Raw genomic sequence first — 112,527 nt, 5'->3', positions numbered from 1 at the left:
CCGAGCTTCTCGCCAGTCGCAGTGGCAGCGCCCCAGACCGAGGTCTCTTCGACCCTGCGGTGGTCGTCCATCATTCGTAGTGCCCGCTCCTTGAACTGCGGGCTGTACGTGTTGGCCATATTCCAATCCTCCTAGATCAAGCGGATCGGAACGAAACCCAGGACGGTTCAGGTGACCCTACGACGACCCTCGCCCTTGGACGGGCGGAAGCCCACGAAGGACGATCTGGCGCGCGTCGACACGACCGCTCCGGACGGGGTGGACGACGTGCTGCCGGAGGATCCGGATGAGCGGCTGCGGCTCCTCATCGTGGGCGTGAACCCGGGGCTGTGGACCGCGGCGGTGAACGCACCCTTCGCTCGACCGGGCAACCGCTTCTGGCCCTCGCTGCACCGAGCGGGGCTCACGGCGCATCAGATCGACGCGTCACGGGGGCTGTCCGCCGAGGACGAGCGGCATCTGCTGACGCGTGGCATCGGTATCACGAACCTGACCGGGCGTCCGACCGTCCGTGCCGACCAGCTGAGTCGCGACGAGTTGCGGGTGGCCGGGCAACGGCTAGTGGAGCGGGCTGCGGTGCTGCGGCCCGGTGCGGTCGCGATCGCGGGGATCACTGCTTTCCGCACGGCGTTCCAGCTGCCGAAGGCGGTGCTGGGTGAGCAGGATCCTGCGACTGTGCCGGGGTGGCCCGTCGATGTGCCGCTGTGGGTGGTCCCGCAGCCCAGTGGGCTCAACGCGCACGAGTCGATCGACACACTCGCCGCGAAGTGGCGTGCTGTGTGGGAGGTCAGTGGGGGTTGAGCTGGTGTTCTGTGCTCACCACTCCCTGCACCTTCAGATCGGCGAGCACCTCATGTGACCGTCGCGCGCTGAATCCCGGATGCTCCGAGCCCACTCCTGAATGTCTCCGAGTGGATAGATCTGTGTGGGCGTTCCGTATCGAACTCGAAGACTGGCCTGGTGCAATCGCTCATAGTTCTGGATGTGCGCCGGGTACAAGATCTGCACAAGATCATTGACACCGAATCGTCCTTGGTTTCGGCGTGCTTTGTGGTAAGATACCCGCCGGTCATCCCGCGTGAGATGCGGATTCAGCTTCTTGAGTTCCCCGAGATCATCAAACACCGGGTCTTCCAGAAGAGCCCTCTTCATGGCGTGGTAGGCGCTGTAGAAAAAAGCCACCGAAGCCCAATCCTCGGAGACGCCCGCAACGAGCTGCGCCTGTTCGAAGTGGCGGTCGCAGATAAGCCCGTGGTCCGCTGAGGTGGGCGGCGGCATTACGCTGTTGCGTAGATGGCGTTCGCGGACGAACCCGCCGCCCTCACGTCGTCGCTGTCCGCGATCTGATAATCGATGAACAGATCCCCGAAGTAGAAGCCACGCACCTCGATCATCTTCTCGATGATGCGATCGTACGTTTCTGGCGTGTGGTCCTCAGGGACGATGATGACGCTAGCGTCACGGGTGTCGCGCGAGGCAACGACACTGAGGGAACGGATGTTCTCCTTGCCGATGTAGGCGACAGCCGTCTCCCCGAAGGCCTGCACTGTTGCATCGAACTCATCTACTGGAGACATGCCTGGATCATACGTCATGTGTCTTCACCGTCCGTTCAGGGGGTTGCCACGCGGTCAGCCGCACATGTCGCCTGCCGCCTCGACCGTCGCGCTTCCGGATCCCTGTCCGCGGGTCTCGGTCCGGTCATCCGTGCCCGGTGCGGAGTCATCCTCGCCAGGCTCGCCCTCCCCTGCATCGTCGCCAGCGTCGTCCGCGGCGGCGTCCGCGGCGGTCTCCTCCTCGTCGTCCTCGAGCGGAGCGTCAGTGCGGATCCGCTGGAAGACGTCCGAGGCCTCGGCGGAGGGGACGTGGGTCAGGGGTGGAAACCGGGAGAGCCTATCGGCCTCACCTGCGAGGAAGCTGTGGGGCGGTGAGGGCGGTGCCGACGACGCGGCGAGCAACGAGCGCGGTGCCTCCCGCGCTGCACCGTCCACTACCGGTATCGCCTGCCTCATCTCGGATCGCTTCGCCGATCACACTGAGTCAAGTCGGGCGAGCAGCGTATCGCTCACCAACTCAGCTGCGTCGTTGACGTCGTAGCCGGCTGGCCACTGCACAACCAGCGGGTCGAGATCTCGGCGAAACGTCGCATCGCCGAGTTTCTGCTCCAGGTTCAACTGTGCGCGGGTGGCGGTCATATTCTCGGGCCTGTATGGCTCAAATGCGGCGAGGATTCCATCCGGGTCCAGTTGAAGGTGGTCCAGAGCGAGCCAGAGGTCGAACAAGTCGCGCCCCTTCGAGCGTTGGTACAGTGCTCGAATCTTCGTGGCGACGAGCTCCACCGGCTGAAAGGTGGCGACGAGTGCGGTGCCACTCCACCACGAAGAGTCGACCGTGAGCTCCCGCTTCATGATCGGCAGCGCTGGGGAGCGTTCGTGCGTGTTCACCTCGATCTTGATCCGCAACGGCACTCCACTTTCAGCAGTGGTGCGCCAGAGGATCTTCGGATGCACCCCCAAACGGGTGCGTACCTCGAAGCCCAGATCAGTTCCCAGTCGCGTCAGCGCCTGAGTCAGCGGCGCAATGCCACCGGCAGTTCGGCGGACGAAGTCGAGATCCTCGCTATACCGGAAAGGCTGTTCCAGATGCAGCTTGTGCAAGGCGGTGCCACCGCGGAACACAAGCTCCCCTGCAAGGTACGAGTCGTCAGCAATCGCGCAGAGCGCCCTGGACAGCAACAGATCCTGTTCGACCTGCTCGCGGGTGGGCCATTGGTGGTCCACACCCCAGGAAGTGATCGCGTTCGCGGGAATCAAACGTCCGGCTCCACCTCTCGATTCAGGTACAACATCCACCTGGGGTCAACGGATCCAGACGGGCTTCCCCCCGGATCCAGCCGCGAGGGAGATTCCACCGCATCGTGGACGACGTCATGCAGAGACTCAAGGTCGTCTCGACCCGCGAAGCGCTCCAGCAAGTACCCGACCCGCCGGCCCGCGACCGCAGGGAAAAGAGCAGCCACACGGGCGATCTCGGTCGGATCGAACGCGTCCAAGTCGGCCAGTTCCACCAGCACTGTCGCGACGTTGTCGATGCCGCCTCCTCGAGCCACGTCGACCGCCAGATCCATCGCAGTCGTCGCCACTGACGAGATCCATGCGCTCCCCGACTGAGTCGGAAAGGCAACTGTATCGACGCTCTCGACGTCCCGCTGAGCGAACTCGAATCGAGTACGACCAACCGTCCGGTCGCGAACCTGCCGATCGACGGCGACCTGAAACACTTGCGGCGCCTGATGCGCTGCACCCAACAGGCTTGCGGCCGTCAACCATCCCACATAGTAGCGGGCGTCCAGGTGCTCCATCATCGCGTCGATGATCTCGACTCCCGGCGGCGCCCCCCAGGTGCGGTACTCGGCGCGCACGGGCACCCAGAGTCCGCGCACGGGCATCACCCACTCCGCCCTCTGCGCGTGAACGTGGAGCCGGCGCCGCACCTGGTCCTCAGGCACACCCAGCAGATCCGCCAGCTCCGCGCTCGAGAATGCTGAGATCCCCCGCGCCAGAGCCCAGTCCGCCGCTTCCGGCGCTCTCACCCTCACGCCACTCTCCATATTGACAATCGTCACAGATTTCGTGACGTTTTGCAATCATCAGAGAGACTTCCCTACTCCTCCACCCACCGGCGGAAGGCGGCCTCGGCCTCGTCTCCGAACGGGACGAGGACGACGGTCTCGATCGCCTCCGCGACCTCGGCGGCGGTGGATCGGACCGTCTGGACCGCGATCCGGGTGGCGTCGTCCATCGGCCAGCCGTAGATCCCGGCGGAGATCGCCGGGAACGCGACGGAGCGCGCCCCCAGCCCGGCGGCGACCCGCAGGCTCTCGCGGTAGCAGGAGGCGAGGGTGGCGGACCGGTCCTCCCGGACCGAGTGCACCGGCCCCACCGTGTGGACGACCCACCGGGCGGGCAGGTCGCCCGCGGTCGTCGCGACGGCCTGACCCGCGGGCAGACCGTCCGGCAGGGTCGTCTCCCGCAACCGGCGGCACTCCTCGAGGATGCGGGGGCCACCGGCGCGGTGGATCGCCCCGTCGACTCCCCCGCCGCCCAGCAGCGTCGAGTTCGCGGCGTTCACGATCGCGTCGACCGTCTCCCGGGTGATATCGCCGGGCCGGATCTCGATGTCCATGCGGGTGCTCACCGGCGTCCGAGTCAGGCGACGGCCAGCTCGCCCATGAGGGTGGGCAGCACCGCGGTGATGCGGGCGACGTCCTCCGCAGGCCCCTCGACCAGCGGTCGGCGCACGGCAGGAGTGGGGATGACGCCCATCTGGTGAAGGGCGACCTTCGCCTGGATCGCACCCTGGGAGGTCCGCATGATCGCGTCCATGATGGGGATGAGGCCCGTGTGGATCGCGCGGGCCTCCGCCAGATCACCGGCGGCGACCGCGCGCAGCAGGGCGGCGTTGCGATCTGCGACCGCATTGCCGATGACGCTCACAACACCCGTCGCGCCCAGGGACAGGAAAGCGAGGTTCAGCTCGTCGATCCCGCTGTAGTAGGCCAGGTCCGTGAGCTCCATGACCTTCGTCGCCTCGTAGAGGTCGCCCTTCGCGTCCTTGACCGCGCGGATCCGCGGGTGACGGGCCAGCTCCAGCAGGGTGGGTGTCTGGAACTCGACGCCCGTGCGGCCGGGGATGTCGTAGAGCATGACCGGCAGCATCGTCGCATCCGCCACGTCCGTGCAGTGGGCGATGAGGCCCGGCTGCGTGGGCTTCGAGTAGTAGGGGGCGACCAGCAGCAGCGCATCCGCACCGGCGGCCTCTGCCAGGCGGGCGCGCTCGACGGTCTCCGCAGTGTCGTACGTCCCCACTCCCACGGTGATCTTCGCGCGGCCGTCAGCCGTGTCGCGGACGAGCGCGATGAGGTCCGCCAGCTCGTCCGCCGTGAGCGTGGGCGACTCACCGGTCGTGCCGGCGACGACGATCCCGTCGCAGCCGGTCGCCACCAGGTGCTTCACCAGCGCGACAGTGCCCTCGCGGGACACGGTGCCGTCCGCCTCCATGGGGGTGACCATGGCGACGAGGTTGGTGCCGAAGCACTGGGCGGGAGTGGGCAGGGTCTGTGTCATGTCTCCATCCTGGACTTCCCCTATTGCGCAGTCCAGCGACGCTTTCTGAACCCCATTGCGTAGGATCGCTTCATGATCGATGTGAATGCCCTGCGCGCCCTCCACTCCGTCGCGACCCACGGCACCCTGGCGCTGGCGGCGGCGGAACTGGGGTTCACCTCGTCTGCCGTCTCGCAGCAGATCAAGCGGCTGGAGAAGCAGCTGGGCACCCCGGTCCTGGCGTCCGCCGGCCGCGGCGTCGTCCTCACCCCCGCCGGTCAGGCCGTCGTCGACTTCTCTCCGGACGTCTTCCAGTCGTTGGAGCGCTGCGTCCAGGCCGCCCACTCCGTCGCCGAGGGCTCCCCCCGCGGCACCGTCCGCCTCGCCTCCTTCTCCACCGCGATCCGCGGCCTCGTCGCACCCCGGCTTCCCGCGCTCGCCCAGGCCGCACCGGACCTGCGCATCCGGCTCATCGAGCAGGACCCGGACCAGGCGCTCAAGAGCCTGGACGCGGGCACGGCGGAGCTCGTCCTCGTCCACGACGCGGACGGACTGCCCCTGGACATCCCGGACTCGATGTCCCACCAGCGCATCCACGGCGACGCCGGCGACATCATCATGCCCGCCACCCACCCGCTGGCGCAGCTGGGCCGTCCGCTCACCAACGAGGACTTCGACGGCTGCGCGTGGGTCACCAGTCCGCCCGGCACCGTGTGCCACCAGTGGTTCTGGCGCGTCTTCGCGGACACGACGACGGTGCCGGACGTCCACCACCTGGTCGACGACTTCGCCACCCAGATGTCCCTGGTCGACGGCGGCGGCGTGCTGGCCCTCATGCCGCGCCTCGCCCGTCCGCCGCTGCGCGACGGCCTCGTCTCCGTGCCCCTGCGCCGGGCGCCCAGCCGCGATGTCTTCGCCGTCTGGCGGACCAGTGCGGACGCCAGCCCCGCCCTGCACGCCGTCCTCACCCAGCTGTCCCACGAGCAGGTCACCACCGGGCAGGCCGCTGTTTAGGATGGGCGCATGACGCCAGCCCCACAGACCACCCGGATCGGCGACACGGCACTCATCTTCGAGGGCGGGGGCATGCGCGCCTCGCTCACCAGCGGGATGGTCGTGACCCTGCTGGAGGCGGGCCTGTCCTTCGACTGGGTCGCGGGCATCAGCGCCGGCGCGTCGAACTCCGTCAACTACCTCTCCCGGGACGCCTGGCGCGCCAGGCGGTCCTTCGTCGAGTTCGCCGCGGACGACCAGTTCGGCGGCATGCGGCACTTCCTGCGCGGCGAGGGGCTCTTCAACGCGGAGTACATCTACCAGCGCGCCGGTGCGGACGGCGCGGCACTGCCCTTCGACTGGGCGACCTACCAGGCGTCCGAGGCCCAACTGCGGATCATCGGCTTCGACGCGGAGTCCGGTGACGAGGTCGTCTGGACCCGGGAGGACATGCCCCGGGTCGAGGACCTCATGGTCCGGGTGCGGGCATCGTCGACGATGCCGGGCCTCATGCCGCCGGTCCACCTGGACGGGCACGTGTACGTCGACGGCGCGATGGGAGACGACGGCGGCATTGCGCTGTCGCAGGCGCAGGCGGAGGGCTTCGAGAAGTTCGTCATCGTCCTCACCCAGGAGCGCGGCTACCGGAAGGCGCCGCAGCGATTCCCCGCCGTCTACCGCAGCATCTTCCGCCGCTACCCCGCCCTGGCGGATGCGCTGCTGACCCGGTGGAAGCGCTACAACGAGACCCGCGAGCGCGTCTTCGCCCTCGAGGAGTCAGGCCACGCGCACGTCTTCTCACCGGAAATCATGCCGGTCGCCAACAGCACCCGCGACCTGTCGCGCCTGGCGGCCGCGCACCGGATGGGGCTGTCTCAGTCCCGCCGCGAACTGCCGGCGCTGCGGGAGTTCGTGGGCGCGCACTCCGCCTGAGCCTCCCCCAGCAGCAGGCGGGCCAGACCGATCGCGAAGAGCGTGGTCGCCGGCATCGTGACGGTCAGCCCCACGATCCCCGCCAGCAGCTGCACGATCGTGTGCGCGACGTCCTCCGACTGCAGCAGCGCCCACACGGGCATGCCGTAGGACTTCGCCGCGACGAACGCGGCGAGGCTGGCACCCACGACGGAGAAGCTCACGGTGTAGATCGCACTGGCCGCGTGGTCCTGCCCCACCGTCATCGCCCGCCGCAGCAGGGACCGGTCGCTGGTCGACTTCAGTTTCCCGCGCAGACGCCGCTCCCGTCTGGTCAGGGGCACCTCGTCTGCTGAGGGTCCGGAACCGTGATCGTGCCCGTGGTCGTGGCCATTCCCGTGCCCCAGCAGGGAGAAGACGACGGAGGCCTGCGCGACGGTGATGTCGTTGAGGATGCCGATGAGGGCGATGAGCAGGGCCGCCAGCGACAGCACGCTGATGTCGATATCGCCGGTCACGAAGACGGAGGCGGAGGTCGTCTCCGTGATCCCCGTCAGGCGGGCGGCGGACGTGAAGATCCAGCCGGCCAGCATCGCCGCCCCCACCCCGCAGACCGTGCCGGCCCAGGCGGCCAGCGTCTTCGCACTGAACCCGTGCGTGAAGTGCAGGACGACAGTGAGCACCAGCACCGCCGTCAGCGTCGCGTACAGCAGAGGGTTCCCGCCGGCGTGGATGCCGGTGACCAGGAACGCCCAGATGAAGAGGGCGGACAGAATGAGGGACGCGAACGCCCGCACGCCCCGCCCGCCCACGCTCAGTGCCACGAGTGCGAGGGTGAGGACCGCGAAGAGCAGCAGCGTCGTGCCGCGCGCGGTGGAGTGGAACGCGTGGATGACGTCGCCCTGCGTGGAGGTCGACGTCTGGATCACGACGCGGTCGCCGTCCTCCAGCCCTGCGACCCACCCTTCGCGGGTGATGCCGATCGTCTCCTGGGACCCGTCGTTCAGATGCGCGGTCGCCTCCCCGCAGAACGAGTCCGCGTCGATCCAGTCCTCCGCGCAATCGTCCAGGGAGACGTCGCTCAACTCCGCCCGCGAGTACTCCATCGTCGTCCCGTTGGGCAGGGACGCGGGCGCCTGCGAGGGCCACAGCGCCAGGACGAGCGGCAGGGCGAGGACCAGCACGCACCCGGCGACCAGCAGGGAGACGAACCGGTCGCGGGACAGGCCGGAGAGGCGGGGAGACGGAGAGCGCATGCGTCCCAGTCTTCCCTATCCGCCGGGAGTGCTGGGCTCAGAACTCGAGGATGAGCCTGCCGCGCACGCCGCCGGCCTCCAGGCGGCGGTGCGCCTCCGCGGCCTCCTCCTTGGGCAGGGTGTCGGCCACGCGCAGGGTGACGACCCCGGCCTCGGCCTGCTGCCGCAGGGTGTCGAGCGCCTCCTTGTCGTAGGCGTACTTGCTCACGACGATCGACCAGAAGGTGACACCGCGATCGCGCACGCCCTTGTCCCCGCGGATCGTCACGACCGTCGCACCGTCCTTCGCGGCCGGGACGATCTCGTCCAGCTGGACCGCACCGTCGATGATGCCGTCGACGCCGTCGGGGAAGAGCTCGCGGACCGCGGCCGCGAAGCCCTCGCCGCGGGGCAGCACGTGGTCCGCGCCCAGGGACTCGACGAGCTTCCGGTCGGATTCCTGCGCATCCGCCACGACCGTGAGCCCGTCCGCCTTCGCCAGCTGCACGGAGTAGCCGCCGAACGCTCCGGCGGACCCCGTCACCGCGATCGTCGACCCGGTGGGCAGCCCCAGCTTGTCGAGCGCCAGACGGGCGGTCAGGCCGTTCATGGGCAGGGTGGCGGCCTCCGCCATCGAAGCGCCGGCGGGGATCCGCGTCACCGACTCCGCCGGGACCGCGACCTTCTCCGCGTACGCTCCGTGCGATCCCTGCGGCACGACGATCGCCATGACCTTGTCACCCGGCGACAGGTCCGTGACGACATCGGGGCCCACCGCCTCGACGACACCGGCCACGTCCATGCCCACGACGAAGGGCGGCTCCGCACCCGAGGTGTCCCGGTGCCCCGCCCGGCGCATCGTGTCCGTGGGGCTCACGGCGGCGGCCTTCACGCGGACGAGGACCTCGCCGGATCCCGCCGTGGGGTCGGGGAGGTCGATGACATGGAGGACCTCGGGTCCTCCCGGTTCTGTGTATGCGACTGCCTTCATGTGACGCACAACACCGGCGATCCGCGACTATTCCCGCCGTCCGCGATGTGGACCCACGACTGTGTCGCAGCATCGAGCGCGCAGGTCAGACCCCTCACAGGTGCAGGCGCTTGCCCAGCTCGTGGCGGACCTCGGCGCCGCGGGTGAAGACGAGGAGGGCGAGCGCCAGGAGGCTCAGCACGCCGCACGCCACAGACGGCAGCGGCTCCCGCACCCACCCCAGCCCCAGGAACACCAGCGGCGCCAGACCCAGCAGCACGGCCAGGCCCGTGTGGACGATGTGCTCGCCCACCTCGATCCGCACGATCCGCACGGTCAGCAGCAGCGCCAGGATCGCTCCCCCGCACGTCGCCGGCACCGCATAGGACAGCGCCCACCCGTCCCACCCGGCCAGGTAGTCCCAGTACGCGCACAGCAGCCCCACGAGGATGACCAGGTAGACGACCGTCTTCGCCAGGTTGCGTCGCTTGCGCACCGCTGTGCCCACGACCATCCACATCGCGACGACGGACAGCCACACGGTCCGCCACACCCCGATCCCGTGTTCCCCGGCGCCGAACAGCAGCTGGACTCCCAGCGACCCCAGGATCACGACCGCCGAGGCCGCGAACAGCAGCCGGAACACCACCTTCCGCGAGTACTCGAGTGCGATCGTGGGGTAGGGGTCCGGGGTCGGCTCGCCCTCCATCGTCTCCCCGCAGAGGGGACACGTGCGCCAGTCGCCCTCGACGTCCACCGCGCACGTGGCGCAGCGCCTCATGCGCCCACTCCCGCGGGTGAGTCCTCGATCTCCTGCTCCGTCACGCGGGCGGCGGCGACCGTCACGTCCACGCCCTGCTCCGTGAGCATGCGAGTGAAGGCGCGCACGTGGTCGGCCTCCTGGAACGGCGAGGTGAAGCTGATCGTCATGACCCCGTCGTGCGTCATCGAGCAGAACTGCGGCCTCACCGCGGACACGTGGAAGAGCATCCGCCGCACCCTGGCCTCCGCTGGCTCCGGCAGCACGACCCGCCCCAGGTTCGACACCGCGACGGTGAGGCCGCGGTTGTTCGCCCGGTTGATGAGCCGCAGCAGCAGGTCCTTGAGCGGTCGCGGCACGATCCGCAGCAGCGGGCTGCGCTCGAACCGGAGGAACCGGCGCAGCTTCGCCTCGAGCGCCTCCGGCGTCGTCTCCGGCAGGAACTGCGCGGCCAGATCGCGGCAGATGCCGCCGAGGTCGTCGTCACCCCGCCCGTACGTGTGCGCCACCCGCACGGTCGCGAAGAAGTTGCGCGGCGACAGGGACGGGAAGAACTGGCGCAGATTCACCGGCACGGAGGCCGCGATGGTCTGGGACTTCCCCAGCCCGCCCGAGGACTCGCGCACCGCTTCGAAGAACAGCGCCGTGAGGAAGAGCGTGACGGGCACTCCGTGCGGCTTGGCGAGCGCCAGCACCTGGGGCGCCGGCATCGACAGCTCGATGAGTCGCGGCCGATCGTCCGGCGTGCGCGTTCCGGTCACCCGGTGCACGCGCCGCAGTGCCACGAGGCCGGGGCGACGGGAGACGGGCTCGTCGGCCCCATGCGCGGAGATGTCCCCGACCCGCCGCCCCAGACGCTCCGGCGGGGGCGTCCGGTGGAAGTAGTGAACGAAGCTGTCCGGGGTGAGCCCCAGCGGGTGGGCACCCTCAAGCGGATCGGGGTCCACGGCCGGGTCCGCATCGAGTGCCGGGTCGGGCGCGACTGACGGACCCGGCGAGACCGGCGAACCCGGCGCGCCCGACGAGTCCTGGTCGCCGGCTTGGCCCGGGGGGTCCGCGGGCGAGCGGGTGCCGGCCGGGGCCTCGGCGGCGGTGTCCTCCGTCTGACCCGGCGCTGCGGTGCGGCCCTCCGGGTGGCGCAGGGCCAGGTAAGCGGTCAGCAGGTCCGTGAGGAACCAGAGGGCGCCGGTGCCGTCGGACAGCGCGTGGAACACCTCCAGCGAGATGCGCCGGTGGTGGTGGACGACGCGGAACAGGAGCTCCTTGCGGTCCGGGTGGTGCAGCGGCGCGCACGTGTGGCGCAGGTCCGGTGTGACCGTGGGGCGCAGGTCGCTGTCCTGCAGGTAGTACCAGAAGATGCCGCGGCGCAGGACCGCGTGGTAGAGCGGGTAGCGGTCGAACGTGGCGTCGAGTGCCTGCTGGAGGAGGGCGGGATCGATGTCGTCGTCGACCTCTGCGGTGATGCGGAAGACCTTGGGATCCGCGTCCGTCCAGGCGGCCAGGAAGATGTTCGAGGCGTTGTCCAGCCGCACCCATGCGCGGCGGGTCATGCGGCCCCCTGGGGCTCCGGATCGTCGGTCCGGGGCGTGGGGTCGGCCGTCTCTGCCGGGGTCCCATCCAGGAACTCGTCGATGACCGCGTAGGCGTGGCGGAGGGACTTGGAGAACCGCGGCAGCGTGATGAAGCCGTGGAGTGCGCCGGGGACGCGCTCGATGCGGACGTCGTTGCCGGCCTGGCCCAGGGCGCGACCGTACGCCTCCCCCTCATCGCACAGCAGATCCAGCTCCGCACTGATGACGAGGGTGCGCGGCTGGTCGCTCAGATCATCCGCCAGCAGCGGGGCGACGCGGGGATCGCGGCGGTCGTCCCGGTCCGGGACGTAGAGGCAGAAGTAGTCCTCGACCTCCAGGGTCGTGAGGCGGTAGTCGCGGCCGTGGGTGCGCACGGACTCGAACGGAGAGGTCGCGGGGTCGTGATCCCAGTGAGTGACCGGATAGAGGAGGATCTGGCGGCCGACGGTGGGGTTGGTGCCGTGGGCGCCGCCGGCCTCGTCGCGCAGCTGCTGGGAGACGACGGCGGCCAGGTTGCCACCGGCGGAATCGCCCACGAGGACGATGCGGTCAGCGCTGTCCGCCCTCACACGGTGGGGTTCGGTCAGCAGGAGGCGGGTGATGTGCAGGCAGTCCTCGAGGCCGGCGGGGAACGGGTGCTCCGGCGCCAGCCTGTAGTCGACGGACACGACCGTGCAGCCGGTCAGCTCCGCCATCGTCGCGCACGCCGGGGTGTAGCTGGCGATGTCGCCGGTGACCCAGCCGCCGCCGTGGAAGAAGAGGAGGACGTCGTCGCGGCGACGCTCGAGCGGCTCGAAGACGCGGCAGTGGATCGGGTGTCCAGCGGAGTCCACCGTCACCTCGCGGAACGGAACGCGGGGTCCGGGCAGCGGCAGCTGCGCGACGTGGCGCTGGAGCCGGCGGACGCGCTCGTAGTCCTCGCGCATGTTGATCCGCGGGGCGGCGAAGAGCCGCATGACCGCTCGGGCGAGGCGGTTGATCGGCGGGCGGGCGCGCGGGGACTCGTCCATGGGGTCAGCATAGGCGTGGGCGGCGCTGCGGAGTCACAGACGACTCGAGGACTCACCGCACGAATCGCGGGTCCGCGCACTCCGGTCCGCCATCGGTCTCCGGAACTCACCTCACTCGTCGTGCTCGGAACGCCTATCCTGACTGCTCAGGACCCTAGACTGTCGGCATGATGCGGACTGTCGAGCCGATCGGGCGCATGACCCCCTTCGGCACCGAGCACCTCTCAATGCTGCTCCTCACCGTCCTCGCCTCGATCATCGTCGTCCTCATCGGCCGCCGGATCCGCGGCACCGCACATGAGCCGACCGTGCTGGATGCCACCGGGTGGACCCTGCTGAGCGTGACGGTCCTGTGGACGGCCTGGGGCATGTCGCCGGGACAGTGGAACATCGACCAATCGCTGCCCGTCCAGTTCTCCGACGTGCTGCGCTTCATCACCTCGATCGCACTGCTGACCCGTGCCCGGTGGGCGATCGCGATCAGCTACTACTGGGGGCTCACGCTCAACGTGCAGTCGATCCTCACCCCGGACCTCAACTACTACAGCCTTCCCACCCTGGAGTTCGTCGCCTACTGGTTCCTCCACATCGTCGTCTTCGTCGTGCCGATCGGCCTGGTGTGGGGGCTGGGGCACCGACCCACGTGGCGCGGTTACGGCATTGCGCTGGCGGCCGCCTTCGTCTGGGCGGGCGTCGCGATCGCCGTCAACACGCTCACCGGCGCGAACTACGCCTACCTCAGCCAGGCACCCGCCGGCCCGTCCGCCCTGGACCTCCTGGGCCCGTGGCCGATCTACATCCTGTGGGAGGCGGTCCTGGTCGCCGTGGTCTGGGCCCTCATGACCTGGCCGTGGACACGACGCCGCCGTCACCCGCACCGCGAGCCACGTTCTCTCTCGCCGAGGCGTGGGTGAACGGCTCGACGCACGCATCCGCACAGCCTGGTGCCGAACCGGTCGCCCTCGCGCGGGCGAACGAGGGCGCCAGGACTCTCAGATCCAGCCGTGGGCGCTGCCGGATCGGATCGTGCTGTGGACCACGGCCATCACCCTGGCGGCGACGGGTGTCCTGTCGCTCTTCACCGGCTGAGCAAGCACATCGGCACACTGCCTTCATGCCCGAGGGGACCCCGCACGCGGGGTCCCCTCGGACCGTGAGACAGTGTGTCGGCGAAAAGTGGACTTGCGACAGGTGGATGTGGCGACTGGCGCGCCTCTCCCCCTACGCGCCCGCTCGCAGGCGCGCGGCCTCCTGGCGGCGCTCCGCCTGCGCGACGGGGTCCGGTACCGGCAGCGAGGCGATGAGCCTGCGCGTGTAGTCGTGCTGCGGGCGGGTGAGGACCTGCTCGCCGGTCCCGTTCTCCAGCAGCTCGCCGTGGTATAGCACGCCGTCTCCTGCGGATTGCTCATTCACACATGGCCGGGCCGAGTGCGCCGGACGCCACTGCGTCACCGCGTGCGGCCGGCACTCCCCTTGTCTCGTGTGCTCGTGTGTCGGTCGATGGGCAGCGGCCCAGTCAACCACACTCGCTGGGGGCTGTCACAGCCTCCGCCCGCGTCCCACGGCATTCCGCCGGGCGGGCGCGGCCCCTAGGGTGGGATCGACCGGAACGGACAGGGACCCCGCAGGCCGGGGTCCACGCGGCGACGACGCCGCCCCGAGGGACGGAGAGACCATGAGCGCGCAGCCGACGATCGGCTTCATCGGTGTGGGAGAGATCGCAGAGGCGATCATCGAGGGCCTGGCCGCCGGCGAAGATCCTCCGCGGGTCGTGGCGTCCCCGCGGGGACGCGAACGCAGCGCCTCCCTGGCTGACCGGTTCCCGTCCCTCGTCACCGTCGCCGCCTCGAACCAGGCCGTCGTCGACGCCGCGGACACCGTCGTGCTGGCGGTCCTCCCGGAGCAGCTGGCGGAGGTCGCCGGCCCTCTGGACTTCCGCGATGACCAGGTCGTCGTGAGCGCCCTGGCGGGCGTCACCACCGCCGGGGTCGCGGCCGCCGTGGGTGCCCGTGCCCCGGTGATCCGCGCGATCCCCATGCCGCCGGTGCGCGATCGGGCTGTGCCCACCGTCGTGACACCGGATCACCCGGCCGCCCGCGCGCTCTTCGACCGCACCGGCGGCACGCTGGCCGTCGCGGACGAGGAGGAGCTGGCGGTGTTCTCCGCCGCGACCGGCGCCGTGTCCGGGTTCCTCGAGTACCTGGCGGTCGTGTGCGCGTGGACGGAGGAGCAGGGTGTGCCGCGCGAGTCCGGTCAGCGGTTCCTGCGCGGCCTGTTCGGGGCGCTCGCACCGACGATCCGCGACGAGTCGACCCCGATCGCGGACGTCGTCACCGCGCACGAGACGCCCGGCGGCCTCAACGAGCAGCTGCGCCTCGAGGTCTTCGACGACGCGGGGACGGACGCGCTGTCCGGCGCTCTCGACCGGCTCCACGCGCGGGTCCGCGGCGCCAGCTGAGACGGGAGCTGCGCGGTCTCAGGCGTTGGGCGTCAGCGCTGCAGGTGTGAGGCGGCTGCGTCGTCCACGTAGACGTCGAGGTCCGCGTGCCGCTGGAGGGCGCTGACCGGCACCTTCGGACTGGCAGTTCCCTCGACCAGCGCGCCGATCGCCGGGGCCTTGCCCTCGCCGAAAGCCAGCAGCAGGGCATGCCGGGATTCCAGGATCGTGCCGATCCCTTGCGAGATGGCTCGGGTGGGGACCTCATCGAGGTGCTCGAAGAAGCGCGCGTTCGCCTGCCGGGTGCTGGCGGTCAGCTCGACCGCGCGGGTGCGCGAGTCGAAGGACGAGCCCGGTTCGTTGAAGGCGATGTGCCCGTTGGGTCCCACCCCCAGGATCTGCAGGTCGACGCCGCCCCAGTCCCGGATGCGGCGCTCGAAGTCGCGTGCGGCGGCATCCGGATCCGCAGCATCCCCGGCGGGCAGCACGGCCGTGGCGGAGTCGATCCCCCACGGTTCCAGGACGTGCGTGCGGATGTAGTGCCGGTAACTCTGCGGGTGGTCGGCGGACAGCCCCACGTATTCGTCCAGGCAGGTGATGCGCAGACGGCTGAGGTCCAGACCGCGCTGCACACGGGAGGTCAGCTCCGCGTAGAGCGGCTCCGGAGTCGACCCCGTCGCGATGCCCAGCACGGCATCCGGGGTGGCGCGCACCAGCGCCTCGACCGCGTCTGCGGCCTGATCGATGAGACGGGTGGGGTCGCTGCCGATCGTGATCCTCATGCGTGTCTTCCTGCTCCGGGACCCGTGGGCCCGTGTCTGCTCTGGGCCCCGACGGACCGCTCCTGCTGCGCGGCCCGGCGCCCCGCCATCCGGACGATGCTACCCATGTCGGAAGCCGCCTCCTGCCCCGGGTGGGCGCCTCCGCTGCGGCTGAACCGCAGAAGCGTCGCGGAGTGTGACGCACGTCGCTACAGTGAGGACATGCGCTATCCCTACGCCTCACTCGACGACGTGCCGCAGGACATCCGGGACCAGATCGTCGCGGTGTCGGAGAAGACCGGCTTCATCCCCAACGTGTTCCTGGGCCTGGCCCGCCGCCCCGCGGAGTTCCGCGCGTTCTTCGCCTACTACGACGCGCTCATGGAGAAGGAGACCGGCAGCCTCACGAAGGCGGACCGGGAGATGATCGTGACCGCGACCTCGGCGGCCAACGGCTGCCTGTACTGCGTCGTGGCCCACGGCGCCGTCCTGCGGATCATGGCGAAGGACCCCTATGTGGCGGACCAGGTGGCGGTCGACCACCGGCATGCGGACATCACCCCGCGACAGCGGGCGATGCTCGACTTCGCGATGAAGGTCTGCCGGGAGCCCGCAGCCGTCAGCGATGAGGACCACGAGGAGCTGGCCCGCCACGGCTTCGACGACGAGGACGTGTGGGACATCGCGGCTATCACCGGCTTCTTCGGCCTCTCCAACCGCATCGCACTGGTGAGCGGGATGCAGCCCAACCCGGAGTTCTACCTGATGGGTCGCGTGCCGCGGGAGAAGAAACAGGACTGACACGGGAAGGTTGGCGCCGCCGAAGGGTTCTTCGTCCTCCTGTGGAACATCGTCACCGTCGCGTTCCGGCAGCGGTTCATCCCCGACCGGCGGCTGGGGCCGGTGAACTCCGTCTACCGGCTCTTCGGCTGGGGGGGACGATCGAGGCCGCCGCACGTCGGGCTCACACAGACCGCCAAGGGAATTCACAGTGAACGACGAGGATTGATAGGGTGTGGCCACAGCCACGTCTGCCGCCGCGCCTGATCCGCACGACAGACGGGCTCACGCAACGACGCGCAGACGAAAGGCACACCTCCGATGAGTCCAGTCCTCCTCATGGCGATCGGTCTCGCGATCTTCGCCCTCGGGTACTTCGTGTACTCGCGGTACCTCGCGAAGCGCGTCTACCGGCTGAACGACGATTTCACGACCCCCTCGCACGAACTGCGCGATGGCGTCGACTACGTCCCCACCAACAAGTTCGTCCTCTGGGGACACCACTTCACCTCCGTGGCCGGCGCCGCTCCCATCGTGGGACCAGCGGTCGCACTCATCTGGGGCTGGGTGCCCGCGTTCCTCTGGGTCACGCTGGGCACCGTGTTCTTCGCCGGCATGCACGACTTCGGCGCACTGTGGGCGTCCGTGCGGAACAAGGGGCAGTCCATCGGCGCCCTGTCCGGCCGGTACATCGGCAAGCGCGGCGCAGGGCTCTTCCTCATCGTCATCTTCATCCTGCTGCTCATGGTGATCGCCGCGTTCTCGGTCGTCATCACGAATCTGCTGATCGCCACGCCCACCGCCGTGATCCCCGCGTGGGGCGCGATCGGCGTCGCTCTGCTGGTGGGCGTCGCCGTCTACCGCATGCGCCTGCCACTGCTGCCCGTCACCGTCGTGGGCGTCGCCGCCCTGTACGGTCTGATCCTGCTGGGCGATGCGGTCCCCGTCGTCATCCCGGAGAACTTCCTGGGCATGACCCCCACGGTGTTCTGGATCCTCGCGCTCTTCATCTACGGCGCGTTCGCCTCGCTGCTGCCAGTCTGGGTGCTGCTCCAGCCGCGCGACTACATCAACGGCGTCCAGCTGTTCATCGGTCTCATCCTGCTCTACGGCGCCGTCGTCATCGGGATGTTCGTCTCCGACGGTGCGCACGAGATCGTGGCACCGGCCATCAACACGAACGTGCCGGACGGCACGCCCAGCATCGTCCCGCTGCTGTTCGTCACGATCGCCTGCGGTGCCATCTCCGGTTTCCACGGCATGGTCTCCTCGGGCACCAGCTCGAAGCAGCTCGACAAGGAGACGGACTCGCGGTTCGTCGGATATTTCGGCGCCGTGGGCGAGGGCCTCCTGGCCCTGGGCACCATCATCGCGATCTCCGCCGGTCTGCGCACGGTCGCGGAGTGGGAGGAGCTCTACAGCGCCTTCGGCGAGGCCGGGGTCCAGTCGTTCATCCAGGGCGGCGGCATGCTCATGGAGTCCGGCCTGGGCCTGCCAGCGTCCCTCAGCTCCACCGTGCTGGCCACGATGGCGGTGCTGTTCGCAGCGACCTCGCTGGACACCGGCTTCCGCCTCATGCGCTTCGTCGTCCAGGAGATGGGCGATCGCGTGAACCTCCGGATCGGCAAATACGCCGCGACCGGCGTCGTCCTCGTGCTGGGCATGGGCCTGACCTTCTCCCAGGGGCTGGGCGCGGAGGGCGGCCTGCGCATCTGGCCGCTCTTCGGCACCACCAATCAGCTCATGGCCTCACTCACGCTGCTGATCCTGGCGGTCATGCTCATTCGGAAGCGGCGCAACCCGTGGCCCGCGCTCATCCCGCTGGTGATCGTCTTCTCCATGTCGTTCTGGGCCGCGATCGATCAGCTCTTCAGCTTCACGACACCCGGTTCGCAGGACTGGCTGCTGTTCGTCATCGACTGCATCATCATCGTCAGCAGCGTGCTCGTGGCGGTCGAAGGGATCAGAGCCATCGTCCGCGCCGTCAACGAGCCGGCGGAACCGGAGGATGAGGACGCGAAGCGCACCGCGGTCCGCGAGGAGGTCTGACCGATGACGGACGAGGACGTCACGGGCCCGGACCCATCGTGGACGAGCCAGCTCGCCCACGGGTGGGCCGCGGTCCGTGACGGACTCGAGGAGTTCTACAAGGGGCCCTATCGCCAGATGTTCGCCCGCGAGAAGCGCGATGAGGACGACTTCTTCACCCTCATCGTGCTGGGTGAGGCACTGGGGGTGCCCGACCCGGCGGCCTACTACACCGCAGAATTCCTGCCCGGCCTCTACCAGGACTTCCACGCCTGGCACCGGCGGATGGGCATGCCGGATTCGCCCCTGGACCACATCGCATGCTGCTGAGCACGATCGCGGACCTCGACGTCGTCTTCGTGGGCGGGAAGGGCGGCGTCGGCAAGACGACCGTGGCGTCGACACTCGCCATGGCCCGCGCGCTGTCCGGGGACCGTGTCCTCGTCGTCTCGACGGATCCCGCGCACAACCTGGGCCATCTGTGGGGCACGACCGTGGGCGACGCTCTGGTGCGCCTCACCTCCGCCCCGGCCTCGAGCGGGTACGTCGACGGACTCGAGATCGACCCGAGCGCCACGCTCGACCGTCATCTGGCGGCCGTCGGGCGGACGATGCACCGCATGCTGCCCGAACGCATGCGTCCGCACGCGGAACGACACCTCGCTCTGGCGCGCGAGGCACCCGGCAGCTTCGAAGCGGCGGTCCTCGAACGGGTCGCGGACGCGGCCGCACTGGGGACGGACTCCTATGACCTGGTCCTCTTCGACACCGCCCCGTCGGGCCACACACTCCGCCTGCTCTCCCTGCCAGGGCAGCTGACGACATGGACGGAGTCCCTGCTGAAGAACCGCGACCGTTCGGAGCGCTACTCGGCGGCCATGCGGAGCATCGCCGGCGGGACCGACGATGATCCGACCGCGCAGGCGGATGCAGAGCTCCGTCGCACCCTGCACCGCCGCCGCGAGCGCTTCGATCGGCTGAGGTCGCTTCTGCGCGATCCGCAGCGCACCGGCTTCGTCGTCGTCTTCACCCCCGAGCGGATGCCGGTCGCGGAGACGCTCGAGCTCACGGCCTCGCTGGAGCAGTTGGACGTGCCCGTGTCCGCTCTGGTGGCGAACCGGCGCTCCCCCTCCGATGCAGGCGAACTCCTGCGGGCCCGCCGGGACATCGAGGACACCCAGATCCAGCGGGTGCACGAGGCACTGCCGGCGATCCCGCTCGCCCAGCTGCCGCTGGTCTCCGGCGAGATCGTGGGCGCGGACGCGCTCGAGGACTTCGCGCGTCTCCTGCCCTGAAGGCACTCCGTCCGCCCCGGTTCAGCGCGTATTCAGCGTGGACTCCCACGCCGGTCAGGTCCGATCACTAGCCTGGACGGTCGCACGCACACAGCCGGACAGCCGCACGCGCGGACAGCCGGGCAGAGGCGGGCACCGTTCGCCCGAGCACAGGAGACCACATGGATTTGAAGACGATGGGCATCGCGATCGGGACGGCGGCGGTGCTGACGCTGGGCGCCTGCGGAGGGTCCGGCGGCGGCACGGAACAGGACCCGGCCGCGACGGACTCAGCCGCGCAGGGACAGGACCCGGCAGCATCGGGTGAGGCGGCCTCTGCGGCGGAGCCGGACCTGTCCGACGTCCCCGACGTCGTCGCGGAGGTCAACGGCGAGGAGATCACGAAGGACGATTTCTCCGGCCCCTACGAGTCCCAGTTCCAGGCGCAGGCGATGCAGTCGCAGCAGACCGGGCAGCAGGTCGATCAGGACCAGCTCAAGCAGGATCTCGTCGACAGCCTCGTGAGCGTCGAGCTGCTGGAGCAGGAGGCGGCCGACCGTGGGATCGAGCCGGACGACTCGGACATCGACGACGCACTGGCGGAGGCTGCGGAGCAGAACCAGATGAGCCCCGACGAGTTCCTCGAGGCGATGGGCCAGCAGGGCATGGACGAGGACGCGGTCCGCGAGCAGGTCGCGTCGCAGGAGACCGTGTCTCTGCTGGTCCAGGAGGAGTCCGGCCCGTTCGAGGCCAGCGATGAGGAGATGCAGCAGGCCTACGACCAGGCGGTCTCGCAGCAGGAGCAGATGGCGCAGCAGGGCGGCCAGGCCGCGCAGGAGATGCCGCCGATGGAGGACGTCGAGCCGCAGCTCGAGCAGCAGGTGACCGCGCAGAAGGAGTCGCAGGCGACGGAGGAGCTGGCGACCGCGCTGCGTGAGGACGGCGACGTGACGATCCACCTCTGAGTGATCGACCTCTGCGTCAGGCCCGCCTCCGCGGAGCGACCGCGTCCGGGGAGGCGCCGGCCCGCCGTCGCTGTCCGGGCGGGAGGGCTCGCCGTGGGCCCGGGTGAGGACTCTCACCCGGTCTTCATTGCAGTCACTGCAAATGTGCACGTAGTGTCATGAGTGATGACTGCAGACGCCACACCCTCCCCCACGCCCGACCCGCAGAGCAACGCACCGCAGACCGACACGGGCCTGCGCGCCCGCAAGAAGAACGACACCCGACGCGCGATCCGCACCGCCGCCCTCGACCTGGCGGTGGAGGTGGGGCTCGACGCGCTCACCGTCGACGGGATCGCCGCTCGCGCGCAGATCTCGCCGCGCACTTTCTTCAACTACTTCGCGCACAAGGAGGACGCGCTGGTGATGGACTCCGCCGCCGGCGCGCGCACACTGCAGCCGCTCATCGTCGAGCGCCCCGCGGAGGAATCGCCGCTCCACGCGATCCGCGCGGTCATCACGGAGACGGACCTGTTCTCCGTCATGAACTCGGACCGTGAGCGCACCCTCGCCCGTCAGCGACTGGTGGCGCAGCACCCCGTGCTGCTGGCCCGGCAGCTGAGCCTCAACGCGCGGATGGAGAACCTGCTGGCGGAGTCGGTCGGCACGCGGATGGGCGTCGATCCGGCGAAGGACCCGCGGCCGGCGCTCATCGCGGGGGTCGCCGGTGCCGCGATGCGCGTGGCGATCGACCGCTGGGCAGCCGACGGCACCACGCTGCTGTCCGATCGGATCAGCGCCGCGTTCGACCTGCTGGAGAACGGGCTCCTGACGGACGGGGGCACGTGGGATGGGACGGGCGGCCCGACCGCACCTGCAAGGACGGGCGGCCAGACCTCCGCGACCGGGACGGACGGTGACGCACGTGGCTGACTCGTCGCGGTCTCAGGCCTACGACCACTCCGCGGGCGGGCGGAACATCCTCATGGCGGTCCTGCTGTCAGGGGCCTTCGTCATCATCCTCAACCAGACGCTCCTCAACACCGCGCTGCCGGCGTTCATGCGGGACTTCGGGATCACCGCCGGTGAAGCGCAGTGGGTGACGACGATCTTCATGCTGGTCAACGGCATCATGATCCCGGTCACAGCGTTCCTCATCCAGAAGTTCACGACCCGCACCCTCTTCCTCACCGCGATGGGACTCTTCATCGCGGGGACGATCATCTGCGCGATCGCGCCCGTCTACCCCGTCCTGCTGCTGGGCCGGGTCGTGCAGGCGATGAGCGGCGGACTCATCATCCCGCTCATGCAGACGATCCTGTTCGCGATCTTCCCGGTGGAGAAGCGCGGGTCCGCGATGGGCACCTTCGGCCTCGTCATCTCCTTCGCCCCGGCGATCGGCCCCAGCCTCTCCGGCTGGATCGTCGACCACCTGCCGTGGGAGGTCCTCTTCATCATGATGCTGCCGATCGCGGTGATCGCCGCGATCTTCGCCTACGTCATGCTGCGGAACGTCACGGAGCAGACGAACCCCCGCCTGGACGTCCTCTCGATCATCCTGTCGTCGTTCGGGTTCGGCGGACTCCTGTTCGGCTTCGGCGGGGCCGGCGACTACGGGTGGGCGAGCCCGTCCGTCTACGTGCCGCTGGCGGTGGGCGCCGTGATGCTCACGTGGTTCATCGCCCGCCAGCTGCGCCTGCCGGAACCGCTGCTGCAGCTGCGAGTCCTGAGGAACCGCATGTTCACGCTCAACACGGTGCTGGGCATGCTCGTCTTCATCGCGATGATCGGCGGCATGCTCATCATCCCGATGTACATGCAGAACATGAACGACTTCACCGCGATGGAGTCCGGTCTGGCGCTGCTGCCCGGCGCGGTCGTCATGGGTGCCGCCTCCCCCATCACCGGCCGGATCTTCGATGCGGTGGGCGCGAAGTGGCTGGCGGTCCCCGGGTTCCTGCTGCTGGCGGTGTCGACGCTCGCACTGGCGTTCCTCACCCCGGACACGTCGTTCCTCTACCTCACGATCGTCAACACGGTGAGGATGATGGGCACGGCGATGGTCATCATGCCGGTGACGACCGCCGCGCTGAACCAGCTGCCCATGAGCCTCATCCCGCACGGCACGGCGCTCAACAACACGCTGCGCCAGATCGCCGCCTCCGTGGGCACGGCGGTGCTCGTCACCGTCATGGTCGCAAGCGCCCGGGATCCGGAGGAGTATGGGATCGCCGGGCAGATCCACGGCGCGAACGTGGCGTTCCTGGTCGCCGCGATCGTGGCCTTCCTGGGCTTCGTGGGCGCGTTCTTCATCCGCGACTCCCACGGCCCGGCTGCTCCCGCGAAGGACGCGGAGGCGGAGCCGACACCCTGAGCGCGCGGCCGGCGTGGCCCTGGCTGTGCCCCTCATCTACCTACGCGTTTTCTCGCGTTGTGCATGCGAGCATTCCCGCACAACGCGAGAACTGTTTCCGGGCTCCCACGCACCCTCACTTCTTCACACTTCTCTCGCGTTGTACGTGCGAGCATTCCAGTACTTCGCACGAATCGATCGGCGGGCCGCCCTCTCGTGCCAGACCGCCCCTCACGTGACCGAACCTCGCCCCCTCACAGCTCCGTGACGGTGCCCGCGCTGCCGTCGATGCGCACGCGCTGACCGTTCGTGAACCGGCGGGTCGCCTCGCGGATGCTCATGACGGCGGGGATCCCCAGCTCGCGCGCCGTGACCGCCCCATGGGACAGCGCTCCGCCGCTCTCCGTGATGACCCCGGCCGCCTGGTAGAACAGCGCGGTCCACGCCGGATTCGTCGTCCGAGCCACCAGGATCGCCCCCGCCGGGAAGCGCGGGAAGTCGTCGGGGCTGTGCACCACGTACACCTCCGCCTCGACCTGTCCGGGGCTGCCGGCCGTCCCCGTCAGCCCACCCTCCGTCGGAGCATCAGCCGCCGCCTGTCCGTGCACCCAGTCCGGCTCGGAGTCGACCGCCGCCTCGTAGCCGGCCCGCAGCTCCTGCGCCTCCGCACGCAGACGCCCCAGCGCCTCCGCTGATCCGCCGCGCACCGCCGTCTCGATCGTGTCGACGTGGAGGAAGTACACGTCATCCGCGGCGTCCAGGTGACCGGCCTCGACCAGTCGTGCGCCCAGCTCCGCCAGCGCCCGGCGCATCGGCAGTGTCAGGCGGGTGGTCTGGTAGTGCTCCAAGTCGTCCAGCGCCGTGTACGTGCGGGCCAGGCGGATGACCTCCTGCACGAAGTACCGCAGGTCGTCCGGCACCGCATCCAGCACCTGCCGCTCGACCTCCGCCTGCTGGGCGCGCAGCTGATTCGCCGAGGCCCGCCCCTCCTCCTCCCGATGCGCCAGCACCCGCAGCTGGTTGACGACGATGTGGGGCGCGCCCACCCACGTGGGGTGGTAGGCGTCGAAGTCCAGCTCGCGATGTCCGTGCCGGGAAAGGAACTCGTCCAGCTCGCGGGCGAATGCGGGGAACTGCTCGCGCAGCTCGTCCATGTGCCCCTCAGCACTCGACAGTCCGTCCAGGAACTCCAGCAGATCCGGCGTGGTGCGGATCGTCCGCGACAGCTGCCACAGCTCGTCGTTGACCTGACCGGTCTTCGTGTCCGTCTGCGCCAGCAGCTGGTCGAAGACCGGCTGCGCCTGTCCTTCCGGCAGTCCCAGCGACAGGAGCGTGAGCAGTCCCTTGTACAGGGTCGTCTGCGTCAGTGAGATCGCGATGTTGGGCAGGAAGTACGCGGTGCCCAGGTCGCTGATCGACCGCACCAGGTCCCACAGGCCCGCCAGGTCCTTGTCGCGCAGCGGCTCGTGACTCAGCCGCCCGAGCCCCAGCAGATACGTGTCCAGATCGCGCATCCACTGGACCGGCAGATCCTGCACCCACGCGAACCGGCGGGCGATCTCCGGCAGCGCCGCCCTGATGCTGTCGACGTCCTGGAACAGGGCAGCGGGGAACCGCCCGCTGTAGAGCTCGACGGCCGTCTGGTTGCCGTAGATGTAGAAGTCCTTCATCGCGAACCACTTGTCGCCGAACGGCGGCAGCCCCATGAGGTCGAAGCTGTGGTTGAGCGACCGGTGGAAGCCCTCCTCGACCAGGTCCCACGTGAGCGGGGTGACCGGGGTCGGGTACCGCTCCGCGGACTCGTCCCGCGTCCACCGGGGCGCCACCCGCGTGACCGGCCGCGACTGCAGCAGGAACAGCCGCCCCTCGCTCACCGCCCACTCGATGTCCTGCGGGAACCCGAAGTGCGCCTCCGCCCGCACGGCCAGTGCGGCGACCTGCGCCCGCATGGGGGCCTCGATCGCGGCCGCCTCGACACGCTCCGGCGCGACCTCCACCTCACGCACCCCGCCGTGTCCGTCGCCGCCGCCGAGGCCGTCGTCACCCGCACTGCCGCCCTCACCGTCGCGCGTGCCCGCGTCCACCACGAGCGCGACGGGCTTGCGGGCGATCCGCACCTCGACCTCGTCGCCCCCGTCGCGGTCCAGGCGGTACTCGTCGACCTCCGCCTCGCCGCCCACGACGGTCTCACCCAGGCCGTAGGAGGCGTTCACCAGAACGGTGCCCAGGTCGCCGCGGACCGGGTCGATCGAGAAGGCCACACCCGCCGCCTCGTCCGCGGTCACCTCGACCATCTGCTGGACGACGACCGCCATCGACGCCTGCAGGTGATCGAGTCCCAGCCGATCGCGGTACTTCATCGCGTGCGCGTTCCACAGCGAGGCGTAGCAGCGCCTGACCGCCCGCGCGACCTCCTGCGCACCCCGCACACCCAAGTACGTGTCGTGCTGGCCGGCGAACGCCGCGCCCGGCAGGTCCTCCATCGTGCCCGACGACCGCACTGCGACGGCTCGCTCCGCCAATCCCGCGGATGCCATGGCCGCCTCGATCTCCCCCACCCACCTCTGGTCCACGGGCTGGGAGAGCAGCAGGTCCTGCACCTGTGCGGCCGCGGTCTCGAGCGTCTCGTCCCGCAGGATCCCCCGGATCTGTCCGCGCAGATCCGCGATGAGGTCCGCATACGCCTCCGCCGTCACGATGATGCCGGGCGGCACGGGCAGGTCGCGGGCGGACTTCGCGAGGCTCGCGCCCTTGCCTCCGGACATGTCCAGGCGGACGGCGTCGTCGTGGTGGAAGTCGATGAGACGGGACATGAGAGCTCCTGCGTGTTGGGGATCAGCGGGACGAGCGGGGATCGGAGACGGGGTCGGCAGCGTGTGCTGTCAGCGGGGCGGTGTCCGGCTGCCAGCGCGGGGCGGTCACCAGCAGGCGCCCGGCCACGAGGCTCACGGCGCCCGCCGCAGCGGTCACCCCAGTCGCCTGACCGTGCCCGGTCGCGATCCCCGTGATGCCCGCGCCCAGCAGCACCGCACCCCAGACGACGGTCGCTCCCGCGCCCCCCAGCACCCGGAAGAACGAGACCGTGTTGCGCGCATCGGCCTTCCGCCCCACCACGTGGGAGGCCCCCAGCACCGGCCAGACGGGCCAGTGCAGCAGCAGACCCAGGCGACGCGGCCAGGGCGACGGGACCGCGACCTCGGCGACCGATCTATCGGGGACGGAGGCACCCGACGGGACCGCGACCTCGGCGACGGGGTTCCCTGCCGCAATCGCACCGGCGGCGCACGGCCCGGTTCCGGCAGCATCGCCGGCCCTGCCCCGGGCCGCTTCCTGCTCCTCCAGGAACGCGGCCGCGAACGATTCCCCCGCCCTGGACCTCGCCGCCGCCCGCTGCTGCACACGGTCGAACACGGCCGGCGACGGGCAGTCCACGGACACCGCGTCGAGGGCATCGGTGATGAGCCGGTGCGCCTCCTTCTCCCGCTCGATGCGCGGACCGGCAGTGGAGCGCGGCAGGTCGAGGACGGGCCCCACCCAGGGCTGGACCGTGGAGCCGTAACGCTCGGGGGCGGCGTAGAAGAGGCCCACCGGGATGACGTCGACGTCGATCCCCTCCTCCTGCAGGCGGCACCAGATCTTCGCGGCTCCGCGCTGGTGGGTGCCGGGGGCGTGGCGCCAGTCGCTGGTGCCCTCGGGGAAGATGACGAGGTCGCCGCCGTCGCGCAGGTGCGTCACCCCCGCGGTGACGGGATCCGTGATCTGCGACCGGTCCATCCCGTACCGCTCGACGTCCTTGGCACGGATGACCGGGATGCCGGTGAAGAGGACTCGCAACGGGCCGCGCAGCAGCTGCAGCGACACGAGGTGCTGCGCGTGCGGGAACGCGGCCAGCACGATCGCCCCGTCCAGCGCGCCGTTGCGGTGGCTGGCGACGATGAGACGAGACCGCCGCCGAGGTCCCGGCTGAGTCCCGACCACCCGCACCCGCCCGAAGTAGGCCCGCCGAAGGGCCGACTGGACGCCCCGGTACCAGGGCCCCAGCGAGACCGCGGGATCCGGTCGGGTCGAGGCGGTGCGTGGGCGGTTCATGCGGCTCAGTGTTCCACAGGCCACAGGCGTGTGAGGCGGTTGTGGCAGGACTGGAACGAGGCGCGGTCCGGCTAGGGTGAGAGCATGCTTCGCTCCCTCATCGCACGATCGTTCTGGCTGACCAGCCGGTGGACGCTGCGGACGCAGCCTGCCCCCGCGCAGCCCACGATCCTCATCGGCGCACCCCACACGTCGAACTGGGATTTCGTCTTCATGCTGGGGATCGCGTGGCGGTTGGGCATCGACGTGCGGTGGCTGGGCAAGAAGAGCCTCTTCGCCGCGTGGCGCGGTCCACTCATGCGCGGCCTGGGCGGAGTCCCGGTCGACCGGGAGAACCCCGGCACGGTCGTACGCGACATGGTGCGGCGGGTGCGGGACGGTGAGGTGTTCGGCCTCGTCGTCACCCCGGACGGCACGCGGAAGGGACAGACGCACTGGAAGTCGGGGTTCTACCGGATCGCGCGGGAGACCGGCCTGCCGTTGACCCTGGGTTACGTCGATCGCACGACGATGACGACGGGGCTGGGACCGACGCTCCAGATGACCGGGGACGTTGCCGCAGACATGGACCGGATCCGTGCGTTCTACGCGGACAAGTCCGGGTTCCACCCGCAGCATCGCGTGGAGCCGCGGCTGCGGGATGAGCCGGGACTGTCGAGTGTGGCAGGACAGCCGGACGAGGCGGGGATGCCGAACGCGAGTCAGCCGGAAGGTGCGGAGCTGCCGGACCGGACCGGGACCCCGGACGACGCCGGACTGACCGACGAGCCTCAGACGAGCTGAGCGCCGTGGACGATCTGCAGGTGCCGCCGGGACCGGGCGCGCCCCGGGGCCTCGTGGTGCCGGCGGCGGAGCTGCACGAGCAGTTCTCGCGATCCTCGGGTCCGGGCGGCCAGCACGTGAACACGGCGGATTCGAAGGTGCAGCTGAGTGTGGACCTGGCGACGACCTCGGCGTTGGATGACGCGCAGCGGGCGCGAGCGCTGCGGCAGCTGGCCGCCCGCCTGGCGGGCACCGTCCTGCAGGTGAGCGCGGAGGACCACCGGTCCCAGATGCGCAACCGGACGATCGCCCGCGAGCGGCTGGCCCACCTGCTGCGCGAGGGCGTCGCGCCTCCCGTTCCCCGTCGTCCCACGAAGCCCACCCGCGGGTCGAAGCGGCGCAGGCTGCAGGCGAAGAAGCGGCGGTCGGAGATCAAGCAGACCCGCAGGCGCCCCAGCGGGGAGTGAGACGGCTCGAGTTCACCTGCCGCCGGTGGTTCCTGACGCTCAGTGGTCGCTGAAGACGCCCAACCGGTTGCCGCTGGGATCGGTGAACTCGAAGCGGCGGCCGCCGGGGAACTCGTAGGGGCCTGCGACGATCGTGCCGCCGGCGTCCGTCACCGCGGTCACGGAGGCGTCCAGGTCGTCGGAGACCAGCAGGACCAGCGGGCCAGCGTCAGAGGGCTGCGCCTGCGGATTCAATCCGCCCACCTCGCCGTCGCCGCCGGGCGCGCGGATTCCCGCGTAACCGGGCCCGTACTCATTGAACTCCCACCCGAACGCGGCCTCGTAGAACGCGCGGGTCTGCGCCAGATCCGTCACGCCGAACTCGATGTAGGTGAGGGTGTGATGCGCAGGACTGGTCATGTCGCTCCTCCGGTCGGGGGGGGTCCGGTGATTCGTGGCACCGTGCTCACGGCCTCGCTGCAGGCCGCTCCCCCAGTATGTGCGCGGCAACCACGCGCGCACCAGACATCCGGCCCAGCAGGAGACAGTCCGCCGTGCACTGTCGGACCGGCGGTGGGCCTGCTACCGTATGCGGCGTGAAGAAGTGACCTCGTTCTCCTCCCGCGTCTGCGGCGTTGCCCCGCGGGAGTCCGACCGAACTCGAGGACACCCCTGTGCCTGCCTCTTCTCTTCCCGCCTTCTCTGACCCCGCGCATGCGCCCTCCGTCGCACCCACCTCTGCACCCACCGGGGCACCCTCCGCCGCCCACCTGCGCGCCGACGGGATCTCCCTCTCCTACGGCGCCCGGCGCGTCCTCACCGATGTCTCCCTCACCGTCTACGCCGGCGAGCGCGCGGGCCTCATCGGCGAGAACGGCTCCGGGAAGTCCACCCTCCTGCGCATCCTCGCCGGCCTCCAGGAGCCGGACGTGGGAACCGTGCGCGCGACCGCTCCGGGCGGGCGGATCCCCCGGATCGGACTGCTCCACCAGGAGCCGCCGTTCCCGCCCACGGACACGGTCGCCCAGGCGCTCGAGTCCGCCGTCGCACCGATCCGTCAGGCGGAGCACGACCTCGACCGGGCGGCCTCCGCACTGGCGGGCTCCCCTCAGGACGGCTCCGCCGTCCACGCCTACACACGCGCCCTCGAGACCGCCCAGGACCTGCGCGTCTGGGAGATCGACTCCCGCATCGAATCGCTCCTGGCCGGACTGGGCCTGGCCGACGTGCCCCGCGACCGCCCCACCCGGGAACTCTCCGGCGGGCAGGCCTCGCGCCTGTCGCTGGCGTGGCTGCTGCTGTCCGCCCCGGACGTCCTGCTCCTGGACGAGCCCACCAACCATCTGGACGATTCCGCGACCGCGCACCTGCGCGACGTCCTCGCCTCCTGGCCCGGTCCCGTGCTGCTGACCAGCCACGACCGGGCATTCCTCGACGAGGCGGTCACGGCGCTGCTCGACCTCGATCCGGCACCCATCCCGCACGCGGTCGCGGGCGGCCTCCTCGAGGACGGCACGGGGACGGGGATCGGCCTCACCCGTTTCACCGGTGCCTACACGGACTATCTGCGTGCCCGCCGCGACGAGCGCGCCCGGTGGGAGCGCCAGTACCGGGACGAGCAGCAGGAGCTGACGCGCCTGCGCGCGGCCGTGGGCGAGAATCAGACTGTCGGCCATCACGATTGGAAGCCCCGCACCGAGTCGCGGATGGCCCGGAAGTTCTACGCCGACCGCAACGCGAAGGTCGTCTCCCGCCGCGTCAAGGACTCCCGCAACCGCCTCGCAGACCTGGACGAGCACCAGATCCGCAAGCCCCCGCAGGAGCTGCGGTTCGCGGGCTTCCAGCCCGGCACAGCAGACGCCCCCGCCGAGGCCGCCCGGACCACCGCCGTCGACCCACCTGCCGCTGTGGCCGGGACCGCCGGCAGCGATCGCGCGTCCGCCGGTGTGCCTTCCGGCACGGACGGCCAGGCGACCGGCACCGCGACCGTCCTCTCGGCCTCGGGAGCGGGGGTCGCAGGCAGGCTCGCCCCCACTGATCTGCTGGTGCGGGCGGGCGAGAAGTGGCTCATCACCGGCGCCAACGGGGCCGGGAAGTCGACGCTGCTGCACGTGCTGGCGGACAGGCTCGACCCGACGAGCGGGCGCGTCGAACGCGCCCCGGGACTGCGCATCGGACTGCTCTCGCAGGAGGTCGACCTGCCAGACCCGGGCGAGCGCGGCCCGGAGCGCACGGTCGCCCAGGCGTACGAGGACCTCGTGGGCACCGCACGCGCCCAGCGGACTCCGGTGACGGACTTCGGTCTGCTGGCCGGACGCGATCTGCACCGGCCGGTCGCCAGCCTGAGCGTCGGCCAGCAACGGCGCCTCGAACTGGCGGTCCTGCTGGCGGACACCCCGGACATCCTGTTGCTGGACGAGCCCACGAACCACCTGTCCATCCTCCTCGTCACCCAGTTGGAGGCCGCGATCCACGAACACGCTGGCACCGTCCTCGTCGCCTCGCACGACCGGTGGCTGCGCCGCGGCTGGAGCGGTCAGACCCTCCACGTGTGACGTGTCGACCGCCGGCACCTCGATGGGCCAGACGGCACCTCGACGGACCGCCCGCCGGTTCGAGAGCCCACTGCACGCGGTGGCCCTCGAACCGGCCGACGGTCCCTCGGCGAACGGGGTGCAGGCACAGTACACTCGAGCCTGTGACCGGGCTCGCGAATGCGGCGATGTCCACTGCGGACACGCTTCTGACCTCCGCCCTCGGGCTGGCGCGCAGCCGCCCCGAGGACCTCACCGTGGCCGATCTGGCCGACCACGTGGGGTACAGCCCTTTCCACTTCTCGCGCCTCTTCACGCATCGTCTGGGGATCAGTCCGGGCCGCTACCTCACCGCCCTGCGGATCGACCGGGCGAAGCGACTGCTGCTGGAGGACACCGAATCCGTCATCGACGTGGCCTCCGCGGTGGGCTTCGACTCGCTCTCCAGCTTCAGCAGGCGCTTCAGCGCCACGGTGGGCGTGCCGCCCGGTCGCCTGCGCCGCCTGGCGGAGAGGATCAGCGACCGCCCGCCGCTGCCCTTCAGCCTCCTGCAGCCCGGCTCCGGCTCCGTCCGCGTCGACCTGGACGTGCCCGTGTCCCTGGGCGTCCGCGGCGACCCGCACATCTGGGTGGGCTGGTTCCCGCAGCCGGCGCCCATCGGCCTGCCGCGGTCCGGCACCCTCGTGTCCGGAGTGGCGTCCGTCGATCTGCCCCTGTGCCCCGGTGCCCCACACCTGCTGGGATTCGCGGTTCCAGCACAGGCGGACGCGATGGACCAGCTGGCGCCCACGGATCCCACCGTCGCCGTGGCACCCGGACCGCTGCGCGCCGGTTCCCGCATCACGCTGTCCTTCGCCTCCGCGCAGTCCGCCCAGCGCCCCGTGCCGCTCGTGACCGCACTGCCCAGCCTCTGCACGCGGTGAGCACCCCAGCAAGTTCGGACACACACGGGACCACCGCCCACTCCTACGGTGGAACCACTGAAGCGGAGACTCCGCTTCGGACCTCACACCCCACGGAGGAATCATGACCAGGACCACGGGAACCACCGCATGGATCGATCTGAACTCGACGTCGCTGCCACAGACGCAGGAGTTCTACTCCGCACTCTTCGGGTGGACGTTCGAGTCGCAGGGCGAGGAGTTCGGCGGCTATTGCATCATCCGCAACGGCGACGCCCTGGTGGGCGGCGCGATGGACGTCACCGGGATGACGTGCCCGGAGGGCGACCCGCTGGAGCCCCGCTGGGACGTCTACCTCACCGTCGACGACCTGGACGCCCGGCTTCAGAAGGCGCTGCAGTTGGGCGCGAAGAGCCCCATGGACCCCATGCCGATCGGCGAGGCCGGCCGCATGGGCGTCCTCTGCGACCCCACCGGGGCCGGGATCAACATGTGGCAGGCCGGCGATCTGGACGGCTACGACCACACGGGCCTGCCCGGCTCCCCCGTCTGGTTCGAGCTCATGACCCACCAGTACGACAGTGCCGTGGAGTTCTACACCGCCGTCTTCGACGCACAGCTCGTCCCGATCTCCGAGCAGATGGACGACGACAGCTTCCGCTACTCCACGAACGGGCCGCATGAGACCGCGTCCTGGGGGCTGGGCGACGCGACCGGGGTCATGCCGGAGGAGGCCGCGGGCTGGCGCGTCTATCTGGCCGTCGAATCGTGTGACGCCGCCGCGCAGAAGGTCGTCGACCTGGGCGGGAAGCTGCTGGACGGCCCGGTCGACTCCCCCTTCGGCCGCATCGCCACAGTCGCGGATCCGCACGGGGCGACCTTCCAGATCTCCGCGATGAGCGAGGCCGTGCCGGAGGGCTGAGTCCCACCTTCGTCGCCGACGGGCCCCGGGAGCAGCCGCCTGCGCCCGGGGCCCGTCACCAACAGTTCCGCCGCCGAGGCCGCGGCCGGCCCACCGTGGCCCGGCACCACCCGCTGACACGGCCTCGGCCCCGAGCCGCTCAGCTCAGGTGATGGACCTCCTGCAGTCCGTAGACCGGCGTGTCGATGCCTTCGTAGCGCGCCTTGAGCTGGAGGGCCAGATAGAGCGAGTAGTGCCGTGACTGGTGCAGGTTCCCGCCGTGGAACCACAGGTTCTCCTGCTGGGTGGGCTTCCACATGTTGCGCTGCTCGCCCTCCCACGGTCCGGGGTCCTTCGTCGTGTCGGATCCCAGGCCCCACACCTTCCCCACCCGATCCGCGGTCTCCTGGTCGACGAGGTCCGCGACCCACCCGTTCATCGAGCCGTAGCCCGTCGCGTACACGACGAGGTCCGCGGGCAGCTCCGTGCCGTCCTCCAACACGACGGCATCCTCGGTCAGGTGGTCGACCTGGCCCTTCGCCAGTGCGACGCCGCCATCAGCGATGAGTTCAGCCGCACCCACGTCGATGTAGTAGCCGGATCCGCGCCGCAGGTACTTCAGGAACAGACCGGACCCGTCCTCGCCGAAGTCCAGGTCGAAGCCCGCATCCGCCATCCGCTGGTAGAAGTCGCGGTCCCGCTCCTTGATCTGGTCGTACAGCGGGATCTGGAACTCGTGCATGATCCGGTACGGCAGGGAGGCGAAGATGAGATCGGCCTTCTCCGTCGTGACACCGTTCGCCAGAGCCCGCTCCGAGTAGAGATCGCCCAGGCCGATGTCCATGAGCGAGTCGCTCTTGACGATGTGCGTGCTCGATCTCTGCACCATCGTGACGTCGGCGCCCACCTCGTGCAGCGCCCCGCAGATGTCGAACGCGGAGTTGTTGCTGCCGATGACGACGACCTTCTTCCCCGCATATGCATCCGGTCCCGGGTGCTGGGAGGAGTGCTGCTGCTCGCCCTTGAACACATCCGCACCGGGGAACTCGGGAATGGCGGGCTTGCCGGACATCCCCGTCGCCATGACCAGATGCGTGGGGTGAAGGGTGATCGTCTCGCCCTGGCGCTCGAGCTCGACCGTCCACCGGCCGGCGGCCTCGTCATAGGTCGCCCGCGTCGCAGTCGTCGACGACCAGTACGGCACCTCCATGACCTTCGTGTAGAACTCCAGCCAGTCCGCGATCTTGTCCTTGGGCGCGAAGACCGGCCAGGTGTCCGGGAACTTCAGGTAGGGCAGGTGGTCGTACCAGACCGGGTCGTGCAGGCACAGCGACTTGTACCGCGAGCGCCACTGGTCACCGGGCCGCTCCCACCGGTCGACGACCAGGGCGGGCACACCCAGCTGCCGCAGCCGCGCTCCCAGTGCGATGCCGCCCTGACCACCGCCCACCACCAGGACGTACGGGTGGGCGGTCCTGCCCCAGGCCGCGTCCTCCTCAGCTCGCTTCTCCGACCAGCTCTTCCGCTGGGGGTCGACGCCGTGCTCTGCACCGCTGATACGCCGATCCCCGCGCGGCTCCTCGTGACCCTTCAACTCCTGCAGTGTCGTCAGCATGGTCCATGCCTTCGCCCCGCCCTCGTCGATGAGGCGGACCAGACCGGAGCCGCGGCCCACAGAGGTTGCGAAGGTGAACCAGGCCTCAGTCACGCCGTCGGCCGTCGCGGCCGGCTCGCTCAGCTGGAAGTCGGTGGGTGCAACGCGGTCCAGGGTGTGGGTGAGCATGTCCCGGACTCCGTCGCGGTCCTCGACTGTGCGGAGGTTCCAGGTGAAGGACACGAGGTCCCGCCAGTAGCTGGTGGTTGCGAACAGGTCCACCGCCGCATCGATGTCGCCGGCCTTCAGCGCTGTCTCCAGGTCCCGCAGCCAGCCGGTGGCGATGTCATCCGCAGTCTGCACAGGCTGATCGGTCACTGTCGTCATGTCATTCCTCCTCGTTGAGATGTGTGGCTCCACAGTAGAAGGGCGATGACGACGGAAGAGTTGCATGACCGTTGCACGGACACGCGGACCGTACCTCACCCGATGATGGGAATGCCGGGCCCCACGACGAACGCCGCGACCACCAGCAGGCCGGTCACGGCGACCACCGTGACATCCAGGGGCGTGACGCGCAGGTACGCCAGCCGCAGTGTCCGCCCCGCCTCGTTCTTCGCACCGTAGGTGAACCCGCGGGTCTCCAGCGCTTCGACGGTCGTGCGGACGTTCTTCGCCGTGTTGAGCATGATCGGGTAGAACGCGGTCACCGCCAGGACGCACCACTGCCACACGACCCGCAGACCCAGGAAGCCGGGCTTCTCCACCGGCGCGTGCCGCAGCCGCTGTCCCTCGAAGACGGTCACGTACTCGTCGACCAGGATCGGCAGCATGCGGTACCCGTAGCTCACGCCGAACGCCAGCAGCTCCGGCGCCCGGAACCAGAGGAGCGCATCGGAGAGCTTCTCCGGATCCAGCGACACGAACGCCGCCATCGACGCCATCGACACCGCACCCAGCTTGAGGTTGAGCTCGCCCAGCGCCACGAGCGTGCCCAGGTCGCCGCCGAACAGGAACGACGCGGCGAACAGCCCCACGACGTTGCCCAGCAGCCCGATGAGGAACAGGCCCAGCACCAGCGGTCCCACCCTCGCCAGCACGACGGAGGCCACTCCCAGCACGAACAGCACCAGGAGGACGCCCGTGCTGTGGGTGAACCACGGGGCGATCGCCATGACGAGGTACCAGGCCAGCACCATCCGCGGATCCATGCGGCTGAACAGACCGCCGCGCGTCGAGTACGCGGTCCGCAGCAGTTCCAGCCGGACCCAGTCGACGCTCAGCACATCGTGTGTCTTCCGCGCCATCAGCGCTCCCCCGTCCCGGTCGTGTCGAACCCAGTCGCGCCGAGGCGGTCGGTTCGACTCAGATGATCAGCCCGGGCGGACTCGACGGTCCCGTCGATCGTCCGCAGCCGAGCCCGCAGGTCCTCAGCCGTCAGCGGCAGCGGGTCGAGTCCCAGCTCCAGGCCGATGCGGGCGGCCTGCGGCGGCACCAATCGCGTCTGCGTCGTGAGCTCCGGCCGGGAGAACAGCTCCTGCGGGGTGACGTCCGCCAGCACCCGCCCCCGGTCCAGGACGAGGACGCGGGTCGCCCACGTCGCCACGAGCTCCATGTCGTGCGTCGCGACGACCGCGCACTGCACGGTCCCGGACAGGGACTCGAGCATCGCCGTCACGTCGTCGCGGGACCGGATGTCCAGGCTGGACGTCGGCTCGTCCAGCAGGAGCAGCCGCGGCCGCATCGCCAGTCCGATCCCCAGGGTCGCCCGCCGCTGCTGGCCGCCGGACAGGCTGCGCCCGTCGCGCTCGGCCGGCGCGGACAGTCCCGCCTCCGCGACCACCCGGTCGACGATCGCCTCCGCGTCCTCGACCCTGCGCCCGCGCGGGAAGAGGGCGATGTCCTCGCGCACGGAGTCCTTGAGGAACATCTGCTGCGGATGCTGGTAGATGTACGACACGTGATCCGCCAACCGGGCGGCTGACCGGCTGCGCGTGTCGATCCCGTCGACGGTCACGGTCCCGGCGCGCGGCACGATGAGTCCGGTCAGCAGCTTCATGAGCGTCGTCTTGCCGGCCCCGTTCGTGCCCACGAGCGCGACCTTCTCCCCCGCGCGCAGGTCCAGGTCCAGGCCGTCCAGGACCGTCGAGAGACCGCCGGCGACCGTCCGGTAGCCGTGGTGCACCCCGCGCAGCGACGCGACGACCGCGGGCGGTGCCGTGTCAGCGGCCGTCTCCCCGGCCTCGGGACCGGTGTCGACCGCGCCCGAGGCCGGGGTCGCCAGATCGGGACCAGGCACCTGACCGTCCAGGTCCGTTCCCACAACCGTCGTCACCGAACCGGCGCGCGGCACCTGCCCGTCGTCGCCTGCTCCCGAGGCCGGGGTCGCCGGATCGGGACCGGGCACCTGCTGCTCGCGCAGGGCCGGGCGCAGGATCCGGACCGCGGAGTCCACGTCCAGCGCGACGTGCGGTGCACCCACGGCCGCGGTGAGGGCGACGGCGTCCGGGGCGGGCACGCCGTGGCTGGACAGGTCCGCGTGCCGGTCCATCGCCTCCTGGATGGGCAGGTGCCAGACGGGGGCGCCGTCGGCCATGAGGACGACGGACTTCGCGAACTGGGCGATGAAGTCCGCGTGGTGCTCGATCGTGATGACGGTCAGGCCCTCGCGCTCGTTGAGGTCGCGCAGGCGGCGGTAGATCTCGCCGGCGCGGGCGGGGTCCAGCTCGGCGACGGGCTCGTCGACGACGATGACCTCCGGCCGCAGCGCCAGCACGGCGGCGAGCGCCACCAGGTGCGCCTGCCCGCCGGACAGCTGCCACACGAACTGGTCGCGCAGGTGCTCGATGCCCAGCTGGGCGAGCGCCTCGTCCGTGCGCTCGCGGTAGTCGGCGTGGCCGAAGTTGAGGGGTCCGAAGGCCACCTCGTCGCGCACCGTGGGCCGGACCAACTGGTTCTGGAAGTCCTGGTAGACGTAGCCCACGCGGGCGGACAGCTCTGCGACGGACGACTCCCACGTGTCGATGCCGCCCACATGGACACTGCCGGCGAAGTCACCGCTCCAGTAGTGAGGGACCAGCCCGTTGAAGGTCTTGCACAGCGTCGTCTTGGCCGACCCGTTGCCCCCGACCACCGCCACGAAGTCCCCGCGCTCGATCGTGAGATCGACGTTGCGCAGCGTGTCGCGATCCGTGCCCGGGTAGCGGAAGGACAGGTCCTTCACCCGGATGACGGGCGCGGCGGCCTGCGCGGCGGGGGTGTCCTGCACGGCGGCCTCCTGCGGTGCTGGATCCAGCGGCGCTGAATCCTGCGACGCCGCATGCTCCGGCGCTGAATCCTGCGGCGCTGCCTGCTGCCGCGCTGCCTTCTGCTGCGCGGTGGGGTGGGTGGTCGGGGGCACGGTCGGCACGAGGGGCTCCTTCTCAGACGATCCGGGTCAGGACCGGTCCGTGCTCGCCTGCTTGGTCCGCGACAGGCGGAACAGCAGGATCGCCAGACCCAGCACCACGACGATCGCGACGATGGACACGAGGATGAACCAGTCACCGAACATGTCGAGGAAGTCCGGCTCGAACGCGCCGGCGGAGATGTCGAAGGCCTCGAGGAACGCGAAGCCGAAGCTCGCGATCGACAGCAGGACGGCGAAGCCCACGAAGACGCCCGAGGCCTGCGCCTGTCCCGGGATCGGCTCCCCCGCGACGCGGGGCCGCATGCCCATGAGCGGCTCGATCTTCCCGTGCAGGGCGGGGATGAGCCAGACCGCGGGGATCGCGCCCAGGAGGATGCCGGACATGACGACGTCGACGCCCAGGCCCAGGGTCTCCAGCGCCAGCATGGACTGGGGCAGGCCCTCGACGAACTCGGCGTCCTCGACGCCGATCCACACCTTCGACAGGTCGACGATGGCGGAGAGGATCTTGTCGACCAGCACGAGGACGATCGCGCCCACGGCGATCTGCCCCTTCGAGCGGGGGTTGCGGATGAGGGAGCCGGCGATGAAGACGGCGAGGAACATCTGGAGGTAGCCCTCGATCTCCGCGAGGCCGGAGAAGTCGCCCATGAGGAGGTCGGTGAAGACGATCTCGCCCAGCGGTGCGCCCAGCGCGGCCCAGAACGGGGAGAAGAGCGCGGCGATCGTGAGCGGCACGAAGACCATGTAGGACACGGAGATGTCGACGGGGCCGATCGAGGGGTCCGGGATGATCTCGAGGATGATGTTCGACAGTCCGAAGAGGGACATCGACAGGACGAAGATCATGAGCTTCTGCGACGTGGTGAGCTCGACGCTGCGGATGCCGTCGACGGCACCGCGCAGGGTGCCGCGACGCTCGTCGGCGGCCGGGGAGGGAGTCTGGGTGGTCATGGGGTCTCCTTCGAGGAGGTGGGACGTGCAGGCGAGGAGAGATCGGGAGGGGCTGCTCGGTCGGAACGGCCGTGAGTCGGTCCGGTCCGGTCGGGTCTGGATCGGTCGAGGGCGGTCCGGTCGAGTCTGGATCGGTCGGGTCGGCGAGGGTCCGGTCGGGTCGGTCAGGTCGGGGCTGTACAGGTCAGGTGGTCAGTGCGAGGCGCGCGGCGAGGACGTCGATGACATCCGCGGGGCCGTCCAGGACGTGATCGGCCCATCCCTGGGCCAGCGCCTCGTCGAGGGCGGCGTCCGCGTCTTTGCCGCCGCGCAGCAGGCAGACGGTGCCGATCCCGGCGTCATACCCGCCGCGGCCGTCGTTGAGCGCCTTGTCGCCCACGTAGACGACGTCCGCCGGCTCCACCTGCAGGCCGGACAGGGCCGCTTCGAACACGGCGGCGCCGGGCTTCCGCACGCCCACCTCATCCGAGTACGCGCCGGGGCCCAGCAGGACGAGGATCCCGTAGTCGGCCAGCGTGGCGCGGACTCCGCGGCCGGAGATCGTGTTCGACACGATCCCCACGACGATGCCGTGCGCGTGCGCCCACCGGACCAGCTCGAGCGCGCCCTCCCGCGGGCTGGGCGTGCCCTTCGTCCGGTGCAGCAGGTAGGACAGCTCGGCGGCCTCGAGCCGCATCGCCGCGCGCACCGGATCCGGCAGATCCGCGCCCACGAGGTCACCCCACAGGACGGCTGGGTCCACCTCATCGAACTGGTGGGCGGGGTCGGTGAGGACGTCGCGGGAGCGCTTGCGCGCCCGGTGCCGGTCCCAGCCGTTGCGCATCGCGGCCTCGGCCGCCTCCTGCGTGATCGGGTGACCGCAGCGGGCCGCAAGGTCAACGAGTGCCCGACCCATGACGGCGTCGCGCTCCGGGTTTGCGACCGAGGTCGTCAGCACCCCTCCGTGGTCCAGCAGCAGGGCGAGCCGCCGAGGCCCCGGCCGGCTCCCGGCGTCCGTCCGGTCCGCAGGTCGAGCGGAGGACGACCCGGCGGCTGCGCCCTCGGTGCTGACGGACGCGGACTGTCCAGCGGCCTCGGCGTCGAGGAAACCGGTGGCGGCCTCCGTGGAGGGAGCCGCGGCCCCCTCGTCCGCGATGTGCCCGGACGTCCCCGCGGGGACGGTCCGGCGCAGCTCGTCGAGCAGGCCGGCGGGGGTGTCGAGGATGAGGTCGGGTGCCTCGGTGACCGGGAACGGCGGGTGGTCGGTGCGGCGGTCGCGGGTGACGATGACGCGTCCGGTGCCGGCGCGGCGGCCGGCGACCACGTCGCGGTCGAGGGTGTCCCCCACGTACCAGGCGTGCTCCGGGGTGGTTCCCAGGGCCTCGGCGGCCAGGCGGATCATGCCCGGGTGGGGCTTCCGGATGCCGACCTCGTCGGAGTAGACCTGGACGCCGAAGAACTCGTCGAGGCCCAGCTCCTCGAGGATGCGGCGATGCGCGCCACCGGCGTGCGCGTTCGAGACGATGCCCAGGCCGATCCCCCGCGCACGGGCCTCAGCGAGCAGCTCCGGAATGCCGGGGCGCACGTGGTGGTCGGAGACGGCGCGGCTCTTCGCCGCGAGGATGCGGGCGGCGTCCAGTGCGAGCGCGCGGCGGACCGGGCGGGGCAGGTCGGACAGCAGGAAGTCCTCGACGATCTCGCCGGGCGACAGCTCCTGCGGCTCATGCCGGCGAGAGGAGGCGTTCTTCCACAGCGACAGGGCTGACCTGCCGGTGCGCAGCGAGGCCTCGACCTGCTCGCGCTCCAGGTCGTACCCGGCGCCCGCCGCCAGACGGAGGACGGTGTCAGCGAGAGTCTGGGCCCAGTCCTCCCGCGGCGTCGTCGAGACGACGACTCCCCCGAAGTCCAGCAGCAGCGCCCGCGGCTGGGGCAGCGGGGCGAGCGCGGTGCCGGCAGCCGGGACGGAGCGGGTGGCCTCGTGAGTCTGGGCGGCCTCGGGAGCAGGACCGTCCTCAGGAGTCCGGATGGCAGCGGCAGTCCGGGCGGCCTCGGCGGCGGGGTCCTGCATCACGGGAGGGGTCAGGGCGGAGTTCATGACTGCGACGCTACGGAGCCGGGCAGGGGCCCGGATGAACCGTCGGTGAACCCGCGACCACCGCACGGCCACATCTTCTGCAGATCTGCAATCCGAGCCCGTGACGGCTTCGGACCAGTGCTAAGCAGGGGGCATGGGAGCACGATCGGGGCGGGCCACGCTGGCGGATGTGGCGGAGACGGCAGGGGTCTCGGCCTCGGCGGTGTCGATGGTCATGAACGGGCGGGCGGGGCTGAAGCCGGCGACTCGGCTGCGGATCCTCGCGGCCGCCCGCAGCGTGGGGTACCCGGTGCGGGCGCGGGCCGGACGGGGCGGCCCGGTGCTGGGAGTCCTGCCCACGGACCTGGGGAATCCGTACCACACGGACGTCATCACGGGGATCGAAGCGCATGCGGAGGCCTCGGGTGCGGCGGTGGTGATCGGCCACGGCCGGCGCGACAGCGCGCACCTGGAGCGTCAGCTCGACCGGATGCTGGGCTTCGGCGTCGACGGGATCATCGCAGTGACGACGTGGCTGCGGCCGGCCGCACTCGAGGACGCAGCGACCGTGCTGCCGGTCGCGGTGATCGGGAGGATGCAGGATGCGGCGACCGGTGTCGACACGGTGCGCGGAGATGACGCGGCCGGAGCCGCGCAGGCGGTCCGCCACCTCGTGGAGCTGGGGCACACGCGGCTGGTGCACGTGACGATGTCGAACCGGCCCGGACCTGCTGCCCGGCGTGCGGGATTCCTGGCCGAGACCGCCCGTCTGGGACTGGAGGACCAGACGCGGGTCATCGGACCGGCGGCCGATTGGTCGATCATGGAGGAGCAGATCGACGCGCTCCTCGATCGGATCCGCTCCGGGCGCCCCACGGCACCCACCGCGGTGTTCGCCGCGAATGACATCGCGGCCGTGCGGATCATGCACCGGGCGGCCGCGCTGGGGGTGCGAGTGCCGGAGCAGCTGAGCGTGGTGGGCTACGACTCCTCGGCGGCGGCACTCATGATCCGGCCCCACCTCACGAGCGTGAATCAGCCGCGCGAGGAGATGGGCCGGCTGGCCGCCGGGATGATCCTCGAGCGGCTGGCCGGACGCACGCACGACGCGGATCTGGTCGTCCGGCCCGTCCTGCGCGAGCGCGAGTCGAGCGCGGTGAGCCCGGCGACGGTGAGCGCGGGGCCGGCCTCCTGAGCCCCAGGAGCGGCTGGGCCACCACCGCTGACCATCACGCGCGACAGTCGGGTTCTCCCTCGCCCGGCCTGGGGTCTTCTGCAGTGTTCCGCGCCGTGCGGGTCCGTACCGTAGAGGGCATGAACTCCTTCTTCGACACCATCCGGAACATGGGCTTCCGTCGCGGCCCCCAGCGCATCATCGGCGGCATCAGCGGCGGACTCGCGCAGAACCTGGGCCTCAACGTGTGGCTGGTCCGCGTCCTCGTCCTCCTCTCCTTCCTGCTGCCCGTCCTGGGCCTGGGCGCCTACGCGATCGTGTGGGCACTGACCCCGTGGCACGACGGGTCGATCCCGCTGGAGCGTGCGCTGGGCGGCTCGAGCCATCCCTGACGGGCACTGCGCCCGGGGTCGGCCCGATGGCCTGCCCTGGCCGGGTCACCCCACCCGGCCGTTGGACCGGCCGGGTCACCTGACCGACAGGGTTCCCCCGGCGTAGTCTGCGGACTATGGCTCCCGCACCCGCGTCCTTCGACCGCGTCATCGTCGTCCACGGCTTCCGCGCCTCGCCGCAGAAGCACTGGTTCCCCTGGCTCGCGCAGACCCTGCCTGCCGCCGAGGTCGTCGCACTCCCCGACTCCGCCTCACCGAGCGAACCCGCCTGGGTGGGGACGGTCGCCGAGGCGATCGGCACGCTGGATCACCGCACCGCCGTCGTCGCCCACAGCCTGGGCTGCGTCACGGCGGTGCGCGCCGTCGCCCGGCTGGCTGCGGAGCATGCACCGGGTTCGGATGCGCGCCTGGGCGCCTTTGTAGCCGTCTCACCCTTCGCGGATCCGCTGACGGTCACGGGCGACGAGGGCCTCGATGCATTCTCGGCGCACGGTCTGGCACCCTTCCTCGACGGAGTTGATCTGCCGGCCACGGGCCCGCACCTGGGTCGTGTGACGGTCATCCGGTCCGACGACGATCCCCTCGTCGTCCCGCAGCTATCCGACGCGTTCGCCCGCGGGCTCGACGCGCCCGTGCAGGTGGTGCCGAGCGCCAAGCACTTCATCGAGGCGCACGGGGTGACGCAGGTGCCTCAGGTCGTGAGTGCTCTGGAGGATCCCGCGGCGCCGACGACCTGACCCGTCGCCCGGGTCCGTCAATGTCGACGGAGACTCAGCCGTCGAAGGCTGCCTGCATGCAGCGCATCGCGGCGAGTGTCTTGGGCACCCCGATGTAGGGCATGAGGTGGACGAAGCACTCCGCGACGTCCTCGCGGCTCATCCCGGCGTTCTCCACGGCGGTGCGGATGTGTCCCGTCAGCTGCGGCTCCGTGCCGCCCATCGCCGCGAGTGCCGCCATGTTGAGCATCTGCCGGTCGCGCAGCTCCAGCCCGTCCCGCTGGTAGGTGCCGCCGAACACGGCTCCCACCACCCAGTCGGAGGCGCCGGGCGCGTACTGGTCCAGCTGGTGCTTCCAGGCGGCGGTGCCCGCCGGGTCCTGCGTCGCCTCGACGAACTCGTTGCCCTTGTCCATGCTCAGTTCCACAGATTCCTCCTCGCCAGACGGCCGACCGGGCCGCACACGATCCTGCGCCAGCCACGCTAGCAAGGGAGACCCCACCGTCATCGGCTGGGTCGCGGGCGGGACGACGGGTCGTGAACAGGCACAGCCGGTGGGCAGTCAATCACGACCAAAAAATCACTCAGCCGCGATCAGCTGGCAGGGTCCGGGTCTCCTCGCCGTCGTCGTCGAGCACCCCGGTGGGCTCCACGCCCAGGTGCGACGCGACGCGGGTCGACGCCCGGTTGTCCGGGTGGATCGAGGCGGTGACCGACTGGACGTCGTGATCCCGCAGCCACGCGATCATGGCCGCGGCGGCCTCCGTCGCGTACCCGCGGCCCTGGTGCGAGCGGCCCACGACCCAGGCCACATCCCCCGTCATCTCGACGATGTCGGAGGTCTCACCGGCCTCGGGCGCGGGTCACGGCGGCGGCGCAGCCCAGCTCGCCTCTCAGGCACTGACGACCGCGCCTCGCGAAGATTCCGACGATCCGACCTCACAGAACGATGCGCTCACGCGTCTGCTGTGCGAGAGGATGAACACGACCCCGGAAGAGGTGAGGACGATGGACGGACTGCGGCACGCGCGGATCGACTCGCAGCTGGGTGAGCTGGTCGTGGTCGCGGAGGGACCTGCGCTCACGGGTGTCTACTTCCCCGGCCACTGGCACCTCCCGGAACCGGACGCCTTCGGCGAGTCGGTCGAGGCGACGACGGATCCGGTGATCCGGGACCTCGCGGGCCAGCTGGAGGAGTACCTCGCTGGCGAGCGCCAGGCGTTCGAGATCCCGGTCCGCACGGACGGCGATGCCTTCTCTGAGCAGGTGTGGATGATGCTGCGGGAGATCCCCTACGGGGAGAGGACGACGTACGGCGCGCTCGCGGAGCGACTGGGCAACCGGCATCTGGCGCAGCGTGTCGGGCAGGTCGTGGGCCGCAACCCGGTCAGCATCGTCATTCCCTGCCACCGCGTCGTGGGATCCGACGGCTCCCTGACCGGGTACGCCGGCGGGCTGGAGCGCAAGCAGCGGCTGCTGGACCTCGAGGATCCGACGACCGCGGAGAGCAGGCTCTTCTAGATGAGACTCCCGTTCGAGGAGGCCGTCACGCGGCACGGGCCCACCGTGCTGCGCGTCTGCCGCGCCGTGCTGGGTGCAGGCGCGGACGCGGACGACGCGTGGTCGGAGACCTTCCTCGCCGCGCTCCAGGCGTGGCCGGATCTGCCCGAGGACACGAACGTCGAGGCGTGGCTGGTGCGCGTCGCAGGCCGCAAGGCGATCGACATCACCCGCGCCCGCGCGCGGCACGCGATCCCCACGGACACACTCCCCGAACGGACCACCGCACTGGGACAGGCCAGCGACGACACTGCCCACGTGTGGGCGGACGTCGCTCGACTGCCGGAGCGGCAGCGGCTGGCGATCGCCTACCACTACCTGGGCGGACTCCCCCACACGGAGACCGCGCAGATCATCGGCGGCACCCCCGATGCGGTGCGCCGCGCCGCCGCAGACGGGATCCGCACGCTGCGGCGCCAGCTCCGGGCGGAGCAGTCCCCGACGGATGCCGCGCGCACAGCGGACGTGTCCCCACCCACGGCACCGGATCGCACGCCACGAACGTCACCCGACCACCGCACGGACGGAGCAGCCCGATGACCACCAGTGACACGACCCGGTCCCCAGCGACGGCCTCGGCCGCGGTCTCCACAGAGCCCGACATGACCGACCTCTTCCCGGTCGAGACCCCCAACCTCGACCGGCTCCGCTCCCGCCTCGCGCAGACCGCCGCTGACCGCGGACTCGTCGACGTCGCCTACCGCACGCTCGACACCCCTATCGGCCCGCTGCTGCTGGCCGCAACGACGACCGGCCTCGTCCGCGTCGCCTTCGAGCGCGAGGACTTCGATACCGTCCTCGCACAGCTCGCCGCGAAGGTGAGCCCCCGCATCGTCGCCGCACCCGGCCCCCTCGATGCAGTCGCGACCCAGCTCGAGGAGTACTTCGCCGGCACCCGGCACGCGTTCGATCTGCCGCTGGATCACGCGCTGTCGTCCGGCTTCCGGCAGGAGGTGCAGCGCTTCCTGCCCCACATCGGCTACGGCCGCACGCTCACGTACAAGGAGGTCGCCGCGCAGGTGGGCAACCCCACCGCCGTCCGCGCCGTCGGCACCGCGTGCGCGACGAACCCGCTGCCCGTCGTCGTCCCGTGCCACCGGGTGCTGCGCTCCGACGGCGGCCTGGGCGGCTACCTGGGCGGCCTCGAGGCCAAGACGACGCTGCTGGACCTGGAGCGGGCCGCATGAGGCATGCTGGTCGCACCCGGGCAACCGCCGCCGAGGCCGTGAGGAGGAGCCGTTGAGCACCCTGTTCGGAGACGAGCTGTTCGCTTCACCCCCGCCGGCGCTGCCCGCGGGCGCCCACCACGTGCCCGGCTGGCTCACACTCGAGCAGCAGCGGTGGATCGTCGAGAGGTTCCACGAGTGGACGCAGGGTCCCGTGCCGATCCGGGCGGCGAAGATCCGCGGCCACGAGATGAGCGTGCGCACCGTGTGCCTGGGCTGGCACTGGCGGCCCTACGCCTACTCCCGTGAGGCCGTCGACGTGAACGGCAACCGGGTGCTGGACTTCCCCGACTGGATGGTGCGCCTGGGCCGCAAGGCTCTCGTGGCTGCGACCGGCGACCCGCACGCGGGCGATGACTTTACGCCGGACACGGCACTGGTGAACTTCTACGACGACACCGCGAAGATGGGCATGCACCAGGACAAGGACGAGGAGTCCCTCGCCCCGGTCGTGTCCCTGTCCATCGGGGACGCGTGCCGCTTCCGATTCGGCAACACGGAGACCCGCACGAAGCCGTACCAGGACATCGAGCTGGGCTCCGGCGACCTCTTCGTCTTCGGCGGACCCTCCCGGCTGGCCTACCACGGCGTCACGAAGGTGCACCCCGGCACGGCGCCCGACGGCTGCGGACTGGAGACCGGCCGGATCAACATCACGATGCGAGTGACAGGACTGGACGGATGAGCACAGACACGGGCGTGGTGATCGGCGAGGACGGACTGGCCCGCCCCGCGTGGGCAGCGGTCGACCCGCTGCTGCGCGACTACTACGACACGGAATGGGGCATGCCGATCCGCGACGAACAGGGCCTCTTCGAGCGGATCAGCCTCGAGGCGTTCCAGTCGGGCCTGTCCTGGGCGACGATCCTGCGCAAGCGACCGGCGTTCCGTGCCGCCTTCGACGACTTCGACCCGGACCGCATCGCGCAGTACGGGGAGTCTGACGTCGCCCGGCTCCTCGAGGATGCCGGCATCGTGCGGAACCGGGCGAAGATCAGGGCGACGATCACGAACGCGCACGCGACGGTGGGGCTGCGGGAGAAGGGCGGCCTCGTCGACTTCGTGTGGTCGTTCCAGCCTCAGGAGACCCCCTCGCCCCGGACCCTCGCCGAGGTCCCCACCCGATCACCGGAATCGCTCGCCCTGTCCAAGGCGCTCAAGAAGGAGGGCTTCGCGTTCGTGGGCCCCACGACGATGTTCGCCCTCATGGAGGCGATCGGGATCGTCGACACCCACCTCGTGGACTCGCACCGGCGCGGCACCTCCGGCGTCTGGCCGGCATGATCGCCCAGGCGCAGATCCGACTCGAGGCCAACGGGCCCTTCGACCGGGAGGCCGCCCGCACCTCACTGGCCGTCCACGCGGTGGAGGGTCTGCACCTGCTGGAGGGGGCCTCGGCGACGATGACCCGGTGGGTCGACGTCCACGGCGACCCATATGCGATCATCGTGCGCCTGGAGGAGACCGGCGCGACGGTCACGACCGGGACCCGCGACGCGGGTGTGAACGACGAGATCGCCGCCCGAGTGAGGCACTGGTTCGACCTCGACACGGACACGGCCGGAATCGACCGGCACCTGGGCGCAGATCCGTTCTTCGCGGAGCAGGTGCGCGGGCGGCCGGGGCTGCGGATGAGCCGGTTCCAGTCGCCGTTCGAGGCCGTCGTCATGACGGTCCTGGGCCAGCAGGTGACGCTGCGGACCTCGCGCCTGTTCGACGCGCGACTTATCGCCGCGTACGGGGTGAGTCCAGCGGCAGGCGCGGATCGCAGTGCTGGTGTCCACGACCCGTCGAGCCGCGCCGGGACCGCACCGAGAGGGATCGCGGATCTGCGCCTCTTCCCCACGCCCGCCCGGCTGGCAGCGGTCCCTCTCGAGGAGCTGCGCGCCACGATCCGCCTCACCCGCAGCCGCGCACGGACGGTCCACGAGGTCGCGGCCCTCTTCGCGCAGACGGGCGATCCGGACGTGCTGCCGCCGCGGTCGGATCTGCAGTCCGTCCACGGGATCGGCCCGTGGACCCTGGACTACCTGGCGATCCGGGCGGGCACGGATCCGGACGCCTTCCCGGCCTCGGACGCGGTGCTCCGGCGCACTCTGGTCGCGCTCGCGCCGGAGACGGACCCGGGCGCACTCACGGAGCGGATCGCCTCCTGGAGCCCGTATCGCAGCTATGCGGCCGCGCGCCTGTGGGCGCAGGCCAGCTGAACTGACGCAGGCGGCGTGGCCCGGACTCGCAGACGCAAGCTCAGCCGCAGCCGCAGCCGCAGTGTCGATTCTCACAAGCACCTCGCGCGGCCCCCTGATATGATGACTTCATCATGCCGCACACTTGGTCCTCCCGCCCGCTCTACGAGATCAAGGCCGGTCTCTTCCGCGGGCTCTCGCATCCGTACCGCATCCGCATCCTCGAGCTGCTGGCCGACGGCCAGGAGCACACAGTGTCCGAACTCATCGAGGGCACCGAGCTCGAGGCCTCGCACGTCTCCCAGCACCTGAGCGTGCTGCGCCGGAACCGCCTCGTCGCCTCGGAGCGTCGGGGCAGCTTCGTGCACTACCGCCTCACCTCCCCGCGGGTCGCGGACCTGCTGGCCGTCGCCCGCACTCTGCTGGGCGAGATGGCCGCGGACGACTCCCGCCTGGTGGAGGGCTTCGCCGACCTGCCGGAGATCCCCGCCCATGACCGCTGACACCGCCCTGACCTCCGCTCCCCGTCTCGCCGACCGCCTGCGCGGTGCCGCCGCCGAGGCCCGCCGCCTCCTGCCGTCATGGCGCGACTACCGCTCGCTGCGCTCCACCTGGCGGTCCGACCTGGTCGCCGGTGTCACCGTGGGCATCGTCGCGCTGCCGCTGGCCCTGGGCTTCGGTGTCAGCTCGGGCGTGAGCGCCGAGGCCGGGCTCATCACCGCGATCGTCGCCGGCATCATCGCCGCCGTCTTCGGCGGCTCGAACGTGCAGGTCTCCGGGCCCACCGGGGCGATGGTCGTCGTGCTGCTGCCGATCGTCGCGCAGCACGGCGTCGCAGCGGTTGCGACGGTGAGCCTCCTGGCGGGCCTCATGGTGCTCATCGCCGGGGCCCTGCGGCTGGGACGCTCCGTGTCCTTCATCCCGTGGCCGGTCATCGAGGGCTTCACCCTGGGGATCGCGGTCATCATCTTCATGCAGCAGGTACCGGCACTCTTCTCGGGTGCGACGGTCGAGCCGGGAGAGCACAGCTCGAACGCGATCGTCGCAGCCGGCCAGGCACTCATGGCCGCTGACTGGTCGTACGTGCCGTGGGCGGTGGGGGCCGCGGTGCTCGTCGCGCTCATCATGGTGCTGGCGCCGCGCCTCCACTCGGCGATCCCAGGATCCCTCGTGGGCATCATCGTCGTAACGCTGCTGTGCGTCCTCGTGCCCACGCCGCTCGCACGGATCGGGGCGCTGCCGCATTCACTGCCCGCACCCTCCCTGCCCGTGATGGATCCGGCGCTCGTGAGCACCCTGCTGCTGCCCGCGCTGACCGTGGCAGCGCTGGCCGCGATCGAGTCGCTGCTATCCGCCCGCGTCGCGGCGGGCCTGGCGGACACCGGGCCCTACGACCCCGACCGCGAGCTCGTGGGACAGGGCCTCGCATCCATCGGCTCCGGCTTCTTCGGCGGGATGCCCGCCACGGGTGCGATCGCGCGTACGGCGGTGAACGTGCGCGCCGGCGGTCGCACGCGTGTGTCCGTCGTCGTCCACGCCCTCGTGCTGCTGGCGATCGTACTCGTCGCCGCGGGTCCCGTCGGGGCGATCCCGCTCGCGGCGCTGTCCGGCGTCCTCATGGTGACTGCGGTTCGCATGGTGCAGGTCGCGACCGTGCGCTCGATCGTCCGGTCGACGCGGGCGGATGCGGTCGCGTTCGTCGTGACGGCGGCCATCACGGTCTCCGTCGACCTCATCATCGCGGTGCTCATCGGCATCGTCTTGGCGGGTATCGTCGCGATCCGCAATATGTCGCGGTCGACGGCTGTCCGGCGGGAGGACCTGCCTGGCGAGGCCCAGGACGGTGATGAGTGGATCGCCATCATCCGCTTCGAGGGACCGCTCATCTTCACGGCCTCGGACCGGATCTTCGAGCAGGTGAATGCGATCCGGGGGATCTCCGTGGCGATCCTGCGGGTGTCGCAGGTGGGACTGGTCGATGCGAGCGGTGCTCGGGTCCTGGCCGACCTCACTCAGTCGCTGGAGCGGCGCGGCATCACCGTGCTCATCAAGGGCGTGCGGGACGACCACGAGCGGTTGTTCCGCTCCGTGGGCGTGCTCTCCTCCCTGCGGCACCACAAGCACCTGTTCGCGGACATGGACTCCGCTGTGCAGCACGCACGCAGTCACATCGAGCGCGAGCGGGCCGGACGGGGGCAGGCCGGCTGACGCCTGCCCCCGGGGAATCAGGCCGTCAGGACGTACGTGAGGGTCTGGACAACCTGGTCGGTGGTCGTGCACCAGGCCTGGGCGTCCGCGTCGACCTCCTTGAGCGGGTGGACGATGTCCGCGTCGTGCAGGGTGATGTAGGGCTTGCCCAGGGCCGCGGCGTAGCCTGCGTCGAAGGCCGCGTTCCACTGCTTGTACTTGTCACCGAAGCGGACGACGACCAGGTCGCTCTGCTCGATGAGCGTCCGCGTGCGGATCGCGTTGACCTTGGCGGACTGGTGGTCGCGCCAGAACGAGCTGTCGTTCTCGCCCAGGTGGTCGCCCGCGGCGTCGCTCGCGGGGTGATCCGTCACGGGTGCGGTGAAGACGACGTCGAGGCCCGCGGCCTCTGCTCCGCGCTGGATCTCATCGCGCCAGTCGGTGTGGATCTCGCCGGAGAGGTAGACGAAGAAACTCATGGGGGATGCTCCTCGAACGAATCGGGCCGGTCAGGGGTCGTTCACCACCCTAGTCGGTCACGACCGGCGTCCAGCCGCCGGTCGCGCGGACGCGCGGTCGGGGATCAGAGTGCGATCCGCGGCTAATCACGCGCGCCCGGCCTGCCTCGCTCCTCCGAATCGGGGTGGATGCTGCGTGTCTCCGACCGTTCGTAGCTGCGCTGGACGTAGTCGCTCACATAGATCCGGGGCAGCGCCTTGACCACGGCGAGTGCGACGTAGATCGCGGTGTTGATCGCGACGAACCCGGCCAGCGCCGCGAACCAGTCCGTCGTGAGGATCGATTCCGGGAGGATCATGGGCGACCTCGCTCTTCATTCTCGTTCGCATGGACCGGGACGGCATCACTGCGTCCCCACGTCGCCTTCCGACCCAGCAGGATCTCGAGGGCCCCCTTGAGGAACACGATGTTGAGGAACGCGGCGAACACCAGTTCTGGGATGAGGAGCGCTGCGACGATCCGCGCTCCCCACGTCGATCTCCAGACGGTGACGACTCGTTCGATCATGAAGATGGCGCCCAGAATCATCCAGAACGGATACCAGACCCACTCATCACGCGCCAGAAGCGTCAGGATGATGACGAGGAAATATGATCCCAGCGCGACCGCCCCGTAGCCGATGCCCAGCTGCTGGAACCAGTACCGGATCGTCTGCGGCGTCACCCCGTAGGCACCCAGGTTCTCGAGCGCACCGCGCTGCCAGCGCAGCCGCTGATGCCAGAGCTGCTTCCACGTCGGCATGACCTCGGTGACCACCGAGCACTCATCCGGAGAGACCATGAGGCCGCCCAGAGATTTCAACGCCAGGGTCAGTTCGTTGTCCTCCGTGAGCGCCGCAGTGTCGTAGACATCGCCGGTGCGGCCGGGGATCAGGGTGCCGCGGGACTCTGCGACGGTGCGAAGCCCCCGGGCGCGGAACGCTGAAGCAGTGCCGGTGAGGACGAACACGCGACCGCGTCGACGACGGATGTCGCGACCGTACCGCGTGTACTCGTTCCGCTGGAACTGACCGATCAGCCCTGCCCCGTCCTCGCCGTAGAAGAGGCCGCCCACGGCCATGAGTGCACGGTCAACGGTGAATCGGCGTCGGGCCTCGGTCACGAAGCCCTGGTCGAGGGCGGTGTCGGCGTCGACGATCATGACGATGTCGTTCTCGCCCGCGTGGGGCAGCAGACCGCGGAGCGCCTGGTTGAGGCCACCGGCCTTCTTGTCGGCGTTGTCCCTGGTCTCGAACACCTCCACCCCGGCGGCACGGGCGAGATCCGGTGTCGCATCCGTGCAGTTGTCCGCCACCACGATGATGCGGTCCGGACCATCGTCCTGTGCCTGGAGCGCTTCGATCGTCGAGGAGATCCGCTCCTCCTCGTTGTGGGCCGGGATGAGCACGGTCACGGTGATGGGACCGTGGTACACCCCGCGGGTCTGCGCCATCACGATCTTCGGCGCCAGCGGGAGACCTTCTGCGTCGTCGGATCGACGGGATCGGGAGGTGACGACCTGCTCCGCCACCACCGCGATGACGACGAAGACCGCCGCCGTGATGAGCGCGATGACCAGCACCGCGACAGGCGGGGTGTAGTCGTCATACAGCACTCTCCACGAGCCGAAGAGTACGGCTTCCCGCGCGCCCGGCGATGCGGGATCGGAGAACACGACGGCCAGCCACATGAGCAGTCCGCCCATCGCGGCGACGCCCACGACACCGATGCCGATCACGCGAGCGACGACGGGCTTCTTCTCAGACATTCTTCTCCATCACCTGATCAGACTGGGGCACCTCTGACTCGAGATGCGTGCTGATGAACGCATCCATCGGCACGGCCGCACCGATGTGGAACCCCTGCGCGTATGTGATCCCACAGTCGCGGACTCTCTCGAGAATGGCAGCGCTCGACACATGCTCGGCGATCGTCAGCATTCCCTGGTCCCGTCCGAGGCGGCTCACAGCTCGGACGATCCGGGCGTCAGTCTCGCTGCAGATCATGCCCTCCACGAATTCGCCCGCGATCTTCAGATACTGGAAATCGAGACGACTGAGGTACCGGAAGGGAGCGTTCCCCGTACCGAAGTCATCGATCGCGAACACCGCTCCCAGGTCGCTCATCACCTGCTGGAACTTCCGCGCCGGGTCCAGTTCGATCAGGGGTGCGGTCTCCGTGACCTCGAGGATCAGCGAGCCCTGCGGGAATGGCCGGTTCTCCAGTTCTTCTGCGAAGAGTGCACGCGCCTCCGCCGATCCCAGTGATTGCGCCGAGACGTTCAGCGACAGCCGGAAATCCGGCCGATGATCCTGCAGTCGCTCGAGCACGTCGAGTCCCATGCGCAGCACTCTCACGTCGAGGTCCGGGCACAGTCCAGCCTGCTCCGCTACCCCGACGAACTCGCCTGTCGATAGCGGCGGTGCGCCGCATGTGAGCCTCAGCAGCCCCTCGGCCAGGTCGATCCTGCCGGTCCTGAGATCGAGCATCGGCTGGAGGTCGATCCTCATTGCGTCGGATTCCAGAACTGCGCGCACGTCCGCCACTGAGGTCCCCGGCGCACCCGCACGAACAAGACCGTCGGCTGTGGTCGATCCCGCTGTGCGACTCCTACCAGCCCTCTTGGCGTCATACATCAGGCGATCGGCGAGCCGGAACGGGTCGATGCCCTGGTCGCGTGCATCAGTGAACATGCTGAACCCGATGCTCGCTCTGATGCGGCCCGTTTCATCCGAACGACCTCCGAACCGTTCATCGACGGCCTCCGCGATCCTCCGACTGACCCCCTCCGCAGCTCCCCTGGTCGCAGTCGGCAGCACGATGACGAACTCGTCGCCGCCCAGCCGCCCCACCAGATCCTCCGCCCGGACCTGCTCGGTCAGGAGACGGCCGAACTCGACCAGCAACTGATCGCCGACATGGTGGCCCAGCGCATCGTTGACCTGCTTGAAGTTGTCGAGGTCGATCATCATGAGCGCACCATCGCCCGCGCCGTGTTCGCCCGCCGCGACGATCCGCTTGACCTCCGCCTCGAGCCGACGGCGGTTGGCCAGCCCGGTGAGCGAATCGTGTTCGGCCATGCGCGTCACGAGGTCTTGGAGCCTCTGTCGCTCTGTGACGTCGACGGCATTGACGAGCAGCGACCGATGCGCGTCATCTCCGGTGCTGAGCACGCGGAACGACAGCGCCACATTCCTCCGACGCCCTCCCGCGGTGGTGAAGGTCCGGTCTATGTGCACGATCGTGCCCGATTCCGACAGGCCCCACCACACCTCATCGATCAGACGTGGCTCGACGCTGAAATCGTCAAGACGGCGACCAGGCAACAGGTCAGCCGGTGTGCCGACGAGCTCGCCGAGGGCACGGTTGGCAGCGACGATCACTCCCGACTGATCGAGTGTAGCCACCCCCTGCGGAGCGTTCTCGAAGAGCAACTTGGCCTCGTCGTGCGCACGGGTCAGGTCCTGGACCATCCGGTACTCGTCAGTGCTGTCATGGAAGAGCAGCAGCGCATTCCCCGGGGATGCCTCCCCCCTTCAGATACAGCGGGGCGGCACTCGTCATGAACACGCGACGGGACTCGGCGGGCGCGTCGTCTGCGGCATCAGCGAGTCGGACGAGCGCCCCCTTCACGCTCTCCCCGTGCAGAGCCCTGCCGCCGGGGCCGCTCTTCTCGTCGAAGGGTTCGCCGTCGAGGTCGACGAGCCTCCGCAGGATGTAGCCCTCCTCATCACCCGACGGGACAACGAAATCCCACGCGGCTGCGTTCACCGGATATGCAGTGCCGCGCTGATCGAGGATCAGGAAAGCGTCCGGGATCGTGCGCGCCAGGACCTCCAGCTCCTCGACCAACGCGGTCTGCTGCTGAACTGTGGTGGAGACGACCAGTGTGAGCAGGACGCAGAGGATGATGAGCAGCTGGACCGCAGTGGCCAGTACCACCGGATCATCACCGCTCACGGCGAACGGTGCTTCACCCACGACGAAGGTGAGCGCGACAGTTGCTGCGAGCGTCAAACCCACATGCACAGTCGCGAGTATGACGGGGAGCTTCGTGGCGCTCCAGTACAACGGCAGCATGACCAGATAGACGATCGGAAGCTGCGATCCCAGGCCGAACACCAGTGCCAGCACCACCGCCGTGAGCGCAAGCACTCCGGCGAATTCACGCAGAGCCTTCTTCTCCATTGTCCGGACGACTGCGGCGGAGATCGTCAGGCCACAGCCGGCGATCGCGATGATGCTCGCCAGGTCCCGAAGCATCACGCTTGCGTAGTAGGAAAGCGTCACGGGCTCACCGAGCTGGGTCAGCGCGAGAAGGAAGACCCCTTTCGACAGGGCCACTGCCAGAATCCCCACGGTGAGGAGTCGGTAGACGTGCTGAGCGGTTCTGATCGCGAATCCAGGCCCGGACTGCCCGGTCGCACCGTCATGCACGGGCGCCGTGAGTCGAACCCGTTCGAAGTACCCCATGGCCAGTGCGATGAGTGGAGCCTCCAGAAGGTTCGAGAGCCCGACGAGTACCAAGAAGGGAACCGAGCCGTTCTCGAACGCAGCCCAGCGGAGGACGGGCACGAGGGCGACGACGGCGCACACGACGGCGTATGCACTCCATCTGCGACAAGTCGCTGCCCACCACACGGCGATGCCGACCGATGGCCAGATTACGGCGATAGACAGCCCGGAGTAGACGGTTGAGAACGACGCGACCACGGCCACGGAATACGCGAGGGCGAAGATCAGGTGGCGGTACCACGATTCGCCCCGCGGTCGGCTCTGAGACTCGGTCGCACGGGAGGTTTGGAGCAACAGCCATCGACTCGTCGAGTTCAGTGCAACCGCTCCTTCTGGCATCGTCGGCCCACTCGCGGGTCCTGGACGGCATCAGCCGCTACCACACGGCTCCTCGAAACTCATACTAGTACCGAGACTTCGGCTCAGTGCACGGATCGTGAGGGAGCCCCCAGCAGTACGCCGCTGCTCCGAGGTTCAGACGTTGAACCAGAACTCCATCGCGTTCCGGACCAGAGCAGCCTCGGTATGAAACGGGCACCGGATCCGCGCCAGCAGCCCTTCAACACTTCTGCGTTGCAGAGATCAACAGGCCGTGTCTGCTGGTCGAGGGGAAGACACCGACTTCACCAGGATCAAGCAGGGGGTTCCTTCAACCCAGAGCGCGATCTCTTCCAGCCGCAGCGAGCCCCACACGGACCGTCCACGTCTCCATGGAGCCAGCTGCGTCGATGTACTCTTCGTTGGATTCCGGCTGTGCGAACCACTGGGAAACCGTGCCGAGCCACCTCGCTACGTCGTCAGGTACCTTCTGGTCGAACTCAGCGATCCTTGCTGCGCTGGGGGCTCATGCAACCGCGAGCGGCGTGATCGCAGCCACCTTGTCCCTCAGAGCGCGACGCTCGAGCCGCAGTTCATAGTTCGACTGCAGGTTCATCCAGAACTCCTCAGACGTCCCGAAGTACCGCGCCAGGCGGATCGCCGTGTCGGCGGTGATCCCCCGCTTACCGTGCACGATCTCGTTGATCCGGCGCGGCGGCACACCGATGGACACAGCAAGCTTGTTCTGCGTGATCCCGAAGCCCTCGATGAAATCCTCCATCAGGATCTCTCCCGGGTGGATCGGCTCGATCAGGTCGGCCTCAGTGATAGTCGACGAGTTCGACATTATCCGCACCTCCATCTCTCCAGAAGAAGCAGATCCGCCACTGGGCATTCACCCGGATGCTGTGCTGACCCCGCCGATCTCCGGCCAACTTCTCCAACCGATTCCCGGGCGGGATCCGCAGGTCGTCGACGTCCTTTGCCGCGTGAATCAGCTCGAGCTTGCGCAGCGTCGCCCGCTGCACGGTCCGATCAACACCCTTGACGTACTGCTCGTGCCAGATTCGTTCGGTGTCTTTGTTCCCGAATGATCTGATCACGAGAGCATTCTATAACGGGAGCCGTCAATAACGCTATACGTTAAACCGGAACTCGACCGAGTTCCGGCACGGAGCAACCTCTGGGCTCGACAGGTCGACGTCGCAGGAGCACTTAAGCAGCCGCCCCCACGGGGTATGCGTGCTCTGGGCTGGATCAGGGCTCAGAGTACGTATTCGAAAAGGTGGAACTGGGTCAGGTCCGTGCCCTCGTAGACGACCGTGTGGCAGCCCAGGTCGGTGAAGCCGTGGCGCTCGTAGAGCTTCCGCGCGGGGACATTCTCGACGTAGGTGTCCAGGCGGACAGCCTTGCAGCTCTGCTCGCGGGCGACCTGGAGCGTCGCATCCACGAGGGAGCGTGACACTCCTGTGCCCAGATGGTCGGGCACGACGCCCAGAGCGTGCACGACGAGGACTTCATGCGGCTCCGCCTCGATGGTCCACGCGGCATCTCGGTAGGCGTCCACGGCGTCGTGGTTGAGCACTGTGACCCCCGCGATCTCGCCGCCCTCATCGCGCGCGAGATAGAGCTCGCCGGCCTCGACCCAGCCGGCGACCTCCTCGGGGGTGGGGGGGGTTCTCGGTGTGCCAGTGCGGGAAGTCGACGGTCTCGGCCAAGTGGTCGATGATCAGCCGGTACGCCTGCTGCGCGACGGCGGTGTCAGTCGCTTGTGCTCGTCGAAACGTCAGAACCATGCTCAGTGTCCTTCTATCGACTTCTCCGACCATTGCCGTGAGAGAAGCCCATCGTGATGCCTACCGACTGTAGCGCGTTGATCTGTACCCGAATGCGTTCCGCCGCATCGCAACTCTTGAGGGCACGGCGACGGCGGACAAGCTGGTGTCAGCCGTGCGAGGTGTCCGCCGAGGGGCGATGCCGCAGCGGAGCCGCCCAGGGCTCGCCGAAGATCAGCTGCGTCCGACAGTGCGCGACCTGCGGCAGCGCCAGAAGCTTGTCGATGATGAGGGTCTGCAACTCGGTGCTGTTGGCGACTGCGACGTGGACGAGGTAGTCCTCGCTGCCGCTGACGTTGTAGAGCGCGAGCGTCTCCGGCAGGGCGAGAGCCTTCTGCACGAAGTCGTTGGCCATGTCGCGGTCGTGCGGACGGATCTGAATGCCAAGGAACGCCTGCTCCCCTTTGCCGAGCAAGCGCGGAAGCACATGCGCGCGCGTAGCAACGATGGTGCCGTTGCGGCGAAGTCTCCGGATCCGCTCCAGGCAGGTGCTCGGAGCCACACCCACCTTGGCGGCGATGTCCTTGTTCGGCATGGTCGCATCCACCTGCAACAGTTCGAGGATCGCCCAGTCCACCGAATCCAATTCGGGCTGTCGAGCTGACTTCATCTGAGGTTCACGCATGGATACAGAGTAGCGAATCCTACCCGTAACCTGGCTTCCGAAAGATTCTACGGATCGGAGGCGCAGGTGGGAGCAGAATCCTGGGCGGCGTTCGCCCTCGCTCTGCTGGTAGCGCTCGCAGTGCCCGGCCCAGACCTCGTGCTCGTCGTGCACTCAGCGACCCGCAGCGTCCGGGAAGGCGCATCCACTGCAGTGGGGATCGTCGCCGGCCTGATGCTGCACGCGCTGCTCGCTGCCGCCGGTGCGACCGCCCTACTGGTGTCTGCGCCTGGGGCGCTGACCATCATGCAACTGCTCGGGGCTGGAGTGCTGCTGTGGATGGGCGCGAGCATGCTTCGGGCCACCCCCAGCACCGACCCTGACGCCACCGAGGACATCGGGCACCGGACACAGGGCGGCTGCGCGCGTGGATTCGTTACGAACGCGACCAACCCGAAGGCGCTGCTCTTCTTCACGGCGATCCTGCCCCAGTTCATCGGACATGGCGACGGAGCGAAGATGCGGACCGTCGCCCTGTGCGCAGCGGTCGTGCTCGGCGCAGGATTGTGGTGGACGGTGACGATCGCGCTGATCCGGCTGTTCGGCTTCCACCGGTCCCCGACCGCGGGCCGGATCATTACCCTCCTGGGCGGCGTCGCGCTGCTGTTGGAGCGGACGAACCGGCCCTTGGCGTGGGTGACGACCGAGGTCAGCGCATAGCTGCGGCAGCCGTTGCGGCCGGTGGCTGCGGTGTCGCACTCGGTGCGCCAACGGCGGCCATCCTGGGCGGTCCATTCGCCGTTCTTGGCGAGGGGATTGGTCTTCCATGCGCCGCGGTGCGAGGGCAGGTAGGTCAGGTTGTTGAACACCCAGCCGTTGTGGGCCACGTACTGGCCGCCGACCGTCGACACCTTGGTGGCGAAGATCTCGGTGCGGCAGCGCACCACCGTGGAGGAGTACTTGCTGCAGTCGGTCTTCCAGTAGCGGCCGTTGACGTAGTGGCCGCCGGGCGTGACGTACTGGGTGGTCTCGGAGGCCTGCGCGGCCTGGGGTGCCACCAGGCCGAGGGTGGTGCCGAGCAGAGCGGCCACCGAGGCGGTGATGAGGCGCTTGAGCAGGGGTATGGTCCTTCGGGGCTGGGATGAGCGGCCTCGAGTTTAACAGTTTCCTGATGAAACCCCAAGAAATCTCTCAGGATTGACTCCCTGAGCGACGGCGTCACGGCAGGTCAGGCCCCGGTCGCGCCAGAACACCGCTACCACGAAGCCTGAGAACCCGGCTGCGTCGACAGGTACAGCACCCGACACCTCGGCGCTCACCCGGTACCCGCCGCGCTTGGGATCATGCGCCTCTCCCGAGCCCGGCGGTGTTGTGGCGGTTCAGGAGATCTGGTTACTGTCTTCTTGGACGTAAAGGGTCTCGGCACGCTGGAGGTCTGAGTTCACCGAGATCCTCATGGAGTCGGTCACCGTCCGCCCACCGGCAGGCTGGATGGAAGGTGGCGTCTGAGCACCGGGGTTTTTCAGGAGCTTGAAGGGGATCACAAACCCGCCGGTCTGCGTGGGCATTCCGAGCGTGTTTCCGTTGTAGGCGATGGAGTCGTGGGTGAACGTCAGCGTCGTCCACGCGCCCTGTGTTGTCGTCGCGGTCCACTCCCACGGAGCACCACCGTCGTCTGCCTCATCGAGCCACGTGGCTTGATCCGCCAGGAGTTCGTACACGGTGTTGTCGAATGTCAGCTGTACGGTAATGGGACCACTCGTCCAGTTTTTGTACGTGTCAAACTGAACCGTGTTGTACAGAGACTCGTCATAGAGCATCATCTGCATGCCGAGCTGGAACTTGACCTTGCCCTCGCCGTCATCAGAGATCAATCCGTGTGGCCACGTCGTTACGTTGGTGTCCTTCTGGTTGGTGTCGGCAGCCTGGGTATCAATGAGGGCCATATAGTCGCCCGGCCTCGGCGTGCTGGACGCAGCGAACGCGGGTGCCGAGCTGGCAACCACGATGGTTGCGGCGCTCCACGCCGCTCCTGCGGCCAGCACCCTGCGTCGTGCGGGGTGGGACTCGGCGATCTTGCGTGTGGACAAGGGACTTCCTCTCGGCGAACGGGCCTCGGGCGGTGGATATAACGGCTCCGGTTTCCAAGCTAATACCATCCTAACACGACTCGGTGACCCACCTCCGCGTCCCCAAAGTCAGTGCAGGTCGGCGGCCCCCAGCCGTGGGGAGCGAGCGCCCAGTCCCACGGGCTGCACGCGCCAGGTAGGGCCCGCTCGTAGCCTTTGCCGTGCAGCCTGGTGCTGACCACCTGGCAGCGCTCGACGCCCTCACCGACTCCGGCGACCGCGGCTCCTTCGAGGGCCCTCCTCACGAGGCCGCCGGTCTGGTGACGATCGCGTGCGGGCCAGTGGGTCGACAACCAACTTGCCCACTGGGCGGGCGAGGCCCGACCCAGCTCCGACACCGCGCCAGTTCGATTGCGAGGTTCGCGCCTACCCGAAAGTTGACGTCGCGACGGGGGTTCGAGCTCTATGCTCGCCACATGGAGTGGTGGCGCAAACCGAGGCAGGATTCATCACGGCTATCGGGCCGCCAAGGCCTGGCTTGTCTCGACGCGGGAGTTGCGTGATGCTTGGCCTGACCGTAGGCCCGGGTGGCGCCGTCAAGCCAGGAGCGTGCGACCTCCTCGACGCGAGCCAGGACGGCGTCGTCGTCGACCACCTCGGCCACCAGACCCCACTCAAGGGCCTCCCGGGCGCTGAGCAGGCGGTCGGTGAGCACGAGTTGGAGCGCACGGCGCTCGCCGACGGCGCGGGCGAGGTGGGCGGTCACCGACAGGTCGGGCGTCAGCCCCATGGCCGCGTAGCGGCTGCCGATCCTGGCAGAGGCACCGGCGACGGCGTAGTCGCTGCAGAGCATGATGCCGAGGCCTCCCCCCGCGGTGGCGCCCTGCAGCGCCACTGCCACCGGGATGGCCGATTCGGTCAGCGCCAGGATGCCTGCGTTGATGGTCTGCGCCAGCGCCTCCACCTCCTCAGCGCCGCTCATGGAGGTGGCCATCTCCGCCACGTCCCCGCCGGCGCAGAAGGAGGAGCCGGCGCCAGCCAGGACGATGGCGCCGACGTCGCCCCTGCCGGTCACCTCGATGGTGACCCGCTCCCAGGCCCGTGCCATGTCTGCGTTGAAGGCGTTGAGCCGCTCGGGGCGGTTGAGGCTGAGAGTGGCTAGACCGTCGTCGACGGACAGCAGGATCGGATCGCTCACCGGTTCTCCTCCTCGTACGCCTCGAACTCGCGGAGCTTTTCCCCGTAGCCGCTCTGGGGGTCATGGCGCAGGTCCAGCCAGAGGTCGACGAGCGCCTTCACGGCCGCTGGCGCGATCACGTTCTGCCCCATGCAGAGGATCTGTGCGTCGTAGTTCTCCACCGCGCCGCGCACGGTGATCAGGTCGTGGGCCGTGGCGGCCCGGATTCCCTTGACCTTGCTGGCGACGATGGCGGTGCCGATCCCGGTGCCGCAGACGAGGATCCCGCGGTCGGCGTGGCCCGCCGCGATCTCGCGGGCGGCGCGGAGGGAGACATCGGGATAGGTGATGTCGTCGGTGGAGAGGTCGATCACCTCGGACACCCTCCCATCGGCCCTCAGGTGGGCCACCAGTTCGTCCTTCAGCGCCGCGCCGTTAGCCGGCGCCCCCACCACGATCTTCACTCGTCTGCCCGCTCTCCGTCGATGTCGATGCACCATCGAGCCTACTCCCCGAGACCGGTGGCGCTTCTTCTGCGGGGAAACGACTCAGGGCCGCCGTCTCGATGAGACGGCGGCCCTGAGCGGACTAGTTCAGATCAACGAATGACCTTGAGGTCGAGGCCTGGGGGCCCTGCTCGACGTCGTATTCGACCTTCTGGCCCTCTTCGAGAGTGCGGTAGCCATTGGACTGGATCGCGCTGAAGTGCACGAACACGTCTGCCGACTGATCGTCAGCCTCGATGAAGCCGAAGCCCTTGTCGCCGTTGAACCACTTTACGGTACCTGTTGCCATACTATTTTCCCTTCTGACATGGGGCCCGCAACCACTCGTGGCCCCACGTTCATCTGCGGCCTCCGCCGTTTGCGTCCTGAAGGATGGCCAGCCTGCCGAAGTTCGACCTGCCGGGCAACCAACTTTTGAGTCAGGGGGATTTTTGAGTCAGCGTTCGTGCCGAGCAATCGCCCGCCGAACAATTAGAACTTGCCCCGAGAGCAGGCCCTTCGAGGCCGCCTGCCTGCTCCGCTCACACACCAAAAGGAAGGCAGCGGGCCCCTGCGGAAGCTCCGCAGGGGGCCGATCAAAGTCCCAGTTCAGCGGGACAAACGCTTAGCAACTGATGGTAGATCGGAACTCGTCCGCCGAGCCAGATCCGAAGCTGCGAAGGTAAAACTCCTGGTCAGACGGCCTTTTTTAGACATTGAACCTGAATTCGACCACGTCACCGTCCGACATGACGTAGTCCTTGCCCTCCATGCGGACCTTGCCGGCGGCCTTCGCCTCGGCCATCGAGCCCAGCTCGTCGAGGTCCGCGAACGACACGACCTCGGCCTTGATGAAGCCCTTCTGGAAGTCGGTGTGGATGACGCCGGCGGCCTCGGGCGCAGTGGCACCCTTGGGCACGGTCCACGCGCGCGATTCCTTGGGTCCCGCCGTCAGGTACGTCTGCAGACCCAGCGTGTCGAATCCGACCCGCGCGAGCTGATCGAGGCCTGCCTCGTCCTGGCCGCTCATCTCGAGCATCTCCGCGGCCTCGGCCTCGTCGAGCTCCGCCAGCTCCGACTCGAACTTCGCATCGAGGAAGATCGCCTCGATCGGCGCGACGAGAGCACGCAGCTCGTCCTTCTTCGTCTCGTCCGAAAGAATGTCGTCGTCAACGTTGAAGACGTACAGGAACGGCTTGGTCGTCATGAGCTGGAGTTCGCGCAGCGGCTCCGCGTCGAAGCCGTCGCCCATCGCCTGGAAGAGCGTGCGCCCCTCCTCGAGGATGGCCTGGGCCTTCGTCATCGCGTCGAGGATCTCCGGATCGGTCTTCTTCTGCTTGACCTCCTTCTCGATGCGCGGCCGCGCCTTCTCGAGAGTCTGGAGATCCGCGAGGATCAGCTCCGTGTTGATCGTGTCGATGTCGTCGGACGGCGACACCTTTCCGTCGACGTGGACGACGTCGTCGTCGGAGAACGCGCGGATGACCTGGCAGATCGCCTCGGCCTCCCGGATGTTCGCCAGGAACTGGTTGCCCAGCCCCTCCCCCTCCGACGCACCGCGGACGATGCCGGCGATGTCGACGAAGCTGACCGTCGCGGGGATGATCCGCTCCGACCCGAACACCTCCGCCAGTCGGTTGAGACGGGGATCAGGCAGCGGGACGACGCCCACGTTGGGCTCGATGGTCGCGAACGGGTAGTTCGCGGCGAGCACCTGATTCTTGGTCAGCGCATTGAACATGGTCGACTTGCCGACATTGGGCAGTCCGACGATTCCGATAGTAAGAGCCACAGAAGGGGAGTCTAGTCGTTCGCCTCCAGGGCTGTGTCCGTGCCGCGTGCTTGCATGGTGGGTATGGAAGCGATCTCACTGACCGGGTCCCTCATCCTCGTCCTCGCGATCGGCATCGCGCTGGGCTGGTGGCTGGGCAGCAACCGCTCGCGCGCTCAGTCGCAGGAGCGGCTCGTCCGTGCGGAGACGACGGCTCAGATCCTCTCCCAGCGCACTGAAGCGCTCGAGGCCGATGCTCAGGTCGCCGGAGAGCTCACCGCCGCGGTCGGCCCCCTCACGTCCACCGTACGCGCGCTCACCCAGCAGGTGACGGGACAGGACCGGCAGCAGACCGCCCGCCTGGCGGGACTGGACGAACAGCTGCGGCAGCTCGCTGCTCAGAACCAGCGACTCCAATCCTCGACGCACGGGCTCCTCACCGCGCTGTCCTCCGACAGCGGTCGCGGCGACTGGGGTGAGGTTCAGCTCCGCCGCATCGTCGAACTGGCCGGCATGACCCAGCACATCGACTTCGACGTACAGGTGACCGCCACGACGGATGCCGGGCGGATCCGACCGGACATGATCATCCGGCTCCCGGGCGACGCATCCATCGTCCTCGATGCGAAGACACCGCTCAGTGGTCTGGACGCCGGCGGAGACGCCGAGGCCGATGCCACCGGATCTGACTCCCCCACCGGTGCAGGTGGGCGCGACCGCGTTCGTGCTGCGACGCAGGTGCACGCCGTCCGCAGGCACGTGTCCGCGCTGTCGAAGAAGTCGTACTGGCAGGCCTTCACGCCCACTCCGCGCTTCGTCGTCTGCTTCCTGCCGTCGGACGGCCTCCTGACCCTGGCCGGTCAGGAGGATCCCGCACTCATCGACGATGCGCTGTCCTCCGGCGTCATCCTCGCGTCGCCGTCGACCCTCCTGGGTCTCCTCAAGACGGTCGCCCTCAACTGGCAGCAGGCGGAGCTCAGCAGCAGTGCCCACCAGATCCTCGACCTGGGCCGCGAGCTGCACGACCGCGTCGCGACCCTCACGGAGCACCTCACGCGCATGGGGTCCAGCCTGGATCGGAGTGTCGAGGACTACAACCGCCTCGTCGGCTCCTTCGAATCGCGGTTCCTCCCCACCGCGCGCAGGCTCTCCGCCACCGGCGTGTCCGACACCGACCTGGGCGAACCGCAGGAGCTGACCGGCCGTGCGCGCGGACTCACAGCCCGCGAGTTCTCCGCCGTCCGCGGCACCGGGAACGGCACGTCCTGACAGATCCACCCTCCCGCACGTGTGCGGGAGGGTGGATCAGCAGGGTGAGGACTCAGCCGCGGCGGAGTCAGTCGGCGGTCGTGCTGCCCAGGACCTCGCCGTCCTCGTCCAGCGCCTGGACCACGACGTTGTCCAAGTCGTCCTCCACGGGAATGGCCGTCTCGAACCCATCACGGTCGACGGTCGTGACCTCCTGGCGCGAGCCCTCGTCCGCCCCGGCCAGAACGCGCCACTGCTCGACCTCGGTCGCACCGTTCCACGAGACGTACACGTGCGTCTCGTCGTCCGCCGTCTGCATGTTCGCCGCCGGCGGCTCTGCGGGTGCGCCCGTCCACTCGTGCAGGTACGCGCGGTAGTTCGAATCGGCGCCCACGGTGCCGTCGCGCACCACCTCACCGTCGGCCGTGTACTCCGTGAAGGACGGGAGCGCGCCCCATCCCAGCACGACGTTGCCGTTCTCCAGCTCCTGGTAACTGCCCTGGTTCGCCGCGATCCGCGGCACCGGCGGCAGGAACTCGTCGATGACCTCGACGGTCTTCTCCTCCGGGTCGACGTCGAGGCGCAGACCGCGGGACGAGTCGCCCAACGTGGGCGAGGACTGGTTGTCGAACAGGGTCAGCGCACCGTCCGCGCTGCGCTCCGCGTCGTGCTGCCATGCGAAGTACGCATCCTCCGGCATGTCGAAGTCCGACCCGGGTCCGCCCAGCGTCCAGTTCACCTCGCCGGTCTCGCGCTCGAGGTTGTAGATCGCATGCGTGTTGCGGGCGGAGACGAGCAGCGACCCGTCATCGTCGACGGTCACGGAGTTCCCGTGGAAGTAGTCGTAGGGCTTGTCCTCCGTCCCGGCGTCATCCTCGAACTCCCGCTCGGACTCCGTCACCGGGATGTGGTCGAGCGAGCTCCAGTCCAGGAGCACCTCACCGGTCTCGATGTCGATCTCCTGGATCACACCGTCCCAGACCCAGCCGTCCGCATCGCCGCCCACCTCGCTCAGATCCGCCTGCTTGGGGACGTACGCGATCAGCAGCATCGTGCCCTCGTCCGTGATCGTCGTCTCGTGGAGATCGACCATCCGATGGGGCAGGTCACCGCCCATGCCCACACGGGCGATCTCCTGATACGACTGGTCGACGACGACCACCTCGCCCTCGGCCAGAGGCGTGTCGACGATCCCCTCCCACCAGGTGAGCACCGGCTCCCCGTGGTACTCCTGGACCCGCAGGTCCCAGCCTGCGGTGGGCTCGTCCGTCTCCTGGGCCTCGTCGTCCTCCTGGATCCAGACGGGCTCGCCCTGGTCATCGATGATCGTCCGACCGGACCACTGCCCGGTCTCGCGCGATTTGGGGCCCACGAAGAAGTACTCGTCGGACCGGTCACCGTCGGCGGGGCTCAGCTCGATCTGCGGAGCCGTGAGGTCGGTGCTCTCGTACTCGGTGTTCTCGAACTCGTCGGCCTCACCGCCGTCGGTCGAACATCCCGCCACCACGACGAGCGTCGCGGCGGAGAGCAGGGCTGCGGTCTGGGGCCAGGGGCGCACGGCCGGCATCGAATCATCCTGTTCACGAAGACGTCTGCGGGTCGCAGACCGCCTACGGAGCAGGCACTCTGCCGCACGTCAGCCTACTGGAAAAGCGCGAGTCGTTCGCAGAGGCCAGGTCGCAGCCCTCAGGAACCCGCGGCCGCCTTGAGGTCCTTCCGCAGCTCACTGGGCAGGGAGAAGATGAGGTCCTCCTCCGCCGTGCGGACCTCTTCGACGTCGGTGTACCCGTAGTCGGCCAGCAGGCGGATCACATCCTGGACCAGGACCTCGGGCACACTCGCCCCACTGGTCACGCCCACGGTCGCGACTCCGTGGAACCACTCCTCGTCGATCTCACGGGCGAAGTCCACACGATGGGACGCCTTCGCGCCGTGCTCCAGCGCGACCTCGACGAGGCGCACGGAATTCGACGAGTTGGCCGATCCCACGACGATCACCAGGTCCGCGGCCGGTGCGACCTTCTTGACCGCCACCTGCCGATTCTGCGTCGCATAGCAGATGTCGTCGCTGGGCGGGTTCTCCAGGTGAGGGTAGCGCTCACGCAGGATGTCGACCGTCTCCATCGTCTCGTCGACGCTCAGTGTGGTCTGCGAGATCCACACCAGCTTGTCCGTGTCCGGGAGGTCAACTGTCCGCGCCTCCTGAGGGTCCTGCACGAGGGTGATCGCCTCCGGCGCCTCCCCCATCGTGCCTTCGACCTCCTCGTGGCCCGCATGGCCCACGAGCACGATCGAGTACCCGCGCTTCGCGAACCGCACCGCCTCGCGATGCACCTTCGTCACGAGGGGGCACGTCGCGTCGATCGTGTCGAGGCTCCGGGTCGCCGCCTCCGCATGCACCGCCGGCGACACACCGTGCGCGGAGAACACGACCCGTGCGCCCTCCGGAACCGCGTCCGTCTCGTCGACGAAGATCGCTCCCTGCTCCGACAACGTGTCGACCACGTGCCGGTTGTGGACGATCTCCTTGCGGACGTAGACGGGCGCGCCGTAATGCTCGAGCGCGCGCTCCACCGCGATCACCGCTCGGTCGACCCCGGCGCAGTAGCCCCGCGGGGCGGCCAGCAGGACCTTCTTCTCTCCGCCGGCGGGCTGACGGATCTGCGAGGGGTCCTTGCGGCGGCGCGGCATCGTCGGCACGGGAACTGTCACAGTCATACCCGCCAGTCTAGGCCGTGCTCGTCAGAGGACCCTGGACGTGTGCGCCGCCCCGCCGGCGGGCACCACAGCTCACCGCGCGGTGGGCTCCCGGCTGGGTCGCGCTCAGTCCGACGGATCCAGGCGGGACAGCGCCGGCGAGTAGTTGTACAGCCGCAGCCGGACGGCGCCGACTGCCGGCGCGGGATCGGTCCGGGCGGACCGCAGCGCTCCGGGCCCGCCGTCCACGTCCAACACGGTGAGGCTGGCTGGATGACTGGGCACCGCGCTGCGCGGGTCGAGGCCCACGACCTCACGCAGGAGTGCCCGGATCGGCCCGCCGTGGGTGACCACCAGAACGGTGCGGGCACCAGCGTCCTGCGCGTGCCCCACGGCCGCGCACAGTCCGTCGACGGTGCGAGCCGTCAGCTCCGCGAAGCTCTCCGCTCCCGGCGGGCGGTGCAGACCGGCGCGCCAGTCCGCATAGCACTGCGGGTGCTCCGCGCGGATCTCGATCGACGACCGCCCCTCCCAGTCACCCAGGCGCGCCTCGTTGAAGCGCGGGTCCGCACGGTGCACGGGCTGGCCCAGCACCTCTGCGGACTCACGGGCGCGGGAGAGCCCCGACACGACCACGTGCTCCGGTGCCGCGTCCGCGATCGTCCCCCGCAGCGCAGCCACCTGGGCGCGTCCCGTCTCCGACAGCGCGATGTCCCGCTGCCCCTGGAGCCTGCGGGCTCCGTTCCAGTCGGTCTCGCCGTGGCGGACGAGGAGGATCCGGATCATCGCGCCACCGTCCCCTGCACCTGCGCCGTCGCCTCGTGCACACGACCGGTCGCATCGAACACCGCGTCCGGTGCATCCGGCAGCACGAGGAGCAGCGGATCCCCGACCCTCAGCTCCACGGGCGCTCCGCGCGTGACGGACACGCGCGTGCCGTCCTCCAGCTGCACGCCCACCACCCACCGGTCAGCCATCGGCACCTGGTCCGCGAAGACGGCCGGCAGCCGACCGGTCCCGCTCATGGGCCGGTCCGCAGACCCGTGCACCGCCGTTTCCAGACGCAGCGATTCCGCGCGGTACATCGCAGACACGCGCGCTTCCGGTTCTCCGCCGTCCGACAGGCCCTGGGGCGCCGGGCCGCAGTCGGTCCCGCCCGCGACCAATCGGCCCGCGACCGCACGGCACCGGACGATGTTCGCCGGCGGCGTGCCGATGAATGTCGCGGCGAAGGCGGTCGCCGGCTCATCGAGCAGTTCGCGTGGCGTGCCGAACTGCTCGATCCGCCCGTCGTTCATGAGGGCGATGTGCGTCGCCATCGTCATCGCCTCGACCTGGTCGTGCGTCACGTACACGCTGGTCGCACCCGTGGCCCGGTGGATGCGCATGAGCTCGCTGCGCGTGTCGACGCGCAGCTTCGCGTCCAGGTTGGACAGCGGCTCGTCGAAGAGCAGCATCGCCGGTCGTGGCGCGATCATCCGTGCGATCGCCACGCGCTGCTGCTGACCGCCGCTGATCTCACCCGGATAGCGATCGGCCAGCGGCGCGATCGCGACCATGTCGAGCACCTCGTCGACGCGCTCCCGCCGCGCTCTCCGGTCCCACCCGGCCACCGTGAGCGGCCATTCGATGTTGGCGCGCACCGTCTTGTGCGGCCACAGCGCATACGACTGGAACACCAGACCCGCCTCCCGCTGGGACGGGGGCACGTCCACGGAGCCGTCACCGCACGCGATGACGCGGTCACCGAAGCGGATCTCCCCGCCCGTGGGAGATTCGAGGCCCGCGAGCATCCGCAGGGTCGTCGTCTTCCCGCAGCCGGAGGGCCCCAGGAGGACGAGGAACGCTCCGGCCGGCACGGACAGGGAGATCCCGTCGACGGCCGCGGCGGATCCGAAGTCCTTCCGCAGCTGTGACAGGGTGAGGGACGCGGTGGGCGCATCAGGTGACATGGATGTCCTTTCGCTGTGCCGCCGCCCCGTGGGCGCGACCGGCAACGGGTGGATCGAGGTCGAGGAGTCAATCGCCGCAGTCGTCATCGTGAGGCGCTCCACGGCTGCGCTGCGCCCTCGAGTCGACGGGCGAGGATCGTCGCGGCGACGGAGATCACCGCGATGACGACAGTGACGGCGTTCGCCAGCTGGGTGAAGTTCTCCGACGAGTACTGGTAGGTGAGCACCGCCAGCACCGGCATGGCGGGAGTCGCCAGCAGCACGACCAGTGAGAGGTCGCGGACCATCTGGACGAAGACCAGCACTCCCCCGGTGAAGAGTCCGCGAGCCGTCAGCGGGGCGATGATCGCACCCAGGCGGCGGAACAGCCCCGCTCCCGCCATCACTGCGGACTCCTCGACGTCCTTCGACACCTGGCTGAGCGCGGACGTCGCAGCCCGCACGGAGAAGGGGATCGTGGCGGCGATGCCTGCCAGGACGAGGATCGCGAAGGTGCCGTAGAGGCTGGGGAACGGGCCCACCGGCGCACCGAACTGGGCGATGAAGGCCGCGCCCAGCGCGATGCCGGGGATGAGGAACGGCACGAACGACACCGCGCTCATCGAGCCCAGCAGCCAGCGGGGTCCGCGCGAACGGGTCAGCACGTAGGAGATGAGGAGACCCAGCACTCCCGCGCCGATCGCCACACTCACGCCCAGCAGCACGGTGTTCCACGTCGCGTCGAGGATCTGCGGATTGGTGAGGATCCCCCGCTGCCCCTGGGCGAGCGCCGGATCGGACCCGCCGATCCAGTAGTGCAGCGTGAAGCCGGAGGAGAAGTCGTTGGTCCTCCGCACCAGCGAACTGAGCACCAGCACGATCCCCGGCAGGATCGTCGTGCAGAGGATGACCGCCCACGCCAGTGCGCCCACCGGCCACGACCACCCGCCCAGATCCACGGCGCGGGACCGTCCGCCCTTGCCCGTGATCGTCGCGAAGCTGCGTCTGCCGCCGGCGCGCGACGAGGCGAACATGACGAGGGCCGCGACGACGATGAGGACCAGCGAGAGCACATAGCCGCGCGCCACGTCTCCGGTCGTGATCGCTCCGTAGAGCCGGGTCGACAGCGTGTGGAACCGGACCGGCAGACCCAGCAGTGCCGGGGTGACGAAGTTCGACACGCCCTCGGCGAACGCCAGCAGTGCACCGGAGACGACGGCGGGGGCGACGACCGGCAGCGCGATGTCCCGCGCCACCCGGAACCGCGAGGCCCCGGTCATCTCCGCCGCTTCCAGGAGGTCGCCGTTCACGCTCGCCAGGGCCGCGGCGATGAGCATGAAGGAGAGGGAGAAGTAATGGGCGGTGAGCGTGACCGCGACCGGCACGGGCCCCCAGGCCAGCCAGTCCGGGACCGGCACGCCCATGTTCATGAGGATCCCCGTCGATCCGCCGATGAGGTCGTTGCGGAAGACCGCGTCCCACGCGAGCGCCAGGGCGAAGCTGGGCAGCGCGAAGGGGATCGTCGCGAGCACCCCCAGCACCGCGCGTCCCGGCAGCCGCGTCATGACGACGACCCACGCGAGGAACCCGCCCACCAAGGTCGACAGGACGGCTGTCGCGGTGCCCATGAGCAGCGAATTGCCCAGCGGGCGCCACAGCAGATTCGCGGACATCCGGCTGGCGAACACGTCCGTCCACGCGCTGCGGCTGTCCGCCGCGAGCGTCGTGTTGAGCAGTCCCAGCAGCGGAGAGACCACCAGGATGGCGAGGATGACCAGCACGCCGGCGGCCAGCAGGGTCGTGGGGCGGGTGAGCGCTGTGCGCACGCGGCCCAGGCCTCGGTTTCCGCGGGCCGGAGCTGCGGAGCCCGGGTCCATGGGCGCCGCCTGCGGGGCGGGGGTGAGCGGTGGTGCCGTCATGGGGGGGTCCTTCCGAACCTGTGGCGGGCAGGCCGCGGGCCCGTGCGTGGAAGCTCCCCGCGCGGGCCCGCGGCAGTCGTACGACCGGTGCGACCGGTCAGAGTGTGAGGAGGAAGTCCGCGACGTCGCCGCGGATCGACGCGGTCTCCTGCGGATCGATGTCCCAGGCGCCCAGCTCGTCCAGCGGAGCCGCGTCCTGGGGCATCTCCATGTCCGTGCGGACCGGGTAGTCACCGGGGACGTAGAACGGCTCGTAGCCGGGACCGCCGGTGGGGGTGTCGTCGCCCATGAGGAAGTCGGCGGCCAGCCGGGCGGCAGCGGGGTTCTCCGCGTCCTTCACCATGCCGATGTAGGCGGGGAAGGTGATGCCCACGGACGGGGTCGTCCCCAGCGAGGCCTGCAGCGCCCAGCCTTCCTCCTCGTTGTCGCGGCGGTCGGAATAGGAGGTGAAGCCCACCGGCGGATTTTCCTGGTCGGTCGCACCCACGGCCGCGTTCACGTTGTCCGTGTCGTCGACGAGCACCAGCCCGTTCGCGTACAGATCGGTGATGAACTGCTCCCCCGCGTTCTCGACGCCGTCGGACAGCTCGATCGGGGAGCCGAAGTGCTCCTCGTACGCCTGGGCGAGCGCGTCGGACTGACGGACGAACTCCGTCATGAGGTCCAGGTAGTCGCCGCGGACGCTGGGGTCGACCATGACGACCCGGCCGTTCCACTCGTCCTCCGTCAGCTGCCAGAGGTTCTCGATCGGGCTGCCGTCGGGGTGCGCCTCCTCGTTGTACATGAGGATCTTCGTCGACAGACGGTTCGCCAGGAGCGGCTCCTGGTACTCCTGCGGCACGGAGTCCGCGACCCGCTGAGGCACGTAGTTGGACAGCACGCCGGACTCCAGCAGCTCGGTGATGACGACGGGAGCGTCGGAGATGTAGGCGACGTCCGCGGACGGGGTGCCGGCCTCCACCTCCGACTGCAGGCGGGTGATCTGCTCGGAGGAGGAGATGTCGTGGCCGATGAAGTCGATGTCCGGGTACTGGGCCTCGAACGCCTCCTCCACCTGTGCGATGCGGGAGGTGAACGAGTAGACGGTGACCTGTCCCTCCTCGGTCGCCTGCTCGACGAGCTCGTCGTGGCCGGCGGTGTCGAGCGGGTGCGGCGTCGCCGCGGCCTGGACGTCATCGGTCGTGGGGGTCCCTCCGCCGCAGGCGGCGAGGATGACGACGAGCGGCAGTGCGGCGAGGGCGAGGAGTCTGTTTCTGGGCATGGCGAAGTCCTTCTGCTTTCGTCAGCGGGTGGCGCGGATGGGGTGGTGCGGGAGTGGGACGGTGACTCAGTCGAACTCGGCGAGGAGCCCGTCGAGTCGGTCGAGTGCCGGCAGGGCAGTGTCCGGGTGGCGCTGGGCGATGGTGAGCACGATCGCGTTCGCGATCATCATCGGCACGGCCAGGGAGGCGAAGCCCTCCTGGGTTCCGCGCGGCGCCGCGAGGATCCGCGCGGGTGAGGGATCGAGGGTGTGGAGGGTGTCGGTGACGAGCAGGGATCCGGCCCCCACCCGTCCGCAGTGGGCGAGCAGGTCCGTGAGGTTCCGGGGCGGACGCCGGAAGGCGAACGCGACGAGGAGGTCGCCCTCGCCCATCGGCAGGATCCGCTCGGCGACCTCGCGCCCGCTGCCGGACAGGCAGACGGGCTGGAGGCCGAACCGCCGCAGGCGGCGATCGAGCAGGTCCGCGAGCACCGTCGAGTTGCCGCGGGCGAACACGAAGACGCGCCGCGCCCCGATGATCGCGTCCGCCGCGCCATCGATCTGATCCTGGGTCACGTGCCGGCTCACCGCTGCAAGCGAGTCCAGCTCCGAGGCCAGGAGGCTGTCGAGCAACCCCTGGTCCCGCTGCTCGCGCAGCTCCGCCCGGAAGCGGTCGCCCGCTCCCGTGAGGCCGTGGCCCAGGTCCGCCCGCAGTGCGTCGCGCAGCTGGGGATACCCCTGGTAGCCCAGCCGCTGCGCCAGCCGCGTGGCCGCGGCCGGATGCACGCCGGCGCGCCCGGCGACCTCCTCGCCCCGCCACAGCGGGGAGTCCGCCGGGTGGCCCAGGATCTCGTCGAGCAGCGCGCGGTCGGTCCGGGTCAGGCGCCCGCGCGCCTCGTCGATGCGTTCATGGAAACTCACAGAACCGACACTAGCCGCAATCTTTCTTGCATCCACCCAATAGTCAGCAATTTCAATTGCGGTTCAGCAGGCCGTCATCTGTCCGCGCGACGGTTTCCCGCCCGTTCACCCGCCGGTCGCCTCGCGAACCCGCAGGAGGGCCGGGCATCGTGCCGCCGGAAGCGCCTCACACCTCGCGCGCCAGACCCTCCGCCATGCGTGCGGCCAGCCCCGCCCACTGCGGCCGGAAGGCGTAGACGCCCACCAGCCGGGCCCGCGCGGCGTGCCGGTACACGTCCAGCCGGTGCGCGTCCGCGTCCACCGCGTCCGCGGCCCGCTCGATCGCCGCGTGCGCCACTGCCGCCCGGGCGGGATCGACCAGTCCCTGCGCGACGCGCAGGTCGACGTGCACGTCCAGGTTGCCCAGATCCAGCTCCCGGTCCGCGGCCACGGCGGTGTCGAAGTCGAGGAGTCCCAGCCCGCCGGTCCGAGCGTCGAACAGCATCTGCCCGTCGTGCAGGTCCCGATGGGCGACCACCGCCGCCCGCCCGTCGCCCAACGACAGGAGCGCGTCACGTGTGCGCTCCTCGATCGACCGCAGCTGCCCGCGCAGACGGTCTGCGAACCGGCCGGGGTCGGACTCCCTCACGTGCGCGGACCAGCCGGCGACGACCTCGGCCTCGTCCGCGGCATCGTGGGTCCCCAGCCCCGCCGGCGGCACCGGTGCGAGGACCAGCTGCGGCCACAGGCGCGCCCACCGGTCCCAGGCCCGCGCCCAGTCCGCGTCGGACAGGTCGAGCAGCGCTGTCCCCGGCACCGCGCTCAGCGTCACCGAGTCCTCATCCGCCGCGACGACGCGCGGCACGGCGAACCCCGCCGCGGCAGCCAGTCCGCCCGTCTCCGCCGTCGCTCGGGCTACGCCGGTCGCGCGCCCCCGGCGCAGATGCTTGACGAAGCCGTCTGCGGTGCGGACGACGGCCCGCTTGCCGGCGCGGTGGACGAGGAGCTCACCATCGGGACGCAGCGACCGCAGTGTGGGGTCCTGACCGAACGGCAGGACCTCGAGTCGGCCTTCCGGGACGGGAGATGCATGCGACCCCACTCCCGAGGCCGCAGAGTCTCCCGCTGCAGGGTCCGGTGCCAGCCGGGCGGCTCGCAGGCGGCCGGCCTCGTCGCGGCACTCGAGGATCCGCTCACCGCCGGCACCGGGCCACCCCCGCACCACGGTGAGTCGCTCCTCGCCCCACCGCAGCACCAGGGGCGCGCCGGGCCCCGCCGTCCTCGTCCCGCTCATGCGTCCGCTCCCACGGGGTCTCCCTCCAGCACCGCGAGCGCCTGCCTGATCCGTGCCCCGATCTGCTCCCTCCACGCGGGAGCGAGGGCGCGGAACGGTTCCGCCACGCGCAGCAGCAGGTGATGGGCCGTCCACGCCCGCACTGCCGCATCTCCGGGCTCGGCGGCCCGGACCGCAGTCCCGTCGACCGCCGCCGCACGCTCGCGATAGGCCGCCACCAGCGCCTCCGCGGTCCCCGCGCGTCCGCGGATCAGCTCGACGGCGGCGAACCCGCCCAGGTCGTAGCCGGCCGGTCCGATCGCCAGACGATCGAGGTCGATGAGTCGGACCGCACCGCGCGTGTCCAGCACCACCTGGTCTGCGGACAGATCACCGTGCAGCAGCACGTCCCGGGAGCGGTCCGCGGCCAGCACGCGGCGCACCTCCTCCCCCACGCGGTCGAACGCGGGCAGGAGGTCCGGCATCACCGCCTCGAGTCCGTCGCGAGCCGCCACCACCGCGCCTGCCGGATCGACCCGCGAGAGCCCCGCCTCGCGCAGACCGGGCACGGTGTCCAGCGCAGCGTGCAGCCCTGCGACGGCCTCGGCCGTGCGGTCGAGCGCACGCGTCGGAGCCCGACCCGATGCCTCTGCGGCCAGCAGCCGTTCGAGGTCCCCGCCCGCCACCCAGGGCTGCTCGATCCCCACGCGTGTCCGGCGAGCCGGCAGCACGGAGACGCCCGCCGCGTGCAGCGGCGACACCAGATCCGCCGAGGCCGGGGCCGTGTGCCACACCCGCAGCACCGTGGGTGCCTCCGGGGCCGAGGCACCGGGGGCACCCGGCGCCACACGCCGCAGCACGAGCCTGCGCCACGGGTTGTAGCTCAGCACGGTGCCCGCCACGGCACCGCGGGCGTCGACGAGGCCACCGCGCCGCAGGGGCTTGTGCAGGTGCTTGTCGAGTCCCACCGGTCCCGCCTGCAGATGCAGTCCGGACCCGGGCACCTCCGCGTCGAGGAGCGGGAACCCGCTCTCTGCGGCACGCGCACGGATCTTCGCGGCCTTGTCCGCACTGCGGGGACTGCGGACCACCAGCCACCACGGCTGTCCGTGACCCGTCACCCGCGCCAGGACGGAGTGCCCGGGCTTGTACCGCAGATGCTCGAGGCGGGGGTCGGCGCCCGTCGCGGCGTCCGCCGTGGCACCGGCCGCCGAATCCGTTCCCAGCGCTGCGCGCACCGGCTCGGTCGCGCCCGCCTCCGCCAGGAGCGATCGGACAGCGGACAGTGCCGGCCCGTCCGGGTCGTGCAGGTCCGCGACGAAGCGGTCCAGCGGATCCGGCGCGTTCATGCGCCCACCTGCGCACCGTCGAGCTGCGCCTCGACCCACGCGGCGAACCGGCCGGACGGTTCCGCCAGCAGCTGCTCCGGCGTGCCGTCGAGGACGATCCGACCGTCCTCCATCCAGACGACCCGGTCAGAGGCCAGCGCCATCGTCGCGTCGTGCGTGATCGCGAGGGTCGTGCGGCCGGCCGTCAGTCGGTCGATCGCCTCGAGCACCCGCGCGGCCGCAGCCGGGTCCAGCCCCGTCGTCGCCTCGTCCAGCACGACGACGGATGCGTCCCGCAGGAGGGCCCGCGCGATCGCGATGCGCTGCCGCTGCCCGCCGGACAGAGTGCCGCCGCGCTCCCCCACCGGGGTGTCGTACGCGTGCGGCAGGACGGCGATGAAGTCGTGCGCGTTCGCTGCTCGTGCGGCCTCCTCCACCTCCTCTTCCGTCGCATCCAGGCGTCCCTGTCGGATGTTGTCCCGGATGGTGCCGGAGAAGAGCACGGTGTCCTGCGGCACCAGCGCGATGTGCGCGCGCAGGCTCGTCAGCGTGATGCGGCGGATGTCCAACCCGTCCAGCAGCACCGCGCCGCGGTCGGGGTCGATGAGGCGGGGCAGCAGCCGGCTGAGCGTCGACTTGCCCGCCCCGGACGGACCCACGACCGCGATCCGCTGCCCGGCCGGCACCGTCAGGTCGATGTCCATGAGCGTCGGCGTGTCGGGGTCGTGACCGAACCGGACCCGGCGCAGCTCCACCTGCCCGCGCACCGCGGGGAAGCGGCGACTCATCTCGTCGTCCCCGATCTCGACCGGTTCGTCCAGGACGTCCGCCACCCGTTCGCCCGAGGCCGTCGCCCGGGCGATCCTGCCCGTGTACTTCGCCAGGTCCCGCAGGGGCTTCATCGCGGTCTTGAGGTACGTGAGGAAGATGACGAGGTCGCCGGGGGTCATCCCGCCGGCCAGGACTCGCCAGCCGCCGCCGGCCAGAACGAGTGCCGTCGCGACGCCCACGATGACGTCCGTGCGGCGCTCCAGGCCCGCGGCCAGCCGCTTCGCCCTCACCCCCTCCGCCAGGGTGCGCTGGTTCGATCCGGCGAAGCCGCGCCCGATCTCCTCCTCCAGCCCGTAGGCGTGCACGACGTCGATCGCGCCCAGCGATTCCTGCGCGATGTTCGCCAGCTCCCCCTCGCCCCGGCGGGTCTTGCGCGAGGCCTGCGTGATCGCCTGCGCGGAACCGCGCGACGACAGCGCGAACGCGCCGGCCGCCAGCACGACGACGCAGGCCAGCAGCGGGTCGAGGACCGCCATGACGATCGCCATGACGAGGAGCGTGATGACGTTCGCCAGCAGCGGCAGGCCCGCGGTGACGGCGACGTCCTGCAGCTTGCCCACGTCGCCCACGAGTCGCTGCACCAGGTCGCCGCGCCTGCTCCGCGCGTGATAGCCGCTGGACAGCGACTGGATGTGCGCGAACACGGCGGCGCGCAGCTTCGTCGCGATCCGGGAGCCGGCGAGCGCGAAGGCGACGGTGGCGAGGTAGTTCGACAGCGCGCGCAGCCCCACGATGACGACGACCGCGGCACCGCAGGCCACGAGCAGGCCCACCCCCGCACGGGCGGCACCGGGCACGTCCGCACCCAGCTGCGCGGTGACGGCGTCGACGACGAACTTGACCGGCCACGGTTCCAGCACCCGGAAGGCGACCTCGAAGAGGAGCGCGACGATCCCGCCGGCCATGAGGGTGCGCTGGCCCCGCAGGTGGGGCCGCACGATCGTGAGCGTGCGCGCCAGGGCGGCGCGATCGATCCTGTTCTTCCGACTCATGCCGCCGCCCGTGCGGGAGTCCGTGCAGTGCCCAGCAGGAGGTCCGCGAGGATCGCGTCGACGGCGGCCGTCCAACTGTGCGCCTGCACCGCCCGTTCGCGCGCGGCCCGCGCCATCCGCCGCCGCGCGGCCGGGTCTGTCACGAGCCCGTCGATCGCCTCCGCCAGCGCCTGCGGATCCGACGGCGGCACCAGCACGCCCGCACCCGTCCCCGCGAGGATCCGGGGGATCTGCCCGATCGCGGACGCGACGACCGGCAGTCCGGCCGCCAGGTACTCGAACACCTTGAGCGGAGAGAAGTACGACTGCTCCTCGGGCACCTCCGGGTAGGGCGCGACCGCCAGGTCCGCCCCGGCCAGCAGCGGACCCACCTGAGCCGGCGCGACCGCCCCGGTGAACGCGACCCGTCCACCCAGGCCGGCCTCGGCGACGGCGGTCTGCAGCGACGCCCGCTGCGGCCCGTCGCCCACGACGACCAGGTCCCAGTCCGCCGAGGCCCGGGAGACGGCGTCGAGGAGGTGCTCGACCCCGTGCCACGGCTTGAGGGTGCCGACGAAGACGACCCGGGCCCGGGCCCGGTCGGTCTCGTGGGCGCCCGGCACGATCCGGTCCGTGTCGACCCCGTTGGGCACGACGCGCACGTCCGCACCCGGCGCGAGGCCGCGGACCCAGTCCGCGACCGGCTCGGAGACCGCGATCGTGCGGGCCGCGGCACCGGCCTGCCGTGTGAGGCACTCCCGTGCGCCGGCCTCGTCGACCAGCACGCGGTGGGTGCGCTGCTCGTCGATGAGCGGCGCGTTCACCTCGAGGATGCCGGGGACGCCCGCCTCGGCCGCCTGCGCGAGGACGGTGGAGAACAGCGAGTAGCGCTCGTAGACCAGGTCGAAGCCGCCGTCCGCGACAGCCCGGGCGATGCGGGCGGACACGGCGACCTGCGCCCGCTCGCGCGCGGCCGGGTCGTCGCCGTCGGCGCGCACGGGGACGTGCACCAGCTCGGTGCCCGCGAGGTCCGCAGGACGGTCCTCACCCACACGGGCGGCGAACAGCGTCACCCGCGCACCGCGGGACTCCAGCTCCCGCACGACCTCCTGCACGTGCACGGACGCGCCCTTCGTGCCGAAGACCGGCACGCCGGGGTCGACGCACACGTACGCGACGCGGCGGCCGGACAGATCGCCGGCGGTGGGGAGGGGGCGCCCGTCCTCCAGCGCGGCCAGGGCCCGGGCCTGCCGGTGCGAGTCGAAGCGGGTCTCGATGAGTCGGCGCGCGGCCTGCGCCATCGCAGTGCGGTCGAAGTCCGGGCTCGCGACGGTCCCCAGCGCGCGGACCAGGCCGGCGACGTCGCCGGGGGCGTGCAGCAGGCCCGTCGTGCCGTCGACGATCGCCTCGGGGATCCCGGTCACGCTCGAGGCGACGCACGGCACCCCGCTGGCCATCGCCTCGAGCAGGACCGTCGGCAGTCCGTCCGCGTTCCCGTCCTCCCCCACGACGGAGGGGGCCGCGAAGACGTCCGCCCACCGCAGCAGGCCGCGGATCTCCTCCTGCGTCTGCGGACCGGGGAGTGCGACGACGTCGGTGAGCCCGGCCTCGGCGACGGTGTGCGCGAGCGACTCCCGCAGTTCGCCGTCGCCGGCGATGCGGACCTCGAGGGGCACGCCGTCCGCGCGCAGGCGGCGGGCGGCCTCGACGAGGTCCGGGAACCCCTTCTTCTCCACCATCCGGCCCACGGCGGCGATCCGCAGCGGGCGGTCCGCGGTGACCGTCAGCGGAGCGGGTGCGGCGTACGGGAACCGGTCCAGCTCCAGCCCGTTGTAGACGAGGTGCACGCGGTGGGCGTCCTGCGGGTACGCGCGGGTCAGGTGCTCGAGGTTATACTGCGAGATCGTCACGAAGTGGTGGGCGCGACGGATCGTGCGCCCCAGCCGGTCCGGGTCGACGGACTCGTGGAAGAGGTCCTTCGCGTGCGCGGTCACGGAGTACTCGACGCCCGCCAGCAGCGCCGCGATCTCCGCCGTCCGGCCGGACAGGGACGCGAAGTGGGCGTGGAGGTGGGTGATGCCCCGCTCCGCGACCTCGCACGCCAGTGCGATCGCCTGGTGGACGTCCGACGCCTCGTAGTCCGCCAGCTCCGGCAGGAGCTCCGCGAACCGCTGCGGGAACTCCGGGATCGCGCGGGTCGCGCGGGGATAGAGCGCCCACGCATCGGCCACCTTGTACGGCTTCGCGATCATGTGGACGGGCGCCTGCACGCGGGCGATCTCCGGGTGGAAGCGCGTGTCCGTCGTGGGGCGCAGCGCGAACACCGTCAACTCCTCGCCGGCTGCCTCGCGGGCCAGGATCTCCGTCACGATGAAGGTCTCGGAGAAGCGCGGGTAGACCTTGACGACGTACGCCGTCCGGCGCGGGGTCGCGGGGTGGGGATGCTCAGATCGCAGCACGGAGGACTCCTGGGGTCGGAACGGATGCGGCCGTGGCCGCAACGGGGGCGGGCGCCTGCGCGGCGCCTACGGGGACGGCGGAGCGCGTGGGGGTCGCGGGCCGTGCGGACAGGGAGGCGGCCAGGTCGACGACGTGGTCGAGGCCCGCGAGGTCGAGCCTCCGACGCGCCGCCGTCTGCCGGTCGCCGGTGCGGGGGTCCGCCACAGCGGTCGCCAGCCAGTCGCCCACCGCCTCCGGGTCGACGAGGGCAGGGTCGATCATGTCGACCGCCCCGGCCCGGGACAGGCCGCGGACGCGGATGAGCTGCTCGGTGCGCGGGTCGGTGCGCGGTGCGACGAGGACGGGGGTGCCGGTCGTGAGGACCTCGGCCATGGTGTTGTAGCCGCCCATGGTGACGGCGGCCTCGGCACGGCTCAGGTACGACAGGCCGTCGGCCACCCGCGCGGTGACCCGGGTCGACGGACCGGCGGCGGCCTCGACGAGCACCCGGTCCGCGGACGGCATCTGCGGACCCGTGACGACCAGGTGCTGCATGCCCTCCGGCACGCGCGCGGCGGCCGCGGCCCGGGCCAGGTGCACGCCGTCCCCGCCGCCGCCCACCATCGTGACGATGAACGGGCGGCGCGCGGCCGGGGCCCGTCCGGACGTCGTCCGGCCCTGGGCCAGGAGCCCCGTGAAATCCACCAGCCCGGCCAGCTCGCCGGGCAGCTCGCCCGTGGCCAGCGGGTCGTGCACGGCGCGGTCGCCGTAGACCCAGATCCGATCGAAGAGCGCGGCCACGCGGTCGACGCCCACCCGCTCCCATTCCGCGCGCACCGCGTGGGGCGCGTCCAGCACCTCGCGCAGGCCCAGCACGAAGCGCGTGTCCGGCTTCGCGGCACGCAGCGCGCGCAGGGGCTCGGTCAGCTCGCCGTCGACGCCGAACGCGTGGCGGTCGACGATGACGACGTGCGGGCGGAACGAGGTGAGGGCGGCTGAGATGACGGCGGACCGGATGTCCAGCACGCGGCCGGGCTGCACCGCCAGGGTGCGGGGCTCGTAGCGGTCCCGGCCCTTGCGGATCCCGGGCATGACGACCCAGTCGAAGCCGCGGGGCGCTCGGAACGACGGAGCGGACCGCTCGCCGGTGATGAGGAGTCCGGAGACGGTGCGACCGGTGAGGGCGGGCAGCCGGTCCGCCAGCGCCTGGGCGATCGCCAGGTTGCGACGGGTGTGGCCCAGCCCCACCGAGTCGTGGGAGTACAGCGCGACGCGCAGCTCCCGCCCCTGCTCCGAAGTCCTCATGCGCATTCCCGCTTCCCTCACCCCGATCGCGCCGGGTCCTGTCCTGACGGTGACCACGCTAGGAACGGCGCATGAAGCGCGGATGATGGGCGGATGAGAGGCCTCTCATCTGCGAGAGGACCGCACCCCGCCCCGTGTCCGCACCGGGCACTAGACTCGGCACGGACACCGAAGGAGGACCTCGACATGGCGCAGAGGATCTCGGGCACCCCGGGGACACTGGGCGAGTCCGCCCCGCAGGACCTCCCCGCGACGGCGGCGGACACCAGCGCGGACAGCCCGTGGCCGGTCAGCCTGCTGGCGCGCAAGATGAAGGACTACATCGACCGCATGTCGACCGTCTGGGTCGAGGGGCAGATCATCGAGATGTCCCATCGCGCGGGTGCCAGCTACCTCACCCTCCACGACACGACGGAGGACATCTCGCTCCCCGTCCAGATCTGGCGCAACGTCCGCGATCGGCTGGACGCCCCGCTCACGGAGGGGTCGCGCGTCGTCGTGCAGGCGAAGGCCAACTACTGGCTGGCCAAGGGCCGCCTCACGATGCAGGCGTACGACGTGCGCGCCGTGGGTCTGGGCGAGCTGCTGGCGCGGCTCGAGCAGCTCAAGCGGATGCTCGCGGCGGAGGGCCTCTTCGACCCCGCCCACAAGAAGCCGCTGCCGTTCCTGCCCGCCCGGATCGGTCTCATCACGGGACACGACTCGGACGCGATGAAGGACGTCATCCGCAACGCGACGCTCCGGTGGCCCGCCGTGGAGTTCGAGGTCCGCAACGCCGCGACCCAGGGCACCAACGCCGTCCCCCAGGTCATGTCCGCGCTCCAGGACCTGGACGCGCACCCGGACGTCGACGTCATCGTCATCGCGCGCGGTGGCGGCAGCATGGAGGACCTGCTGCCGTTCTCCAACGAGGCCCTCGTGCGCGCGGTGCACGCCGCCACCACACCCGTCGTGTCCGCGATCGGCCACGAGGCGGACCGCCCCCTGCTGGACGAGGTCGCTGACCTGCGCGCTTCCACGCCCACGGATGCGGCCAAGCGGATCGTGCCGGACGTCGCAGAGGAGCAGATGGGCATCCTGCAGGCCCGCGCTTCGCTCAACGGCGCACTGGACCGGTTCCTCACCGCAGAGACGCGGGCGCTCGCGGACGTGCGCAATCGGCCCGCGCTCGCGCAGCCGCAGACCATGCTGACAGGCCGCGTGCAGGAGACCGCCACGCTGCGGGCCCGGGCCTGGCAGGCACAGTCCGGGCTCGTCGCGCGTGCGGGGGCGGAGGTGACGCATCTGCGCACCCAGGTGCGCAGCCTCTCTCCGCTCAACACGCTGGCCCGCGGCTACGCGGTCGTCCAGACGGAATCCGGCGACGCCGTCCGCAGCACGGACCAGGTGGCGCCCGGCGATCAGGTGTCCGTCCGGCTGGCAGACGGCCGTCTGGCCGCCCGTGTGCTGGAGACGGCACCGGACCCGCACGGTCCCCGCGCACACGGTTCGGATCCCGCACCGGCGGACACCACCGCAGCAGAACCCACCACCGCAGGAGGCACCCATGACGACTGACAACGACGCCGCAGCGGGCGTCGACGCCCTCAGCTACGAGGAGGCGCGCGAGGAGCTGGTCACGACCGTCCGCACCCTGGAGGCGGGGAACCTCACGCTCGAGGACTCCCTGCGGCTCTGGGAGCGGGGCGAAGCGCTGGCCGACCGCTGCCAGGCCTGGCTGGATGGCGCGAAGGACAGGCTCGAGAAGGCGCGCGCCGCACGCGACGAGCAGTCGGAGGACTGACGCGACGGGTCAGCGACCCGATTCCTGAGTCCCGACGTCGGAGCGTGAGCCCCGGCTTCTCTGCGCTGCGCGGACTCAGCCCTGCGGAGCGGCGTCCTCGTTCGACTCCTCCGCCTGCTCTGCGGGCCGTTCCGCAGCCGCCACCTGGACGGATTCGACGGCGTCGGCGGTCAGCGCCTCCAGCGCGGCCCAGTCCCCGGAACCGGTCATGAGCAGCTGCGTGCCCTCGACCTCGCCCAGCAGGGCGATCTGGGAATCGTCCGTGCCGGCGTACCGCTCGAACGTCACCTCGCCCACCTCTGACTCCCCGGTGGGCGCCAGTTCCTCCAGCTGCGTCTGCGCCCACGCCTCCGGGGTGTCCTGGGCGTCGACCTGCCGCAGGGCCATCCAGTGGCTCGCATCGTCCGCGACGAGGGACACGTACCAGGTCTCCGCGGACGGCGTGCCCTCGTGCCGCAGCGAGGCGGCGTTCGCGTGCCAGCCCTCCGGCAGTGCCGGCACGGCCAGCGCGAACGGGGCCGCCCCCTGTGCGTTCTCCGCCACCGCGACGTGGTCGACCTCACGGGTGATGTCGCCCGACGGCTGCGGCGCCAGCATGAGAGCGCCTGCCACCAGCGCGAAGCACGCCAGCAGCGCGATGACCATGTTGACCCAGTTGTAGTGGCGGCGCAGGACCCGCATCTCCTCGCGCGAACCGGCCTTGGTCCGCGCCAGTGCCTTCTCCCCGGGGAACAGCTCGGGGCCGTCGTCCGGGTTCGCCGGTCCCTCGAGACCGCCGTACCGGGCGGACGACGTGGGGAGGGGCGGACGCGGATCCTGCTTCTGGTCGTTCACACGCCCAGTGTCCCAGCACCCGTGGGGCGGGACCAATCGGCGACCTCCGCCCGGGCGCTCCCGTCCCAGTGGCACAATGAGGGGCATGGCAGACAACAGCCCCGCACCGTCCTCCGCCGAGGCCGCCCCGACCGGTGACCCCAAGGTCCCCTCCTCCTCCGGTCGGGTCGACCTCGACGCCCCGCCCGTCGCCGTCACCGACTCGTGGTCGGAGAGCCTCCGCATCCAGGAGGGCGCCCCGGACCGCAACCTGGCCCTCGAGCTGGTGCGCGTGACGGAGGCCGCCGCGATCGCCGCCGGCCCGTGGGTGGGCCGCGGCGACAAGCTCGCAGCGGACGGCGCCGCCGTCGCCGCGATGCGCAACGTCCTCTCCAGCGTCAGCATGGACGGCACCGTCGTCATCGGCGAGGGTGAGAAGGACGAAGCGCCCATGCTGTACAACGGCGAGCGCGTGGGCGACGGCTCCGGCGCGCGCGTCGACGTCGCCGTGGACCCCGTCGAGGGCACGACGCTGACCGCGCGCGGCATGCCCGGTGCGATCTCTGTCATGGCGGTCTCGGAGACCGGCGCGATGCTCGACCCGTCCGCCGTCTTCTACATGGAGAAGCTGGCAGTGGGCGCGGAGATCGCGGACGTCGTCGACTTGCGCCTGCCGATCGGCGAGAACATCCGCCGTGCCGCGAAGGCGAAGGGCACGGACACGTCGAACATCACGATCACGATCCTCGACCGTCCGCGCCACCAGCAGTACATCGACGAGGTCCGCGAAGCCGGGGCCCGCATCCGCCTCATCACCGACGGCGACGTCGCCGGCGCGATGGCCGCGGTGCGCCCGGGCACCGGCATCGACATGCTCTACGGGATCGGCGGCACCCCGGAGGGCATCATCACCGCGTGCGCGATCAAGGCCCTGGGCGGCGTGATCCAGGGACGCCTGTGGCCCCAGTCGGACGCGGAGCGCGCGGCGGCGGAGGCGCAGGGCCACGACCTCGACGCGGTGCTCACGACGGACGACCTGGTGCGCGGGGACAACACGTACTTCGTCGCCACCGGCATCAGCAGCGGCGACCTGCTGGACGGCGTCCGCTACGAGGGCGACCGCGTCCACACCCACTCCCTCGTCATGCGGTCCACCTCCGGCACCGTCCGCAACGTGTACGCGGAGCACCGCCTGGACAAGACGCACTCGTACGAGGCCGCCGCCCGCGAGGCGCAGAGCAGGGGCCTCGTCTGATGGCCGCCGGCACGAACCAGCCGACAGCAGAGGACGCCGCAGCCGACCGTCGCATCGAGCGAGTGAACCCCGCCCGCCGCTTCCTCACACCCGCGGACGCGCTCAAGGCCGTCCACGAGGGCAACGAGCGCTTCGTGAACGGCACGCCCCTGCACCCCAATCAGGGGGCTGATCGCCGCAGCGCGCTGGCGAACACGCAGGAGCCGTTCGTCGCCCTGTTCGGCTGCTCCGACTCCCGGGTCGCAGCGGAGATGATCTTCGACGTGGGCCTGGGCGAGATGTTCGTCATCCGCACGGCCGGACAGGTCACCGACGGCGTGGTGCTGGGCACCCTCGAGTACGCCGTCGACCTGCTCAGCACGCCCCTCCTCGTGGTCCTGGGCCATGACAGCTGCGGCGCCGTGACCGCCGCGCACCAGTCCTACGAATCCGGCGACACGCCCGGCGGCTACATCGACGACCTCGTCGCCCGCATCATGCCGTCCGTCGCCCACGCCCGCGCGCAGGGCCGTGAGGGCATCCACGGCGCCGTCGCCCAGAACACGATCGACACGGTCAAGCGCATCCCCCAGCGCTCGCCGATCATCAAGCGCGCGCTCCGCGAGGGGCGCCTGGAGATCGTCGGCCTCACGTACCGGCTGGAGGACGGGCGCGTCTCGACCGTCGCCCACCTGGGCCCCATCGTCGACGCCGAGGGCCAGCCCGTCGACCTCCTCACCCGCGGCTGACCGGCCGCCCGCAGACCCACACATCCGCACACCCCCTAGGAGCGAAGGACAGCATGACGCAGGAATTCCGCATCGAGCACGACACCATGGGCGAGGTCAAGGTCCCCGTCGACGCTCTCTACAGCGCGCAGACGCAGCGCGCCGTGGAGAACTTCCCCATCTCCGGCAAGACACTCGAGCGCGAGCACATCGCCGCACTGGCCCAGGTGAAGAAGGCCGCCGCGACCGCGAACGAGGAGCTGGACGTGCTGGACTCCCAGCGCGCCGCCGCGATCCGGACCGCCGCGGACAAGGTCATCGCCGGTGAATACGACGCGCACTTCCCCATCGACGTGTTCCAGACCGGTTCCGGCACCTCCTCGAACATGAACACGAACGAGGTCCTGGCGCAGCTGGCCAACCAGGAGCTCGCGGGCACGGACGTGACCGTCCACCCCAACGACCACGTGAACGCCTCGCAGTCGTCCAACGACGTGTTCCCCACCTCCGTGCACGTCGCCGTCACGAACGCGCTCGTGAACGACCTCAAGCCCGCCCTCGACATCCTCGCGACCTCGCTGGAGAAGAAGGCGGAGGAGTTCCGCGACATCGTGAAGTCCGGTCGCACCCACCTCATGGACGCGACCCCGGTGACCCTGGGCCAGGAGTTCGGCGGCTACGCCGCGCAGGTGCGCTACGGCATCGAGCGCGTCGACGCCTCCCTGCCCCGCGTGGCGGAGGTCCCTCAGGGCGGCACCGCCGTGGGCACGGGCATCAACACGCCGGCCGGGTTCTCCGCCCGCGTCGTCGAGCTGCTGGCGCAGCAGACGGGCCTGCCCATCACGGAGGCGCGCAACCACTTCGAGGCCCAGGCCAACCGCGACGGACTCGTCGAGGTCTCCGGCCAGCTGCGCACGATCGCGTACGGCTTCATGAAGATCAACAACGACCTGCGCTGGATGGGTTCCGGCCCCAACACCGGGCTAGGCGAGATCGCCATCCCGGACCTGCAGCCGGGTTCGTCGATCATGCCGGGCAAGGTCAACCCGGTCATCTGCGAGGCCGCGATCCAGGCGTCCGCGCAGGTCATCGGCAACGACACGACCGTGTCCCTGTCGTCCACGAACGGTGCGTTCGAGCTCAACGTGGGCATCCCGGTCATGGCCGCCAACCTGCTGGAGTCGGTCCGCCTGCTGGCGAACGTCTCCCGCGTCATGGCGGAGAAGATGATCGACGGCCTCACCGCCAACGAGGAGCGCGCCCGCTTCCTGGCCGAGGCCTCCCCCTCGATCGTCACCCCGCTCAACCGCGTGATCGGCTACGAGGCAGCCGCGAAGATCGCGAAGCACGCGGTCGCGAACAAGATGACGGTCAAGGAGGCGACGATCGACCTGGGCTTCGTGGAGAACGGCTCGATCACCGAGGCCGACCTCGACAAGGCGCTCGACGTCACGACCATGATCGGCGACTACCGCTGACCCATCGGGTGCACCGCACCCGCTGAAGCGCCACCGCACGACGACGGCGGCCCCGGCGTGTTCCGGGGCCGCCGTCGTGCGGAGCCGGCCGGGCACCCGGCTCAGGCCAGGTCCGCCTCCTCCAGCACCTCCGTCACGAGGGCGGCGATCGCGGAGCGCTCGGAGCGCATGAGCGTGTAGTGGGCGAAGAGCGGGTGCCCGGCCAGCTTGTCGATGACCGCCGTGATCCCGTCGTGGCGACCCACCCGCAGGTTGTCGCGCTGCGCGACGTCGTGCGTGAGCACGACCCGCGAGTTCTCCCCCAGCCGGGAGAGGACCGTGAGCAGCACCGTCCGCTCGAGGGACTGCGCCTCGTCGACGATGACGAACGAGTCGTGCAGCGACCGTCCGCGGATGTGGGTGAGCGGCAGGACCTCGAGGATGCCCCGGTGCAGCACCTCGTCGATGACGTTCTGGCTCACCAGTGCGCCCAGCGTGTCGAACACGGCTTCGGCCCAGGGGTTCATCTTCTCCCCCTCGCTGCCGGGCAGGTAGCCCAGGTTCTGGCCGCCCACCGCGTAGAGCGGCCGGAACACCTTGATCGACTGGTGGCTGCGGTCCTCCAGCACCGCCTGCAGGCCCGCCATGAGGGCGATCGCGGACTTCCCCGTCCCGGCTCGCCCGCCCAGGCTCACGATGCCCACGGACTCGTCTGTGAGCGCGTCGATCGCGATGCGCTGCTCCGCGGACCGGCCGTGCACGCCGAACACCTGCTGGTCGCCCCGGACCAGCCGGATCCGGTTCTCCCCCACCACCCGGGCCAGACCCGAGCCGCGCGGGCTGGACAGGACCAGCCCGGTGTTGACGACCTCGGCGGCGACCGCGTTCGTGTCCAGCCAGCCCGCGTCGAAAAGGCCGGACATCTCCTCCTCGGTCAGCTCGAGCGTCGACATCCCGGTGAAGCTCGCGTCCGCGGCCTGCTCGTTCCGGTACTCCTCCGCGTGGAGGCCCAGTGAGGCGGCCTTCACCCGCATGGGCACGTCCTTCGTCACGACGACGACGTGCGACCCCTCCGCCTGCAGGTTCCGGGCGACGGCCAGGATGCGGGTGTCGTTCTCCGACCGGTCGAAGGTGCGCGGCAGGTGCGTCGTGTCGATGTGGTTGATCTCGACGCGCAGCGTCCCGCCCTGATCCCCCACGGGGAACGCGCGGTCCAGCCGGCCGTGCGTCTCCCGCATCTCGTCGAGGCGCGCCAAGGCGCGGCGTGCGGTGTACCCCAACTCCGGGTGGTGCCTCTTGCCCTCCAGTTCGGAGACGACCACGAGCGGGATGACCACCTCGTGCTCGGCGAAGCGCATCATCGCGCGCGGGTCGGACAGGAGGACCGAGGTGTCGAGGACGTAGGTGATGGTTGCGCTCACGGGCGAGCTCCCCTTCGGGCTTCGGGTGTCCGAGGCCGTGGTGCCCTGTCCTTCCCCGACGGGCACTGCCCCCGGAGTCGGCTTCCTGCCGACGCTCCCACGCTAACCCGCCCGACCGCGTGGATCGGTCACTGAACCCCCGGGTCGGATGACGTTTCGATGAATGACGGCCGAACCGCCGTGATCGCAGGTCCCGAGGACGGACGTCTGCCGCCGCCCGCACGGGTGGCCCCGGTCCGGTGACCGTCGCCGGTGCCCGGCCGGGGCGGGCCGCTACTTCCCGTAGCGCCGGTTGCGCTCCGCGTATGCGCGCAGCGCGCGCAGGAAGTCCGTGCGGCGGAACGCGGGCCAGTAGGCCTCGCAGAAGTAGAACTCCGTGTACGCGCTCTGCCAGATGAGGAAGCCGGACAGCCGCTGCTCGCCGGACGAGCGGATGATGAGATCCGGGTCCGGCAGCCCCTTCGTGTAGAGGTGCTCGGAGATCCCCTCCTCCGTCACGGACTCGATCGCCTGCTCCAGGCTGCGCCCCTCCTCGAGGCTGTCCTGCAGCAGTTCGCGAACCGCGGCGACGATCTCCTGCCGGCCGCCGTACCCGGCGGCGATGTTGACGCGGATGCGTGCGCGATCGCCGGCGGTCGAGGCCTCCGCCGCGGTCGCCAGTCGTGCGCGCAGCTCGTCCGGCAGCAGCGTGAGATCACCCACCAGGCGCACCTCGCTGCCGTCGCGCCGCGCGATGTCGTCGACCATGTCGCCGATGATCGTCCCCAGGATGCGGACCTCCTCCGCGGACCGCTGGAGGTTCTCCTTCGAGAGGACGTAGAGGGTCACGACCTCGATGCCCAGTTCATCGCACCAGTCGATGAGCTCGACGATGCGCTGCGCACCCATGCGGTGGCCGTCCTCGGTCGTGGTGCCGAACTCCTTCGCCCAGCGCCGGTTCCCGTCCGTGATGACGCCGATGTGGCGGGGCAGTCGACCGGACGGCTCCAGCTCCGCCGCGATGCGCCGGTCGTAGAGCCGGTACAGCCACGAACGAGGCGAGGTCGGCATGGGTGAGTCTCCTCCGGATGTGCGCGGTCCCAGGCGTTCACTCTACTCGGACGCACGGCCACGGGGCGCAGGGCACGGCGGTGCGGACGGCCCTGCCGCGGACGTCTCCCCGTCCTCCCAGTCGGTGCGTCTATGCTCCGAACATGGACGTACTGGACCAGCCCGGCGCCGACGCGCCCGCCCCCTCCGATCCCGCACAGGTCGCGCCCGCGTCCGCCGCGCGCCCCACCCGCGCCTCGCGCCGCAATGTGGCACTGCGCCGGGAGCTCACGAAGCTGGCGGGTCAGATCCGCCCTCGGTGGCGCGGGTGGATCCACGCGGGAGCCTTCCCACTCAGCATCGTGGGCGGTCTGGCGCTCGTGATCGTGTCGCCCACGATCGCTTCGCGGATCGCGGCGGCGCTCTTCACACTCACGGGGATGCTGCTCTTCGGCACCTCCGCCGTCTACCACGCCGGGCGCTGGCGCATGCGCATCCGCCTGCTGCTGCGCCGGATCGACCACGCGAACATCTTCCTCATCATCGCGGGGACGTACACGCCGCTGGCGGTGCTGTGCCTGGAGGGGACGCCGCGGACCGTCCTGCTGGTCGTCATGTGGACTGCGGCGGTCCTGGGCGTCGTCTTCCGGATCGTGTGGACGACTGCACCCCGCTGGCTCTTCGTGCCGGTCTACGTGGGGATCGGCCTGGCCGGGGTGGGCTACGTCCCCGGGATCTGGATCGAGAGCCTGCCGGTGGGAATCCTCGTCGTCACCGGCGGCGCGCTCTACATCATCGGGGCGGTCGTCTACGGCATCAAGCGGCCCAACCCCGCTCCCGCGATCTTCGGATTCCACGAGATCTTCCACACCTTCACGGTGCTGGGGTACGGCTGCCACCTGGCTGCACTGCTGGTCGCGGCCTCGCACGCCTACTGACGCGCGCGGAGCCTCAGCACGGGTGCTCCGGCCAGCCGCACCGCGGCACAGACCCGCGGAGTCTCAGGGCTCCCGGGGGCCGGACTCCCCGTCGCTCCGCGCCTGCGGCGCGTCCGGTCGGATCGATTCGCCGGTCTCCAGATCCACGCCGGTCGACATGCTCTGGTTCTGCGGCCCGGTGCGCGGCGCCCGCTCGACCGGGATCGGATGGTGGCGCACCACGCCCGCTCGCGCGCGCAGGCGGCGCTGGCGGCGCAGCAGGCTGCGTCCCAGCAGGACCACCGCTGCGGCCAGGAAGAACGTGAAGAGGAAGCCGATCGTCCCCGGTGTCACGGCCTCCGCATCCGGGTAGCCCGTCTCCGTGGGCTCCGCGGTCGCGGCGACCAGCTGCACCGTCATCAGCTGCACCGAGGTCATCGTGCCTCCTCGAGATCCTGCGTCTCCTGCGTGGACCCGGTCTGCGCCGGCTGCGTATCCTCCGGCATGAGGTCGTCCGGGACGACGTCGCCGTCATCGTCCGTCACGCCCGCGAACAGGTCTGATTCGAGGAAGTTCTGCTCGCGGTCCAGCGGCGGCCGGCCCGTGCGATCGATCGCCAGCTCGAACTCCTCCGTCCGCCAGAGGCGGCGCGCCTGGGCACGGCTGCCGAAGAAGAAGCCGCCGTTGGGGTCGATCTGCGTCGCGTGCGCGATGAGGGCGCGATCCCGCACCTCGAAGTACTCACCGCTGGGCACGCGGGCCGTCAGCCACGTGTGCCGCTCCGCATCGCGCTCCGTGAGCCACTCGAGCTGCTCCTCGAACGGCGACTCGTCGCCCTCCGCGACCATGAGCTCGTGGATGCGCAGGAACTTGTGGGCGGAGAGGTCCTGGTTGTAGTAGGTCTTCTGCACGGTCCACGGCTCGCCCAGCTCCGGATTGGTGCCCGCCTGGCCCGCCTGCTCCACCGCGACCATCGACACGTCGTGCGTCCGGATGTGGTCCGGGTGGGGGTAGCCGCCGCGCTCGTCGTACGTCGTCATCACGTGCGGGCGGAAGCGGCGCAGCACGGACACCACCGTGCGGGCGGAGACCTCGATCGGGACGCGGTAGAAGCTGCCGCGCGGGGTCAGCTCGTCCGGGTCGCCGTCCGGCAGTCCGGAGTCGACGTAGCCGGCCCATACGTGCTCCACTCCCAGGGTCTCCGCGGCCAGCGCCATCTCCGTCCGGCGCAGACCCGCGATGTCGCGGGTCGCGGCGGGTGACTCCTCGAGGGCGGGGTTGAGGATGTCGCCGGCCTCGCCGCCGGTCATCGTGAGGACCAGCACGCGGGCGCCCCGCGCCGCGTACATCGCGCTGGTCGCCGCGCCCTTCGAGGCCTCGTCGTCCGGGTGCGCGTGCACGGCCAGGAGACGGAGCCCGGCGTAGGGCTGCGAGGAGTGGGAACGATCCCGCATGGACGAAGACCTCCAAAGATGCAGTGCCGCGCGGTCGAACGCGCGAGAAGACCGACTCCCAGGGTAGTCGCCGCACTCCCCCGGCACCCAATCCGCACACGTGCGTTCGCGCACGCAGCGTGCCCTCATGCAGGTTCGCGCTGCCCGGTCTGAGACAATGGGTGCGTGACGACAGCAGCCGATCTCCAGTCCCGCTACGGGGGGCGCGCGCCGCGGATCCAGCACGAGCGGACGCACCGCAGGCGCCTCTCCCGCCCCGCCGTCATCGGCATCGGCGCAGGACTCGCGGCGGCGATCGGGGTCGCCGCCTGGTACGGCTTCGCCCCCAGCCCCACACCTGACGGCACGGTCACGATCAGCTACGACGTCGTCGACTCGACCCTCACCCGCACGACGATCGGCGTCTATCCAGACGCTCAGCGCGAGATCACGTGCTCCGTCCGCGCTGTCAGCGAGCACGAGGCCGTCGTGGGCTACACGGAGGTGACCGTCCCCGCGGATCCGCAGGCGGACGGCGCCAGCCCGATCACGGTCTCCGCGGACATCAGCACGACGCAGCTGGCGTCGAGCGGCCACCACGAGTCCTGCTGGTACGCGGACGACCCGCGCTTCTGAGAGACCCCGCCGCGCAGGTCCACCGCGGCCTCGCACCCCCACTGCTTGCCGATCCCACGGGTTCCGCAGTAGCATAGGTCACTTACGGATCGATCCCGGGAGGCGTCCGCCCCCGGGATCATTCACTGTCACGCACGGGCTGCAGGCCCGTCTCACCGGGCCCGCAGATCCTGCGGGCCTGACGCACACGAGGAGGATCCATGACGGAAGAGATCACCGGCGAGGAGACCTGGCTGAGCCAGGAAGCCTTCGACCGTCTCTCCAAGGAGCTGGAAACCCTGCAGGGCCCTGGTCGTGCGGATATCGCAGAGAAGATCGATGCCGCGCGCGAAGAGGGCGACCTCAAGGAGAACGGCGGCTACCACGCCGCGCGCGAGGAGCAGGCCAAGATCGAGGCCCGCATCCGCCAGCTCGAGCACCTGCTGCGCCACGCCACCGTGGGCGGGACCAGCGGCGACCTCAGCACGGCCTCGCCGGGCACCGTCATCACCGCGACCGTCGCGGGTCGCGAGATGCGCTTCCTCCTGGGCTCGCGCGAGATCGCCGGCGAGGACACGGAGATCGACGTCTTCTCCGAGGCCTCCCCGCTGGGTGCGGCCGTCAACGGCACCAAGGTGGGCGAGTCCACCTCGTACGAGGCGCCCAACGGCAAGTCGATCGCCGTGACCGTCGACAAGGTCGAGGCCTTCGGCTGACCCGCTCCCACAGCACCTGAGACGACGAGGGGCCTCCGCGAATGATCGCGGAGGCCCCTCGTCGTCTCTGATCCGGCGCCCGGCCTCGGCTCAGGCTCGCATGTCGACGCAGGCTCAGGCCGGGGCGGGACCCGCCGTCTCAGCGCCCGTCGTCGTCCGAGGCCGGGGTGCCGCCCTCCGGCGCGTCCGCCCCCCGGGTCGACGAGGCGGAGGGCTCCTCCGCACCCCCATCCGCTGCCGCTCCGCCCACCGCGTCTCCGTCAGCACCGTCCGCCTCCGCGCTGCGGAACGTCGAACGGCCGGGATCGCGCGCGCCGGCCGCGGCCGCTCCCGCAGCGGCGGCTCCGTGCGCATCGGAGCCGGACTGCGGCGCTGCGGCACCGACCGTCTCCCGCGCCGAGCCGTCCGCGGCGTCTCGGCCCTCCCCGTCGTCAGCCACCTGCCTGTCCGGCACATCGGTCGCGACCCCGGTGTCCTCACCGGCGAACACGTCGTCCCCGGCCAGGTAGCGCACGACCGTGTTGACGACCGCGATGAGCGGCACCGCGAAGAGCGCGCCCACGATGCCGAAGAGGAAGCCACCGGCGGCGACGGTCAGGATGACCGCCAGCGGGTGGACGCTCACGGCCTTGCCCATGATGAACGGCTGGAGGACGTTGCCCTCGATCTGCTGCACCAGCAGGACGACGCCCAGCATGATGAGCGCCGGGATGAAGCCCTGCGACACGAGGGCGACGATGACGGCGATCGCGCCCGTCACGACCGCACCGACGATCGGGATGAACGACCCCATGAAGACGAGCAGCGTCAGCGGGATGGCCAGCGGGATGCCGATCGCCAGCGCGCCGATGCCGATGCCGATCGCGTCGACGGCGGCCACGATGATCTGGACCCGGACGTACTGGACGAGCGTCTGCCAGCCGCGCAGCGCCGCACCCTCCGTCCGCGCGCGGGCCGGGCGCGGCATGAGTCGGACCGCCCAGTTGAACATGTTGCGGCCGTCGTACAGGAAGAAGAACGCGGCGACGAGCGCCAGCAGGGTGCCGGTCGCGAAGGAGCCCACGGACGACACGGCACCGGCGGCACCGCCCACCAGATTGCTCGCGTTCTCCTCGAGGTAGGTGAGCCCCTGGTCCAAACCCTGGTCCAGGTACTGCGCGGTGATGCCGGAGTCCAGGCCGAAGGGGTTCGAGTTCAGCCACATCGTGATCGTCGAGACGCCCGCCAGCACCTGCGTCCACAGGGCGCCGAAGCCCGCGACGATCTGCTGGCCCACCAGCGCGATCGTGCCCAGAACCAGGAGGAGGAAGCCGATGAATACGGTGGCCGCGGACAGGGCGCGCGGCCATCCCTTGCGCACCAGGAACGAGTGGATGGGGCTCAGCAGCGCCGCCAGCAGCAGCGCGATGAGCGCCGGCAGCAGCACCTGGGACACCTGCGACAGGAGCCACAGGAGGACTCCCACCGCGGCCAGGATCACGATCGTGCGCCAGCTCCACGCGGCCGCCAGTCGGAACGGCGGGGACACGTACGGCTCGTAGGCGCCGCGCCCCAGCTCGTCCTCCGTAGGCTCCGCGAAGGTCATCGGGCCGGTGGGCGGCGCGCCCAGGTAGGAGCCGCCGGGCTGCTGAGCGGCATCGTCGCGCAGATTCCGGAAGCCCTGCCAGGCCCCGCGGATGCGCTGGGTGAAGTCCGCTCGCCGTTCATTCGCCATGACGCCAGACTATACGCTCGGGACGCTAGGCTGACGGTGCGATCCGCTCCGCCCGGGAGCACGCGAACGGAAGCGGGAGGGAACACTGTGCGACGCAGGACCGCGGTGACCCTCACCACCACGATCGCCGCACCCGCGGTCCTCCTGGCGACCGGTTCGCTGCTGCTTCGCCTCCAGTCCTCCCGTCTGCGTCGCGGGTTCACGGAGGCCGCCCGGGGGTTCGACCCGCCGGGCCTGCGCACGGTGGCCCACCCACCGGGAGCTCCCGCTCCGCAGGCCCCCGCCGCCGACACCGCGACCACCGGCACCATGCCCCCCGAAGACGGCGCGGACGCCCCCACGGGCACCGCCGCCTCCCTCGTCGTTCTGGGCGACTCGTGGTTGGCCGGCTCCGCCCCCGCGGACCCCGCCCGACTGCTGAGCCGCGGCCTCGCCTCCCTCCTGGGCATGCCGGTCCACCTCACCGCACTCGCGGAGCCGTCCGCCCGCGCCGAGTCCCTCAGCACCCAGATCGACCGCGCCCTGGCGGACCCCCACCTGGCGGAGCGCGGTGGCCCCCGCATCGCCGTCCTCTCGATGGGCACGGCGGACATCCTCTTCCCCGTCACCGGCTCGATCACGCTGGGCGTCCTGTCCTCTGCCCTGTCCCGCCTGCAGCGTGCGGGCTTCGCGACGGTCCTCCTCTGCTGCCCCAACCTCAGCAGCCTGCCCGGGATCCGGAACCCGCTCCGGACGGTCATGCGCCGCTCGTCGCGGGTGCTCGCCGGTTCGCAGTGGCTGGCGGCCCTGTCCGCCGGCGCACTGCCCCTGTCGCTCACCCGCATCCTGTCCGGCACGTCCCACATCGGACTCGTCGACGAGTCCGGCCTGCGCCCCAGTCCACTGGGCCGCAGGCAGCTGGCCGCCGCGGTCCTGCGCGCGATCGCGGACCGGCTGGACCTGCCCCGCCGCAGCACACCCACTCCGGAGGACGCATGACCCGCCTGCTGCTCGCCTCCGGCTCCCCGTCCCGCCTGCGCCTGCTGCGCGAGGCGGGGATCACGCCGCTCACCGCCGTCCCAGCCGTCGACGAGGAGGCCCTCGAGGCCGCGCACCCGCAGGCCACCGTCCGCGAGCTCGTCACGCTGCTGGCCCGCGCGAAGGCGCACGCCGTGCTGCCCCGTGTGCCGGCACTCCTCGCGGACGAGGACACCGCCGCCGAGGTCGTGGTCGTCGCGTGCGATTCCGTCCTGGAGCTCGAGGGGTCGCCGGTGGGCAAGCCCCACACGGCGGAGCGCACCCGGGCCCTGTGGCAGCGGATGGCGGGCTCCTCCCCCGTCCTCTGGAGTGCCCACTGGGTGGGCGTCCTCACCCGCGACACGGCCGATTGCGGCGATGCCACCGGTCCCGGCGACTCCGCCCGCCCCGCCGAGGCGGACGGACCCGACCGGGCGGCGGCGGGCTGGCGTCTGCGGGACAGTCGGGAGGCGGCCGGGCAGACGCGCGTGCACCTCGCCTCGCCCACGGAGCGCGAGCTCGAGGACTACATCGCGACCGGTGAGCCGTTCGAGGTCGCCGGGGCCCTCACGATCGACGGCCTGGGCGGTGCGTTCGTGCGCGGCATCGAGGGCGATCACCACAACGTCATCGGCCTGAGCCTGCCGCTGCTGCGCGATCTGCTGGCGGATCTGGGCGTGCCGTGGACGTCCCTGTGGAATCGCCCGCCCGCCTGAACCGCACGGGCGCGACACGCCCGGACCGGCACTCGTGGCGGCGAGAATCGCCCTCCCGCGTTTTGTCTCCCATCGACAACGCGGCATTGGACTTCCCTATATTCGTCGAGGCAGTGACCCCCGTGTGCGCCCGCACACATCCGCTGGACGAGGAGACCCGATGACCGCAGCGCCCGCAGCATCGCAGGAGACCCGGACGGAGACCCTGCGCCCCGTGCGCCGGGTCCTCATCGCGAACCGGGGCGAGATCGCCCTGCGCATCGTCCGCGCCTGCAAGGACCTGGGCATCGCATCCGTCGCCGCCTACTCGGCCGCGGACGCGGACGCCCGCTTCGTCACCCTGGCGGACGACGCGTACAAGCTGGAGGGCCGCACGGCCGCAGAGACCTACCTGAGCATCCCCACGCTCATCGAACTGGCGCACCGCTCCGGTGCGGACGCCGTCCACCCGGGCTACGGCTACCTGGCGGAGAGTGCGGAGTTCGCCGCCGCCGTCGCCGAGGCCGGGCTCACCTGGGTGGGCGCCCCGCCGGCCGCGATCCGTGCGCTGGGCGACAAGGCCGGCGCCCGCGAGGTCGCCCAGGCCGTGGGCGCCCCGATCGCGCAGGGCTCGCCCGGACCGGTCGCGACGATCCGCGAGGCCGCCGAGGTCGCGGGCCGGATCGGCTACCCCGTCGCTATCAAGGCCGTCCACGGCGGAGGCGGCCGCGGCTTCCGCACCGCGGCGGACGAGAACGCCCTGCCGGCCGCCTTCGAGGCCGCGTCCCGCGAAGCGAAGGCCGCCTTCGGCCGCGGCGAGTGCCTCATCGAGCAGCAGATCGTCCGCCCCCGCCACATCGAGACCCAGTGCCTGGCGGACGAGCACGGCACGGTCCGTGTGCTCTCGACACGCGACTGCACCCTGCAGCGCCGCAACCAGAAGATCCTCGAGGAGGCCCCGGCCCCGGGCCTGGAGCCCCAGCAGGAGCAGACGCTCATGGAGGCCTCGCAGCGGATCCTCGCCCACGTGGGCTACGTGGGGGCCGCGACGTGCGAGTTCCTCCTGGGGGCGGACGGTCGGATCACCTTCATGGAGGCCAACGCCCGCATCCAGGTCGAGCACACGGTCACGGAGGAGATCACGGGGGTCGACCTCGTCGCCTGGCAGCTGCGGATCGCGGCGGGCGAGGCGCTGCCGGAGTCGTTCGACGCCCCGCGCGGCCACGCCTTCCAGTTCCGGATCAACGCCGAGGACCCCGCGCACGGCTTCGTGCCGGTCACCGGCACCATCACCGGCTACCGCGAGCCCGCGGGCCCCGGCGTCCGCATGGACTCCGGTGTGGGCGCCGGCACGACCGTGGGAGCTGACTTCGATCCCATGCTGGCGAAGCTGATCGTCTGGGGCCCGGACCGCGCCACCGCGCTGGCCCGCAGCCGTCGCGCGCTGGACGAGTACGCCGTCGAGGGCGTCTCGACGCTGCTTCCCCTGCACCGCAGCCTCGTCGACGCCCCGGACTTCTCCGGGGAGCAGCTGCGGACCACGACCCGCTGGCTCGAGGAGGACTTCATGCCCGCCTGGGCCGCGGACCGCGCACCCGCCCCCTCCGAGGACGCGGGCGAGCCCGCGGAGCAGGTCGAGGTCGTCGTCGAGGTCGACGGCCACCGCCTCGTCGTCACCGTTCCCGCGGAGCTGGCCGCGCCCGCCGCCCGCCCGCAGCGCAGCCGTCGCGTGACACGCCGTTCCGCACGGGCCGCCGCTGCGACCGGCACCCTCACCGCCCCCATGCAGGGGACGATCGTCGCGGTCGACGTGGCGCCGGGCGACCGGGTGGCCGCCGGCGACCGGCTGGCCGTCATCGAGGCGATGAAGATGGAGCAGCCGCTCACCGCCGCGCACGATGCGGTCGTCCGCGCCGTCGCCGTGGGACCGGGAGCGGGCGTGCGCTCCGGCGACGTCCTCGTCGAGTTCGAGGCCTGACCCGCGCGACGGCCTCTCAGGCCTGGTGCCGGTGCAGCTTGCGCGCGGCCTCGGTGATCGACCCCGTGAGCGAGGGGTAGACGACGAAGGACTGGGACAGCTGGTCGACGGTCAGCCGGTTCTCGACCGCCATCGTGATCGGCAGGATCAGCTCGCTGGCGCGCGGTCCCACGACGACACCGCCCAGCACGGAACCGGAGCCGCGGCGGCAGAAGATCTTGACGAAGCCCTCCGTGATGCCCAGCATCTTCGCGCGGGCGTTCGTGTGCAGCGGCTGGGTGACCGTCTCGACCTCCGATGCGTTCTCCCGGAAGTCCGACTGCGTGAAGCCCACCGTCGCGATCTCCGGCGATGTGAAGACGTTCGACGCGACATTGCGCAGACGCAGCGGGAAGACAGCGTCGCCCAGCGCGTGGAACATCGCGATCCGCCCCTGCATCGCCGCGACCGAGGCGAGCGGCAGCACAGCCGTGCAGTCGCCGGCCGCGTACACGCCGGGAACCGAGGTCCGGGAGACGCCGTCGACGACGATGTGGCCCGAATCCTCGAGCGCGACGCCCACGTCCTCGAGTCCGATCCCGTCCGTGTTGGGGACGGAGCCCACGGCCATGAGGCAGTGGGTGGCGCGGACGATGCGGCCGTCGGCCAGGGTCACGACGACCCCCTCGCCGTCCGGGTCGCGGACGACGGAATCCGCACGGGATCGCGACAGGACGTTCATGCCGCGCGAGCGGAAGACGGACTCGAGCACCTCGGCCGCGTCCTCGTCCTCGCCGGGCAGCACCCGATCGCGCGACGACACGAGGGTCACCTTGCTGCCCAGGGACCGGTACGCGGACGCGAACTCCGCACCTGTGACGCCGGAGCCCACGACCACCAGGTGGGGAGGGAGCTCGTCGAGCTCGTAGAGCTGCGTCCACGTGAGGATCCGCTCGCCGTCCGGGACCGCGGTGGGCAGCTCGCGCGGGTGCGCGCCCACCGCGACGAGGATCGTGTCCGCGGCGAGGTCGTACTCCGTCCCGCTGTCCTCGACGACGTGGACGGAACCCCGACCGGCCAGACTCGCGGTGCCGCGCACCAGCTTGACGCCCGCACGCGTGAGGCCGTCGCGGATGTCGTCCGCCTGCGCCTCCGCCAGCCCCATGATCCGCTCATTCATCGCACCCAGGTCCGGAGCGACCGCGGACTCGGCGTCACCGCCGCGCACGCGCAGGCCGAAGCCCTCGGCTTCGTTGATGGACCCCATCACCTCCGCCGTCGCGATGAGGGACTTCGAGGGGACGACGTCGGTGAGCACAGCGGAGCCGCCGCAGCGGTGCTTCTCGATGAGCATGATGTCGGCGCCCAGCTGCGCGCCGATGAGCGCGGCCTCGTATCCGCCGGGTCCGCCGCCGATGATGACGACACGGTTCTGCGAGCGATCCAGTACGTTCTTCACGCCCACATTCTGTCAGAGCACGCCGCGCCGGCCCATTCGGCCGGGTGCCGGGCGGGCTGGCGGGGCGGCGCGGTGCGCCCCGACCTCAGAGGATCGTCGACCTCTGCGTGTGCGTCTGCGCCAGTTCGCGGTACGAGCGCCAGTTGCGGTCGATGTGCGCGCGCCCGTCCTCGTCGAGCTCGCGGCGCACCTTCCCCGGTACACCCGCCACGAGGGACCCGGACGGGATCTGCGCCCCCTCGAGCACGAGGGCACCGGCCGCGACGAGCGTGTACGAGCCCACGACGGAGCCGTTCAGCAGCGTCGTCGACATGCCGATGAGGCAGTCGTCCTCGACGGTGCATCCATGGATGAGCGCCGCGTGCCCCACGGAGACCCGGTCGCCCACACGGGCGTCCAAGCCCGGATCGCAGTGCATGACGGTATTGTCCTGGATGTTCGTGTCCTCGCCGATCACGATCTTCGCCCGCTCCGCCCGCAGCACGGACCCGTAGAACACGGAGGACCGCGCGCCCACCGTCACGTCGCCGATGAGAGTGACGCCGGGGGCGATGAACGCCGTCTCGTGGATCGTGGGCGACACCCCGTCCACCTCGATGAGGCGGACGTCCGCCAGGTCTCCTGGTCTTCTCTGCTCGCTCATCCCCCTATCGAACCAGGGCGGCGGGGCCCCGGCAACGGGGTGACCGACTGGTGGACGGCTTACCACACGATTTGCGCACCTGTACACACCTGCACCATGATGGTGCCTGTCAGAGACTTCACACAGCTGGGGTCTTGTGGGCGTGCGCGACCTCGTGGGAAGCTGGGTTATCACCGTTTCCGCGTCCGCCGGCGCGCCAGCGGCGGAGCGCCGCTCCTGCAGACGATCGGTCTGCATCTCCGGGTCGCCCTCTGCCGCGGTTCCGCGCCGTCGGACCTCCGTCCACCTGAGAGGAACCCATGGACTGGCGCCATCGTGCTGCGTGTCTGAACGAGGATCCTGAGCTGTTCTTCCCCATCGGGAACACCGGTCCTGCCCTGCTCCAGATCGAGGAGGCCAAGCGGGTCTGCCGCCGCTGCGAGGTCGTCGAGACCTGCCTGCAGTGGGCCCTCGAGTCCGGCCAGGACGCCGGCGTCTGGGGCGGGATGAGCGAGGACGAGCGCCGCGCGCTCAAGCGCCGCGCCGCTCGCGCCCGCCGCGCCAGCTGACACCACTCCCCCGCGGGTCCTCGACCCGCATCGCTGCGCCCGCGCCTCAGTCGGCCGGGCGCAGCGGCACGTCCAGCACCACCTCCGTGCCGCCGCCGTCGGCGGGGCGCCAGTCGATCGTCCCGCGCAGGTCCGCGGTGATGAGCGTGCGCACGATCTGTGTGCCCAGGCCGTCGCCGGGACCGCGGTCGCCGGAGATCCCCACCCCGTCGTCGACGACGCGCAGGTGCAGGCGGTCCTCCGTGCGCTCCGGAACCACCTCGATCGTGCCGTCGACCGGCACCGCGTCCGGGTCGTCCGGATCGAACGGGAAGCCGTGCTCCACCGCGTTCGTCACGAGCTCCGTGATGGCCAGCAGCAGCGCGGAGGCGTCCTCCGTCGCGATCGTCCCGAAGCTGCCCACTCGCCGGGTCGTCACCCGCGCCAAGGGCGAGGACAGGTCCGGCGCCAGGCGCAGCCCCTTGTCGAGGATGTCATCGAAGTCCAGCGCGTCGTCCAGCGACTGGCTGAGCGCGTCGTGGACGACGGCGATGACGGACACGCGCCGCATCGCCTCCTCGATCGCGGACTTCGCCTCCGTGGACGACGCCCGCCGCGACTGCAGGCGCAACAGTGCGGACACCGTCTGCAGATTGTTCTTCACCCGGTGGTGCATCTCGCGGATGAGCGCGTCCCGGCTCAGCAGCTCGCGCTCCCGCCGACGGATCTCGGACACATCGCGGCCCAGGATGACCGCGCCCGTGCGATTGCCGTCCCGCATGAGCGGGATCGACCGCAGAGCGATGCTCACCCGCCCGGATTCGATCTCCGTGCGCCACGGGGCCCGGCCGGTCAGCACGAGCGGCAGCGACTCGTCGACCGTCCCCCGCTGATCGACGAGGCCGGTCACGAGATCCGCCAGGTAGCGGCCCTCGATGTCGCCCTCGGAGCCCAGCCGGTAGAGGACGGACACGCCGTTGGGCGATGCGTAGCGGATGCGCCCCTCCCGGTTGAGGAGGATGAGGCCGTCGCCCACGCGCGGCTCGCCGCGGCGACCGCCGGACAGCCCGTCCGCCGTAGGGAACGTCCCCTCGCCCACCATGTCGAGCAGCGCGGACGCGCTGCTCCGGTGGTTCCGCTCCATCCGGGACGCGCCCAGGCGGCGCGACTCCTCCGTGTGGCGTGTGAGCACGCCCAGCACCCGTCCGTCCCGGACCACCGGGACGACGTCCGCGCGGGCGAACCGCGACCCGTCGTCCTCCGCGATGACGGTCGTCCGTGTGCGGAACGCGCGCCCCAGCAGCGCCCGGTGACGCGGGCCGGGACGCTCCCCCACCATGTCGGAGGCGAACATCGTCTGCCCCGTCATGGGCCGGCACTGGGCCACGACGACGAAGTCCGGATCCTCCGCGTCCCCGGCTCCAGCCTCGGCGTCGACGGTCTCCGGGGCCCGGCGCGGGACCCACAGGACCAGGTCCGCGAACGACAGGTCCGCGATCAGCTGCCAGTCGCCCACCAGCAGGCGCAGCCAGTCGACGTCGTCCCCGTCCAGTCGGCTGTTCGCCTTCGTGAGCTCTGCGAGAATGCTCACTCGGCCTCACTCGCCCAGTCCGCGGTGCGGACGACGCCGCGCAACTGCCGCAGCACGACGGACACGGGTGCCTGGTCGACCCGGGGCAGCTCGCGCAGCTCCGCGACCATCGTGAGCACCTTCTCCAGCACGCTTCCGTTCGCGTCCATCCAGTCCTGGACCCGGGACCGGCCGCTGGCCCCGGTCGGGGAGCCCGCACCCGGCGCGGTGTCCGTGTGCCGCATGACCGCGTCCGTCAGCGTGACGATCGCCTGGTAGTAATCGTCGCGCAGCGCGCCGCGCGCCAGCGCCGACCACCGGCTGCTGCGGTCCAGGTCCCGGATCATGTCGAGCAGCGCGGAGCCGCTCACCGCGTCGGTGACCGCGTAGTAGACACCGGCGACGTCCTCGGGCGAGGCCCCCACCCGCTGACTCTCCTGCACGACGTCCAGCAGCGCGAACTCGTCCAGCAGGCCGGCGGCTCGTGCGGCGATCACCTCGGGCACCCCCTGGCCCGCGTAGGACCTGCGTGCCTGCTCGTACTCGGCGCGGTCATCGCCCTGCAGCAGGTCCGCGAGGTGCGCCCGCAGACGCGTGACCGGCTCGCGGAACGTCTCGATCGTCGCGAGGACGTCGAGGGACTCCGGCGACTGGTGCACGAACCAGCGCGAGGCGCGGTCCAGCAGGCGGATGTGCTCGTTCAGCAGGGTCGCCTGCACGTCCGCGGACACCGTCCCGTCCAGCGCGCACACGTCCGTGACGAACCCGTCCAGCCCGAACACCTCGCACACGACCGTGAAGATGCGCACCAGGTGCGGCAGCTCCGCACCCGTCTCCTCCTGGAGGCGGTAGAGGAACGTGATGCCGCCGCGGTCCACGACCGAGTTGACGATCTTCGCCGTCGCGATCTCTCGCCGCAGCGGGTGGTCCGCGAAGTGCTCCTGGTACGGCAGCAGGCTGGGCGGGAAGTAGTCCCGCAGCGGACCGGCCATCCAGTCCTCGTCCGGCACCGGCGAGGCCAGCATCTTCGCGGCCGCGTCCATCTTGACGTAGGCCAGCAGCACCGCCAGCTCCGGCGACGTGAGTCCCGTGCCGGACTGGGCGCGCTTGCGCAGCGGCTGCGTGTCCGGCAGGTTCTCGACCGCCCGATCCAGATCCGCCTCCCGCTCGAGGTAGCGCATCAGCCGCGCGTACGTCTCCGTCATCGCGACGGACTCGTAGCGCGCCTCGCCCATCGCCAGGTTCTGCGTGTAGTTGTTCGACAGCACCCGGTCCGCGACCTCGTCCGTCATGGACTCGAGCACCTGGCCGCGCTCATCGGCCGCGAACCGTCCGCGCCGGATGAGTGCGGCGAGCAGCAGCTTGATGTTGACCTCGTGGTCGGAGGAGTCGACGCCCGCGGAGTTGTCGACCGCGTCCGTGTTGAGGCGCACGCCCGCCAGCGCGGCCTCGATCCGACCCAGCTGCGTGGCGCCCAGGTTGCCGCCCTCGCCCACGACGCGGGCGCGCACCTGACCGCCGTCCACCCGGATCGCGTCGTTCGCGCGGTCGCCCACCTCCGCGTGGGATTCGTCGGACGACTTGATGTACGTGCCGATGCCGCCGTTGTAGACGAGGTCGACCGGCGCCTGCAGGATCGTCGAGATGAGCTGGTCCGGGGTCATCCGCCCGGGCGCGGCCCCCAGCGCCTGCGCCGCCTCCGGGCTCAGCTCGATCGCCTTCGCCGACCGCGGGAAGACACCGCCGCCCGCGGAGATGAGGGACGGGTCGTAGTCCTGCCACGAGCTGCGCGGCAGGTGGTAGAGCCGCTCGCGCTCGTCGAAGCCCGTCGCCGCGTCCGGCGTGGGGTCCAGGAAGATGTCCCGGTGGTCGAACGCCGCGACCAGGCGGATGTGACGGGACCGACGCATGCCGTTGCCGAACACGTCGCCGGACATGTCGCCGATCCCCACGACCGTGAAGTCGTCCGCGGACGCGTCGACGCCCAGCTCGCGCAGGTGCCGCTCGACGGACTTCCAGGCGCCGCGGGAGGTGATGCCCATGGCCTTGTGGTCGTAGCCGGTCGACCCGCCGGACGCGAACGCGTCGTCCAGCCAGAAGCCGCGCTGGGAGGCCAGCGAGTTCGCCACATCGGAGAAGCGCGCCGTGCCCTTGTCCGCCGCGACGACGAGGTAGTAGTCGTCGCCGTCGTGGGCGACCACCCGCTCCGGGGTCACGACCTCCGTCGTGTCACCGGAGTACTCGAGGTTGTCCGCGATGTCCAGCAGCGAACCGATGAAGACCTCGTAGGCGGCCTGCCCGGCCGCACCCCACGCATCCCGGTCCACCGCCGGATCCGGCAGGCGCTTGGGGAAGAAGCCGCCCTTCGCGCCGGTGGGGACGATGAGCGCGTTCTTCACCATCTGCGCCTTGACAAGGCCCAGCACCTCCGTGCGGAAGTCGTCGCGGCGGTCCGACCAGCGCAGGCCGCCGCGGGCCACGGTGCCGAAGCGCAGGTGGACGCCTTCGACGACGGGCGAGTGCACCCAGGATTCCAGCGCCGGGCGGGGCTTGGGCAGGAAGTCCAGCTCTTCCGCCCGGATCTTGAAGACGAGCGCCTGCGGCGGCTGCCCGTCGGTCCTCAGGAACGCGTTCGTGCGCTGCGTCGCCCGCAGCGTGTCGATCGTCGCCCGCAGCACGCGGTCGGCCTCCAGCGAGGACACCGCGGCCAGGCCGGCCTCGACGTCGGCCAGCACAGCCTCGGCGGCCTCCGCCCGGGTCTGCACGCTGTCGAACGTGCGGTCCGGGTCGAACCGGATCTCGAAGGCCTCGCTGATCCGCCGCGTGAGGTCCGGGTGCGAGGTGTACGCGCTGGCGATCGACGCGTCCGAGTACGTGAAGCCCGCCTGGCGCAGGTACTTCGCGAACGCCTGGATGACGCTCACCCGCTGCCAGCTGAGCTCCTGCAGCAGCAGGCGGTCCAGGTCGTCGGACTCGCGCAGCCCCGCCCACGCGGCGGTGAAGCCGTCCCGGATCGTGTCGAGGTCCTCGTCGGAGAGCGGCTCGTCGAACGACAGGCCGAACTCGTAGATCCACGACGTCTCGCCGCCCGCGGGCCGCAGCTCGAACGGCCGCTCGTCCACGACCTCGGCGCCCAGATTCGCGAGGTACGGCAGCACCTGGGTGAGGGTGACGGGCTCGTGGCGGTAGAACGCCAGCAGCGCGGCGTCCTCCGCGCGGCGGTGCACCGCGACGACCGGCCGGTCAGAGGCCGCGGCGGCCTCCAGCCGGGCGACGTCCTCGACCGCGCGGGCCGGCGTGTGCAGGGACGTGTAGGACGGCGGGAAGGCGGACGCCCAGCGGCGGGCGCGCTCGGCCGACGAGGCGGGGTTCTTCTCCGCCGCCGGGGCCAGGATCTCCCACAGATCCTCGTTCCACGACCGCAGCGCGCCCGCGATGCGGGCCTCGACCGCGCCGGGGTCCGTGACGGGCAGATCCTGATCCGCGGGCACGCGCGCCGTGAAGTGGAGGCGGGCCAGGGCGGAGTCGCCCAGCAGCACGTCGAAGTCGACCGTGTGCGCGTGGTACACCTCGCGCAGCACGGACTGCACCCGTTCGCGGGCGGCCGTGTTGTACAGGTCACGCGGCAGGTAGATGAGGATCGACATGTAGCGCTCGTACGGGTCGCGCCGGATGAAGACGCGCGGCTCGTGGCGCTCCTGCAGGTCGACGACCTGCATGACGGTCTCGAAGATCTCGTCCGTCGAGGCGTGGAAGAGGTCCTCGCGCGGGTAGGACTCGAGCGCCCCCAGCAGCTCGTCGCCCGCGTGGGTGTCGCGGCCCAGCCCGGACCGGCGCAGGACGTTGCGCACCTTCGTCCTGATGACCGGGATGTCCAGGGCGGACGTCGAGTCGATCCGCGGGGTCCACAGCCCCACGAAGCGGCGCTCGCCCACGATGCGGCCGTCCGCGTCGTACGTCTTGACGCCCACGTAGTCCATGTAGCCGCGGCGCATGACCTTCGACCGGGAGTTCGCCTCCGTCAGCACCAGGACGTGCGGCTCCTCCGCCTTCGCCGCGACCTTGCGCGACAGGCGCGAGGTCCGGGCCGCGCGCAGCGAGGAGATGCCCAGGGCGCTGCCCTCGATCGGGTCGAGACGCTTGCCCTCGTCGTCGACGATGAACGCGTACTCGCGGAAGCCCAGGAACACGAAGCCGTGGTCCATCCACGTGAGCAGCTCGGCGGCCTCGGCGGCCTCCGCCGTCAGCTCCGGACGGGGCGCGTGCGCGCGCAACTCCTCCGCGATCTCCCGGGCCCGCGCCCGCATGCGCAGGCTGTCGCGGTCCGCCGCGACCGCGTACTCCAGCACGTCCGTGAGTCCCTCTCGGATGCCCGCGAAGTCCTCGTCCGGGACGCGGTCGACCTCGATGTGGATCCAGGACTCGGACCGGGTGTCCCCAGCCCCGCCGCCCGGGACGGTCTCGCCGGGGCCGATGATCGGCAGCGCCGCCGTCTCCGTCGCCGCGTGCGTGAGCTCCGCATCCGGGACGATCGAGAGCTCGGAGCCGCGCCGCACGGCCATGATCGGGTGGTGGACGTCGCGGATCGCCAGGCCCTGTCGCCCCAGCTCCGCGACGACGCTCGCGACGGCGTAGCGCACGTCCGTCACGACGACGTCGATGAGGGTGCGGTTGCCGGTGTAGTCGATCGCGCTGTGCTCCGGATTGCGGATCGCGACCCGGGCGGGCCCGCCGTCGTAGTCACGGGCCAGTCCCAGGTGCGCGGCGGCGTTGGCCGCGAGCGCCTGCGCGCCGGTGCGGCGGACCTCTGCGCCCGCCAGCCTGGGGTAGTACTCCTCGAGGAGGTGCGCAGGGGGGTTCTCCCCCTGCTGCTCGCTCCACGCGCGGGCGATGTCAGTCTGGATGTCAGTCTGATCGACCTGGGTCACGTCACTCTCACCTCGTGTGCTGTCGCGGACCGCATGCGGTGTGCTCGACGGTGAGCACGGACACCACTCTATGCCCTGTGCGCGGCGATCCGGGTGTGTCCTGACGCACGCGTCCGGCCGTCCTGCACGCGACTGCGGGCGGGCCCGGATGCGGCAGACTGGTGCCCCATGAGGACCTTCACGCTCACGGGCCGCTCCGCTCTGCCGCCCACCCGCCTGCGCGCGGGGCTGACCGACCCGGACATGTGGCGGGGACAGGGAAGAGAGGTGACGCGCGGGGACGACGGATCGCTCACCGTCGACACCCCGCTCGCCGCGGACTCCGTGCCGCCGTCGCTGGCCCGGTACGTGCCGGAGTCCGCCGCCCTGCGCATGCGGGTCGCCCCCGCCGCCGAGGCCCCGGCCGGGTCGCCGCAGCGGGCCCGCCTCACCGTCACGGTGCCGGGAGCACCGGTCGCGGTGACGGTGGACCTGTCCGCGGCGGCGGACGGTCACGGCGCTCTCGTGACGGCGGAGGCGGAGGTGTCCTCCTCCGTGCCCCTCCTGGGGCCCATGGTCGAATCAGCCGTCGAGCCCGTCGTCCGAGCCCAGCTGCGCGAGAAGCTCGATCAGCTGGTCGACCTCGTCTGAGGAGAACCACAGCAGGTCGGATCCCATGAGCGCCGCTGCGGCCGCGCCGCGTTCGCCCGGCAGCTGCGCGAACCCCTCCGGGTCGTCGATGTGGATGCTCGCGACCCGCAGCGGGTCGAGCACGGCGGCGGCGAGGACGACGCCGGGCACCACGGGGGCGGCGCCGGCGAACACGGCCTCCGGCACGTCGACGGCGACGACGGCGCGCGGCGAGCCGGCGTCCAGCGCCTCGTCGATGAGGCTCGCGGCCGCGGCGGTCATCGCGCGGTACTCCGCGAGCTCCAGGTCGTCGCCGGTGAGGGAGCGCTCATGCGCACCGGGGGCGAAGACGGCGACGGGGTCGACCGGGGGCCAGGAACGGGCCAGCGCCAGGCCGACGAGGGGTGCGTACGCGCGGATCATGACCTCATTGTCGCACCCGCCCCGCGCCGCTCCGCCCGGCGCGTGCGGGGACGGCGCGGGGCGACTCCCGGCAACCGGGCGAGGAGGCCGTCCTCGACGGCCCGGACGAACGGCGAGCGGCGGGCCACCTCGACCGGCGAGCGGCCCGCCAGCACCGCGGCGTCCACGGCGGCGGGGTCGTCCGGCAGGAGGATCACGTCGTCGACACCCGCGAAGCGCTGGAGCACGGAACGGATCCGGGCCTCCGGATCCGGTCCCACGGCGGACACGCGGACGCGGTTGACGACGACGAGGAGCCGATCCCGGTGACGCTGCGCCCGGTCGGACTCCAGGCGACGGACCAGGCGCTGGAGGCCCACCGGATCCGCGGCCGCGACGAGGAGCACCCGGTCCGCGCGGTCCAGGACGGCCCGGGTGGCCTGGTGCCGGTCGTAGTGCGGATCCGCGTACGGATCGTCCGGATCGATCCGGTCGGACACGTCGACAACGACGCGGTCCGCCCGGGCGGCCAGACGGTCCAGCACCTCCGTCAGGACGCCCGCGCGGATCTCCGGCCACCGCTCCGCGCGGGCCAGACCGGTCACGACCTCGAAGTCCGGTTCAATCCGCACGAGGCGGTCCGCCACCTGCTCCGGGTCGTGTGCGGCCCCGGCCACGACCAGGCGGCACAGTGCCGCCAGCTGCGGCGCCTCGTCCAGCAGACCCAGTGCGGGGGTGAGCGAGGAGGCGACCGTGTCCGCATCGACGAGCGTCGTGCGGCCGCCGGCCCGTGCGGCCAGATGGGCGAGCACGAGGGCGACCGTCGAACGACCCGGCGAGGAGCCGGTCCCCCAGACGGCGATGATCTCGCCCGCACGCTGCGGATCGGCCGCCGCGCGGGGCGGGTCCGCCGGCCGGGGCGGCGCCTGGACCGCGTCCGCGCAGTCGCGCAGCACGGTGCCGGTCCGCGCGGCGCCGGACCCCGGCGACAGCGTGTGGACGATGCCCCAGCGCGCGAAGACGGCGTCATCGTCCCCGAAACCCACGATGCGCGCGCCCGCCTCCCGCATGCGCGCGACGACGTCCGCGTCGATGCCGGGGAACCACCGGGACAGCACGACGACGTGACCGCTGCCGCCGGCCACGAGCGCCAGCAGCTCCGTCTCGTCCGCCGGCCGTCGCACCACCCGCGCATCGCGCAGTGCGGAGACCGACGCGACGACCGCCCCCTCGTACTCCACGTCGACGGCGACGATCACGTCGATCACGAGTCGCCCTCCGCCTGCTGCGCGGTCTCCTCCGGCTGCGGCGGCCCGGCCCGCGGGACCTCGACGACGGAGATGTGATGGCCCAGCGCCTGTGCCCGCACGACCTCGGCGATCCGCCCGTCGGGGACGTACACCTCGATGCGCGCCGCGCCGGGCGCGGTGAAGTCGCGGTTGCCGCGGTCCACGGACAGGACGTCGACCTCCGTGAGGATCGCGGTGGGCGGACCCGCCTCCGCGGACCGGGCGTCCGTCGCCCAGATGTCGACGCCGCTGCCGCGGGCCACAGCCGCCGGCAGCGCGGTGGACACGTCGACGGACACGACCCGGCCGGGCAGGTCCGCCTGCGCCACCAGCGCGGACAGCGGCACCAGCTCGCCCGCGCCCACCACCCCGCGCACGGTCGTCCCGGCCTGCACTGCGGACTCCGCGGGGATGTACGCGGGAGCGGAGGCCGGCAGCTTCACCTCGACGGCGACCAGCTCCTCCGTCGTGACCTCGCTGCCGGGCACCAGCGCGACCGCAGCCGCCCACACCCGAGTCGTCTCAGACACCGCACGCACCAGGGTGGTCGTCGCGACGAGCGACGCGAGCACCAGCACGGCGCCGATGAGCAGACGGGGATCGCGCCAGCGGGGGCGGGTGAGGCGCCGCGCGCGGGGGACGGCGGTCGTGGTGTCGCGGTCATTCATCTGCGTGCTCCCGATCTCCACATGCCCGGACGCACAAAGGCGTCTCCTGATAGAATTTGACTGCCATCGATGTCATTCGGTGCTGTGACATTCGAGACCCTGACGAATGGAGAGGACTCCTCATGGCTGTTGAATCCCGGTTCCTGCCGCTGACCGATGTCGCGGAGGTCCTCAACGTGTCCGTCGCGCAGGCGCGCGCTCTCGTTCGTTCCGGGGACCTGCGCGCGATCAAGGTGGGCGGGCGCGGCCAGTGGCGCGTGGAGAAGTCGGAGCTGGAGGACTACATCCAGCGCATGTACGCCGAGGTCCGTGCGGAGGTGGACGCCGGCACGGCCGACTGACCGCGCCGCGCGCCTCATCGCATCCCGCCCGTCGGTCGCACGTGTGCGATCCGGGACTGCGGGATGAGCACCCCACCGCCCGGACCGCCCTGCGCGCTCCGGGCGGCACTCGTCCCGGCGGCCTCCACCTCGATGTAGTCCCGCGCCACTGCGCGGATCCGCCCCACGATCATCCGGACCCCGCCACCCGTCGCGGCCACCGCGATCGCGCACTCCGCCCGCTCGTCGCACCAGAGGCGCAGGGGCGACGCCAGCGACAGCCCCTCCGCGGTCTCCGCGTGCCGGCGCGTGCGGACCACCGCCTCCTCCACGTGCGGAAGCGATACGAGCACGTCACCGCCGGCTCCCGTCGCCAGCAGCAGCCACCCGGCCGCAGCCCGGGATACCCGCCCCTCGAACCGGACGCCCGCCACGGTCACCGCGATGCGCTCGCCCCGCGCCGCCGCGAGCCGATCGGCCAGACCGTGATCGGCGGCCTCACCGGCGACGAGATCGGAGTACTCCCCCAGGCGCTCGTGCAGCGCACGGCCCGCCTCCTGCGCCTCGAGGTCCTCGAACAGCAGCGCGAACCTGCGGTCCGCACGCAGCTGCTCCGCCTCACCTGACCATTCCATGCACGTAGTATGTCATGAAGCTCACAGTTGGAACATCGAATGGGGACGGTTGAATGCAGATCGATTCCTCCACAGCCACACTGGCACTTTCCCTATCATTTGCTATCGTTTGACTCCATCCTACGAATCCGACGATGGAGTGATCATGGGAATGCACAGGCTCACCCTGCTCGCGGCCGTTCATCTGGTGGGCACGGCCCTCCTGGTCCGCGTCTCCCCCGGCCTGCTGGACGATGTCCGCGTCGGGGACCCCGGTGCCGCACTGCTGCTGATCGCCGGCTGGCTCGCCGTCCTGACCGGTGCACGGACGACGGCGGCCGTCGCCCTCGCCCTCGCCTGGCGGGTCCTGCGCGCGGCCGGCCTCGGCGCAGCGCCGCTGCGGTCCGCCGCACTGCGGG

At 70.6% G+C, this 112,527-nt stretch carries 107 protein-coding genes and 3 pseudogenes (1 of these 110 only partly in view); 46 read left to right on the top strand and 64 right to left on the bottom strand.

The genetic code is table 11. The annotated features are described in order from the left end of the window. Positions 1-119: the 5' portion of a transposase gene (locus HGBR_RS10495; RefSeq protein WP_019157625.1), read on the bottom strand. 199 nt of this gene lie to the left of the window's left edge; 119 of the gene's 318 nt are visible here — the first part of the coding sequence; the start codon lies at positions 117-119; its stop codon lies off the left edge, out of view. A gap of 52 nt (positions 120-171) precedes the next feature. Here HGBR_RS10495 and HGBR_RS10490 point away from each other — a divergent pair, with 52 nt between their 5' ends. Together HGBR_RS10490 and HGBR_RS19915 are read left to right on the top strand one after the other, a co-directional pair. Next, on the top strand, positions 172-801 hold the full coding sequence (locus HGBR_RS10490; RefSeq protein ID WP_026077509.1) for a mismatch-specific DNA-glycosylase: 630 nt from the start codon (positions 172-174) through the stop codon (positions 799-801). Positions 802-960: 159 nt separating this feature from the next. Next, complete coding sequence (locus tag HGBR_RS19915) at positions 961-1,263, top strand: hypothetical protein (protein WP_147522432.1); 303 nt, start codon at positions 961-963, stop codon at positions 1,261-1,263. 14 nt (positions 1,264-1,277) lie between these two features. On the opposite strand, the gene HGBR_RS10485 is transcribed toward HGBR_RS19915, so the two are convergent. From HGBR_RS10485 to dapA, 6 genes are read right to left on the bottom strand one after another with little or no spacing between them, the layout of a single operon-like run. Beyond that, on the bottom strand, positions 1,278-1,577 hold the full coding sequence (locus tag HGBR_RS10485; RefSeq protein WP_147522431.1) for a hypothetical protein: 300 nt from the start codon (positions 1,575-1,577) through the stop codon (positions 1,278-1,280). Between the two features lie 54 nt (positions 1,578-1,631). Further along, positions 1,632-1,991, bottom strand: a complete 360-nt coding sequence (locus tag HGBR_RS10480) for a hypothetical protein (RefSeq protein ID WP_019159300.1) — start codon at positions 1,989-1,991, stop codon at positions 1,632-1,634. A 39-nt stretch (positions 1,992-2,030) separates the two neighbouring features. Next, positions 2,031-2,813, bottom strand: a complete 783-nt coding sequence (locus tag HGBR_RS10475) for a nucleotidyl transferase AbiEii/AbiGii toxin family protein (protein WP_147522430.1) — start codon at positions 2,811-2,813, stop codon at positions 2,031-2,033. Beyond that, the gene (locus HGBR_RS10470; protein WP_147522429.1) at positions 2,810-3,610 is read right to left on the bottom strand and encodes a type IV toxin-antitoxin system AbiEi family antitoxin domain-containing protein; all 801 of its coding nucleotides are present in this window, start codon (positions 3,608-3,610) and stop codon (positions 2,810-2,812) included. The genes HGBR_RS10475 and HGBR_RS10470 overlap by 4 nt, the downstream gene beginning before the upstream one ends. Before the next feature lie 53 nt (positions 3,611-3,663). After that, positions 3,664-4,185, bottom strand: a complete 522-nt coding sequence (locus tag HGBR_RS10465) for an O-acetyl-ADP-ribose deacetylase (protein WP_019159297.1) — start codon at positions 4,183-4,185, stop codon at positions 3,664-3,666. A 23-nt stretch (positions 4,186-4,208) separates the two neighbouring features. Next, entirely contained in the window at positions 4,209-5,126 is a 918-nt protein-coding gene (dapA, locus tag HGBR_RS10460) for a 4-hydroxy-tetrahydrodipicolinate synthase (RefSeq protein ID WP_019159296.1), read from the bottom strand. A gap of 72 nt (positions 5,127-5,198) precedes the next feature. On the opposite strand from dapA, the gene HGBR_RS10455 reads away from it, so the two are divergent. Together HGBR_RS10455 and HGBR_RS10450 are read left to right on the top strand one after the other, a co-directional pair. Beyond that, positions 5,199-6,119, top strand: coding sequence for a LysR family transcriptional regulator (locus HGBR_RS10455; protein ID WP_019159295.1), 921 nt, complete (start codon positions 5,199-5,201; stop codon positions 6,117-6,119). Between the two features lie 9 nt (positions 6,120-6,128). Continuing rightward, complete coding sequence (locus tag HGBR_RS10450) at positions 6,129-7,031, top strand: patatin-like phospholipase family protein (protein WP_019159294.1); 903 nt, start codon at positions 6,129-6,131, stop codon at positions 7,029-7,031. Here HGBR_RS10450 and HGBR_RS10445 read toward each other — a convergent pair. The 5 genes from HGBR_RS10445 to HGBR_RS10425 all read right to left on the bottom strand — a co-directional run bounded on the left by HGBR_RS10445 (position 6,974) and on the right by HGBR_RS10425 (position 12,556). Beyond that, positions 6,974-8,266, bottom strand: a complete 1,293-nt coding sequence (locus HGBR_RS10445; RefSeq protein ID WP_019159293.1) for a YibE/F family protein — start codon at positions 8,264-8,266, stop codon at positions 6,974-6,976. The genes HGBR_RS10450 and HGBR_RS10445 overlap by 58 nt on opposite strands. A gap of 37 nt (positions 8,267-8,303) precedes the next feature. After that, positions 8,304-9,236, bottom strand: a complete 933-nt coding sequence (locus HGBR_RS10440) for an NADP-dependent oxidoreductase (RefSeq protein WP_019159292.1) — start codon at positions 9,234-9,236, stop codon at positions 8,304-8,306. Between the two features lie 94 nt (positions 9,237-9,330). Further along, positions 9,331-9,996: a DUF6320 domain-containing protein gene (locus tag HGBR_RS10435; protein WP_026077507.1), complete on the bottom strand. Its 666-nt coding sequence runs from the start codon at positions 9,994-9,996 to the stop codon at positions 9,331-9,333. Further along, on the bottom strand, positions 9,993-11,525 hold the full coding sequence (locus HGBR_RS10430; RefSeq protein WP_019159290.1) for a hypothetical protein: 1,533 nt from the start codon (positions 11,523-11,525) through the stop codon (positions 9,993-9,995). Before HGBR_RS10430 ends, HGBR_RS10435 begins: the two co-directional genes overlap by 4 nt. Continuing rightward, on the bottom strand, positions 11,522-12,556 hold the full coding sequence (locus tag HGBR_RS10425) for an alpha/beta hydrolase (protein ID WP_019159289.1): 1,035 nt from the start codon (positions 12,554-12,556) through the stop codon (positions 11,522-11,524). The genes HGBR_RS10430 and HGBR_RS10425 overlap by 4 nt, the downstream gene beginning before the upstream one ends. 167 nt (positions 12,557-12,723) lie before the next feature. Here HGBR_RS10425 and HGBR_RS10420 point away from each other — a divergent pair, with 167 nt between their 5' ends. After that, entirely contained in the window at positions 12,724-13,470 is a 747-nt protein-coding gene (locus HGBR_RS10420; protein WP_019159288.1) for a YwaF family protein, read from the top strand. A gap of 307 nt (positions 13,471-13,777) precedes the next feature. On the opposite strand, the pseudogene HGBR_RS20820 reads toward HGBR_RS10420, so the two are convergent. Beyond that, positions 13,778-13,945 (bottom strand): annotated as a pseudogene (locus HGBR_RS20820) (ABC transporter ATP-binding protein); the annotation flags it as partial. 286 nt (positions 13,946-14,231) lie between these two features. Between HGBR_RS20820 and HGBR_RS10405 the strand changes: the two are divergent. Beyond that, complete coding sequence (locus HGBR_RS10405; protein ID WP_019159285.1) at positions 14,232-15,014, top strand: NAD(P)-binding domain-containing protein; 783 nt, start codon at positions 14,232-14,234, stop codon at positions 15,012-15,014. A 32-nt stretch (positions 15,015-15,046) separates the two neighbouring features. Here HGBR_RS10405 and HGBR_RS10400 read toward each other — a convergent pair whose 3' ends face one another. Further along, positions 15,047-15,775, bottom strand: a complete 729-nt coding sequence (locus tag HGBR_RS10400) for a glucosamine-6-phosphate deaminase (protein WP_019159284.1) — start codon at positions 15,773-15,775, stop codon at positions 15,047-15,049. A 201-nt stretch (positions 15,776-15,976) separates the two neighbouring features. Here HGBR_RS10400 and HGBR_RS10395 point away from each other — a divergent pair, with 201 nt between their 5' ends. The 7 genes from HGBR_RS10395 (at position 15,977) to HGBR_RS10365 (ending at position 23,154) form a co-directional block, all read left to right on the top strand. Next, positions 15,977-16,555 (top strand): peroxidase-related enzyme, encoded by a 579-nt coding sequence (locus HGBR_RS10395; RefSeq protein ID WP_019159283.1) that lies wholly within the window; start codon positions 15,977-15,979, stop codon positions 16,553-16,555. A gap of 300 nt (positions 16,556-16,855) precedes the next feature. Continuing rightward, positions 16,856-18,583: a carbon starvation CstA family protein gene (locus HGBR_RS10390; RefSeq protein ID WP_026077506.1), complete on the top strand. Its 1,728-nt coding sequence runs from the start codon at positions 16,856-16,858 to the stop codon at positions 18,581-18,583. Positions 18,584-18,586: 3 nt separating this feature from the next. Next, complete coding sequence (locus HGBR_RS10385) at positions 18,587-18,892, top strand: cory-CC-star protein (RefSeq protein WP_019159281.1); 306 nt, start codon at positions 18,587-18,589, stop codon at positions 18,890-18,892. After that, positions 18,883-19,857 carry an ArsA family ATPase gene (locus HGBR_RS10380; protein WP_019159280.1) on the top strand — a complete coding sequence of 325 codons (975 nt, stop codon included), beginning with the start codon at positions 18,883-18,885 and terminating at the stop codon, positions 19,855-19,857. Before HGBR_RS10385 ends, HGBR_RS10380 begins: the two co-directional genes overlap by 10 nt. A 161-nt stretch (positions 19,858-20,018) precedes the next feature. Then, a complete protein-coding gene (locus HGBR_RS10375) occupies positions 20,019-20,801 on the top strand; it encodes a SurA N-terminal domain-containing protein (RefSeq protein WP_019159279.1) in 783 nt (260 codons plus the stop codon). A 165-nt stretch (positions 20,802-20,966) separates the two neighbouring features. Then, positions 20,967-21,713 (top strand): TetR/AcrR family transcriptional regulator, encoded by a 747-nt coding sequence (locus HGBR_RS10370; protein ID WP_019159278.1) that lies wholly within the window; start codon positions 20,967-20,969, stop codon positions 21,711-21,713. Then, complete coding sequence (locus tag HGBR_RS10365; RefSeq protein ID WP_245533324.1) at positions 21,706-23,154, top strand: MDR family MFS transporter; 1,449 nt, start codon at positions 21,706-21,708, stop codon at positions 23,152-23,154. The genes HGBR_RS10370 and HGBR_RS10365 overlap by 8 nt, the downstream gene beginning before the upstream one ends. A 233-nt stretch (positions 23,155-23,387) precedes the next feature. Here HGBR_RS10365 and HGBR_RS10360 read toward each other — a convergent pair whose 3' ends face one another. After that, positions 23,388-25,946: a PEP/pyruvate-binding domain-containing protein gene (locus HGBR_RS10360; RefSeq protein ID WP_019159276.1), complete on the bottom strand. Its 2,559-nt coding sequence runs from the start codon at positions 25,944-25,946 to the stop codon at positions 23,388-23,390. 22 nt (positions 25,947-25,968) lie between these two features. Beyond that, a complete protein-coding gene (locus HGBR_RS10355; RefSeq protein WP_019159275.1) occupies positions 25,969-27,222 on the bottom strand; it encodes a lysophospholipid acyltransferase family protein in 1,254 nt (417 codons plus the stop codon). 84 nt (positions 27,223-27,306) lie between these two features. Here HGBR_RS10355 and HGBR_RS10350 point away from each other — a divergent pair. Together HGBR_RS10350 and arfB are read left to right on the top strand one after the other, a co-directional pair. Next, a pseudogene (locus HGBR_RS10350) lies at positions 27,307-27,867 on the top strand (1-acyl-sn-glycerol-3-phosphate acyltransferase); the annotation flags it as partial. Between the two features lie 143 nt (positions 27,868-28,010). Continuing rightward, a complete protein-coding gene (gene arfB / locus HGBR_RS10345; RefSeq protein WP_019159273.1) occupies positions 28,011-28,451 on the top strand; it encodes an alternative ribosome rescue aminoacyl-tRNA hydrolase ArfB in 441 nt (146 codons plus the stop codon). Between the two features lie 39 nt (positions 28,452-28,490). On the opposite strand, the gene HGBR_RS10340 is transcribed toward arfB, so the two are convergent. Then, complete coding sequence (locus HGBR_RS10340) at positions 28,491-28,850, bottom strand: VOC family protein (protein WP_019159272.1); 360 nt, start codon at positions 28,848-28,850, stop codon at positions 28,491-28,493. Between the two features lie 254 nt (positions 28,851-29,104). Here HGBR_RS10340 and HGBR_RS10335 point away from each other — a divergent pair, with 254 nt between their 5' ends. The 3 genes from HGBR_RS10335 (at position 29,105) to HGBR_RS10325 (ending at position 32,788) form a co-directional block, all read left to right on the top strand. Beyond that, entirely contained in the window at positions 29,105-30,985 is a 1,881-nt protein-coding gene (locus HGBR_RS10335; protein ID WP_019159271.1) for an ABC-F family ATP-binding cassette domain-containing protein, read from the top strand. A gap of 143 nt (positions 30,986-31,128) precedes the next feature. Next, positions 31,129-31,887, top strand: coding sequence for a helix-turn-helix transcriptional regulator (locus tag HGBR_RS10330; RefSeq protein WP_019159270.1), 759 nt, complete (start codon positions 31,129-31,131; stop codon positions 31,885-31,887). A 103-nt stretch (positions 31,888-31,990) separates the two neighbouring features. Continuing rightward, a complete protein-coding gene (locus HGBR_RS10325) occupies positions 31,991-32,788 on the top strand; it encodes a VOC family protein (protein ID WP_019159269.1) in 798 nt (265 codons plus the stop codon). A 139-nt stretch (positions 32,789-32,927) separates the two neighbouring features. Here HGBR_RS10325 and HGBR_RS10320 read toward each other — a convergent pair whose 3' ends face one another. From HGBR_RS10320 to HGBR_RS10300, 5 genes are all read right to left on the bottom strand, one after another. Beyond that, complete coding sequence (locus HGBR_RS10320) at positions 32,928-34,748, bottom strand: NAD(P)/FAD-dependent oxidoreductase (protein ID WP_019159268.1); 1,821 nt, start codon at positions 34,746-34,748, stop codon at positions 32,928-32,930. Between the two features lie 95 nt (positions 34,749-34,843). After that, positions 34,844-35,668, bottom strand: coding sequence for an energy-coupling factor transporter transmembrane component T family protein (locus HGBR_RS10315; RefSeq protein WP_019159267.1), 825 nt, complete (start codon positions 35,666-35,668; stop codon positions 34,844-34,846). After that, positions 35,668-37,770, bottom strand: coding sequence for an ABC transporter ATP-binding protein (locus HGBR_RS10310; protein ID WP_019159266.1), 2,103 nt, complete (start codon positions 37,768-37,770; stop codon positions 35,668-35,670). The genes HGBR_RS10315 and HGBR_RS10310 overlap by 1 nt, the downstream gene beginning before the upstream one ends. A gap of 27 nt (positions 37,771-37,797) precedes the next feature. After that, the gene (locus HGBR_RS10305; protein WP_019159265.1) at positions 37,798-38,724 is read right to left on the bottom strand and encodes a DUF8171 family membrane protein; all 927 of its coding nucleotides are present in this window, start codon (positions 38,722-38,724) and stop codon (positions 37,798-37,800) included. 184 nt (positions 38,725-38,908) lie between these two features. Beyond that, positions 38,909-40,798: an HAD family hydrolase gene (locus HGBR_RS10300; RefSeq protein ID WP_245533323.1), complete on the bottom strand. Its 1,890-nt coding sequence runs from the start codon at positions 40,796-40,798 to the stop codon at positions 38,909-38,911. Between the two features lie 133 nt (positions 40,799-40,931). On the opposite strand from HGBR_RS10300, the gene HGBR_RS10295 reads away from it, so the two are divergent. The 3 genes from HGBR_RS10295 to HGBR_RS10285 all read left to right on the top strand — a co-directional run bounded on the left by HGBR_RS10295 (position 40,932) and on the right by HGBR_RS10285 (position 43,080). After that, positions 40,932-41,972: a LacI family DNA-binding transcriptional regulator gene (locus HGBR_RS10295; RefSeq protein ID WP_040364946.1), complete on the top strand. Its 1,041-nt coding sequence runs from the start codon at positions 40,932-40,934 to the stop codon at positions 41,970-41,972. 119 nt (positions 41,973-42,091) lie between these two features. After that, on the top strand, positions 42,092-42,343 hold the full coding sequence (locus tag HGBR_RS10290; protein ID WP_019159262.1) for a PspC domain-containing protein: 252 nt from the start codon (positions 42,092-42,094) through the stop codon (positions 42,341-42,343). A 116-nt stretch (positions 42,344-42,459) separates the two neighbouring features. Next, entirely contained in the window at positions 42,460-43,080 is a 621-nt protein-coding gene (locus HGBR_RS10285; RefSeq protein WP_019159261.1) for an RBBP9/YdeN family alpha/beta hydrolase, read from the top strand. 34 nt (positions 43,081-43,114) lie between these two features. Here the strand turns inward: HGBR_RS10285 and HGBR_RS10280 are convergent, their stop codons facing one another. Beyond that, the gene (locus tag HGBR_RS10280; protein ID WP_019159260.1) at positions 43,115-43,486 is read right to left on the bottom strand and encodes a carboxymuconolactone decarboxylase family protein; all 372 of its coding nucleotides are present in this window, start codon (positions 43,484-43,486) and stop codon (positions 43,115-43,117) included. 157 nt (positions 43,487-43,643) lie between these two features. Continuing rightward, positions 43,644-43,883 carry a GNAT family N-acetyltransferase gene (locus HGBR_RS17505; protein ID WP_083882840.1) on the bottom strand — a complete coding sequence of 80 codons (240 nt, stop codon included), beginning with the start codon at positions 43,881-43,883 and terminating at the stop codon, positions 43,644-43,646. A 184-nt stretch (positions 43,884-44,067) separates the two neighbouring features. Between HGBR_RS17505 and HGBR_RS19905 the strand changes: the two genes are divergently transcribed. The 8 genes from HGBR_RS19905 (at position 44,068) to HGBR_RS10235 (ending at position 50,239) form a co-directional block, all read left to right on the top strand. Continuing rightward, the gene (locus HGBR_RS19905) at positions 44,068-44,580 is read left to right on the top strand and encodes a methylated-DNA--[protein]-cysteine S-methyltransferase (protein ID WP_040364992.1); all 513 of its coding nucleotides are present in this window, start codon (positions 44,068-44,070) and stop codon (positions 44,578-44,580) included. Further along, positions 44,581-45,159: an RNA polymerase sigma factor gene (locus HGBR_RS19900; protein WP_019159257.1), complete on the top strand. Its 579-nt coding sequence runs from the start codon at positions 44,581-44,583 to the stop codon at positions 45,157-45,159. Then, positions 45,156-45,806 carry a methylated-DNA--[protein]-cysteine S-methyltransferase gene (locus tag HGBR_RS10260; RefSeq protein ID WP_019159256.1) on the top strand — a complete coding sequence of 217 codons (651 nt, stop codon included), beginning with the start codon at positions 45,156-45,158 and terminating at the stop codon, positions 45,804-45,806. The genes HGBR_RS19900 and HGBR_RS10260 overlap by 4 nt, the downstream gene beginning before the upstream one ends. 52 nt (positions 45,807-45,858) lie before the next feature. Continuing rightward, positions 45,859-46,530 carry an alpha-ketoglutarate-dependent dioxygenase AlkB family protein gene (locus HGBR_RS10255; protein WP_019159255.1) on the top strand — a complete coding sequence of 224 codons (672 nt, stop codon included), beginning with the start codon at positions 45,859-45,861 and terminating at the stop codon, positions 46,528-46,530. Further along, complete coding sequence (locus tag HGBR_RS10250) at positions 46,527-47,129, top strand: DNA-3-methyladenine glycosylase I (RefSeq protein WP_019159254.1); 603 nt, start codon at positions 46,527-46,529, stop codon at positions 47,127-47,129. The genes HGBR_RS10255 and HGBR_RS10250 overlap by 4 nt, the downstream gene beginning before the upstream one ends. Continuing rightward, the gene (locus tag HGBR_RS10245; protein WP_019159253.1) at positions 47,126-48,052 is read left to right on the top strand and encodes a DNA-3-methyladenine glycosylase family protein; all 927 of its coding nucleotides are present in this window, start codon (positions 47,126-47,128) and stop codon (positions 48,050-48,052) included. The genes HGBR_RS10250 and HGBR_RS10245 overlap by 4 nt, the downstream gene beginning before the upstream one ends. A 113-nt stretch (positions 48,053-48,165) precedes the next feature. After that, positions 48,166-48,534, top strand: coding sequence for an ArsR/SmtB family transcription factor (locus HGBR_RS10240; RefSeq protein WP_019159252.1), 369 nt, complete (start codon positions 48,166-48,168; stop codon positions 48,532-48,534). Then, on the top strand, positions 48,524-50,239 hold the full coding sequence (locus HGBR_RS10235) for a SulP family inorganic anion transporter (protein ID WP_019159251.1): 1,716 nt from the start codon (positions 48,524-48,526) through the stop codon (positions 50,237-50,239). The genes HGBR_RS10240 and HGBR_RS10235 overlap by 11 nt, the downstream gene beginning before the upstream one ends. Before the next feature lie 17 nt (positions 50,240-50,256). On the opposite strand, the gene HGBR_RS10230 is transcribed toward HGBR_RS10235, so the two are convergent. From HGBR_RS10230 to HGBR_RS10200, 9 genes and pseudogenes are all read right to left on the bottom strand, one after another. Further along, a complete protein-coding gene (locus HGBR_RS10230) occupies positions 50,257-50,697 on the bottom strand; it encodes a YtoQ family protein (protein ID WP_019159250.1) in 441 nt (146 codons plus the stop codon). 122 nt (positions 50,698-50,819) lie between these two features. Continuing rightward, positions 50,820-51,035, bottom strand: a complete 216-nt coding sequence (locus HGBR_RS10225; protein WP_019159249.1) for a hypothetical protein — start codon at positions 51,033-51,035, stop codon at positions 50,820-50,822. Next, positions 51,032-52,483, bottom strand: coding sequence for a glycosyltransferase family 2 protein (locus HGBR_RS10220; protein WP_019159248.1), 1,452 nt, complete (start codon positions 52,481-52,483; stop codon positions 51,032-51,034). The genes HGBR_RS10225 and HGBR_RS10220 overlap by 4 nt, the downstream gene beginning before the upstream one ends. Beyond that, positions 52,476-54,188: a putative bifunctional diguanylate cyclase/phosphodiesterase gene (locus tag HGBR_RS18930; protein WP_019159247.1), complete on the bottom strand. Its 1,713-nt coding sequence runs from the start codon at positions 54,186-54,188 to the stop codon at positions 52,476-52,478. Before HGBR_RS18930 ends, HGBR_RS10220 begins: the two co-directional genes overlap by 8 nt. Positions 54,189-54,207: 19 nt before the next feature. Beyond that, positions 54,208-55,569, bottom strand: a complete 1,362-nt coding sequence (locus HGBR_RS18925) for an MASE1 domain-containing protein (RefSeq protein WP_083882839.1) — start codon at positions 55,567-55,569, stop codon at positions 54,208-54,210. Between the two features lie 505 nt (positions 55,570-56,074). Continuing rightward, positions 56,075-56,395 carry a HigA family addiction module antitoxin gene (locus tag HGBR_RS10210; protein WP_019159246.1) on the bottom strand — a complete coding sequence of 107 codons (321 nt, stop codon included), beginning with the start codon at positions 56,393-56,395 and terminating at the stop codon, positions 56,075-56,077. Further along, the gene (locus HGBR_RS19495) at positions 56,370-56,651 is read right to left on the bottom strand and encodes a type II toxin-antitoxin system RelE/ParE family toxin (RefSeq protein ID WP_083882838.1); all 282 of its coding nucleotides are present in this window, start codon (positions 56,649-56,651) and stop codon (positions 56,370-56,372) included. The genes HGBR_RS10210 and HGBR_RS19495 overlap by 26 nt, the downstream gene beginning before the upstream one ends. Before the next feature lie 161 nt (positions 56,652-56,812). Then, positions 56,813-57,208 (bottom strand): annotated as a pseudogene (locus tag HGBR_RS17490) (GNAT family N-acetyltransferase); the annotation flags it as partial. Between the two features lie 284 nt (positions 57,209-57,492). Next, positions 57,493-58,008 (bottom strand): Lrp/AsnC family transcriptional regulator, encoded by a 516-nt coding sequence (locus HGBR_RS10200; protein ID WP_051013397.1) that lies wholly within the window; start codon positions 58,006-58,008, stop codon positions 57,493-57,495. 66 nt (positions 58,009-58,074) lie between these two features. Here HGBR_RS10200 and HGBR_RS10195 point away from each other — a divergent pair, with 66 nt between their 5' ends. After that, the gene (locus HGBR_RS10195) at positions 58,075-58,707 is read left to right on the top strand and encodes a LysE family translocator (protein WP_019159243.1); all 633 of its coding nucleotides are present in this window, start codon (positions 58,075-58,077) and stop codon (positions 58,705-58,707) included. A 659-nt stretch (positions 58,708-59,366) separates the two neighbouring features. Here HGBR_RS10195 and HGBR_RS10185 read toward each other — a convergent pair. The 5 genes from HGBR_RS10185 to ychF form a co-directional block, all read right to left on the bottom strand. After that, positions 59,367-60,077, bottom strand: coding sequence for a hypothetical protein (locus HGBR_RS10185; protein WP_147522426.1), 711 nt, complete (start codon positions 60,075-60,077; stop codon positions 59,367-59,369). Between the two features lie 442 nt (positions 60,078-60,519). Then, positions 60,520-61,254 (bottom strand): enoyl-CoA hydratase/isomerase family protein, encoded by a 735-nt coding sequence (locus tag HGBR_RS10180; protein ID WP_019159240.1) that lies wholly within the window; start codon positions 61,252-61,254, stop codon positions 60,520-60,522. Continuing rightward, positions 61,251-61,697: an RpiB/LacA/LacB family sugar-phosphate isomerase gene (locus tag HGBR_RS10175; RefSeq protein WP_019159239.1), complete on the bottom strand. Its 447-nt coding sequence runs from the start codon at positions 61,695-61,697 to the stop codon at positions 61,251-61,253. Before HGBR_RS10175 ends, HGBR_RS10180 begins: the two co-directional genes overlap by 4 nt. A gap of 124 nt (positions 61,698-61,821) precedes the next feature. Next, positions 61,822-62,028 (bottom strand): cold-shock protein, encoded by a 207-nt coding sequence (locus HGBR_RS10170; protein WP_019159238.1) that lies wholly within the window; start codon positions 62,026-62,028, stop codon positions 61,822-61,824. A gap of 399 nt (positions 62,029-62,427) precedes the next feature. After that, on the bottom strand, positions 62,428-63,510 hold the full coding sequence (gene ychF, locus HGBR_RS10165) for a redox-regulated ATPase YchF (protein ID WP_026077501.1): 1,083 nt from the start codon (positions 63,508-63,510) through the stop codon (positions 62,428-62,430). Between the two features lie 63 nt (positions 63,511-63,573). On the opposite strand from ychF, the gene HGBR_RS10160 reads away from it, so the two are divergent. Further along, on the top strand, positions 63,574-64,758 hold the full coding sequence (locus tag HGBR_RS10160) for a DNA recombination protein RmuC (protein WP_019159236.1): 1,185 nt from the start codon (positions 63,574-63,576) through the stop codon (positions 64,756-64,758). A gap of 67 nt (positions 64,759-64,825) precedes the next feature. On the opposite strand, the gene HGBR_RS17485 is transcribed toward HGBR_RS10160, so the two are convergent. The 12 genes from HGBR_RS17485 to HGBR_RS10100 all read right to left on the bottom strand — a co-directional run bounded on the left by HGBR_RS17485 (position 64,826) and on the right by HGBR_RS10100 (position 81,571). Continuing rightward, positions 64,826-66,304 (bottom strand): arylsulfotransferase family protein, encoded by a 1,479-nt coding sequence (locus HGBR_RS17485; protein ID WP_019159235.1) that lies wholly within the window; start codon positions 66,302-66,304, stop codon positions 64,826-64,828. 119 nt (positions 66,305-66,423) lie between these two features. Continuing rightward, positions 66,424-67,455, bottom strand: coding sequence for a 4-hydroxy-3-methylbut-2-enyl diphosphate reductase (locus tag HGBR_RS10150; RefSeq protein WP_083882837.1), 1,032 nt, complete (start codon positions 67,453-67,455; stop codon positions 66,424-66,426). Between the two features lie 105 nt (positions 67,456-67,560). After that, on the bottom strand, positions 67,561-68,220 hold the full coding sequence (locus tag HGBR_RS10145) for a histidine phosphatase family protein (protein ID WP_019159233.1): 660 nt from the start codon (positions 68,218-68,220) through the stop codon (positions 67,561-67,563). Continuing rightward, positions 68,217-69,386 (bottom strand): ABC transporter ATP-binding protein, encoded by a 1,170-nt coding sequence (locus tag HGBR_RS17480; protein WP_019159232.1) that lies wholly within the window; start codon positions 69,384-69,386, stop codon positions 68,217-68,219. Before HGBR_RS17480 ends, HGBR_RS10145 begins: the two co-directional genes overlap by 4 nt. A gap of 83 nt (positions 69,387-69,469) precedes the next feature. Next, positions 69,470-71,284, bottom strand: coding sequence for an ABC transporter permease (locus tag HGBR_RS10135; protein ID WP_019159231.1), 1,815 nt, complete (start codon positions 71,282-71,284; stop codon positions 69,470-69,472). Between the two features lie 97 nt (positions 71,285-71,381). Further along, the gene (locus HGBR_RS10130; RefSeq protein WP_019159230.1) at positions 71,382-72,545 is read right to left on the bottom strand and encodes an ABC transporter substrate-binding protein; all 1,164 of its coding nucleotides are present in this window, start codon (positions 72,543-72,545) and stop codon (positions 71,382-71,384) included. A 66-nt stretch (positions 72,546-72,611) separates the two neighbouring features. Continuing rightward, complete coding sequence (locus HGBR_RS10125; RefSeq protein WP_019159229.1) at positions 72,612-73,445, bottom strand: MurR/RpiR family transcriptional regulator; 834 nt, start codon at positions 73,443-73,445, stop codon at positions 72,612-72,614. A 166-nt stretch (positions 73,446-73,611) separates the two neighbouring features. Then, the gene (locus HGBR_RS10120; protein WP_147522424.1) at positions 73,612-74,718 is read right to left on the bottom strand and encodes a phosphotransferase; all 1,107 of its coding nucleotides are present in this window, start codon (positions 74,716-74,718) and stop codon (positions 73,612-73,614) included. Beyond that, a complete protein-coding gene (locus HGBR_RS10115; protein ID WP_019159227.1) occupies positions 74,715-76,046 on the bottom strand; it encodes an aminoglycoside phosphotransferase family protein in 1,332 nt (443 codons plus the stop codon). The genes HGBR_RS10120 and HGBR_RS10115 overlap by 4 nt, the downstream gene beginning before the upstream one ends. Beyond that, positions 76,043-77,848, bottom strand: coding sequence for an ABC transporter ATP-binding protein (locus HGBR_RS10110; protein ID WP_019159226.1), 1,806 nt, complete (start codon positions 77,846-77,848; stop codon positions 76,043-76,045). The genes HGBR_RS10115 and HGBR_RS10110 overlap by 4 nt, the downstream gene beginning before the upstream one ends. Further along, a complete protein-coding gene (locus tag HGBR_RS10105) occupies positions 77,845-80,286 on the bottom strand; it encodes a glycosyltransferase family 4 protein (RefSeq protein ID WP_019159225.1) in 2,442 nt (813 codons plus the stop codon). Before HGBR_RS10105 ends, HGBR_RS10110 begins: the two co-directional genes overlap by 4 nt. Next, on the bottom strand, positions 80,273-81,571 hold the full coding sequence (locus tag HGBR_RS10100) for a glycosyltransferase family protein (protein ID WP_040364983.1): 1,299 nt from the start codon (positions 81,569-81,571) through the stop codon (positions 80,273-80,275). Before HGBR_RS10100 ends, HGBR_RS10105 begins: the two co-directional genes overlap by 14 nt. Positions 81,572-81,757: 186 nt before the next feature. On the opposite strand from HGBR_RS10100, the gene xseA reads away from it, so the two are divergent. Further along, complete coding sequence (gene xseA, locus HGBR_RS10095; RefSeq protein WP_019159223.1) at positions 81,758-83,128, top strand: exodeoxyribonuclease VII large subunit; 1,371 nt, start codon at positions 81,758-81,760, stop codon at positions 83,126-83,128. Beyond that, complete coding sequence (locus HGBR_RS10090) at positions 83,118-83,354, top strand: exodeoxyribonuclease VII small subunit (RefSeq protein WP_019159222.1); 237 nt, start codon at positions 83,118-83,120, stop codon at positions 83,352-83,354. The genes xseA and HGBR_RS10090 overlap by 11 nt, the downstream gene beginning before the upstream one ends. 75 nt (positions 83,355-83,429) lie before the next feature. On the opposite strand, the gene HGBR_RS18920 is transcribed toward HGBR_RS10090, so the two are convergent. Continuing rightward, complete coding sequence (locus HGBR_RS18920) at positions 83,430-84,188, bottom strand: DUF4245 domain-containing protein (protein WP_019159221.1); 759 nt, start codon at positions 84,186-84,188, stop codon at positions 83,430-83,432. Positions 84,189-84,273: 85 nt separating this feature from the next. Here HGBR_RS18920 and glpX point away from each other — a divergent pair, with 85 nt between their 5' ends. From glpX to HGBR_RS10070, 3 genes are read left to right on the top strand one after another with little or no spacing between them, the layout of a single operon-like run. After that, positions 84,274-85,422, top strand: coding sequence for a class II fructose-bisphosphatase (gene glpX / locus HGBR_RS10080; RefSeq protein ID WP_019159220.1), 1,149 nt, complete (start codon positions 84,274-84,276; stop codon positions 85,420-85,422). Then, entirely contained in the window at positions 85,422-86,150 is a 729-nt protein-coding gene (locus HGBR_RS10075) for a carbonic anhydrase (protein WP_019159219.1), read from the top strand. Before glpX ends, HGBR_RS10075 begins: the two co-directional genes overlap by 1 nt. 53 nt (positions 86,151-86,203) lie before the next feature. Further along, entirely contained in the window at positions 86,204-87,607 is a 1,404-nt protein-coding gene (locus HGBR_RS10070; RefSeq protein WP_019159218.1) for a class II fumarate hydratase, read from the top strand. Between the two features lie 101 nt (positions 87,608-87,708). Here HGBR_RS10070 and phoH2 read toward each other — a convergent pair whose 3' ends face one another. Both phoH2 and uppS read right to left on the bottom strand, forming a co-directional pair. Further along, positions 87,709-89,007 carry an RNA 5'-3' helicase PhoH2 gene (gene phoH2 / locus HGBR_RS10065; RefSeq protein WP_019159217.1) on the bottom strand — a complete coding sequence of 433 codons (1,299 nt, stop codon included), beginning with the start codon at positions 89,005-89,007 and terminating at the stop codon, positions 87,709-87,711. Positions 89,008-89,280: 273 nt separating this feature from the next. Beyond that, positions 89,281-90,057 carry a polyprenyl diphosphate synthase gene (uppS, locus tag HGBR_RS10060; protein WP_019159216.1) on the bottom strand — a complete coding sequence of 259 codons (777 nt, stop codon included), beginning with the start codon at positions 90,055-90,057 and terminating at the stop codon, positions 89,281-89,283. Between the two features lie 143 nt (positions 90,058-90,200). Between uppS and trhA the strand changes: the two genes are divergently transcribed. Beyond that, a complete protein-coding gene (gene trhA / locus HGBR_RS10055; protein WP_019159215.1) occupies positions 90,201-90,974 on the top strand; it encodes a PAQR family membrane homeostasis protein TrhA in 774 nt (257 codons plus the stop codon). 63 nt (positions 90,975-91,037) lie between these two features. Here trhA and HGBR_RS18915 read toward each other — a convergent pair whose 3' ends face one another. Both HGBR_RS18915 and mca read right to left on the bottom strand, forming a co-directional pair. Then, positions 91,038-91,391 carry a hypothetical protein gene (locus tag HGBR_RS18915; protein WP_019159214.1) on the bottom strand — a complete coding sequence of 118 codons (354 nt, stop codon included), beginning with the start codon at positions 91,389-91,391 and terminating at the stop codon, positions 91,038-91,040. Continuing rightward, entirely contained in the window at positions 91,388-92,407 is a 1,020-nt protein-coding gene (mca, locus tag HGBR_RS10045) for a mycothiol conjugate amidase Mca (RefSeq protein ID WP_019159213.1), read from the bottom strand. The genes HGBR_RS18915 and mca overlap by 4 nt, the downstream gene beginning before the upstream one ends. Before the next feature lie 165 nt (positions 92,408-92,572). Between mca and HGBR_RS10040 the strand changes: the two genes are divergently transcribed. Together HGBR_RS10040 and greA are read left to right on the top strand one after the other, a co-directional pair. Then, on the top strand, positions 92,573-93,022 hold the full coding sequence (locus HGBR_RS10040) for a DUF4307 domain-containing protein (protein WP_019159212.1): 450 nt from the start codon (positions 92,573-92,575) through the stop codon (positions 93,020-93,022). A gap of 200 nt (positions 93,023-93,222) precedes the next feature. Next, the gene (gene greA, locus HGBR_RS10035; RefSeq protein ID WP_019159211.1) at positions 93,223-93,717 is read left to right on the top strand and encodes a transcription elongation factor GreA; all 495 of its coding nucleotides are present in this window, start codon (positions 93,223-93,225) and stop codon (positions 93,715-93,717) included. A gap of 139 nt (positions 93,718-93,856) precedes the next feature. On the opposite strand, the gene HGBR_RS18910 is transcribed toward greA, so the two are convergent. Beyond that, complete coding sequence (locus HGBR_RS18910; protein ID WP_019159210.1) at positions 93,857-95,431, bottom strand: AI-2E family transporter; 1,575 nt, start codon at positions 95,429-95,431, stop codon at positions 93,857-93,859. Between the two features lie 105 nt (positions 95,432-95,536). Between HGBR_RS18910 and HGBR_RS17460 the strand changes: the two genes are divergently transcribed. The 3 genes from HGBR_RS17460 (at position 95,537) to HGBR_RS10015 (ending at position 99,100) form a co-directional block, all read left to right on the top strand. Further along, entirely contained in the window at positions 95,537-96,409 is an 873-nt protein-coding gene (locus tag HGBR_RS17460) for an SGNH/GDSL hydrolase family protein (protein ID WP_019159209.1), read from the top strand. After that, entirely contained in the window at positions 96,406-97,143 is a 738-nt protein-coding gene (locus HGBR_RS10020) for a Maf family protein (RefSeq protein WP_019159208.1), read from the top strand. Before HGBR_RS17460 ends, HGBR_RS10020 begins: the two co-directional genes overlap by 4 nt. 160 nt (positions 97,144-97,303) lie before the next feature. After that, complete coding sequence (locus HGBR_RS10015) at positions 97,304-99,100, top strand: acetyl/propionyl/methylcrotonyl-CoA carboxylase subunit alpha (protein WP_019159207.1); 1,797 nt, start codon at positions 97,304-97,306, stop codon at positions 99,098-99,100. Between the two features lie 16 nt (positions 99,101-99,116). Here the strand turns inward: HGBR_RS10015 and HGBR_RS10010 are convergent, their stop codons facing one another. Beyond that, positions 99,117-100,538, bottom strand: coding sequence for an NAD(P)H-quinone dehydrogenase (locus HGBR_RS10010; protein ID WP_019159206.1), 1,422 nt, complete (start codon positions 100,536-100,538; stop codon positions 99,117-99,119). A gap of 85 nt (positions 100,539-100,623) precedes the next feature. After that, positions 100,624-101,181, bottom strand: a complete 558-nt coding sequence (locus HGBR_RS10005) for a gamma carbonic anhydrase family protein (protein ID WP_051013395.1) — start codon at positions 101,179-101,181, stop codon at positions 100,624-100,626. Between the two features lie 299 nt (positions 101,182-101,480). Here HGBR_RS10005 and HGBR_RS10000 point away from each other — a divergent pair, with 299 nt between their 5' ends. Continuing rightward, positions 101,481-101,729: a WhiB family transcriptional regulator gene (locus HGBR_RS10000; protein WP_019159204.1), complete on the top strand. Its 249-nt coding sequence runs from the start codon at positions 101,481-101,483 to the stop codon at positions 101,727-101,729. 46 nt (positions 101,730-101,775) lie between these two features. Here HGBR_RS10000 and HGBR_RS09995 read toward each other — a convergent pair whose 3' ends face one another. Both HGBR_RS09995 and HGBR_RS09990 read right to left on the bottom strand, forming a co-directional pair. Next, positions 101,776-103,299 carry a sensor histidine kinase gene (locus tag HGBR_RS09995; protein WP_019159203.1) on the bottom strand — a complete coding sequence of 508 codons (1,524 nt, stop codon included), beginning with the start codon at positions 103,297-103,299 and terminating at the stop codon, positions 101,776-101,778. Continuing rightward, positions 103,296-108,206, bottom strand: coding sequence for an NAD-glutamate dehydrogenase (locus HGBR_RS09990; RefSeq protein ID WP_019159202.1), 4,911 nt, complete (start codon positions 108,204-108,206; stop codon positions 103,296-103,298). Before HGBR_RS09990 ends, HGBR_RS09995 begins: the two co-directional genes overlap by 4 nt. 168 nt (positions 108,207-108,374) lie before the next feature. Here HGBR_RS09990 and HGBR_RS09985 point away from each other — a divergent pair, with 168 nt between their 5' ends. Continuing rightward, positions 108,375-108,836 carry a DUF2505 family protein gene (locus HGBR_RS09985; protein ID WP_019159201.1) on the top strand — a complete coding sequence of 154 codons (462 nt, stop codon included), beginning with the start codon at positions 108,375-108,377 and terminating at the stop codon, positions 108,834-108,836. On the opposite strand, the gene HGBR_RS17455 is transcribed toward HGBR_RS09985, so the two are convergent. The 3 genes from HGBR_RS17455 to HGBR_RS17445 are packed head-to-tail and all read right to left on the bottom strand — an operon-like array spanning position 108,768 to position 111,174. After that, entirely contained in the window at positions 108,768-109,238 is a 471-nt protein-coding gene (locus HGBR_RS17455; RefSeq protein WP_019159200.1) for a DUF6912 family protein, read from the bottom strand. The genes HGBR_RS09985 and HGBR_RS17455 overlap by 69 nt on opposite strands. Next, positions 109,235-110,485, bottom strand: a complete 1,251-nt coding sequence (locus tag HGBR_RS18905; protein ID WP_019159199.1) for a CpaE/TadZ family protein — start codon at positions 110,483-110,485, stop codon at positions 109,235-109,237. The genes HGBR_RS17455 and HGBR_RS18905 overlap by 4 nt, the downstream gene beginning before the upstream one ends. After that, positions 110,482-111,174: a hypothetical protein gene (locus HGBR_RS17445; protein ID WP_147522423.1), complete on the bottom strand. Its 693-nt coding sequence runs from the start codon at positions 111,172-111,174 to the stop codon at positions 110,482-110,484. Before HGBR_RS17445 ends, HGBR_RS18905 begins: the two co-directional genes overlap by 4 nt. A gap of 122 nt (positions 111,175-111,296) precedes the next feature. Between HGBR_RS17445 and HGBR_RS09965 the strand changes: the two genes are divergently transcribed. Beyond that, a complete protein-coding gene (locus HGBR_RS09965) occupies positions 111,297-111,515 on the top strand; it encodes a helix-turn-helix domain-containing protein (RefSeq protein ID WP_019159197.1) in 219 nt (72 codons plus the stop codon). 14 nt (positions 111,516-111,529) lie between these two features. Here the strand turns inward: HGBR_RS09965 and HGBR_RS09960 are convergent, their stop codons facing one another. Continuing rightward, positions 111,530-112,129 carry a hypothetical protein gene (locus tag HGBR_RS09960; RefSeq protein WP_019159196.1) on the bottom strand — a complete coding sequence of 200 codons (600 nt, stop codon included), beginning with the start codon at positions 112,127-112,129 and terminating at the stop codon, positions 111,530-111,532. Positions 112,130-112,274: 145 nt separating this feature from the next. Between HGBR_RS09960 and HGBR_RS20225 the strand changes: the two genes are divergently transcribed. Then, the coding region (locus HGBR_RS20225) for a hypothetical protein (RefSeq protein WP_040364945.1) at positions 112,275-112,527 on the top strand (253 nt) is incomplete at its 3' end.

The sequence above is a fragment of the Brevibacterium senegalense genome, assembly GCF_000285835.1.
Lineage (GTDB): Bacteria > Actinomycetota > Actinomycetes > Actinomycetales > Brevibacteriaceae > Brevibacterium > Brevibacterium senegalense.
Note: the sequence above shows the minus strand (reverse complement) of the source record. Positions and strands in the feature narration are given on the sequence as shown.

What these genes read in the sequence shown, in the direction of transcription:
- HGBR_RS10405 (WP_019159285.1), top strand. Translation starts at nt 14,232, where the DNA reads ATGAGCGCGCAGCCGACGATCGGCTTCATCGGTGTGGGAGAGATCGCA.
- HGBR_RS10115 (WP_019159227.1), bottom strand. Translation starts at nt 76,046, where the DNA reads ATGAACGCGCCGGATCCGCTGGACCGCTTCGTCGCGGACCTGCACGAC.
- HGBR_RS10235 (WP_019159251.1), top strand. Translation starts at nt 48,524, where the DNA reads ATGACCGCTGACACCGCCCTGACCTCCGCTCCCCGTCTCGCCGACCGC.
- HGBR_RS17480 (WP_019159232.1), bottom strand. Translation starts at nt 69,386, where the DNA reads ATGTCACCTGATGCGCCCACCGCGTCCCTCACCCTGTCACAGCTGCGG.
- HGBR_RS17445 (WP_147522423.1), bottom strand. Translation starts at nt 111,174, where the DNA reads ATGAATGACCGCGACACCACGACCGCCGTCCCCCGCGCGCGGCGCCTC.
- HGBR_RS10450 (WP_019159294.1), top strand. Translation starts at nt 6,129, where the DNA reads ATGACGCCAGCCCCACAGACCACCCGGATCGGCGACACGGCACTCATC.
- HGBR_RS10325 (WP_019159269.1), top strand. Translation starts at nt 31,991, where the DNA reads ATGACCAGGACCACGGGAACCACCGCATGGATCGATCTGAACTCGACG.
- HGBR_RS10250 (WP_019159254.1), top strand. Translation starts at nt 46,527, where the DNA reads ATGAGCACAGACACGGGCGTGGTGATCGGCGAGGACGGACTGGCCCGC.
- HGBR_RS10445 (WP_019159293.1), bottom strand. Translation starts at nt 8,266, where the DNA reads ATGCGCTCTCCGTCTCCCCGCCTCTCCGGCCTGTCCCGCGACCGGTTC.
- HGBR_RS10360 (WP_019159276.1), bottom strand. Translation starts at nt 25,946, where the DNA reads ATGTCCCGTCTCATCGACTTCCACCACGACGACGCCGTCCGCCTGGAC.
- HGBR_RS18925 (WP_083882839.1), bottom strand. Translation starts at nt 55,569, where the DNA reads ATGCCAGAAGGAGCGGTTGCACTGAACTCGACGAGTCGATGGCTGTTG.
- xseA (WP_019159223.1), top strand. Translation starts at nt 81,758, where the DNA reads ATGGCGCAGAGGATCTCGGGCACCCCGGGGACACTGGGCGAGTCCGCC.
- HGBR_RS10355 (WP_019159275.1), bottom strand. Translation starts at nt 27,222, where the DNA reads ATGAACCGCCCACGCACCGCCTCGACCCGACCGGATCCCGCGGTCTCG.
- HGBR_RS10485 (WP_147522431.1), bottom strand. Translation starts at nt 1,577, where the DNA reads ATGTCTCCAGTAGATGAGTTCGATGCAACAGTGCAGGCCTTCGGGGAG.
- HGBR_RS10225 (WP_019159249.1), bottom strand. Translation starts at nt 51,035, where the DNA reads ATGATCCTCCCGGAATCGATCCTCACGACGGACTGGTTCGCGGCGCTG.
- HGBR_RS10285 (WP_019159261.1), top strand. Translation starts at nt 42,460, where the DNA reads ATGGCTCCCGCACCCGCGTCCTTCGACCGCGTCATCGTCGTCCACGGC.
- HGBR_RS10160 (WP_019159236.1), top strand. Translation starts at nt 63,574, where the DNA reads ATGGAAGCGATCTCACTGACCGGGTCCCTCATCCTCGTCCTCGCGATC.
- HGBR_RS10120 (WP_147522424.1), bottom strand. Translation starts at nt 74,718, where the DNA reads ATGAGCGGGACGAGGACGGCGGGGCCCGGCGCGCCCCTGGTGCTGCGG.
- HGBR_RS10400 (WP_019159284.1), bottom strand. Translation starts at nt 15,775, where the DNA reads ATGAGGATCACGATCGGCAGCGACCCCACCCGTCTCATCGATCAGGCC.
- HGBR_RS10005 (WP_051013395.1), bottom strand. Translation starts at nt 101,181, where the DNA reads ATGAGCGAGCAGAGAAGACCAGGAGACCTGGCGGACGTCCGCCTCATC.
- HGBR_RS09965 (WP_019159197.1), top strand. Translation starts at nt 111,297, where the DNA reads ATGGCTGTTGAATCCCGGTTCCTGCCGCTGACCGATGTCGCGGAGGTC.
- HGBR_RS10245 (WP_019159253.1), top strand. Translation starts at nt 47,126, where the DNA reads ATGATCGCCCAGGCGCAGATCCGACTCGAGGCCAACGGGCCCTTCGAC.
- HGBR_RS10430 (WP_019159290.1), bottom strand. Translation starts at nt 11,525, where the DNA reads ATGACCCGCCGCGCATGGGTGCGGCTGGACAACGCCTCGAACATCTTC.
- HGBR_RS10210 (WP_019159246.1), bottom strand. Translation starts at nt 56,395, where the DNA reads ATGTCGAACTCGTCGACTATCACTGAGGCCGACCTGATCGAGCCGATC.
- uppS (WP_019159216.1), bottom strand. Translation starts at nt 90,057, where the DNA reads ATGCCGACCTCGCCTCGTTCGTGGCTGTACCGGCTCTACGACCGGCGC.
- greA (WP_019159211.1), top strand. Translation starts at nt 93,223, where the DNA reads ATGACGGAAGAGATCACCGGCGAGGAGACCTGGCTGAGCCAGGAAGCC.
- HGBR_RS10440 (WP_019159292.1), bottom strand. Translation starts at nt 9,236, where the DNA reads ATGAAGGCAGTCGCATACACAGAACCGGGAGGACCCGAGGTCCTCCAT.
- HGBR_RS10315 (WP_019159267.1), bottom strand. Translation starts at nt 35,668, where the DNA reads ATGGCGCGGAAGACACACGATGTGCTGAGCGTCGACTGGGTCCGGCTG.
- HGBR_RS09960 (WP_019159196.1), bottom strand. Translation starts at nt 112,129, where the DNA reads ATGGAATGGTCAGGTGAGGCGGAGCAGCTGCGTGCGGACCGCAGGTTC.
- dapA (WP_019159296.1), bottom strand. Translation starts at nt 5,126, where the DNA reads ATGACACAGACCCTGCCCACTCCCGCCCAGTGCTTCGGCACCAACCTC.
- HGBR_RS10170 (WP_019159238.1), bottom strand. Translation starts at nt 62,028, where the DNA reads ATGGCAACAGGTACCGTAAAGTGGTTCAACGGCGACAAGGGCTTCGGC.
- HGBR_RS10015 (WP_019159207.1), top strand. Translation starts at nt 97,304, where the DNA reads ATGACCGCAGCGCCCGCAGCATCGCAGGAGACCCGGACGGAGACCCTG.
- HGBR_RS10435 (WP_026077507.1), bottom strand. Translation starts at nt 9,996, where the DNA reads ATGAGGCGCTGCGCCACGTGCGCGGTGGACGTCGAGGGCGACTGGCGC.
- HGBR_RS10130 (WP_019159230.1), bottom strand. Translation starts at nt 72,545, where the DNA reads ATGCCCAGAAACAGACTCCTCGCCCTCGCCGCACTGCCGCTCGTCGTC.
- HGBR_RS10465 (WP_019159297.1), bottom strand. Translation starts at nt 4,185, where the DNA reads ATGGACATCGAGATCCGGCCCGGCGATATCACCCGGGAGACGGTCGAC.
- HGBR_RS10375 (WP_019159279.1), top strand. Translation starts at nt 20,019, where the DNA reads ATGGATTTGAAGACGATGGGCATCGCGATCGGGACGGCGGCGGTGCTG.
- HGBR_RS10220 (WP_019159248.1), bottom strand. Translation starts at nt 52,483, where the DNA reads ATGTCTGAGAAGAAGCCCGTCGTCGCTCGCGTGATCGGCATCGGTGTC.
- HGBR_RS10470 (WP_147522429.1), bottom strand. Translation starts at nt 3,610, where the DNA reads ATGGAGAGTGGCGTGAGGGTGAGAGCGCCGGAAGCGGCGGACTGGGCT.
- HGBR_RS10420 (WP_019159288.1), top strand. Translation starts at nt 12,724, where the DNA reads ATGATGCGGACTGTCGAGCCGATCGGGCGCATGACCCCCTTCGGCACC.
- HGBR_RS10145 (WP_019159233.1), bottom strand. Translation starts at nt 68,220, where the DNA reads ATGATCCGGATCCTCCTCGTCCGCCACGGCGAGACCGACTGGAACGGA.
- HGBR_RS18910 (WP_019159210.1), bottom strand. Translation starts at nt 95,431, where the DNA reads ATGGCGAATGAACGGCGAGCGGACTTCACCCAGCGCATCCGCGGGGCC.
- HGBR_RS10305 (WP_019159265.1), bottom strand. Translation starts at nt 38,724, where the DNA reads ATGACCACCCAGACTCCCTCCCCGGCCGCCGACGAGCGTCGCGGCACC.
- HGBR_RS10300 (WP_245533323.1), bottom strand. Translation starts at nt 40,798, where the DNA reads ATGAACTCCGCCCTGACCCCTCCCGTGATGCAGGACCCCGCCGCCGAG.
- mca (WP_019159213.1), bottom strand. Translation starts at nt 92,407, where the DNA reads ATGCGGGATCGTTCCCACTCCTCGCAGCCCTACGCCGGGCTCCGTCTC.
- HGBR_RS10320 (WP_019159268.1), bottom strand. Translation starts at nt 34,748, where the DNA reads ATGACGACAGTGACCGATCAGCCTGTGCAGACTGCGGATGACATCGCC.
- HGBR_RS10455 (WP_019159295.1), top strand. Translation starts at nt 5,199, where the DNA reads ATGATCGATGTGAATGCCCTGCGCGCCCTCCACTCCGTCGCGACCCAC.
- HGBR_RS10200 (WP_051013397.1), bottom strand. Translation starts at nt 58,008, where the DNA reads ATGCGTGAACCTCAGATGAAGTCAGCTCGACAGCCCGAATTGGATTCG.
- HGBR_RS10150 (WP_083882837.1), bottom strand. Translation starts at nt 67,455, where the DNA reads ATGACTGTGACAGTTCCCGTGCCGACGATGCCGCGCCGCCGCAAGGAC.
- HGBR_RS10000 (WP_019159204.1), top strand. Translation starts at nt 101,481, where the DNA reads ATGGACTGGCGCCATCGTGCTGCGTGTCTGAACGAGGATCCTGAGCTG.
- HGBR_RS10395 (WP_019159283.1), top strand. Translation starts at nt 15,977, where the DNA reads ATGCGCTATCCCTACGCCTCACTCGACGACGTGCCGCAGGACATCCGG.
- HGBR_RS10100 (WP_040364983.1), bottom strand. Translation starts at nt 81,571, where the DNA reads ATGAGGACTTCGGAGCAGGGGCGGGAGCTGCGCGTCGCGCTGTACTCC.
- HGBR_RS18930 (WP_019159247.1), bottom strand. Translation starts at nt 54,188, where the DNA reads ATGGTCCAGGACCTGACCCGTGCGCACGACGAGGCCAAGTTGCTCTTC.
- HGBR_RS10070 (WP_019159218.1), top strand. Translation starts at nt 86,204, where the DNA reads ATGACGCAGGAATTCCGCATCGAGCACGACACCATGGGCGAGGTCAAG.
- trhA (WP_019159215.1), top strand. Translation starts at nt 90,201, where the DNA reads ATGGACGTACTGGACCAGCCCGGCGCCGACGCGCCCGCCCCCTCCGAT.
- HGBR_RS17455 (WP_019159200.1), bottom strand. Translation starts at nt 109,238, where the DNA reads ATGATCCGCGCGTACGCACCCCTCGTCGGCCTGGCGCTGGCCCGTTCC.
- HGBR_RS10110 (WP_019159226.1), bottom strand. Translation starts at nt 77,848, where the DNA reads ATGAGTCGGAAGAACAGGATCGATCGCGCCGCCCTGGCGCGCACGCTC.
- HGBR_RS10425 (WP_019159289.1), bottom strand. Translation starts at nt 12,556, where the DNA reads ATGGACGAGTCCCCGCGCGCCCGCCCGCCGATCAACCGCCTCGCCCGA.
- HGBR_RS10020 (WP_019159208.1), top strand. Translation starts at nt 96,406, where the DNA reads ATGACCCGCCTGCTGCTCGCCTCCGGCTCCCCGTCCCGCCTGCGCCTG.
- HGBR_RS10230 (WP_019159250.1), bottom strand. Translation starts at nt 50,697, where the DNA reads ATGAGTTTCTTCGTCTACCTCTCCGGCGAGATCCACACCGACTGGCGC.
- HGBR_RS10240 (WP_019159252.1), top strand. Translation starts at nt 48,166, where the DNA reads ATGCCGCACACTTGGTCCTCCCGCCCGCTCTACGAGATCAAGGCCGGT.
- HGBR_RS10075 (WP_019159219.1), top strand. Translation starts at nt 85,422, where the DNA reads ATGGCCGCCGGCACGAACCAGCCGACAGCAGAGGACGCCGCAGCCGAC.
- HGBR_RS19900 (WP_019159257.1), top strand. Translation starts at nt 44,581, where the DNA reads ATGAGACTCCCGTTCGAGGAGGCCGTCACGCGGCACGGGCCCACCGTG.
- HGBR_RS10390 (WP_026077506.1), top strand. Translation starts at nt 16,856, where the DNA reads ATGAGTCCAGTCCTCCTCATGGCGATCGGTCTCGCGATCTTCGCCCTC.
- HGBR_RS17505 (WP_083882840.1), bottom strand. Translation starts at nt 43,883, where the DNA reads ATGACGGGGGATGTGGCCTGGGTCGTGGGCCGCTCGCACCAGGGCCGC.
- HGBR_RS10380 (WP_019159280.1), top strand. Translation starts at nt 18,883, where the DNA reads ATGCTGCTGAGCACGATCGCGGACCTCGACGTCGTCTTCGTGGGCGGG.
- HGBR_RS10385 (WP_019159281.1), top strand. Translation starts at nt 18,587, where the DNA reads ATGACGGACGAGGACGTCACGGGCCCGGACCCATCGTGGACGAGCCAG.
- glpX (WP_019159220.1), top strand. Translation starts at nt 84,274, where the DNA reads ATGGCAGACAACAGCCCCGCACCGTCCTCCGCCGAGGCCGCCCCGACC.
- HGBR_RS10295 (WP_040364946.1), top strand. Translation starts at nt 40,932, where the DNA reads ATGGGAGCACGATCGGGGCGGGCCACGCTGGCGGATGTGGCGGAGACG.
- HGBR_RS10135 (WP_019159231.1), bottom strand. Translation starts at nt 71,284, where the DNA reads ATGACGGCACCACCGCTCACCCCCGCCCCGCAGGCGGCGCCCATGGAC.
- HGBR_RS10290 (WP_019159262.1), top strand. Translation starts at nt 42,092, where the DNA reads ATGAACTCCTTCTTCGACACCATCCGGAACATGGGCTTCCGTCGCGGC.
- HGBR_RS09985 (WP_019159201.1), top strand. Translation starts at nt 108,375, where the DNA reads ATGAGGACCTTCACGCTCACGGGCCGCTCCGCTCTGCCGCCCACCCGC.
- HGBR_RS10370 (WP_019159278.1), top strand. Translation starts at nt 20,967, where the DNA reads ATGACTGCAGACGCCACACCCTCCCCCACGCCCGACCCGCAGAGCAAC.
- HGBR_RS18915 (WP_019159214.1), bottom strand. Translation starts at nt 91,391, where the DNA reads ATGACCTCGGTGCAGCTGATGACGGTGCAGCTGGTCGCCGCGACCGCG.
- HGBR_RS19905 (WP_040364992.1), top strand. Translation starts at nt 44,068, where the DNA reads ATGGACGGACTGCGGCACGCGCGGATCGACTCGCAGCTGGGTGAGCTG.
- HGBR_RS10340 (WP_019159272.1), bottom strand. Translation starts at nt 28,850, where the DNA reads ATGACCAGTCCTGCGCATCACACCCTCACCTACATCGAGTTCGGCGTG.
- HGBR_RS10090 (WP_019159222.1), top strand. Translation starts at nt 83,118, where the DNA reads ATGACGACTGACAACGACGCCGCAGCGGGCGTCGACGCCCTCAGCTAC.
- HGBR_RS10260 (WP_019159256.1), top strand. Translation starts at nt 45,156, where the DNA reads ATGACCACCAGTGACACGACCCGGTCCCCAGCGACGGCCTCGGCCGCG.
- HGBR_RS17485 (WP_019159235.1), bottom strand. Translation starts at nt 66,304, where the DNA reads ATGCCGGCCGTGCGCCCCTGGCCCCAGACCGCAGCCCTGCTCTCCGCC.